Genomic DNA, 114,806 nt, shown 5'->3' with positions numbered 1-114,806 from the left:
ACGGCCAGGTTGGAGCCGCCCAGCACACTCGTCCCCGGCCCGTCCGGACCCGGCAGCGGCACGGCACCGATCCGCCCGGAGACCGGCGACCCCTGGGCCGCCGCGCCGACATAGGCGTACGGCCAGTTGCGGAGGAACAGCAGACGTCCGTCCTGGAAGGCCTGCTTGGACTCCTCCTCCTTGTAGGTGAGCGCCCGCTCGGGGATCCAGCCCTCGCGGACGCCCCGGGCGAGGAAGTCGATGCCGTCGCGGGCCGCCATCGAGTTCACGGTGACGCGCTCGCCCTCGTCGCCGAGGATCGAGCCACCCGCCGAGTAGACGGCCTCGGCGGCGTTGACCGTGAGCCCTTCGTAGGGCAGGAACTGCCCCGCGTAGCCGTCCAACCCGTACTTGGGCGCGATGGTCTTCGCGGCCCGTTCGAGTTCGGCCCAGGTGCGCGGCGGGTCGACGCCCTCCTTGGCGAGGATGTCCTTGCGGTAGAGGAGCAGGCCGGCGTTGGTGACGTACGGGACCGCGTACAGCTGTCCGTCGTAGGTTGCCGTGTCCACGACCGGCGGCAGGAAGCTCCCCAGCGGGAAGCGGTCGCGCGCCAGGGGGCGGATCCAGCCCTGCGCCGCGAACTCCGAGGTCCAGCTGACGTCGATGTTGAGGACGTCGAAGCGGCTGCGGTCGCCGCCGCGCAGGTCGGTGGTCATCTGCGCGTGGGTCTCGTCGGCGGAGTCGGGCAGCTCGACGAGGGTGACCTTCTCGTCGGGGTGGGTGCGGTTCCAGCCCTCCAGGACGGAACCGAGATAGCCGGTGAGGTCGCCGGCGGTGGCGAGGGTCATGGGTCCCCTGCCTCCCGCGGGACCCTCGTCGGCGCGGGCGCCGGAGGCAACGTAGCCGGTCAGGATCACAACGAGGACGAGAAGGCCCCTACCGGCGGCGTGGATCCACCGCATAGGTTCCTCCTTGCACACCGGCCCCAGGCACCTTCGCCCGGAGTCAGAGGCCATGTATACCTGTTAGGTATGCGCGATACTAGGCCTCGCGGCACATTACCCATGATGCGAGGAGGAGAGCACGAGTGCGGCTGCCCCTCCTGGCCCTGCTGGCGCGCGGCCCGGCGCACGGCTATGAGCTGAAGCAGGACCTTGAGCAACTGCTGGGCTCCGCGTACCCTCAGCCGAACGTCGGCCAGATCTATGTGACCCTCTCCCGTCTCGAGAAATCGGGGCTGATAGAGGGCGAGGACGTCGAGCAGTCGAGCCGGCCCAACAAGAAGGTCTACCACCTCACCGACGCCGGGCGTGAGGCGCTGCGCGCCTGGTTCGAGGAGCCCGAGGACGAGCCACGGGTGCGGGACGAGTTCTTCATGAAGCTGGCCGTCGCCCCGCAGACGGGGCTCGCCAGCCAGATCGCCCTTATCAACCAACAGCGGCGCCAGTACTTGAACACCATGCGTCAACTGTCGAAACTGGCCGCCGCCGAAGACCGGGACAACCGCATCGCCCATCTGCTGATCGAGGGCGCGATGCTGCATCTGCAGGCCGACCTCGACTGGCTTGAGCGGTGCCAGGAAGAGCTGGAGGAGCTGGAGTGAGCGACGATTCCGCTCCTGCGCCGGGCGCCGGCGGTCGTGGGGCGCGAGCCGGTGGCTCCGCGCCGCAGGCCGAGAGCGCCGCGCGGCGCGCTGAGAGCCGACCGGTGCTGCGGGCCGAGGGCCTGGTCAAGACGCATCAGGGCGGCGAGGGCGCTCCGGCGCATGCCGTGCGGGGTGTCGATCTTTCCGTCCGGCAAGGCGAGTTCGTGGCCGTCACCGGTCCGTCCGGTGCCGGTAAGTCGACCTTGCTGCATCTGCTGGGCGGGCTGCAGCGCCCGGACAGCGGGAGCATCTGGCTGGACGGCGAGTGCGCGGACCGGTGGAGCGAGGCCCGCTGGGCGGTGGAGCGCAGGAAGCGGATCGGCATCGTCTTCCAGTTCTTCAACCTGGTCTCCGACCTGTCCGTCGCCGACAACGTGGAGCTGCCCGCGCTGCTGGCCGGCGTCGCGCCGAAGCGGGCGCGCACCGAGCGGGCGGAGCTGCTGGGCGAGCTCGGTCTCGCGGGCAAGGAGCGGAGTCTGCCGGGCGAGCTGTCCGGCGGCGAGCAGCAGCGGGTCGCGCTGGCCCGCGCCCTGGTCAACCGGCCGCCTCTGCTCCTGGCCGACGAACCGGCCGGCAGCCTGGACAGCAAGGGCACCCGCGAGGTGATGCGGCTGCTGTCCCGCTTCCACCAGCGCGGCCAGGCGATCGTGCTGGTCACGCATGACGCCCGGCTGGCCAGCGCCGCGGACCGCGTGATCAGCTTCTTCGACGGCCGTATAGCCGACGACGCCGAACTGGACGGCGGTCCGCCGCCACGCCGGGCCGGGACGTCGGGTGTGCTGGAGCTCAGGGACTGAGATGCGGCTCTACGACGACCCCCGCCCCCTGCGCGGGCCCGCCGGTCCCGAGCGGCGAGGCTGACGCCCATGCGAGCCACCCTGCGCTGGGCGCACTCCGATCTGCGGACGCATCGCGGCGAGGCGCTGTTCCTGGTGCTGGCCACGGCCGGGATCGTCGTGTCGTTGCTGCTGGCCACGGCCCTGTTCGGCTACGCCACCAACCCCTGGCAGCGTGTCTTCACCCAGGCGCACGGCGCGCATGTGTGGCTGCACACCGGTCCATCGGCCGACACCGGGAAGCTGACCGGACTCGACGGCGTCGAGTCCGTCGCGGGCCCCTACCCGACCGCCTCCACCACCCTGTCCTCCCAGGGCACCCGTGCCACCGTCGAACTGCGCGGCACCCCCGAGCGCCCCACCGTCGGCCGCCCGCTCCTCACCTCCGGCCACTGGCTGGACCCCGCGAAGCCGGACGGTGTCGTCCTGGAGACCCGCCTCGCCCGCGCCCTTCTCGCCGCCCCCGGCGACACCCTCACCCTGCCCGGCACCGGCACCGGCACCGAAACCGGCACTCCCCGGACCCTGACCGTCCTCGGCGTCGCCGACAGCGCCGAACCGCGCTACCGGCCGGGCGAGCAGCCGGGCCTCGTCTGGGCGCCGCCGTCCGCCGTGCCCGACCCGGGCGGCCAGGTGATCGGGCTGCGTCTGACGGACCCCGACGACACGGACTACGCCGTCCAGCGCGCCGTGACCGTACTGGGCGCCGGCGCGGTCAGCGAGGTCTCCACCTGGAAGCAGGGCCGCGCCGAGGCGCAGGGCGACAACCGGTTGCTGGGGCAGGTGCTGGGCCTGTTCGGACTGGGCGCGCTGATCGCCGCCGGGCTCGCGGTGCACGGGGCGATCGGCACCCGCATCCGCGGACATCTGCGGGACATCTCCGTGCTGAAGGCGATCGGCTTCACGCCGGGCCAGGTGGTCCGCGTCTTCCTGCTTCAACATCTCGCCTACGCGTTGCTGGGTGCCGTCGCCGCCGCGACCCTGATCCAGGCCCTGGGCAGCCACATCCCGGGGCGGCTCGGGGACGCGGTCGGGGTGTGGCAGGGGCTGCCCGCGCACACCGTGGCGCTGTTCACGGTTCCCGTCGCGGCGGTGCTGCTCATCGGCGCGACCACCGGGCTCGCGGCGTGGCGGGCGGGCCGCGTGCCTCCGGTGCCGGTGCCACGGCCCGCGGCGCCGCTCGGCGGGCGGCTCTCGGGGGTGGCCCGGCAGGCCCTCGGGCTACGGCTGCCGCCCGCGCTGGTGCTGGGCTGGCACCGGGCGTTCACACGTCGCCTGCGGTCACTGGCGACGGTCGCCCGGCTCGCGCTGCCGCTGCTGCTGATCGTGGTGGCGATGAGCGCGTGGACCACGATCGAACGCTTCGACAGCAGCCCCGAGCAGATCGGCCTGCCTACGGCCCTGACCGTGCACGCCGAGTCCGGCCCGGCCGACCGGGACACCCGCACGCTGCTCGAACGCGACCCGCAGGTCACCGCCGCCTACCCCGGCGTCGAGGTGGCCGCCCTGGTCCCGGGCCAGACGGCGACGATCGCCCTGCGCGGCCTCGGCACCCGCGCGGACCCCTACCCGTACACCCTGGCCGAGGGCCGCCCCGCGCAGGGCCGCGACGAGGCGGTGGCCGGGCAGGGGCTGCTGGATCTACTGGACGTGCGGGTCGGCGACTGGGTGCGGATGACCGTCGGCGACCAGCCGCAGATCCTGCACATCGTGGGCCGCAGCGTCGAGCCGGAGAACGCCGGCCGGGTCATCTCCACCTCCCTCGACACCCTCCGCGAGAACGACCCCGCCCTCGGCCCCACCCTCTACGAGCTACGGCTCCGCCCGGGCGCGGACCCCGGTGAAGTCGCCGACCGGCTGGCCACCACCGGGCACGGACGCCTCGACGTACACGCCGTCCCGAACCCCGCCGACGGCCTCTCGGCCCTGCGCGGAGTCGTCGTCGGCCTGATCGCCGTGCTGGCCCTCATCGGGCTCATCGAACTGCTCACCGCGATCGGCGGCGCCGTCCGCGAGAGCGAGCGCGACCTGCTGGCCCTCAAGGCCATCGGCCTGTCCCCGCGCCAGATCACCGCGATCACCGTCACCTCCACGGCCCTCACCGCCCTGGCCGCGGTCGTCGTCGGCACGGCACTGGGTACGCCCCTCGCGCACTGGCTGATCGACGCCCAGGGCAGATCGAGCGGCATCGGCGCCGGGATCGCCCAGGGCCCGTCCATCGCTCTCCTGCTGCTGTTCGGCACGGCGGCAGTCGCAGGAGCGGCCGCACTGGCCGCCGTCCCGGCCTCCCGCGCGGCCCGCCGCCGACTCGCCGACACCCTGAGCGCGGTCGCCTGACCGACGACCGGGCCGCTGCACATTCGGCGAGGTCAGCTGCCGTAGGGGCCGGGACCGTATGGCTGCTGCGGGTTGTACGGAGGCGGCTGGTTGTACGGAGGCGGTGGGTTGTACGGAGGCGGTGGGTTCTGCGGCGGCCGCGAACCGTACGGGTGCCGCGTGCCCGGGCCGTACGGATTCCCCTGCTGGGGCCGGCCGTAGGGGTTCCCGTGCGGCGCGGACGGATTCCCCTGCGGCGGTACGAAGCCGTTCGGGACGTACGACGGGGGCGGCGGGGTCGGCGTCGGAGTCGGCGTCGGGATCGGCGGCAGGGTGGCCGGGTGGGCCGCCAGCCGGATGCCGTACCGGTTCTTGAGCCGGCCCATCTCCAGCAGGGCGATGCCCGTGACCGTCACGGGGGCGCCCAGGATGAAGACGAAGCCCAGGGCGAGGCCGAGGCCGTGCAGGTCACCGGTCACGAGATCGGGAATCGCCATCAGCCAGGTCGTCACCGTCGCGAGCAACGGCGGCAGACTGCGGTGCACGACAGCGGTGCCGAAGAAGTTGCCCGAGATCCGGTAGGCGCCGGCGATCACGAAGAAGCCCGTCCACAGCCCCACGAGGCTGCACAGCATGTTCCCGAGGACCCCGAGGCCGCCCCCCAAGCGGAAGATCAACACCGTCCCGAACGCCGAGCCGATGAACAGCAACAGCAACTTCAGCGACCTGACGAGCGGTTCCCGCAGCTGCCCCACCGTCCCGGCGCCGGAACGCCGCCACAGGCAGAGCATCACGCCGACCGTGAGCGGCGTGATGAACAGCAGGACCGCGCAGGCGGTCGCTGCGTTGTCCATCATCTCGTCGAAGGCGAACCCGCCCTCGACGAAGGTGTAGACACCGAAAGCCGCAACCGCCCCCACGAGCACCCGCGCCTTCTTGAGCGCGTCCACCGACGGATCCAGTGAGTCCGGGATCCAGGTCGGATGGAACAGCGCCCGCGCCACCTGATGAGGCTTCAGGAACGACTGGGCGGTCAGCGCGCCGCCGGTCCAACTCCCTTGCGGATTAGCCAATTCACACTCCCCCGAGTGATCGTGCTCATGATCAACGAGGGAGTCTACGGGAAGCGGACGGCCACGCGCCGCCCGCCTTCCGCATCCGCGGTTCCGGCCGGATCCCCGGTCACTGCCGCCCGCGCAGCTCCCGGTACTTGGCGACGAGGGCCTGCGTCGACGCGTCCAGCCCCGGCACCTCGGCGCCGTCGGTCAGCGCGGGCTCGACTCGCTTGGCGAGGACCTTGCCGAGCTCGACGCCCCACTGGTCGAAGGAGTCGATGTTCCACACCGCGCCCTGCACGAACACCTTGTGCTCGTACAGCGCAATCAGCTGCCCGAGCACCGACGGGGTCAGCTCGCGCGCGAGGATCGTGGTCGTCGGGTGGTTGCCCTTGAACGTCTTGTGGGTCACCAACTCCTCCGGCACCCCCTCGGCCCGCACCTCTTCCGGCGTCTTGCCGAACGCCAGCGCCTGCGTCTGCGCGAAGAAGTTCGCCATCAACAGGTCGTGCTGTGCCTTGAGTCCCTCGCTCATCTCGGCGACGGGCTCGGCGAAGCCGATGAAGTCCGCCGGGATCAGCTTGGTGCCCTGGTGGATCAGCTGGTAGTACGCGTGCTGCCCGTTGGTGCCCGGGGTGCCCCACACGACCGGCCCGGTCTGCCAGTCGACCTCCCGCCCGTCCCGGCCCACGTACTTGCCGTTGGATTCCATGTCCAGCTGCTGCAGATACGCCGTGAACTTCGACAGGTAGTGGCTGTACGGCAGCACCGCGTGCGACTGGGCGTCGTGGAAGTTGCCGTACCAGATGCCCAACAGGCCCAGCAGCAGGGGCACGTTGGACTCCGCGGGCGCGGTGCGGAAGTGCTCGTCGACGGTGTGGAAGCCGTCGAGCATCTCCCGGAACCGGTCCGGGCCGATGGCGATCATCAGGGACAGGCCGATCGCCGAGTCGTAGGAGTAGCGCCCGCCGACCCAGTCCCAGAACTCGAACATGTTGGCCGTGTCGATGCCGAAGTCCGCCACCTTCTCGGCATTCGTCGACAGGGCGACGAAGTGCTTGGCGACGGCTTCCGGACCCGCCTTCAGCTCGCCCAGCAGCCAGTTGCGCGCCGAGGTCGCGTTGCTGATCGTCTCGATCGTCGTGAACGTCTTGGAGGCGATGACGAACAGCGTCTCTGCCGCGTCCAGGTCGCGGGTGGCCTCGTGCAGGTCGGCGCCGTCGACGTTCGACACGAACCGGACGGTCAGGCCGCGGTCGGTGAAGCTGCGCAGCACCTCGTACGCCATCGCCGGGCCGAGGTCGGAGCCGCCGATGCCGACGTTGACGACGTTCCTGATGCGCCTGCCGGTGTGCCCGGTCCAGACGCCGGAGCGGACCCGCTCGGCGAAGTCGGCCATCTTGTCGAGGACGGCGTGCACCGCCGGGACGACGTTCTCCCCGTCGACCTCGATCACCGCGTCCCGGGGTGCGCGCAGCGCGGTGTGCAGCACGGCGCGGTCCTCGGTGGTGTTGATCTTCTCGCCGCGGAACATGGCGTCCCGCAGCCCGAACACGTCCGTCGCGGCGGCCAGCTCGCGCAGCAGCCGCAGCGTCTCGTCGGTGACCAGGTGCTTGGAGTAGTCGACGTGCAGGTCACCGACCTGCAGCGTGTACCCCGCACCACGGTCCGGGGCGGCGGCGAACAGCTCCCGCAGCCGCACTTCGCCGAGTTCCTCCCGGTGCTTGGCCAACGAGGTCCACTCGGGCGTCTGGTTGAGCCTGGTACGGCCGTCTGCGTTCATGTCCGACTTCAGCCTTCTTTCGTGCCTGTCCCAGCTGTTCCAACCTAATTGATCAGCGCGCGGCGTGAGCCGTCGTGGCGTCGTCGTCCGGCGCAACAACAGGTACGTCCGGCTTGCGCACAGGTATCAGCGAGGCGACGGCCAGTACGAAGAAGGCGGCCGTGAGCAGGGGCGGGGTGTTGAGGCCCCAGGCGGTGGCGACGGCGCCGCCCAGCAGGGCGCCGAGCGGCACCCCGGCGAAGGCCAGGGTCCGGAACGCCGAGGCCACCCGGCCCAGTAGAGCCGCGGGACTGCGCTGTTGCATGAGGGTCGTCGTGTTGACGTTCCACACCATGCCCATGAGCCCGAAGACGGCCAGGGCGGCCACCAGCACGGCCAGGCTGCGCACGGTGCCCATGACGACGAGGGCCGCGATCTGCACCGCACCGGCGAGCAGCACGGCCCGGATCCCGCCCAGGCGCTTCACGATCCGGCCGTTCAGCACTCCCCCGGTCAGGCCGCCGACGGTGAAGGCGGCGCCCGCCACCGCATACCCCTCGGGGCCGGCGTCCAGCCACCCGGTCACCAGGAGGACGAGGGTGGCGAGCTGGGCGCCCATGCCGATGTTGCACAGTGCGGTGGCCGCGCACAGTCCTCGCAGGGTCCGGTCGCGCCACAGGGTGCGCAGTCCCTCCGCGATCTCCCGGCGCAGGGTGCTGCCCGCCGGCGCCGGCCCCCGCCCGGGCGCGTCGATCCGCAGTGAGGCCACCAGCACGGCCGCCACCAGGTAGGTGCCGGCGTCGGCCGCGAAGGGCACGGCCGCTCCCACCGCCAGCAGCACCGGCACGACCGGCCCGCCCATCAGTCCGCCGGCGATGCGCTGCCCGGTCATGAGGCGGGCGTTCGCACTGCCCAGCGCGTCACGGTCCACCAGGGCGGGGAGCAGGGCCGTGGCGGCGTTGTCGAACAGTGTCTGGAGCGCGGTCAGCGTGAAGGCCAGTGCGATGAGCAGGCCGATCGAGGCGTGACCGAACGCCACGGCCACCGCGAAAGCGCCGACCAGGAGGCCTCGTAACGCATCCACCGTCCACATCGCGCGCCGCTGGTCCACCCGGTCGGCGACCGCGCCGCCGAGCAGCCCGAAGATGATCCACGGCAGATAGCCACAGGCGGTGACCGCGGCGATCAGCAGCGGCCGGTCGGTGAGGGTCACGGCAAGGAGCGGCAGGGCAGCCGTACGCAGGGAGTCGCCGAAGCTGGAGAGCACGGCGGCGCTCCACAGCCGCCCGAAGCCTCCGCCCCGCACGGGCGCACCCACGCCCACCGTCTCAGCCGTCGCCACGACTCCCCCTCCCGGTCCACCGATGCAGAAGATCGATGCACAAACCGTAGAGGGCACCACTGACGCTCGGTCCGCGAGCGGCTCGGCGCCGGTGCGTCGTACAGATCCGGCCGGGCACCCGTGGGTGTCCGGCCGGTCTCAATCTCTAGATCTCGCCCCGCAGTTTGGCGAGCGCCTCGGCGAGGATCGCCTCGCCGTCCGCGTCACTGCGCCGTTCCCGTACATACGCCAGGTGCGTCTTGTAGGGCTCGGTGCGCGGCGGGTCCGGCGGGTTGTCCCGGTCCTGTCCGGCGGGAAAGCCGCAGCGCGGGCAGTCCCAGGTGTCGGGAACCTGCGCGTCGCTGGCGAAGCTGGGCTGCGTCTCATGCCCGTTGGAGCACCAGAAGGAGATGCGCAGCCGGGGCGCGGACTCGCCCCGCTCGGCCTCGCCCATCGGCCCCGCCCCGACCCGGCTTCCTCGGATCGCGTTGCCACTTGCCACGGTCGTAACTCCCTGCGTGATGGTGCCGCGAAGCGAGTCGGCGTTTCGCTTCGCTGCGAGCGCCTCAGTCTACGTAAGGCCCAACGCGCGTCCAGTGATTGGAGTTACATAGCCCTCACACCTAGACGCAAGCCCCATGATAGGCCGCGCTCAGCTGCGCGTACCGAACATGGGGCCTTACGTGCGGATTGTGCGTGCCGGTCAGTTGTTCACCTTCATCAGGACACCGAGCACGACAATGCACGCGAACCACAGCAAACCGACCACAACGGTGATCCGGTCGAGGTTGCGCTCGGCGACCGAGGAGCCACCGACGGACGACTGCATGCCGCCACCGAACATGTCGGAGAGGCCGCCGCCCTTGCCCTTGTGCATCAGCACCAGCAGCATCAGCAGCCCGCTGAAGACGATCAGGGCGATCGAGAACCCCATAACCACGGCTGGACCAACTTCCTCGGATCTGGATGGACGACAGGGGCACAGCCACTGAGCTGTGCCCCCGCAAGGGTACGACGGATCCCGCTTACCAGGAACTCACTGGTCGCGGAACCGCACGATCTTGACGAACTCGTCGGAGTCCAGCGAGGCACCGCCGACGAGGGCGCCGTCGATGTCGGCCTGGGCCATGATCTCCGCGACGTTGCCCGACTTCACGGAGCCGCCGTACTGGATGCGGACCTGGTCGGCCAGCTCCTGCGAGTACAGCTCGGCGATCTTGCCGCGGATGGCGGCGCAGACCTCCTGGGCGTCCTCGGCACCGCAGACCTTGCCGGTGCCGATGGCCCAGACGGGCTCATAGGCGATCACGATCGTCTCGGCCTGCTCGGCCGGGAGGTCCTTCAGACCGCCCTCGACCTGGGCGAGGGTGTGGGTGACGTGGTTGCCCGCCTCGCGGACGTCCAGTTCCTCGCCGACGCACAGGATCGGGGTCAGGCCGTGCTTGTAGGCCGCCTTGACCTTGGCGTTGACGATCTCGTCCGTCTCGGCGTGGTACTGGCGGCGCTCGGAGTGGCCGATCGCCACGTACGTGCACTTCAGCTTGGCCAGCATCGGGCCGGAGATCTCGCCGGTGTAGGCGCCGGAGTCCTGGGCCGAGATGTCCTGGGCGCCGTACTTGATCTTCAGCTTGTCGCCGTCGACCAGGGTCTGCACGGAGCGCAGGTCGGTGAAGGGCGGCAGGACGGCGACCTCGACGGCCTCGTAGTCCTTGTCGGCCAGGGCGAAGGCGAGCTTCTGGACGTGCGCGATGGCCTCGAGGTGGTTGAGGTTCATCTTCCAGTTGCCCGCCATCAGCGGCGTGCGCGTGCTCATAAAGGGTCAGTCCTCCAGTGCGGCGAGGCCGGGGAGCGTCTTGCCCTCGAGGTATTCGAGGGAGGCGCCGCCACCGGTCGAGATGTGGCCGAATGCAGTCTCGTCGAAGCCGAGGGTGCGGACGGCCGCGGCGGAGTCGCCACCGCCGACCACGGTGAAGCCCTTGGAGTCGACGAGGGCCTGGGCGACCGCCTTGGTGCCCTCGGCGTAGTCGGGGTGCTCGAAGACGCCCATGGGGCCGTTCCAGAAGACGGTGGCGGCGTCGGCGAGCTTCGAGGCGTACAGCTTGCGGGTCTCCGGACCGATGTCCAGGCCCTCCTGGTCGGCCGGGATGGCGTCCGCGGCGACGGTCGTGGGGTTGGCCGGGGCCTTGGTCTTCAGGTCCGGGAACTCGGTGGAGACCAGGACGTCTACCGGCAGGACGATTTCGACGCCGTTCTTCTCGGCGCGCTCCATGTACTCGGTGACGACCGGGATCTGGTCCGCCTGGAGGAGGGAGATGCCGACCTCGTAGCCCTTGGCCTTGAGGAAGGTGTACGCCATGCCGCCGCCGATGAGCAGCCGGTCGGCCTTGGCGAGCAGCTGGTCGATGACGGCGAGCTTGTCGGACACCTTGGCGCCGCCGAGCGCGACGACGTACGGCCGCTTGACGTCATCGGTGAGCTTCTTCAGGACGGCGACCTCGTTCGCGATGAGGTAGCCGGCGTAGTGCGGCAGCTTGGCCGGGAGGTCGTACACCGAAGCGTGCTTGCGGTGCACCGCGCCGAAGCCGTCACCGACGTAGACATCGGCGAGGGCGGCGAGCCGGTCGGCGAAGGCGGCGCGCTCGGCGTCGTCCTTGCTGGTCTCACCGGCGTTGAAGCGGAGGTTCTCGACGACCGCGACCGAGCCGTCGGTGAGGCCGGCGACCACGGCCTGGGCGGACTCGCCGACCGTGTCGGTCGCGAACGCGACGTCCGCGCCGAGCAGTTCCCCGAGGCGCGAGGCGGCGGGGGCCAGGGAGAACGCGGGGTCCGGGGCACCCTTGGGGCGGCCCAGGTGCGAGGCGACGACCACGCGGGCGCCCGCCTCGGCCAGCGCCTTGACGGTGGGCAGGACGGCGCGGATACGGCCGTCGTCGGTGATCGTGGTGCCGTCCAGCGGCACGTTCAGGTCGGCGCGGACGAAGACCCGCTTACCGGCGACGCCTTCGGAGAGAAGTTCGTCGATCGTCTTCATGAAGGGGACTCCTGAGAAGGGCTCGTGATCGCTCGTAAGTGCTCGGAAGCACTCGTGATCCAACAGGACTGATCTGCACGTGAGTCAGGGCTCGGACGGCGCGTCCCTGCGCCGCCCGAGCCCTGCTCTCACATCAATGCGCGCCTGCTCTGGATATCAGAGCTGGTTGCCGACGAAGACCGTGAGGTCCACGAGGCGGTTGGAGTAGCCCCACTCGTTGTCGTACCAGCCCAGGATCTTCACCGAGGTGCCCTCCTGGACCATGGTCAGGGAGGAGTCGAAGGTGCAGGACGACGGGTCGCTGACGATGTCCGAGGAGACGATCTCGTCCTCGGTGTAGGTCAGGTAGCCCTGCAGCTCACCCTCGGCCGCCTTCTTGAAGGCCGCGTTGACCTCGTCCTTGGTGACCTCGCGCGACAGCTCCACGACCAGGTCGGTGGCCGAGCCGGTCGGGACCGGAACGCGCATCGCGATGCCGTCCAGCTTGCCCTTGAGCTGCGGCAGGACCAGCGCGGTGGCCTTGGCGGCACCGGTCGTGGTCGGGATGATGTTCTCCGCGGCGGCACGGGCGCGGCGCAGGTCCTTGTGCGGGAAGTCCAGGATGCGCTGGTCGTTCGTGTACGCGTGCACGGTCGTCATCAGACCCTTGACGATGCCGAAGTTCTCGTCGAGGACCTTGGCCATCGGCGCCACACAGTTGGTGGTGCAGGAGGCGTTGGAGATGACGTGGTGGTTCGCCGGGTCGTACTTGTTCTCGTTGACGCCCATCACGATGGTGATGTCCTCGTCCTTGGCCGGAGCCGAGATGAGGACCTTCTTGGCGCCGCCGGCGAGGTGCTTGGCGGCGTCGTCCTTCTTGGTGAAGATGCCCGTCGACTCGATGACGATGTCGACGCCCAGCTCACCCCAGGGGATGTCGGCCGGGTTGCGCTCGGACAGCACCTTGATGGTGTGACCGTCGACGGTGATCGTGTCGGCGGTGTGGGTGACCTCGTGCTTGAGCCGACCCAGGATGGTGTCGTACTTCAGCAGGTGCGCCGTGGTCGCGGTGTCACCCAGGTCGTTGACAGCCACGATCTCGATGTCAGCACCCTGCTCCAGCAGCGCGCGGAAGTAGTTGCGACCGATACGACCGAAGCCGTTGATGCCTACGCGGATCGTCACGAACCGATCTCCTCGTTGGTACGCCGGCCATGCGGTGCCGGCGAGCTCTATTTGGGATGTCCCCGACCGCCTACGACCCTACCTCCCTGAGACCTCCGTGGTGACATCCAGATGCCTCATACACGGCACGGCGGTCCGTACCCGCCAGTAGGGGTACGGACCGCCCCGCCCGGAAGCCGGGATCACTCGTTTTGATCACTGTGCGTTGCGCACGGTTGACCTCGGCGTGTCACTCGTCAAGTGAGTCGAGGGCCTTTCCGATGAGCGCCGTCCGGTCGGCCGCCGCGGTGACGTGTTCCAGGCCGAAGCCCAGCAGCACCGTGTCGTTCGTGGTGATCGCACCGTACGTCTGGAAGAGCGCCCCGGTGCGCGCCCAGAACTTGAGGACGGCCGGGCTGCCCGCGGGCGGACCGGTCACGCTCCAGGCGCCGAGTGAGGTCTCGAAGCCCTCGGTCTCGGTGGCCGTGCCGCCGACGACGAGCGCGGCTTGGTCGGCAAGGACGCCGCGTCCGCCGAAGCCCGGGTCGGAGACATAGCTGATCGAGATCTCGACCGACTTGCCGGCGTACGCGCTCAGGTCGAACTCGACCTGCTTCCAGCCCGCGGAGGCGCCGGTGAGGGCGTTCCACTGACCGCTGCTGCCGGACGCGGTGCAGCCTGCGGCCGACTGCGTCAGGTAGTGCTTGAGCCAGGGGTGTTCGGCCACGTAGAAGCCGGCCTCGCACTCCGCCGGCACGGCGTTGCTGCTCGCGCCGTTCTTCTCGGGGAGGGTCGTCCAGTCCTCGGCCCCGGTGCTGTGGGCCTCGATCAGGACGTTGTCGTAGCCGGGCTCGACGTCCCAGAGCAACTGGGTGCGCAGGGTCGGCTGCTGCGCCGCGGTCACCCCGGTGAGGTCGACGGTCCTGGTGAGCCGCTTGTAGGCGTCGTCGGTGTGCACTGCGGCCGCCATGTAGGAACCCGCGTAGGGGCCGTACGGGTTGACCGTACCGGCGAACTGGCCCGCGCCCGCGCTGGCGAACTGCGGGTACTTGTCGACGGCCAGCTGGTCCGAGGTGACGCTGTAACTCCCGGCCTTGTCCAAGGGGTTGCCGGTGGCGTCGCCGAGCGCGCCGGTGAGGCCGCCGAGCTCGCCGGACCCGGTGAAGCCCGTGGCGCCGGGCAGCGACGTACGGGTGTAGGCGCCCAGGTAGTACTGGCTGAAGTCGTTCGACAGGGTGCCGTCGCCGAGGTCGACGTTGCCGCCGGCCTGCTCGCCCGCCTCCACCAGCTTGCCGCCCTCGTTGAGGTAGGCACGCAACTGGAGTTGGGTGGCGTTGCCGGGGACGTTCGCGCCGGTGTAGTGGACGACCGTGTCGAAGTAGCCGAGCACGCCGAGCGCGTCGGGCGCGCCCTGAGTGGCGACGTCCCAGACGATCGCCCTGTGGCCGTTGGCCTTGAGCGCGTCGACGTACTTCTGCGCGTGCGTGGCGGCGGCGCCTTCCTCGGCGACCACGAGCACGTCCGCGCGCGGCCGCTCGGCCACGGTGTACGTGAAGTGCTCGCTGGAGACCTTCTTGCCGCTCCTGGTCTCGCCGGTGAACCACACCTCGACCTTGTCGCCCCGGTCGCCGTCGGCGACCTTGGCGCGGTACTCGTCGAAGTAGAGGTTGTCCTCACCGCCGTACGTCTCGCCGCCCTTCCAGGGCCGGAGCGCCATGTCGTGCGTACGGCCGCCGTTGACGCGGTACTTGAGCTCCTTGTCGCGCACGGACTTGCGTGCGACGACGGAGACCTCCTGGTCGGCGCCGCGGGAGTACGACGTGGTGAAGGGCGCCGGGGTGAAGTCGGCGGCCTTCAGGCCGAGCGCGGAGGAGGGCTGGTCCGGGTGCGCGGCGGACTCGGCGACGGAGAGCGCGAACGGGACGTTCTTGGCGAACTCCTGCTGGATCAGCTTCTCGTCGTCCGGGAAGTTGAAGCCCGACTGGCAGTCGGCCGCGTTCCACTGGTCGTTGGGGTCGATGTCCGACGCGGTCTGGCAGGTCGACATCTCGGGCGTGAACATCGCGATGCCGTTGACGTTCGAGGCGTGGCCGTCCGCCTCGCCGTTCGTCGTGTAGAGCTCCGAGGAGACCTGCGGGTGGTAGCCCGGGATCGCGGGGTTGTCCGGCGTGCCGGCGAGGGCCTTGTAGAGGACGTCGTCGGGTGTGTTGGTGGCCACCTGCCAGCCGACACCGTAGAGGATGAGCTCGGCCGCGGAGTGGTAGTTGATGCCGTAGTCGAAGCCGATACGGCGCTCGAAGGCGTCCAGTGCCTTCGTCTCCGGCTCGGAGCCCGGGGAGGCACCGCGGTAGGTCTCGCTGGTGGGGTTCGGGGACGAACCCTCGTCGTCGTAGCCCCACTTGTAGGTGAAGTTACGGTTGAGGTCGACACCGTCGCCGGTGCTGATGGCACCGTCGCCGTTGATGTCTCGCAGGTTCTTGCGCCACAGGCGGGTGCTGGAGTCTTTGAACGTGTAGTCGTAGCCGTCGGGGTTGGCCGAGAGGACGAACCACAGCTCGGTCGAGTCGACGACCTTCTTGATGCGCTTGTCCGTCTTGTAGTTGTCCAGGTAGTGGTGCATCAGCCGCCGGGTCATCTCCGGCGTGATCCACTCACGCGCGTGCTGGTTGGACATGTACAGGACGGAGGGCTTGGAGCCGTCCTTCGTCTTCTTGGCGTTCTTGGTGAGCTTGAGTGCCAGGATGTCCTGGCCGCCCACGGTCTTGCCGATGGAGACGACCTTGGTGAGGCCGGGGTTCTCCTGCCCCGTCCGGACGATCTCCTCCTTGAGCCCCCCGCTTCCGCTGTACGGGCGGTACACGCCCTCCGCGGCCTTGTCGGTACGGGCCGCGGCGCCGGCGGAGAGGTCGTGCTCGGTGAGCTCGACGCCCTGCTTCTCCAGCTTCTCGGCCTGGTCGTCGGTGAGGTAGACCTCGACGGTGGCCTTGCCCTTCTCTGGCGCCTGCTCACTGAGTTCGTGGCCGTCCTGGCCGGCCGCCAGCAGCAGGGGTACCTGCTTCTTGGTGACTTCGGCGTGGAAGACCTTGACTTCGCTCGGGTCGCTGTCTTGTGAACTTCCCGGTTGTGCCTGGGCGATCGGTGCGATACTCGCTCCGCCTATCAGGAGCGCACCGGCAGCGAGGATCGATCTCGCTCTGGGTCTCATGAACCCCCCTAGCAGTGTTTCGCCACAGTGACGAATGACTGCCAGGCTCATGCCACATCACGGTCACGTCAAGAGTGCCGCAAAGACTGACAAATACCGGTGTGCCGACGTCCCAAGTGGACATCGGCACCGGCTGATTGACGATCCCTCACCTCACCCGACGAGGTTGTCCGCCAGCTCGTCGGAGAGGTTGGCCTCCGTGCCCGGGATGCCCAGGTCCTGGGCCCGCTTGTCGGCCATGGCCAGCAGTCGGCGGATACGGCCGGCGACGGCGTCCTTGGTCAGCGGCGGGTCGGCGAGGGCGCCCAGCTCTTCGAGGGATGCCTGCTTGTGCTCCATGCGCAGCCGGCCTGCGGCCGCGAGGTGCTCGGGGACCTCCTCGCCGAGGATCTCCAGGGCCCGCTGGACACGGGCGCCGGCGGCGACGGCCGCACGGGCCGAGCGGCGGAGGTTGGCGTCGTCGAAGTTGGCGAGGCGGTTCGCCGTGGCGCGGACCTCGCGGCGCATCCGGCGCTCCTCCCAGGCCAGCACGGACTCGTGCGCCCCGAGCCGGGTCAGCAGGGCGCCGATCGCGTCGCCGTCCCGGACGACCACGCGGTCCACGCCGCGCACCTCGCGGGCCTTCGCGGCGATCGACAGCCGGCGGGCCGCGCCCACCAGGGCGAGCGCGGCCTCGGGGCCCGGGCAGGTCACCTCCAGGGAGGACGAGCGGCCGGGCTCGGTGAGCGAGCCGTGCGCCAGGAACGCACCGCGCCAGGCGGCCTCGGCGTCACAGGTGGCCCCGGAGACCACCTGTGGCGGCAGGCCTCGGATCGGGCGACCCCGCCCGTCGACCAGACCGGTCTGACGGGCCAGCTGGTCACCGCCCGCGACCACCCGTACGACGTAGCGCGAACCGCGGCGGAGCCCGCCCGGTGCCATCACGATCAGCTCGGAGCTGTGGCCGAAGATCTCCAGGATGTCCCGCTTGAGCCGGCGCGCCGCCATCGCGGTGTCCAGCTCCGCCTCGATCACGATGCGCCCGCTCACCAGATGGAGGCCGCCGGCGAACCGCAGAATGGCGGAGACCTCCGCCTTCCTGCAGCAGGTCCGGGTGACGGGGAGCCGGGAGATCTCATCCTTCACCGCTGCCGTCATCGCCATGGGCCGATCCTTCCATGCATCCGAAAAATACGGTCGTACGCGGCGGCGAGCAGCTCCGGGTCGTGCCGGGGCGTCCCGTCCGTCCGGGCCACCGGGGCCAGCTCGACCGCGGCGCCGAGCCGCTTGGCAGCCTCGGTGAGCACATCGCGGTCGGGCACGGCAGCCTCGTCGGCCAGCACCACGTCCAGGGCGAGTTTAGGGGCGTGTCGTCCCAAAACCTCCAAATGACGCTGCGGTGAGAAGCCTTCGGTTTCTCCCGGCTGCGGCGCGAGGTTCAGGGAGAGTACCCGGCGCGCCTTCGTCTCGGTGAGGGCGTCCAGGAGTTCCGGCACGAGCAGGTGCGGAATGACCGAGGAGAACCAGGACCCGGGGCCGAGCACTACCCAGTCCGCGTCCCGGACGGCGGCGACGGCCTCCGGAACGGCGGGCGGGTCGTGCGGCACCACGTGCACCGACTGCACCTCGCCGCAGGTCAGGGCGACATTCGCCTGCCCGCGGACGGTGTCTACCTGCTCGGGCCGGTCCGGGTCGTGCCCCTTGACCAGGGCCTGCAGCTCCAGCGGCACGGCGGACATGGGCAGCACCCGCCCGTGCGCGCCGAGCAGCTTGCCCACCAGGTCGAGGGCCTGGACGTGGTCGCCGAGCTGCTCCCACAGGGCGACGATCAGCAGGTTGCCGACCGCGTGGTCGTGCAGGTCGCCCTTGGAGTGGAAGCGGTGCTGGATGACGCGGGACCAGGTCTGGCCCCAGTCGTCGTCGCCGCAGAGCGCGGCCAGCGCCTTGCGCAGGTCGCCGGGCGGCAGCACGCCCAGCTCGTCACGCAGGCGCCCGCTGGAGCCGCCGTCGTCCGCCACGGTGACGACGGCGGTGAGGTCGCCGGTGATCCGGCGCAGCGCGGCGAGCGAGGCGGACAGGCCCATGCCGCCGCCGAGGGCGACGACCTTGGGCTGGGCGCCCCGGCGGCGTGGCCTGGCGCCACGGGCCTCGGCGGGCCGGGCGGCGCGTGACTCGGGCACCGCCCGGCGCAGCCTACTCAGCCGCGGTGTTCGTCCCGTCATTCCCGTCCCATGTCCCGGTGTACGACCACCGTCTCCACGCCCTGGGAGGCGAGGCGGGCGGCGAGCTTTTCGGAGGTGGCGACCGAGCGGTGCTTGCCGCCGGTGCAGCCGACCGCGATGGTCACGTACCGCTTGCCTTCACGGCGGTATCCGGCCGCGATGAGCTGGAGCAGCTCGGAGTAGCGGTCGATGAATTCCTTCGCGCCGGGCTGGTTGAAGACGTACGCCGACACCTCCTCGTTGAGGCCGGTGAACGGGCGCAGCTCCGGCACCCAGTGCGGGTTGGGCAGGAAGCGCATGTCCACGACCAGGTCGGCGTCGACCGGGAGGCCGTACTTGAACCCGAAGGACATGACCGTGGCCCGCAGCTCGGGCTCCTCGTCACCGGCGAACTGGGCGTCCATCTTGGCCCGCAGCTCGTGCACGTTGAGGCTGGAGGTGTCGATCACCAGGTCGGCGTCGCCGCGCAGCTCGCGCAGCAGTTCGCGCTCGGCGGCGATGCCGTCGACGATGCGGCCGTCGCCCTGGAGGGGGTGCGGCCGGCGCACCGACTCGAAGCGGCGCACCAGGGCGTCGTCGGAGGACTCCAGGAACACGATCCGGCGGGTCACGCCCCGGGTGTCGAGGTCGGACAGCGACTCACGGAGGTTGTCGAAGAAACGACGGCCACGGACGTCGACGACCACCGCGATCCGCGCCACGTTGCCCTGGGAGCGGGCGCCGAGCTCCACCATCGTGGGGATCAGCGCGGGTGGGAGGTTGTCGACGACGAACCAGCCGAGGTCCTCCAGACACTTGGCGGCCGTCGAGCGGCCGGCCCCGGACATGCCGGAGATGATCACCAGCTCGGGGATGGCCGCCTCGGGGGCCCCGGCTGCGTCGACGCCCGTACTCACCTGTGCTCCGTCTGCCTGGGGTGCGTCCTGCTGGGTGAGATCCTCGCCGTCCTTCCTGTGCGTGTCCTGAGCTTGTTGATCTCGCTCGCCTGTGGGCTGTGTCTCGTGCTCGCTCATCTCTCCTGCCCCCGTCGTTCGTCCGGGGCGCCCGCGGACACGGGCTCCCCCGAGGTCTCCGCCGTCGTATCGGATTCCTCGTCTTCCATGATCTCTCCAGTCGCCGTGTTCACGGCGGGTGCGGCCGGGGCCGCCTGGGCAAAGGCAATGGCGATCGCCTCGGCCGTCTTGCGACCTATGCCCGGAACCTCGCAGATCTGGTCGATTGTCGCGGATCGCAGCCTCTTCACCGAACCGAAGTACTTGATCAGCGCCTGCTTGCGGGTCTCACCGAGGCCGGGGACGTCGTCCAGCGGGCTGGACCGGAAACGCTTGGCCCGCTTGGTGCGCTGGTAGGTGATCGCGAAGCGGTGCGCCTCGTCCCGGACGCGCTGGAGCATGTAGAGGCCCTCGCTGGTGCGGGGCAGCACGACCGGGTCGTCCTCGCCGGGCAGCCAGACCTCCTCCAGGCGTTTGGCCAGGCCGCAGACGGCGATGTCGTCGATGCCGAGCTCGTCCAGGGCCCGCTGGGCGGCCGCGACCTGCGGCTGTCCGCCGTCGACGACGACGAGCTGCGGCGGGTAGGCGAAGCGCTTGGGCCGGCCGTCGTCGTCCTTGAGGCCGTTGCCCCGGCCGTCGGTGACGTCGTCATCGAGGCCGTCGGCGATGGGCGCGGAGGAGGCATCCGTGAGGGGGCCGGTCGACGTGTCGCCGAGGCTGTTCTCACCGTCGGTCCACTCGCCCGTCTTCTCCTTCTCGGCGAGGTAGCGCCTGAAGCGGCGGGTGATCACCTCGTGCATGGAGCGGACGTCGTCCTGGCCCTCGAAGCCCTTGATCTGGAAGCGGCGGTACTCGCCCTTGCGCGCCAGCCCGTCCTCGAAGACGACCATGGAGGCCACGACGTCGTCGCCTTGGAGGTGGGAGATGTCGTAGCACTCGATCCGGAGGGGGGCGCTGTCGAGGTCGAGGGCGTCGGCGATCTCCTCCAGGGCACGCGAGCGCGTGGTCAGGTCGGAGGCGCGCTTGGTCTTGTGCAGGACGAGCGCCTGCTGCGCATTGCGCTCCACGGTCTCCATGAGGGCGCGCTTGTCCCCTCGCTGAGGGATGCGCAGGGAGACCCCCGAACCGCGCCGGCCGGTCAGCCACTCCTGAACGGGCTCCACCGGGTCGGGCAGGGCCGGGACAAGAACCTCCTTGGGCACGGCGTCCCCGGTCTCCTCGCCGTAGAGCTGCTGGAGGGCGTGCTCGACGAGGGCGCCGGTGGTGATCTCCTCGACCTTGTCGGTCACCCAGCCGCGCTGGCCGCGCACCCGGCCGCCACGGACGTGGAAGATCTGCACGGCCGCCTCCAGCTCGTCCTCGGCGACCGCGATGAGGTCGGCGTCGGTCGCGTCGGCGAGCACGACCGCGTTCTTCTCCATGGCCTTCTTCAGGGCCTCGATGTCGTCGCGCAGCCGGGCGGCCCGCTCGTACGCCATCTCGTCGGCCGCCTCCGTCATCTGCTTCTCCAGGCGGCGCAGATAGGTGCTCGTGCGGCCGGTCATGAAGTCGCAGAACTCGTCGGCCAGTTCGCGGTGCTCCTCGGCGGAGACGCGGTCCACGCACGGGGCGGAGCACTTTCCGATGTAGCCGAGGAGGCAGGGGCGGCCGGTGCGGCGGGCGTTCTTGAAGACGCCGGCCGAGCACGTGCGCACGGGGAAGACGCGCAGGAGGAGGTCGACGGTGTCGCGGATCGCCCACGCGTGCGCGTACGGCCCGAAATACCTGACGCCCTTCTTCTTGTGACCGCGCATCACCTGCACGCGCGGGAACTCCTCGTTCATCGTCACCGCGAGGTACGGGTAGCTCTTGTCGTCGCGGTACTTGACGTTGAACCGGGGGTCGTACTCCTTGATCCAGGAGTACTCCAGCTGCAAGGCCTCGACCTCCGTGGACACCACGGTCCACTCCACGGACGCTGCCGTGGTGACCATCGAGCGGGTGCGCGGATGCAGGCCCGCGAGGTCCTGGAAGTAGTTCGCCAGGCGCTGGCGCAGGCTCTTCGCCTTTCCGACGTAGATCACCCGGCGGTGCTCGTCACGGAACCTGTACACCCCGGGAGAGTCCGGGATCTGTCCCGGCTTGGGGCGGTAGCTGGAGGGGTCGGCCATGTCTCACACCCTACTGGCGCCCGCTGACACTCCGGCGAGCCTGTGGACAACCCTCCCACCCGGTCGGCGGGTCTCCAGGAAGGCGAGAACGGCCAGGACAGGGCGGTGGTCGGCGCCGGCCTCCGGGAGCCGCGGCCCTGGTGGACTGATCGGTGGATCACCCGCGGCCGCGCGGTCCGTCTCGCTGCCATGCGTGCGGTCCGTCTCACCGGCGTACGTGCTGTCCGTCTCCCTGGCCGTACCTGACGACTCAGTGGGATGCGTGACGACGAGCACACCGATGCCGCGCACGCTCGTACGGCCGCCGTCAGCATGAGCAGACAGGTGGCCCGGGCAGCAGGCTCACTCGGGGGCGGCATGAAGGCGGAGCTGGGCCAGGTGAGCCCAAGCGCCGGCATGCCCCCGGCCGCCGGGTGACCGCGCGAAGCCTCCGTATGCGTGGGCAACAGCATGACCAGCACGGCGACTTGAGCTGACGGGGCGGGCGGAGGCGTCGGGACTCGGCCAGGGTACCCGGCTGTTGGGCGACAGGTGTTGTCGGGACTTGGTCAACACGCTTCAATGCGGTGGAACTCGGGGCCCTGAACGACGGCGTACGGATGTGAAGACCACCCGCTATGCCGACGGGGTGGCCCCGAAGAGCCGCGCGACCGGTCTGACCAGCCGTTGTGAACAATCACAGAAAGGCCCCTGCATGCCGCACGCCACTCAGCACGCGGACGTCCCCACCGTCGCCACCGCGGAACTGGACACGGCCCTGCGAGGCGGGCCCTTCCACGTAGCCCTGCGTGCCGCGATAGCCGCCCGGGGACTGCCGCTGCAGCGGGTGCAGCACCATCTGTCCCGCCGTGGGGTGAAGGTCGGCGTCACCAGCCTGAGCTACTGGCAGCAGGGTGCGCGTCGGCCGCAGCGCCCCGAGTCACTGCGTGCGGTGCGGGCGTTGGAGGAGATACTCCAGCTGCCTGAGGAGTCCCTGATCCGGCTGCTCGCCGAGGCCGACGACCACTGCACCCTCCAGCAGCCAGCGGCCCGCTCCTACCGCTCCCTCGTGGAGGCCTCGGGCGTCCTGGAACAGCTGCTGGCCGAACTGGACTGCCCGACCGACGGCGGCCTGCACACCCTCGCCCACCACGAGCGGGTACGCATCGGGGTGCGCCGCGAGCTGGCTGGGCGCGAGTCGCACCACATCGTGCGCGCCCACAGGGACGGTGTGGACCGCTTCGTCGCCGTCCACCACGGCGACCCGGGATGTGTGCCGGAGCGCATGACGGTGCACGCCGTGGAGAACTGCCGTACGGGGCGTGTCCGTTGGGACAACGAAACCGGCGTCCTGGTGGCGGAGCTGCTCTTCGGTGCGCGTCTGCGGGCGGGCGACACCTACCTCTTCCGCTACGGCGTCGAGGACGGCACGGCCGACGTGTGCCGCGAGTACGCCCGGGGCTTCCCGCTCGCGGGCGGCCAGTACACCCTCCAGGTCCGGTTCGCCGAGAACGCCCTCCCGGTCCGCTGTCACCGGTTCTCCCAGCACTCGGCGGCAGCGCCGCGCAGCGGTCGTCAGGGGCTGGCCCTCAGCGGGCTGCACCGATCTGTTCACCTGGTGGAGCCGAGGGTGCGGTCGGGGATCTTGGGCATCGGGTGGGAATGGGAGTGAGCTGAGGCGCCGGCCGACCCTCGGACGGGCTCCCCCGGCCCGGGCTCTTGGCCGAGGGGGACGTAAACGATTGCGCAAGCGTTTACGTCCGGCGCCGAATGGGATACGTTCCCGGCCAGCACCCGCGGCGAGCGGGTTGCGGTGGCCCAGGGAGGGGCCCGGCGCAGGGAGGGGATCGTGATGGCAACCATGGCCGACGTCGCGCGGAGCGCAGGCGTGTCCGTGGCGACCGTCTCACATGTGCTGAACGGCACCCGGCCGGTGCTGCCCCGCACCCGCCAGGCGGTGCTGGACGCCATGGACGAGCTCGGCTACACGCCCAACACCCTCGCCCGTTCCCTCGTGACGTCCCGCACCCGGTCCATCGGGCTCGCGGTGTCGGCGATCAGCAACCCCTACTTCACCGAGATACTCCAGGGCGTCGAGGCCGGCGCCCTGGAACACGGCTACAGCCTGCTCATCGCCGACCCGCACGACGATCCCGTGCATGAGCGCAAGGTCGTCCAGCTCCTGCACGAGCGCCGCGTGGACGGCATGATCGTCGCACCTTCCCCCGACCCTCGCGAGCTCCTCGCCTACCTCGGGCGCCACAAGGTGCCGACGGTCCTTCTCGACCGCGTGGTCGACACCCCGGCGGACGGCTCGGCGGTGTTCGACCAGGTCTGCGCCGACAGCGCCGAACCCACGGCCCGGCTGGTCACCCATCTCGCCGACCACGGCCACCGTCGGATCGGCCTGGTCGCCGGCCTGCCGGGGCTCAGCACCACCAGCGAGCGGCTCACCGGATACCGCGACGGCCTGACGGCGGCCGGGCTCGGGTACGACGAGCGCCTCGTCGTACACGGCGACTCCGAGTCGAGCGCAGCCGAACGGGCCACCACCGCGCTGCTGTCGCTCGCCACGCCGCCCACCGCACTGGTCACCGCCAACAACGCGATGACCATCGGTGCCCTGCGCGCCCTGCGTGACCACCGCATGTCCGTGCCCGACGACATCGCGCTGTGCTGCTTCGACGACTTCGCCTGGGCCGACCTGTTCTCGCCCAGGCTCACCGCGATAGCCCAGCCCAGCAGGGACATGGGCGCCCAGGCGGTCCGCGTGCTCCTGGACCGCCTCGCCTCACCCGACGGTCCGGCCCGGACCGTGCGTCTGGCCTGCACCTTCGTGCATCGCACCTCGTGCGGGTGCTCCGAAGAGCCGGGGCAGTCGGGGAGGTCCGCGAGGCGCGAGAGATCCACGGGGTCCGGGGGCACCGCCAAGCCCTCGACGCCCGACAGTCCCGAACAGCCCCTGACGTCCGTGAAAGGAACCGTCTCGTGATCGTCGTCGCCGGTGAGGCCCTGATCGACCTGGTACCGCAGGGCACGGGCGCCCTCGCGGGCCTGAAGCCGGCGCTCGGCGGCGGCCCCTACAACACTGCCGTGGCTCTGGGCCGCCTCGGCTCCCCCACCGCCTTCTGTTCCCGAACCTCCTACGACGCCTTCGGTGAGGCCCTGCTCGACGGGCTGCGGGCGGCCGGGGTGGACGTGTCGGCCGTGCAGCGCGGTATGGAGCCGACCACGCTCGCGGTCGCCACCATCGACGACAGGGGCTCGGCCGCCTACTCCTTCTATGTCGAGGGCACCGCCGATCGGCTCTTCACGGCGCCTGCGGAGCTGCCCGCGGGGGCCCGCGCGGTGTCCTTCGGTACCTGTTCGCTCGTTCTGGAACCGGGGGCGAGCGCCTATGAGGAGCTGATGCGCGGCGCGGCCTCGCAAGGGGTGTTCACCGCGCTCGACCCGAACATCCGGGCAGGGCTGATCCCCGACCCGGATGGATACCGGGCCAGGTTCAAGAGCTGGCTGCCGTCGGTGTCACTGCTGAAACTCTCCGAGGAGGACGCACTGTGGCTGGGCGGCACTCCGCGTGAGTGGCTGGCCGCGGGACCTTCGGCCGTCGTGATCACTCAGGGCGGTGCGGGGCTGACCGCCTTCACGCGGGACGGCGCCGAGCACTCCGTGGCGGGTGAGGAGGTCGACGTCGTGGACACGATCGGTGCGGGCGACACCGTGAACGCGGCCCTGTTGCACGGCCTGGCCGCCCAGGACGCTCTGTCCGCCGAGGCGCTCCTGGGACTGGGCGCCGACGGTTGGACACGGCTGTTGCGGTTCGCGGCGCGGGCTGCTGCGATCACCTGCTCCCGGGCGGGCGCCGAGCCGCCGTACGCCTCCGAAGTGGGGAACTTCTAGGAGGCGTTCCGCTCGGAGGCGTTCCGTTCCATTCGATTCCGCTCTTGAGCAGTCAAGGTTCGTCGCAGCCGCACGGATCGGGCCGCTGATGATCCAACGTGCGGCGCCCCGCGGGGAGTTCCCGCGGGGCGCCGCACTTTCAGGATGTGTCCTGGCTCGTTGCTCGTGAGCCTCAGGCCTTGCGGGCCCGCGTGGTCTTCTTCGCGGGCGTCGCCTTCTTCGCGGCAGCTGCCTTCTTCGTGGCTCCGGCCGCCTTGTCCGTGGCCTTGTTGTTGGCCGCCTTCGTGGTCCTGGCCGTCGCCGTCTTCTTCGCCGTCGCTCCTGCCGCGATCGTCTTCTTGGCGGCCGTCCTGCGTGGCGCCTTCACGGGAGCGGCGTCGCTGATCCGGTCGGCGTCGAGGATCTCGCGCAGGAACTTGCCGGTGTGGCTGGCGGGGACCGCGGCAACCTGCTCGGGGGTGCCCTCGGCGATGACTAGGCCACCGCCGGCGCCGCCCTCGGGACCCATGTCCACGACCCAGTCGGCGGTCTTGATCACGTCGAGGTTGTGCTCGATGACGATGACCGTGTTGCCCTTGTCGACCAGGCCCGACAGCACCCTCAGCAACTTGCTGATGTCCTCGAAGTGCAGACCGGTGGTCGGCTCGTCGAGCACATAGACGGTGCGGCCGGTGGAGCGCTTCTGCAGCTCGCTGGCGAGCTTCACCCGCTGTGCCTCACCGCCGGACAGGGTGGTCGCGGACTGACCGAGCCGGACATAACCGAGACCCACGTCGTTCAGTGTCTTGAGGTGACGGTTGATCGACGGGACGGCCTCGAAGAAGTCCATGGCTTCCTCGATCGGCATGTTCAGGACCTCGGCGATGGACTTGCCCTTGTAGTGGACCTCCAGGGTCTCCCGGTTGTACCGGGCGCCGTGGCAGACCTCGCACGGGACGTACACGTCCGGGAGGAAGTTCATCTCGATCTTGATGGTGCCGTCGCCCGCGCAGTTCTCGCAGCGGCCGCCCTTGACGTTGAAGGAGAAGCGGCCCGGCATGTAGCCGCGGACCTTCGCCTCGGTGGTCTCGGCGAACAGCTTGCGGATGTGGTCGAACACGCCGGTGTACGTCGCCGGGTTCGAGCGCGGGGTGCGGCCGATGGGCGACTGGTCGACGTGCACGACCTTGTCGACGAGGTCGTCGCCGTCCACCCGCGTGTGCCGCCCGGGCACGCTGCGGGCGCCGTTCAGCTCGCGCGCGAGGTGCGTGTACAGGATGTCGTTGACCAGCGTGGACTTGCCGGAGCCGGACACACCCGTGACCGCGGTGAACACGCCCAGGGGGAACGAGACGTCGATGTCCTGGAGGTTGTTCTCGCGGGCGCCGTGCACCGTGAGCTGCCGGGACGGGTCGTGCGGGCGCCGGATGTCGGGCAGCGGGATCGACCTCTTGCCGGCCAGGTACTGACCGGTCTGCGACTCGGCGTTGGCGAGCAGTTCCTTCAGGGAACCGCTGTGCACGACCTTGCCGCCGTGCTCACCGGCGCCGGGGCCGATGTCGACGATCCAGTCGGCGACCTTGATGGTGTCCTCGTCGTGCTCGACGACGATGAGCGTGTTGCCCATGTCGCGCAGCCGGACCAGGGTCTCGATCAGCCGGTGGTTGTCGCGCTGGTGCAGACCGATGGACGGCTCGTCGAGGACATACAGCACGCCGACGAGTCCGGAACCGATCTGGGTGGCCAGGCGGATGCGCTGGGCCTCGCCGCCGGAGAGCGTGCCTGCCGCGCGGTTGAGCGAGAGGTAGTCCAGGCCGACGTCGACCAGGAAGCGCAGCCGTTCGTTGACCTCCTTCAGCACGCGCTCGGCGATCTTCTTGTCGCGGGCGTTGAGCTTCAGCTCGCCCAGGAATTCCGCGCAGTCGCTGATGGACATCGCGGAGACTTCGGCGATCGACTTCTCCATGATCGTGACCGCGAGGACGATCGGCTTCAGGCGCGTGCCCTCACAGGTGGGGCAGGGCACCTCGCGCATGTAGCCCTCGAAGCGCTCACGGCTGGCGTCGCTCTCCGCCTCGCTGTGCCGGCGCTTGACGAAGGGGACGGCCCCTTCGAACGGCGTCGTGTACACCCGCTCGCGCCCGTAACGGTTGCGGTAGCGGACCTCGATCTGCGTCTTGTGGCCGTACAGCAGGGCCTTCCTGGCGCGCTGCGGCAGGCCCGCGAACGGGATGTCCGTCCGGAATCCCAGCGCGTCCGCGAGGGCGCCGATCAGACGGCCGAAGTAGTCCTTGGTGTGGCCGTGCGACCAGGGGTGGATGGCGCCCTCGTCGAGGGTCTTGTCCTCGTCCGGGACGATCAGCTCGGGGTCGACCTCCATGCGCGTGCCGATGCCGGTGCACTCGGGGCAGGCGCCGAAGGGCGAGTTGAAGGAGAAGGAGCGCGGCTCCAGCTCCTCGAAGGAGAGGTCGTCGTACGGGCAGTACAGGTGCTCCGAGTACATGCGCTCGCGCTCGGGGTCGTCCTCGGGGAGGTCGACGAAGTCGAGCACGACCATGCCGCCGGACAGGCCGAGGGCGGTCTCCACGGAGTCGGTGAGCCGGCGCTTGGCGGAGTCCTTCACCGTGAGGCGGTCGACGACCACCTCGATGGTGTGCTTCTCCTGCTTCTTCAGCGTGGGCGGGTTCGACAGCTGGATCGTCTCGCCGTCCACACGCGCGCGGGAGTAGCCCTTGGTCTGGAGGTCGGCGAAGAGATCGACGAACTCGCCCTTGCGCTCGCGCACCAGCGGCGACAGGACCTGGAAGCGGCTCCCCTCCGGCAGCTCCAGGACCCTGTCGACGATGGCCTGCGGCGACTGACGCGAGATCGGGCGACCGCACTCGGGGCAGTGCGGCTTGCCGATGCGAGCGAAGAGCAGCCGCAGATAGTCGTAGACCTCGGTGATGGTGCCGACCGTCGAGCGCGGGTTGCGCGAGGTCGACTTCTGGTCGATGGAGACCGCCGGGGACAGACCCTCGATGAAGTCGACGTCCGGCTTGTCCATCTGGCCGAGGAACTGCCGGGCGTAGGACGACAGCGACTCCACGTAACGCCGCTGTCCCTCGGCGAAGATCGTGTCGAAGGCCAGCGAGGACTTACCCGACCCCGACAGGCCCGTGAAGACGATGAGCGAGTCGCGCGGCAGGTCGAGCGAGACATTCTTCAGGTTGTGCTCGCGCGCGCCACGGACGATGAGACGGTCGGCCACGCCGGTCCGCACCTTTCTTGAGAGAAGTGACAGGGGGGCGATGCCCCCGTGTTTTCTCGGACTAGGCCCCCGTGATTCTCAGACTAGGGGGAGCCACTGACAACGCCGGTCGGATTCCCGAATGGGACAACAATCCCGAGCTGTCCAGCATGCCCGACGCCACGACCGACCCTATAGCACGCGCATTCGATTTACGGCACTCGTTCACCACCTTCACCCAAAGGTGTGGCGAGGCTAATGTCAGCACCATGATTGATCACGCTCGTGACCTGGTGTCTGTACGTGAAGCGACCGAAAGGCTGCTCACCGCAGCGGCCAAGCTGGACAACGCGTCGGTGGCCGAGCCGTCACGGCTTCCCGGCTGGAGCCGCGGCCATGTCCTCGCCCATCTCGCCCGTAACGCGGACGCGCTCGTGAACGTCCTCGAAGGGCGCCCCATGTACGTCTCCGCCACTGCCCGGGACGCCGACATCGAGCGGGACGCCCCTCGGCCCCTCGATGTGCAGCTCACCGACGTGCGCGACAGCGGGACCCGCTTCCAGGAGACGGGAGCGGCACCCGCGGACTGGTCACGCACGGTGGAGCTGCGCAACGGGGTCACCGACGCGGCGGCCAGGGTGCCCTTCCGGCGCTGGGTCGAGGTGGACCTGCACCATGTGGATCTCGGGATCGGGTATGAGCTGGAGGACCTGCCGGCGGAGTTCGTGGAGCGGGAGATCGACTTCCTCGCGGAGCGGTTCACCGGGCACCCCGATGTGCCGTCGACGCGTCTCACGGACGGCACGCGCGTGTGGAGCACGGGCCGGGAGGCCGGCGCTCCCGAGGTCACCGTCCAAGGTTCAGCACCCGACCTGCTCGGCTGGCTCGCCGGACGCCGCGACGGCTCCGCACTGACTGCTCAAGGCGGCATCCTGCCGTCGCTTCCCCCGCTGTAACAGCCGTACGTTCCCTGGGTCGCTCTGCCCGCAACGCTCTGCCCGCTGTCGTGGCCCGACGGCCCAGGGACCGCTCTGCCGCTATAGGCTGCCGACATGACGTACAGCGGACAGGTGACGGTCGGTGGCCCTGCCGACGTGCACGAGCTCAAGGACCTGATGATCACCAAGATCGCGGTCGGCCCGATGAACAACAACGCCTATCTGCTGCGCTGCCGGGCCACCGACGAGCAACTGCTGATCGATGCCGCCAACGAGGCGGACACCCTGCTGGGCATGATCGGCGACGACGGCATCGCATCCGTCGTCACCACCCACCAGCACGGCGACCACTGGCAGGCACTCGCCGCGGTCGTCGACGCCACCGGCGCGCGTACGTACGCCGGCCGGGACGACGCCGACGGCATCCCGGTGCCCACCGACGTCCTGGTCGACGACGGCGACATCATCCGGGTGGGGCGCGTGGAGCTCACTTCGCGCCACCTGGTCGGCCACACGCCGGGCTCGATCGCGCTCGTCTACGACGACCCGCACGGACACCCCCATGTGTTCACCGGGGACTGTCTGTTCCCGGGCGGTGTGGGCAACACCCGTAAGGACCCGAAGGCGTTCGCCAGTCTGATCCACGACGTCGAGACGAAGATCTTCGAGGCCCTGCCGGACGAGACATGGGTCTACCCGGGGCACGGCAACGACACCTCGCTGGGTGCGGAACGGCCTCATCTGCCGGAGTGGCGCGCGCGGGGCTGGTGACCGCGGGGCCGGTGACCGCAGGGCCGGTGACCGCAGGCCAGCCACCGCCGAGGGGGTTGGCCAGGGCCGACCCGATCATCACCCGCGCCGTGCGCTCCCCGCGCACGCGCCCCGTGTGAACCGTTCACACGCGCTGGTGCCCTGCGCGCGCTCCCGGCGTGCGTTGTTGCGCAGTCAACTGGAAGCAGCCCCGCGCAGGATGACGGCTCCTGAGCGGTACGGGCCGCCGGTCTTCAACCCCGCCCTCGACCGGCGGCCCCGGCGGCGGCTGCTGCCGCGGAAGTGCCGTGGAAGCGGGCTGTGTTCACAAGAACGCAACGCCCCTTCCCACTATGCGGAAACTGACCTTCGTGACCTCGACAAACACGACGGCCCACTGCCAATCTCGCGCCATGCACCTTGCCCCTCGCGCACTGCGCCGCGCCGTCGTCGTCACCACGACAGCCCTGCTCGCCACCGCTCTCGGCTGTGCTCCGCAGCCGGAGGAGAAGGCCACCGGAACACCGTCGGGATCGGCAGGTAACACCTGCGCCAAAGGCGAGTTGGCCACCAGGACCGCCGGCAAGCTCACGATCGCCACCGACGAGCCGGCCTACGAGCCCTGGTTCAAGGACGACAAGCCGGCCAACGGCGAGGGCTTCGAGTCGGCGGTCGCGTACGCCGTGGCCAAGCAACTCGGCTACGACAAGAGCGCTGTCGTCTGGCAGAGCGTGCCGTTCAACAAGGCCTTCGCACCCGGCGAGAAGACCTTCGACTTCGACATCAACCAGGTGTCGATCAGTGCCGAGCGCAAGAAGGCCGTGGACTTCTCCTCCGGCTACTACGACGTCCGCCAGGCCGTCATCGCGCTGAAGGGAACCAAGGCCGCCGAGGCGAAGAGCGTCGCGGACCTGAAGGACCTCAAGCTCGGCGCTCAGGTGGGCACGACCAGCCTCAACTACATCGACGACGTGGTGAAGCCGACCCGGCAGGCCGCTGCGTACGCCAAGAACGACCAGGCCAAGTCCGCGCTGAAGAACGGTCAGGTCGACGCCGTCGTGGTCGACCTGCCGACCGCCTTCTACATCACCGCGGCCGAGGTGACGGACGCGACGATCGTGGGCCAGTTCGAGAACCAGGGCGGTACGCCCGAGCAGTTCGGGCTCGTGCTCGACAAGGGCAGCGCGCTCACCGGGTGCGTGACGGACGCCATCGACGCCCTGCGCGGGGACGGCACCCTGGGCAAGCTCGAGCAGCAGTGGCTGTCCGACGCCGTCGACGCCCCGGTGCTCAGGTGACGGTCACGAAGGAGGAGTCCGGCCAGGAAGGTGCGGACGGCGACGATGGCGTGTCCGGCGCGGGCGACGACGGCTACGTCCCCTCCCAGCGGCGTCTCGACCGCGAGCGCTACAAGCGGGCCCGCGCCCGCCGCGCCACGGCCATCGCGGCGCTCTCCACGCTGGTCACGGGCGTCGTTCTCTACTTGGTCGTGGTCAACGCGCCGGGCTGGCCGCGCACCAAGGAGACGTTCTTCGACTGGCAGTACGCTCGCGAGGCGTTCCCGAAGATCCTCGAAGGGCTCTGGCTGAACGTCCGGCTGCTGCTGATCTGTGGCGCGGCCGTGCTGGTCCTCGGGATGCTCATCGCCGTCGCACGCACGCTGCGCGGCCCGGTGTTCTTCCCGCTGCGGGCGCTGGCGGCCGCGTACACGGACTTCTTCCGGGGCCTTCCGCTCATCATCAACCTCATGATCGTCGTCCTCGGCGTCCCCGCGCTGCGGCTGCAGGGCGTGACCGTCGATCCCGTGCTGCTGGGCGGTACGGCGTTGACGCTGACGTACTCGGCGTACGTGGCCGAGGTGTTCCGCGCGGGCATCGAGTCCGTCCACCCCTCGCAGCGCGCCGCAGCACGCTCGCTCGGCCTCACCAACCGGCAGGCGCTGCGGCACGTCGTCCTGCCCCAGGCCGTACGCCGCCAGGTGCCGCCCCTGCTGAACGACCTGGTGTCGCTGCAGAAGGACACCGGACTGGTGTCGATCGGCGGCGCGGTGGACGCCGTACGGGCCGCGGACATCATCGTGGGCCGCAGCCTCAACTACACGCCGTACATCGTCGCGGGCCTGGTCTTCGTGGCGCTGACCATCCCGATGACGCGCTTCACGGACTGGGTGACGGCCCGGATGGACCGTCGGCGCGCCCAAGGAGGAACCCTGTGAGCGACGCACCTGTGCTGCGTATGGAGGCCGTGCGCAAGACCTTCGGCAGCTCGGTCGTACTGCGCGACGTCGACCTGGAGGTCGCCCCGCACACGGTGACCGCGCTGATCGGCGCGTCCGGCTCCGGCAAGTCCACACTGCTGCGCTGCGCGAACCTCCTGGAGGACATCGACGACGGCGCGATCTGGCTGGACGGCGAGGAGATCACCGATCCACGCGTCGACCAGGACACCGTACGGCGCCGTATCGGCGTGGTGTTCCAGGCGTACAACCTCTTCCCGCACATGACGGTCCTGGAGAACATCACCCTCGCTCCGCGGCGCGTGCACGGCGTGTCCCGCGCGGAGGCCGAGGCACACGCGCGTGCGCTGTTGGAGCGGCTCGGGCTGGCCGACAGGGCCGGCGAGTACCCGGACCGGCTGAGCGGCGGTCAGCAGCAGCGGGTCGCGATCGTGCGCGCCCTGGCCGTACGTCCCCGGCTGCTGCTGCTCGACGAGATCACCGCCGCCCTCGACCCCGAGCTCGTGGGCGAAGTCCTCACCGTGGTCCGCGACTTGAAGGAGGACGGGATGACGATGGTGCTGGCCACGCACGAGATGGGGTTCGCCCGCGAGGTGGCCGACCAGGTTTGTTTTCTGGACTCAGGCGTGGTGCTGGAGCGCGGCACGGCCGAGCAGATCTTCGGCGATCCGCGGCAGGAGCGCACCCGGCGCTTCCTGCGGAGGATCGTGGAGGCGGGACGTCTGTAAGGCCGCACAAGCGCGTGGCAGGCATCTGGCAGGCATGTGTAAGGACCGCCCCACCATGGCGGGCGGTCCTTACATCGCCGCCCCGCCCGCCCACATCACGTGTCCGCCTGCCCCGCCCCGGCCAGTGCCGCGACCCGCTCCACCCCGAAGACGTACCCCTGCACACCGCACCCCGCGATGACCCCGTCTGCGCGCAGCGAGACATACGAGTGGTGCCGGAACGACTCGCGCTTGTGGATGTTGGAGATGTGGACCTCCAACACTGGAATTCCGTCACAGGTGTTGAGCGCATCCAGGATCGCCACGGAAGTGTGCGAGTAGGCACCGGGGTTGATCACGATCCCGCAGTGATGCAGCCGTGCCTCGTGGATCCAGTCGACCAACTCCCCCTCGTGGTTGGACTGCCGGAAGTCGATCGTGCCGCCGTGCGCGGCAGCCGCCTTGGCGCACAGCGCCTCGACATCGGCCAGGGTCTCGGAGCCGTAGATCTCCGGCTGGCGCTGGCCGAGCAGGTTCAGGTTGGGGCCGTTGAGGATCATGATCGGGGCGTTGGCCAGGGTGCGGGGCACGGTTCCTCCGGTCCGTTGGGGGTTGCACGGTCCGTCGAAGACCGCTGCTCAGACTTCGGTTTATCACGGTGCAGGGTGCACGCGGCGCGTCCTACCCTCCCGGTATGACCACGATCTCGTACCCTCCCAAGCCCTCCCCCGGCGACCGCGTCGCCGTCATCTCCCCCGGCGCGGGCCTGCCCGGGCTCTTCCCGCTCCCTTACGAGCTGGGCCTGGAGCGGCTGCGCAAGGAGTACGGGCTCGAACCCGTCGAGTACCCGGCGACCCGAAAGATGGGCTCCACGCCTCAGGAGCGGGCCGACGACATCCACGCCGCCTTCGCCGACCCGGACATCAAGGCGGTGATCGCGTCCATCGGCGGCGACGACCAGATCACCGTGCTGCCGTTGCTGGACCGGGAGTTGATCCGGGCGAACCCCAAGCCGTTCTTCGGAATGAGCGACAACACGAACCTGCTCATGTTCCTGCGCAACACCGGGATCGTCGGCTATCACGGCGTGAGCGTGATGTGCGAGCTGGGCCGTCCCGGCACCATGCACCCGCAGACCGCCGACTCCCTGCGGGCCGCTCTGTTCACGTCGGGCGAGTACGAACTCGGGCCCGCCGAGCGCTGGAACGACATCAATGGCGACTGGGCCGACCCGACGACCTTCGATGTGGAGCCGGAGACGCGGCCGGGAGGCGGGTGGACCTGGGTGAACGCCGACCGGGTGGTGGAAGGCCGCACCTGGGGCGGCTGCCTGGAGATCGTCGGCTGGCTGCTGATGGCCGACCGGGAGATCGCGCGTGACCTCTCGGAGTACGACGGCGGAGTGCTGTTGCTGGAGACGTCGGAGGAGATGCCGAGCGCCAACGAGGTCTTCTGGACCCTGCGCAACATGGGCGAGCGCGGGCTGCTCCAGCGCTTCTCCGCGCTGCTGATGGGCCGTGCGAGGACCTGGTCCTTCGAGCACCCCAACGGCCCGGAGGAAGCCGCTCGTTACGCCGCTGAGCAGCGCGAGGCCGTGCTGCGGGCCATGCGTATGTATGTCCCCAACACCCCGATCGTCTTCGACGTTGACCTCGGACACACCGACCCGCAACTCGTCATCCCTTACGGCGGCACCGTGCGTGTCGACGGCCCAGCCCGGCGCATCACCGTCACGTACTGAACGCGGCCGACCGCGCCCGCGCGCCCCCGTAACTCCTGGTCACCGTGGGTAGTTGTCGCAGCATGCACGATGCACACACCGTAAGGTCGCCCTCCATGCTGCGGCTCGCCGCCGCGTCTCTGGCCGGCACGGCCATCGAGTTCTACGACTTCTTCGTCTACGGGACCGCGGCGGCTCTGGTTCTGGGGCCGCTGTTCTTCCCGACGTTCTCGCCGGTGGCGGGGACCCTCGCCGCCTTCGCGACGTTCGGCGTGGGCTTCGTGGCGCGGCCACTGGGGTCGGTGCTGTTCGGGCACATCGGGGACCGGCACGGACGCCGGCCGGTCCTCGTCGCCTCACTACTGCTGACCGGCGCCTCCACGGTCGCGGTCGGCTGCGTGCCGACGTACGACACCATCGGTGTGGCCGCTCCCCTGCTGCTGCTCCTTCTGCGTTTTCTGCAAGGGCTCGGGCTCGGCGGCGAGTGGGGCGGGGCCGTCCTGCTGACGGTGGAGCACGCGCCCGCCGGGCGGCGCGGTCTGTGGTCGAGCTTCCCGCAGGTCGGGCCCGCGCTGGGCTTCCTGCTCGCCAACGGTGTGGTGCTGGGACTGTCGGCGACGCTGTCCGACGCGCAGTTCGCCTCGTGGGGGTGGCGGGTGCCGTTCTGGGCCGCGGGAGTGCTCGCACTGGTGGGGCTGTGGCTGCGGTCGTCGCTCACCGAAAGCCCTCGGTTCCTCGAAATCGACGAGCCCGCGCGCGTGCCGCTCGCCGAGGTCGTCCGCGACCACTGGCGGCTCGTTCTGCTGACGGCCGGGGCCCTGTCGATCGGGTACGCGATCTTCTACACCGTGACGACCTGGTCCCTCGCCTACGCCACCGAGCGGCTCGGCGTGGGCCGCGGCGTCATGCTGGTCTGCATCATGGGCGCGGTGGTGGTGAAGGGCTCGCTGACACCCGTGGTGGCGATTCTCGGCGACCGGTACGGCCGGCGGCCCCTGTGCCTGATCGGGTGCGCTGCCTCCGCCCTGTGGATGTTCCCGTTGGTGGCGCTTCTCGCCACGGGCGAGCCGCTGCTGATGTTCCTCGGCTTCCTCGGGGCGATGCTCGCGTTCATCACGATGTTCGCGGTGATCGCCGCGTATCTGCCGGAGCTTTACGAGCCCCGGGTGCGCTGCACGGGCGCCGCGGTGGGCTACAACCTCGGCGGCGTCCTCGGGGGCGCGCTCACGCCGATCGTGGCGACGGCGCTCGTCGAGCAGGGCGGTCGGGTGCCCTGGGGCGTGGGGGCGTATCTGACGGGGGTCGCGCTGCTCAGCCTGGGGTGCTTCGCGCTGCTGCCCGAGACGCGTCCGGTGGCTGCCGTGGCGCCGGAGCCCGCCACGGGGTGAATGGCTCCGGAACGCCGCGACCACGGGACACCGGGTGCTGCGCAACTTCGGCGGCTACGGATTGAGCGCGAGCTCCAGGTAGGCCGCGAACAGCACCAGGTGGACGCCACCTTGCAGCGGTGTCGCCCGCCCCGGCACCACCGTCAGCGCACTCACCACCACCGTCAGGGCGAGCAGCACCATGTGGGTGGGGCCGAGGCCGAGGACGAGCGGGCCGGAGAGCCAGATGGAGGCCAGGGCGACCGCGGGGATGGTCAGGCCGATACTGGCCATCGCCGAGCCGAGTGCGAGGTTCAGACTGGTCTGCACACGGTCGCGGCGGGCGGAGCGAAGCGCGGCGATCGTCTCGGGAAGCAGCACCAACAGGGCGATGATCACGCCGACGACGGCATGCGGAAGGTCGGCCGCCGCCACTCCGGACTCGATGGTGGGCGACACTCCCTTGGCCAGACCGACCACGCCGACCAGGGCCAGGCCCAGCAGCCCCAGGCTGATCTGGGCGGTGCGGCGGGAGGGCGCGTCGGCGTGGTCGTCCGCGGTGACCACGCCGCCCTGCCGGGTGACGGGGAGGAAGTAGTCACGGTGCCGCACGGTCTGGGTGGTCACGAAGAGGCCGTACAGGATCAGCGAGGAGACCGCGGCGAACGTCAACTGCACGGTGGAGAACTCCGGGCCCGGCTTGCTCGTGGTGAACGTCGGTAGCACGAGGCTGAGCGTGGCCAGGGTGGCGACTGTCGCGAGGGCGGCGCCGGTGCCCTCGGGGTTGAAGACCGCTGTGCGGTGCCGCAGCGAGGCGACCAGCAGACACAGGCCGACGATGCCGTTACAGGTGATCATCACGGCCGCGAAGACCGTGTCCCGGGCGAGGGTGGAGCTCTTGTCGCCGCCATCGACCATCAGGGTCACGATCAGGGCGACCTCGATGATCGTGACGGCGACGGCGAGGACCAGGGAGCCGAAGGGTTCGCCGACGCGATGCGCGACCACCTCGGCGTGATGTACGGCGGCCAGGACAGCACCCGCGAGGACCAGCGTGACCAGCGCGACGACCACGCCGGGCAGGTCCCGTCCCCAGGTGAAGGCCAGCAGGACGACCGCGAGCACCGGCACGAGGTACGTCCACCCAGTCGTGAGCGACCTGAGCCGATCGATCATGGAGCGATCGTCGCAGAGGGCTTGGGGGTTCGCATTCCGGTCCGAGTGGTTGTCAGGTGGCCCCGCGCCCTCGGGTTGCGGGGCCCCTGTCTTGCTTGTGTCGCTACGCGAAATCGGTCGTCTCCTGTACGTCGCAGTCCGTGAAGGACGGCGGCGCGGTGCACAGCGCGGCCATCTGCTCCGCGAACTTGGTCGTCTCGGGGTCGTCGCTGTTGCGCATCGCGTCCTCGTAGGAGGCGAACTCGATCACTACGAGGTAGCGGTTGGGCTGCCCCCGGTCCTTGAGGACGACGCGTCGCGTGGGGCCGCCGTCGCGGCCCGCCAGGCGCTGTTCCGTCTCGTGGGCCAGTTCCCGCATCTCGTCGATGCGCTCGGTCTCGAAGTCGATGATCTGTACGAACTTGATGGGTGCGTCCACAGGTGCCTCCACCCCCGGCCGTGGGTGTCCCCGGACGGGGACACCGCAGCACCCAACGAAGCACCGGGAGCGGCGCTCGGCAATTCGCTGCGCACCACTCCCGGTGTTGGTTCTTCCTACGTCCGACGTGGTCAGACGTCGATGCTGTCCTTCGGAGCGCCTTCGCTCCGCTCCTGCGCCGCCTCGGCCGCCGCCTTCTTCTTGGAGGCCCTCAGGCTGGTGATCGTGGTGACGATCAGGACCGAGCAGATCACGCCGAGCGAGACCGGAATGCTGATCTCGGGGACGTGCACCCCGGACTCGTGCAAGGCGTGCAGCACCAGCTTGACGCCGATGAAGCCGAGGATGATCGACAGGCCGTAGCTGAGGTGGACCAGCTTCCTCAGCAGGCCACCGATCAGGAAGTACAGCTGCCGCAGACCCATCAGTGCGAAGGCGTTGGCCGTGAACACGATGTACGGGTCCTGGGTCAGGCCGAAGATCGCCGGGATGGAGTCGAGGGCGAAGAGCACGTCGGTCGTACCGATCGCCAGCATCACGACCAGCATCGGGGTCATGACCCGCTTGCCGTTCTCCTGGATCCACAGCTTGGTGCCGTGGTAGCGGTCGGCGACACCGAACCTGCGCTCGGCCGCCTTCAGCAGCTTGTTCTCCTCGAACTCCTCGTCCTCCTCGCCGGCCCGGGCCTCCTGGATGAGCTTCCAGGCGGTCCAGATCAGGAAGGCGCCGAAGAGGTAGAACACCCACGCGAAGCTGGCGAGGATCGCGGCCCCCGCGGCGATAAAGATCGCCCGCAGCACCAGGGCTATGAGGACACCGACCAGCAGCACTCGCTGCTGGTACTGGGACGGCACCGCGAACTTCGCCATGATCAGGACGAAGACGAAGAGGTTGTCGACACTCAGCGACTTCTCGGTGATGAAGCCCGCGAAGAACTCACCGCCGGCCTGTCCGCCGCCGAAGATCAGCAGGCCGAGCCCGAAGAGGCCGGCCAGTGCGATCCAGACGACCGTCCAGATACCGGCTTCCTTGATCGAGACGTCGTGCGGCTTGCGGCCGATGAAGAAATCGACGGCGATCAGGGCTGCAAGGCCCACGATGGTCAGGACCCATAGGGTCGTGGAAACTTCCACTGCTGCGCCTCCGGCAGTCGTAACGGCAAATGTCAGCGTCGTCGCGCGCCGGAGGTCTCTTCCACCCACTATGGGCCGACGCCCCGGGATCTGGCCGGATCCGTATTGACGGGTACGTCGCAGCGACAGGGAGTACTCCCCTCCGTGCAATGAACAGTACCTTAATTGCCAAGGAAAGGTAAAGCGCTTGGCAAAAGAAGCGCCAAGTTCGCAGATCAGAGGTGCTTTACCGGTACTTGGCCCGAGCCGCTGCGACCTGTGCGAGCACGTGCTGGAGCACCTGGCTCCCGGGCGGCACGAGCGGGGGCTCGTAGGTCCAGGCGTGCCCCACCCACGGGTCGGCGAGGTGATCGTCCGGCGTCGGAGTCAGTCGCATCAGCGAACGCCACAGCGGGTCGAGCAACGGGCCGTAGGCGGCCGCCTCCTCGCGGTCCGCGACCATCATCAGGTGGACGCCGACGGCCGGACCCTCGTCCGCCAGGTAGCGCAGCTGGTTCACGGCGCGGTCGTCGAATCCGTGCGGGAAGTCGTTGACAATCAGCAACTGCTCGGAGGTGTCGAAATCAGACGGCAGGGAGTCGGGGGCACCGCCGCGCACCGCCATCTGCACCAGGTCGACCCGCTGGGTGAGCCGCGCGAGGACCTCCGCGACACCGGCGGCGCCCACGGCGGGCGGGGCAGCGAGCACACCGGTCTGCACCAGCGGGGCGAGTGCCTGTGCGCCGGAACCGGCGGGATCGATGACATGCACGGTGAACTCGCCCGCCGGATAGACGGCGAGCAGCCGTGCCGCGTGCGCCACCGCCGTCTCCATCGCAAGGCGCCGCAGGTCATGCGAGTCCGTGTAGGAGCCGTCGAGCGAGCCGCTGCTTCCGCTGTCGATCCACAGGCCCCGCTCCAGCGGCAGCCGGACCAGCATCGGGATGCGCAACCGGTCGCTCTCGGGCAGGTGGAGGTCGCCCAGGCGCAGGGCCATGGGGATCTCCATCGGTACGCGGTAGCCGTGCCAGACGGGGTTGTCCCAGCGCGCGTACGCATGCGGCAGCGCGGGTTCGACGACCTCGGACTCGGCGGTGAGCTGGGCGATGTCCCGGTCGAGCGTCGCCCTGGCCTGGTTGACCAGATGCGTGTGCTTGGCCTGCGCCGCCTCGCGCGCGGCGTCGCCCTGACCGCCGATCCGGCTGCGCGGGTCCGACAGGACCTGGTCGAGTTCCTTGTCCATGCGCGAGTCCGCGAAGTCGACAGCGCTGCGGTAGGCGGCTGCCGTGCGGGCCAGGTCCTCGAACATGCCCCACACCTGGTTGTAGAGGCGCTCGTCCATGGACCAGCCGGTGGCGTCGCCCGCGACGGGCTGCGCGGGCTGTCCGGGCTGGGCCGGGGGTGCGGTCGGCGGGGGTGGCGGCGGAGCCGCGGTCTGCCGGCCCGGGTGGCTGTAGTTGATGGAGCCGCCCGAGGTGGGAGGGGACGGCTGGGACGGGTCCGTGGCGCCGGCTCCGCCCTGGTACGACGGCTGCGGTGCGGGCTGGCCCGGTATGCCGGACGTCTGCGGGCCGTAGGGGGACGTCGGCGGCGGTGTCGGCTGGCCGGACGCGCCGGACGTCTGCGGGCCGTACGGCGATGTCGGCTGCGACCCGGGGCCTGACGTGCCCTGCGGTGCGGGACCCCCCTGCTCCGGGCCGAGGGCCGGCGTGGCCGTCTGCCGCGAGCGGTCGCCGTCCGTGCGTGGCGGGGGTGCCGGCACCGAGCGGGCCATGCCCTGGGCCACCGCTTCGTTGATGCTGCCGGCGAGCTGCTGGGCCTGGGGCAGGCCCTGGTCGGTGAAGAGGTCGGCGAGGCCGCCGGCGTACCCCTGGCCGATGGCGCGTACCTTCCAGGCGTCCTGGCGGCGATACAGCTCCAGCGCGACGACGGCCGACTCGGCCTCCAGGCCGGTGATGGTGTAGCTGGCGACCTCGTTGCCGTCGAGGCCAGTGACCGCGACGAAGGGGGTCGCGACGGCGCCGAACCGGCTCGGACCGCCGGCCCCCGTCGGCAGGGCGAGCAGCACACTGACACGGTGGACGGCCTCCGGCATGGCGTCCAGGTCGACCGCAAGACGATGGTCGGCGGCCGCCTGCCGGGAGACCTCGAGGCCGGGCAGGGTGGGAGTGCCGGGATGGGCCACCCACTCGACGCCGTGGATCCTGCCCTGCTCGTCGCCGAGCGTGGCTGCGGCCACGATCGGTGTGCCGGCCGAGATCCGGATCTCCAGACGGGCCTGGGAGAGCGGGTGGTTCTGCCCCCGCACCAGCTCGGCCGTCATGCCTTCGTCCCCCTGTGTCGCTTGTCGTGTCGTGTGCGGCTCGCCGGGCGGGCCTACAGGTGCGGCAGGATCGCCGGCATCAGGTCCTGGAAGGTACGGCCGTTGGCCGGGGTGCCGAGGGCGGTCATCGACCAGCCCGGACCCGAGCGGTGCACCTTCGCCATGATCTGCGCGGTGTACTGGCCACCGCCGGCCAGCGTGTAGCGGGCGAGCTCTTCGCCGTTGGTCTCGTCGACCAGGCGGCAGAACGCGTTCTGCACCTCCTGGAAGGTCTGGCCCGTGAAGGAGTTCACGGTGAAGACGATCTGGTCGATGTGGACCGGGATGCGCGCGAGGTCGACGAGGATCGCCTCGTCGTCGCCGCCCTGGCCGACACCGCCGACGAGGTTGTCACCGGTGTGGCGAACCGAGCCGTCGTCGCTCACCAGGTGGCGGAAGAAGACGACGTCGACCGGCTGCTTGTCCGCGAACAGGACGGCGGAGGCGTCGAGGTCGACCTCCCGCGTACGCGAGCCGAACAGGCCGCGCCGGGGAGCCGCCTGCCAGCCGAGACCCATGCGCACCGCGGTCAGGCTGCCGCCGTCGTTCTTCTGCAGACTGATGGCCTGACCCTTGGTCATGTTGACGGTCACGTGCTGATTCCCCTCTCGAGCTGTCCCCTGTTGGCCGCGGAGTCCGCGGATGACGAGAACCCTACGCAGGGGCACTGACAGTGACGTACCCCGGTCTCCACTTTGTGTCGGTCTTGCAACACAGCGAGTACCGGGAGTTCGGCCGGCGACCGTTCGGGCGGCGCCGCTCAGGCCAGGCCCGCCTCCTTCATCTGGCGCAACTCCTTCTTCATCTCGGACACTTCGTCGCGCAGCCGGGCCGCGATCTCGAACTGCAGATCCGCGGCGGCGGCGCGCATACGCTCCGTCAACTCCTCGATCTGCTCGGCGAGATCGGCCGCGGGGCGGTCGGTCGGCACCGTCTCCTTCGCCTTACCCTTGGCGGATTTGCCCGCCTTCGCGCCCTTGGCCTTGTCGCTGAGGGAGGGGACAGGGGCCTTGGTACCCCGGCCGTCCTTCTTGGCGCGGTAGCCGCTGCCGAGCAACTGCTCGGTGTCGACGTCCTCGCGGGCGATCTGCGCGACGATGTCGTTGATCTTCTTGCGCAGCGGCTGGGGGTCGATGCCCTTCGCCGTGTTGTACGCGACCTGCTTCTCCCGGCGGCGGTTGGTCTCGTCGATGGCCTTCTCCATCGCCGGGGTGATCTTGTCGGCGTACATATGAACCTGGCCGGAGACATTGCGCGCCGCGCGGCCGATGGTCTGGATGAGGGACGTCCCCGAGCGCAGGAAGCCCTCCTTGTCGGCGTCGAGGATCGCGACGAGTGACACCTCGGGCAGGTCGAGACCCTCGCGGAGGAGGTTGATTCCGACGAGCACGTCGAACTCGCCGGCGCGCAGTTCGCGCAGCAGCTCGACGCGGCGCAGGGTGTCGACATCGCTGTGCAGATAGCGCACCTGGATGCCGAGCTCCAGGAAGTAGGCGGTGAGGTCCTCGGCCATCTTCTTGGTGAGGGTGGTGACCAGGACGCGCTCGTCCTTCCCGACACGCACCCGGATCTCGTGCACCAGGTCGTCGATCTGCCCCTCGGTGGGCTTGACGACGACCTCCGGGTCGACCAGGCCGGTCGGGCGGATGATCTGCTCGACGTGACCGTCCCCGCGGGAGAGTTCGTAGTTGCCCGGGGTCGCCGACAGGTAGACCGTCTGCCCGATGCGCTTCTGGAACTCCTCCCACTTCAGGGGGCGGTTGTCGAGGGCGGAGGGCAGGCGGAAGCCGTGGTCGACGAGGGTGCGCTTGCGGGAGGCGTCGCCCTCGTACATGGCTCCGATCTGCGGCACGGTGACGTGCGACTCGTCGATGACGAGCAGGAAGTCGTCCGGGAAGTAGTCCAGCAGTGTGTTCGGCGGGGAGCCGGGCGAGCGGCCGTCGAAGTGCATCGAGTAGTTCTCGATACCGGAGCAGCTGCCGATCTGACGGAGCATCTCGAGGTCGTACGTCGTGCGCATCCGCAGGCGCTGGGCCTCCAGGAGCTTGCCCTGGTTCTCCAGCTCGGAGAGGCGCTCGCCGAGCTCCTTCTCGATGTCGTTGACGGCCCGCTCCAGGCGCTCGGGGCCCGCGACGTAGTGGGTGGCCGGGAAGACGTACAGCTGCTCGTCGTCGCTGATGATCTCGCCGGTGAGCGGGTGGAGCGTGGACAGTGCCTCGATCTCGTCGCCGAACATCTCGATACGGACGGCGAGCTCCTCGTAGACCGGGAAGATCTCGATGGTGTCGCCGCGCACCCGGAAGGTGCCGCGGCTGAAGGCGAGGTCGTTGCGCGTGTACTGGATGTCCACGAAACGGCGCAGCAGCTGGTCCCGGTCGACCTCGTCGCCGACCTTGAGGGGGACCATGCGGTCCACGTACTCCTGCGGAGTGCCGAGGCCGTAGATGCAGGAGACCGAGGCGACCACGACGACGTCGCGGCGGGTGAGCAGCGAGTTGGTCGCGGAGTGCCGCAGGCGCTCGACCTCCTCGTTGATCGAGGAGTCCTTCTCGATGTAGGTGTCCGACTGCGGGACGTAGGCCTCGGGCTGGTAGTAGTCGTAGTACGAGACGAAGTACTCGACGGCGTTGTTCGGCAGCAGCTCGCGGAACTCGTTCGCCAGCTGGGCGGCCAGGGTCTTGTTCGGCGCCATCACCAGGGTGGGGCGCTGGAGCTTCTCGATCATCCACGCGGTGGTGGCGGACTTGCCGGTGCCGGTCGCGCCGAGCAGGACGACGTCCTTCTCGCCGGCTTCGACACGCCGGGCGAGATCGGCGATGGCCTGCGGCTGGTCGCCGCTGGGCTGGTAGGGGCTGACGACCTCGAAGGGCGCCACCGTGCGTTCGATGCTGGAAACGGGCCGCATGAAGTCAACCGTACGACCCCCCACTGACAACGCGGTCCGATCAGTGGTTCTGCGGGGTCCGGGAGCCTCGGTGGTCCTGGTTGCGGCGGGTGCGCAGCTGCGGGCGGCGGGCCTGGTGCGGGACCGTCGTGTGGGCCGGGACGCCCGGCTTGGGCTCCGCGGGGACCACTGCGGGTTTCCCCATGATCATGTGCGGGTCGAACAGCACCACGGCACCGGCCAGGAGCAGGAAGGCGAGCGGGCCGACCAGCATCGGCGCGAGCAGGCCGGCGGGTGAGTCGCCGGTCGCGGGCGCGGCCGTGCTGTGCAGATGGACGCTGAGGGCGGCCATGCCGGTGTAGTGCATACCGCTGACGGCGAGGCCCATGACGAGGCTGGCGCCGACGCTCCACATGAGCCCTCGGACCTGTCCGGCGGCCCACAGCGCGGCAGTGGCCGCGACCATCGCTATGGCGACGGAGATGCCGACGGTGAGCGTGTTGTATTCCAGCTTGCCGTTGAGCCGCAGGCCGGCCATGCCCAGGTAGTGCATCGAGGCGATGCCGAGGCCGGTGATGGTGCCGCCGGTGAACAGAGCTGTTCCGCGGGCGCCTTTGTAGCCGACGATGAAGATCCCTACGCCGACCATGACGATGGCGACGGCGAGGCTCGCGAACGTCATCGGCTTGTCGTAGTGGATCGGTGTCTCCTTGACCGTGAACCCCATCATCGCGACGAAGTGCATGGTCCATATGCCGGAGCCGATGGCCGCCGAGCCCAGGGCGAGCCAGCCCGGGCGCCAGGACAGCGAGACGAGCATCGATCTGGTGGTGCAGCGCAGGCCGAGCGCACCGCCGAGGCAGGCCATGAGGTAGGCCACCAGCGGGGTGACGAGTCCGTAGCTGAATCCGTCGATCGTGCCCTGCATACGCAGCTGCCCTTCCCGCCCTCGTACGTCCCGGAATGCTGTGAAAACGCGCCCCCTCCCAGGACCGCCCGAGCGGTTCAGGGTTGAGGCAGAGAGTAACTCCCACCGGAATGGTCGAACGATTTTCCGGCAAAGAAACACGGGCTTGCCCCAGTTGTGCGGCACGAGTGAGCGGACCCGGACCACTCCATTCAATCTGTGGCCATTCTGTACTCCTCCAGCGTTGACCCTCTGCTGCCACAGTTGTGCTGTCCGTGATCGTTCGACGCGAGGAGTACGCATGCACGCGCGCGTTGTAGCCGCCACGACGACCGCAGTCCTGGGAACCGCGGCGCTTCTGCTTCCCGCGCCCCACGCCCGGGCCGGCGCCGAGCGGCCCACGGTGATCGCACACCGAGGGGCCTCGAGCTATGCACCCGAGAACACGCTGGCCGGCGTCGACAAGGCTGCCGAACTGGGCATCAGCTGGGTCGAGAACGACGTGCAGCGCACCAAGGACGGGGAACTGGTCGTCCTCCACGACGACAACCTCAAGCGCACGACCGATGTGGAGCAGGTCTTCCCCAACCGGGCGCCATGGAAGGTGAAGGACTTCACCGCCGCCGAGATCGCCCGGCTGGACGCGGGCAGCTGGTTCGACCACGCATACGCGGGCGCGCGCGTGCCGACGTTGGCGCAGTTCATGGACCGGGTGGAACTGCACCACCAGAAGCTGCTCCTGGAGATCAAGAACCCCGACCTGTACCCGGGCATCGAGCAGCAGACGCTCAAGGCCCTGGACAACGATGGCTGGCTCGACACGCCCCACCTGAGCCGGCTGATCGTTCAGAGCTTCAGCGCCGACAGTGTGCGGACCGTCCATGACCTGAAGCCGGCTGTGAAGACCGGCTTCCTGGGAACGCCGCCCGTCGCGGACCTGTCCTGGTACGCGACCTTCGCCGACCAGATCAACCCCTCCTACACCTCCATCTCCACGGGTTACGTCAACTCCGTCCAAGCGTTCGAAGGGCCGCACGGCAGGCCGCTGGAGGTGTTCACCTGGACCGTGAACGACGCGGACACCGCCCGGCTGGTCGCCGGGTACGGCGTCGACGGGATCATCACCAACAGCCCCGACGTGGTGCGGGACGCCCTGCCCGAGGAGTGAGGGCGTTGTCAGTGGCGGGTCGTACGGTTGGCGCATGGACAGCCATGGGCAGTACGAGCCGCAGGTCGTGTGGGCCGTCGTTGGTTCCGACATCGGTCCGCTGATGCTGGCCGCGACCCGCGACGGCTTGGTCAGCGTCGTGTTCCACGCCACGGAGAAGGTGCGCGAGAAGACGCTCGACCGACTGGCGTCCCGACTGGGCACCGAGCCGGTCGAGGCGCCCGGCTCCCCGCTGCTGGCCGAGGCGATACGGCAGGTGGAGGAGTACTTCTCGGGTGTCCGGCGCGACTTCGAGCTGCCGCTCGACTGGTCGCTGATCTCCGGCTTCAACCGGCAGGTGCTGCACGAGCTGGCTTCCGGTGTCCCGTACGGCTCCGTCGTCGGTTACGGCGATCTGGCCGGGCGGGTCGGGCAGCCGGGCGCGGCCCAGGCGGTGGGAATGGCGATGGGCGCCAATCCGTTGCCGGTCGTCGTGCCCTGCCATCGGGTCGTGGAGAGCGACGGCGGCATCGGAGGGTTCGGGGGCGGTCTGGAGACCAAGCGGAAGCTGCTCGCGCTGGAGGGGGTCCTGCCGGAGCCGCTCTTCTGATCTCCTGATGACCTTTCGATGGCTTCACATTCTTCACACTGTGAGGGCTCTCGGTCTCTCGCGGGGTTGGGCGGGCGGGAGATGAGGGGGAGACTGCGCCTGTGACGACACCTTTCACCCTGCTGTACGCAGCCGATTCGTTGTGTTGGCCCCTGCTGACCCGCCGGAGGAGCCGTTCAGCCGGGTGCGCGTCGTGACCGCCGTGGAGCGGCGGGTCGTCGTTCCCGTACCGCCCGACCGGTTGCCTGCCCTGCGGCGCCGTATCTCGGGCGTGCTGATCACCACGCAGATCCTGGGCGGCCTGGGCGTCGCCACCGGCATCGCGCTCGCTGCGGTCCTGGCCAAGGAGGTCAGCGGCACCGAGTCGCTGTCCGGGCTCGCGCCCACCGCGACCGTCGCCGGTACGGCGGTGCTGTCGATGCCGCTCGCCGCGCTGATGACCGCGCGTGGGCGAAGGCCCGGGCTCGTTGTGGCCTATCTCATCGGGGCCGTGGGCGCGGGTGTCACGGTGCTCGCGGCAAGCATGGGGAGCTTTCCGCTGCTGCTGTGCGGGATGGCGGCGTTCGGCGCGGCCTCGTCGGCGAACCTGCAGGCGCGGTTCGCCGCCGCGGATCTGGCCGAGCCGGAGCACCGGGCCCGGGCCATCTCTCTGGTCGTGTGGGCGACCACGATCGGCGCCGTCCTCGGCCCGAACATCGCCGCGCCCGCCGGTCGTAGCGTCACGGGACTCGGGATACCCGCCGCGGCGGGTCCGTTCCTGTGGGCGGCGGGGATCTTCCTGATATCCGCGGTCGTGGTGGCCGTACTGCTGCGGCCGGACCCGCTGCTGACGGCGCGCGCGCTCGCGCCGGCCGAGGAGCAGTCGCCCGCGGCCCGTTCGCTGCGCGCCGGAGTGGCAGCGGTGGCCGCCTCGCCCCGGGCGCGGCTCGCGGTGGTGACCGTGGCCGTCGCGCATACGGCGATGGTCTCGGTGATGTCGATGACCCCGGTCGACCTCGCGCACCATGGCGCGGGCATTGATCTGATCGGGCTGGTCATCAGCGCGCACATCGCCGGCATGTACGCGTTCGCGCCGCTCATGGGGCGGCTGTCGGACCGGCTGGGGCGGCTGTCCGGAATCGGCCTCGCCGTGGGGCTGCTGGCGTGTGCGGTGTTCGTCGCCGGTACGGCGGGCGGCAGTCATGGGCAGACGGCCTTCGGACTCTTCGTACTGGGGCTCGGCTGGTCGGCGGCGCTCGTCTCAGGTTCCGCGCTGCTCACGGACTCCGTGCCGCAGCCCGCCCGGGCCGCCGCGCAGGGGCTGTCGGACCTCGCCATGAACGCCTCCGCGGGCATCGGCGGGGCTGCCGCCGGGCTGGTGGTCGCGCAGGCGAGCTACGCCTGGCTGAACTTCGCCGCCGCGTGCCTGCTGTTGCCGTTGGCGGGGCTGGCTCTGTTCACCCGGGGCAGGCGGACGGAGAAGGCTCCGGCGAGCGGCTGACGCCGGCCCAGGCAGCCCGGCCCGCCGAGGGACACACGCCGGCTGGCCCGGACCGCAGGGAACGTAGGAGCAGCGCACCTGCTCCGCCCAGCCCAGTCCCCCCAGCCCAGTCCCCCAGCCCGCAAGCTCTGCACGTCCAAGCCGCCGCCCCTCCAAGCCGCCCCACGATGCCGAGCGTCACACGCTGGTCGGCCCGAACCCGAGGGACCACAGGGGCGGGCCCACCCGCGCCGCCCAGCCCAGTCCTCCAGCCCCCCTCCAGTCCCCAAGCCCGCAAGCTCTGCTGGTCCAGCCGCCAGGTCCGCAACCCCTGCTCGTCCCGGAGCAGCGTCGCCCCTCCGCCCCCCCGTCCGCCCGGAACGCAAGCCCGCCCCACCCGGCTCGCGCCGCGCCCAATCAGACCGGACGCTCCGGGTAGCCGCGAGGGCTGGCCGGAGCCCGTTCGCAGTAGCAGACTCGGCCATACGCACAGCCGCTGGCATCCGACTGGCATCCGGATAGAACCGGGCCGAAGGGACGGCGATCAGGCATGAGCGGAAACAGGGCAGTGGCGTATCTCAAGCCGGGCACGGTGGAGGTCAGGACCATCGACTACCCCACGCTCGAGCTCCAGGACGGACCGGGAGTCGCCCCAGACAACGTCGGCCGCAAGTGCCGGCACGGGGTGATCCTCAAGGTCCTCGCGACCAACATCTGCGGAAGTGACCAGCACATGGTGCGCGGGCGGACGACCGCGCCCGAAGGGCTGGTCCTCGGACACGAGATCACCGGCGAGGTCGTCGAACGGGGTCCGGACGTCGAGACCATCGACGTCGGCGACATCGTCTCCGTACCGTTCAACATCGCCTGCGGGCGGTGTCGTAACTGCAAGGAGCGCAAGACAGGCATCTGCCTGAACGTGAACCCGGCCCGTCCCGGGGCCGCGTACGGCTATGTCGACATGGGCGGCTGGGTCGGCGGGCAGGCCGAGTTCGCCATGATCCCCTACGCGGACTTCAACCTGCTGAAGTTCCCCGACCCGGACCAGGCGCGCGCGAAGCTGCTCGATCTGACGATGCTGTCGGACATCTTCCCGACCGGCTTCCACGGCGTGGTCAGCTCGGGTGCGGGCGTCGGCTCGACGGTGTACGTCGCCGGGGCGGGACCGGTCGGGCTCGCGGCGGCCGCTTCGGCGCATCTGCTGGGCGCCGCCGTCGTCATCGTCGGCGACCTGAACGCCGAACGCCTCGCCCAGGCACGCAGCTTCGGCTGCGAGACCGTCGACGTCTCGCAGGGCAGTGTGGAGGAGCAGATCGCGCAGATCCTCGAGGAACCCGAGGTGGACGCCGCGGTCGACGCGGTCGGCTTCGAAGCGCGGGCCCACGGCCCGAACGCCCAGGAGGCGCCGGCCACGGTCCTCAACTCGCTGATGGGCGTCACGCGCGCGGGCGGTGCCCTCGGCATCCCCGGCCTGTACGTCACGGAGGACCCCGGAGGGATCGACCAGGACGCCAAGTCCGGGACGCTGAAGGTGCGGCTGGGCCTCGGCTGGGCCAAGAGCCACCGCTTCACGACCGGACAGTGCCCGGTCATGCAGTACCACCGGGGCCTGATGATGGCGATCCTGCACGACCGAGTGCAGATCGCCAAGGCGGTCAACGCGACCGTGATCGGGATCGATGACGCACCACAGGGCTACGCCGAGTTCGACCAGGGCGCCAGCCGCAAGTACGTGCTGAATCCGCATGGGGCGCTGGACGGCCTGCAGCCGGCCTGACGTCCCCCGCTCGGACGCCCCCGAGTACGGGGGTCACGCGCGCGCGTGACCCCCGTACTCGGTGCCACGCGCGCGTGGCCCACACGCTCGGTGCCCCGCCGGTTCACTAGTCGTAGTGCCGGGCCTCGAAGATGTTGCCGTCGGGGTCACGGAAGTAGAAGCTGCGCCTGGCCTTGCCGCGGGCGCCGAAGGAGTCGTACGAGTACTCCGAGACGGGTACGTCCTGCTCCTCCAGGTGGCTGCGCAGCCCGTGGAAGTCGGCCTCCGGCAGGGACAGGCAGACGTGATTGACCGGGTGTCCCGCGCTCCGAGCGGCGTCGGGGAGCATCTTCATGCGTTCCGCCATGGTCATCGGCATGAGGTCGAGGATGGTCTCTTCGTTGACGCGCACCGAGGGAAACGGCGCCTCGCCCGCGATGAAGTCCGTGAGCCTGACGGGCAGCATGCCGAGCGTCTTCTCGTAGAACGCGGCCGACGCGGCCGGGTCGCTCACCCAGAGGACCACGTGGTCGAGGCGTGTTGTGTTGTCGGTCATGCATTCCAGGCTGGTGGCGTCTCACACATGCCGCAAGGGTTTGACCCGGTGCGCCGCCCGCCAGAGATGAGGGAAGACCGACGGACAGGAGGCAGGCGCGTGGTGCTGGTGGTGTCGGAAGAGGTACGGGACGCGGTCGACGCGCGTCGACCTGTGGTGGCCCTGGAGTCCACGATCATCGCGCACGGGCTGCCACGCCCACGCAATCTGCAGGTGGCGCTGGAGCTGGAGGACGTCGTACGGCAGGAGGGTGCCGTACCTGCGACGATCGCCGTGCTGGACGGGCGGCCCCACGTCGGCCTGGACAAGGAGCAGCTGGAGCGGATCGCCAACGAGGACGGGATCCGCAAGCTGGGGCACCGGGATCTGCCGCTCGCGGTGGCCTCAGGGGCGAGCGGGGCCACCACGGTGTCGGCGACGGCTCTGCTTGCGGCCCTCGCAGGGGTACGGGTGTTCGCGACGGGCGGGCTCGGCGGTGTGCACCGGGAGTGGACGGTGACGCAGGACGAGTCGGCCGACCTGGGGCTGCTGGCGCGGGCCCGGATCACGGTGGTGTGCGCCGGCGTGAAGTCGATCCTCGATGTCCCGGCGACCCTGCAGCGGCTGGAGACGCTCGGAGTCGCCGTCGCCGGCTACCGCACGGAGCGCTTCCCCGGCTTCTACCTGTCCGACTCGGGGCATGCGGTGGACTGGACGCTCGGGTCGCCGCAGGAGGTGGCCGAGGTGATGCGCGCTCAGGACGCGCTCGACGGGCCGGAGTCGGCGCTGATCGTCGCCAATCCAGTGCCCGAGGAGGAGCAGCTGGATCCCGAGCTGCACGCGCGTGTGCTCGCCGACGCGCTGCACGCATGCGAAAAGAAGGGCATCACGGGGCAGGCGGTCACGCCGTTCCTGCTGGACTACTTGGTACGGCACACGGACGGTGCCTCGCTGAGCGCCAACCTCGCGGCGGTGCGCGGCAACGTACGGCTGGCGGGGCGCATCGCGGCCGCCTGGGCCGGGGCGTGAGCGAGCCGGAGAGGGGGCCCGCCCCGGCCGACCGGCGCGACGGCGCCCTGCTCGTCGTCGGCGACGTGGTCACGGACGTCATCGCCCGGCACCGGGGACCGCTCGCCTCGGGTACGGACACCGTGGCGGCCGTCCGGACGGTGCCGGGCGGCGCCGGCGCCAATGTGGCCTGCTGGGCGGCGTATTGGGGCGCCGAGGAAGTGCGGCTGCTGGGGCGTGTGGGAGGGGACGCGGCCGAGTGGCACGAGCGGGCGCTGACCGCGAGTGGAGTACGGCCCTGTCTCGTGGTGGATCCGCAGGCGCCGACCGGGACGGTGATCTGCCTGGTCGACACGGGCGCCGCTGCCGAGCGGACGTTTCTCACCGACAGCGGGGCGTCCCTGCGGCTCGACCCCGGCGACTGGTCGGATGCCCTCCTCGACGGCGTCGCATGGCTGCACCTATCGGGTTACCTGCTGTTCTCCGAGCCGAGCCGCGCGCTGGTGGCGGCGGCATTGGCGTCCGCACGCACGCGTGGAGTGCCGGTGAGCATGGACCCGGCGTCGGCCGGCTTCCTCGTGGAGCTGGGCGTCGACCGTTTCCTGGCCTTGGTGGAGGGCCTGGACGTCCTGCTGCCGAGCCGTGACGAGGCGTGTCTGCTCACAGGGCTGCCCGATGCGGTGGACGCGGCGGCCAAGTTGAGCCGCCATGTGCCGCTGGTGGTCGCCAAGCAGGGCGCGGACGGGGCCATGGTGGCCAGGGCGGGCACCGTAAGTGCCCACGTCCCCGCCAGGCCGACGGCCCCGAGGGACACCACCGGCGCCGGCGACGCCTTCACCGGTGCCTTTCTCGCGGCCCTGCTTGCGGGCGCCCGGCCCGAGGAAGCGGCGCGGGAGGGGTGCCGGGCAGGTGCGCTGGCAGTGGAGCGGGTCGGCGGAAGGCCGCCCGCGCCGGAGTGACGGCAGCCGACGTCGGCTGAATCGATGCCGGCTCTCCAGTTACCGCGGCGATGCCGTCTCTCCGGCGACTGAGGCGACGTCAGCTCCCCGGCGACCGCGGCGATGCCATCTCCGGCGACCGAGGCGACGTCAGCTCCCCGGCGACCGAGGTGACGCCGGCTCCCCGGTGTCGGACGATGTCGGCTCCCCGGTGTCCCGCGACATCAGCTCACCAGTGTCAGGCGACATCGGCTCCTCGGTGACGGACGCGATGTGGACTCCGCTCTCCTCCGGCGCCCTGCGCCCCCACGCCGAGATCATCGGGGCGGTGGCCAGGTCCATGCCCCCGGCGGCGACGTTGGCGAGGTGGCGGTCGATCTCCTCGTCGGTGGCGATGCCCTCGGCGACGAGCTGGTCGCGGATCTGACGGACGGTGGCGGACTCCAGGGCGGCGCAGGCGGGCGACGTGATCGGGAAGTACGCGTCGGCCTCCACCCTGCGCAGGCCTGCCTCACGGAGCAGACGCGGGAGCCGGCGGCCGTAGGACAGGTCGGCGTCGCGGTCGGCGAGCAGTTTGCGGAAGCCCTGCCGGAGGCGGTTCGCGAGCTGCTGGTCGGGGCCGTACTCGTCGGGGCAGAGCAGGGGCTGCAGTGCGGGGTCGGCGTCCTCGATCAGGAGCCGGCCACCGGGGCGCAGGGCCTCGATCATCGTCCGCAACGCCCGTTCGCGGTCCGGCACATGCACGAGTACGAGCCGGGCGTGCACCAGGTCGAACCCCTCCCCCGGCGGCTCGTCCGTGCCCACGTCGTGGATGCGGACCTCGACCGGAGGGCGGGCGGCCTGGGCGAGCAGTGAGGTGTCGATGTCGGTCGCGACGACCCGTCCGGTCGGGCCGACCTTCTTGGCCAGCCAGGACGCCACCGACGTGCCGCCGGCGCCCACCTCCCAGCAGCGCCAGCCGGGTCCGATGCCGAACCGTTCGAAATGCCGGAACGTCGTGGGGTCGAAGAGTGTGGCGAACGCGTCGAAGCGCTCGGCCGCCTCCGCCTGCCGGTTGTCGAGGAGATACCCGTCGGTTCGCGTCATGACGCGATCATCCCAGTTGCCCGGCTTGTCCGGAGGGGGCGACGCTCGGCAGGACGGCCCCGAATTTGGTACGGCCACCGTACGGCCGTCGCCGGCGGACGGCGGGTGCCTCGGCCGCCCCCGTGTGGGTACTCCCCCTTTGTCCACAGCCGGGAACAAAGCGGAATGGCCTGTTCCCACAGGCTTACCCGCCTCTCACACCCACCTGGCAAACTGGCGGGCCAGGGCGCAAAGATGCAGCGCAGCGCGAGCGAACCGAAGGGGCTGGAAGGCCCGGAGGTGAGCGCGCGTCAAGGGGAGATCCACGCAAGGAGATCCAGATGTCCATGGCAGGGAATCTGCGGAAGGTCACCGGCCTCGGCAGGGCCGGCGGCCTCCGCAAGGTGGCACGGCTGGCTCGACGACGCCCCCGCGTCGACCTCAGCCACCCCGCCCGGTCCCCGCTGGGCTCCTCGGTGGTGAACTGCGTGACGTACCGGGACGGTGTGCGGGTCCCGGAGAGCGGCGATCTGGTGGACGTCGTGCAGAAGGTGCGCAAGCGCGGCGGTGGTTTCGTCTGGCTCGGTCTCCATGAGCCGACGGACCAGGAGTTCGCGGGCATCGCCGACTTGTTCGCCCTGCACCCGCTGGCGGTCGAGGACGCGGTCGAGGCACATCAGCGGCCGAAGCTGGAGCGCTACGACGAGACGCTGTTCGCGGTGTTCAAGACGGTCTGCTACGTCGAGCACGAGGAGCTCACGGCGACGAGCGAGGTGGTCAACACCGGCGAGATCATGGTGTTCGTCGGCCAGGACTTCGTGATCACGGTGCGGCACGGGCGGCACGGCTCGCTGGGCCCATTGCGCGAGGAGCTGGAGTCGAGCCCCGATCAGCTCTCCAAGGGGCCGGCGGCGGTGCTGCACGCGATCGCGGACCACGTCGTCGACGACTATCTGAGCGTCATCGACTCGGTGCAGGAGGACATCGACGAGGTCGAGACGGAGGTGTTCGCGGCGAACGGCGCGCGGGCCGACCCGGGCCGGATCTACCAGCTCAAGCGGGAACTGCTGGAGCTGAAGCGGGCCGTGGTTCCACTGAGCCGCCCACTCGAGGACCTGGCCTCGCTGTCCATCCGGGCGGTCGAACCGGAGATACAGGCCTACTTCCGTGACGTCTCCGACCATTTGCTGCGGGCCAAGGAACAGATAGCCGCCTTCGACGAACTGCTGAACTCGATCCTGCAGGCGCACCTTGCACAGGTCACGGTCTCGCAGAACGAGGACATGCGGAAGATCACGGCCTGGGCCGCGATCATCGCCGTGCCGACGATGGTGTGCGGGGTGTACGGAATGAACTTCGAGCACATGCCCGAGCTGCGCTGGACGTTCGGCTATCCGCTGGTCCTGGGCGTGATATCCGTGGCGTGTCTGGTGCTGTACCGCGGATTCCGGCGCAACGGTTGGCTCTGACCCTCTGACCCTCTGACCCTCTGACCCCTGTGGCACTCTGATGCTTTGACGCGGTCGGCCGGCCGGCTCCGGTGCGTCCCCGCCCGCCGGGGTGGGCAGGACGAGGACGGCAAACGGAGTGCGGTCGGGCGTTCGCCGGCTCAGCGCGTTGTCGGCGTGCCGGTCCTGGCGTAGACGCTCTCGGCCCAGTGGGCGACGTCGCCCTGCCGCAGGTTCAGGACCAGATCGGCCTCGCTGATCATGCCGACCAGGCGCTTGTCCTCGATGACGGGGAGCCGACGGATCTGATGGTCCTGCATCTCCCGGAGCACGTCGCTGATGTCGGCGTCCGACTCGATCCAGCGCGGGGTGCCCTGGGCCATGTCGCCGGCCGTGACCTTGCTCGGGTCGCGGCCCATGGCCACGCAGCCGATGACGATGTCGCGGTCGGTGAGGATGCCGCAGAGCCGTTCGTTCTCGTCACTGATGGGAAGGGCACCGACGCCCAGCTCGCGCATCAGCTGGGCGGCGCGGTCCAGGGTCTCGTGAGCCGGGATCCACTGGGCGCCACGGTGCATGATGTCTCCGGCAGTGGTCATGAAGTACCTCCCGATGCCGGACGGCCGGCGCGGCGCGGGACGCACCGCTAGTCCCGGCGCCCTTCATTCTCGCCGTGACGCCTGCCCGACGCACCCGGAACCGAGCGGTTACGGCCACCGGTCAGGCCGAGAAGCGCACGATCTTCCGTGGGACGACACGGATGATCACTCGGACCTCGTCGTCCTTCTCGGCGGGCGGGTCGATACCGAGGTACTTGTGCGAGAGCTCATACGGCAACCGCTTGGCCTCGTCCGGGACGATCTCGGCGGTGCCGCGGATCTCGACGGAGCTGTAGGGGTTGGCGAGGTCGTACACCGAGACGCTGATGCGGGGGTCGCGGCGGAGGTTGCGCACCTTCTGCCGGGCGTCGACGGAGGAGAAGAGCACGGTGTCGCCCTCGCGCTTGATCCAGACCACCGAGTTCTGCGGGGCGCCGTCGGGGCCGATGGTGGCCACGCCGGCGAAGTTCCTGCCGTCGAGCAGGGAGCGGACGGAGTCGTCGAAGGAGATCGGATCACCCGTGGAGGACGTCATGGCTTCAGAGTAATTAAATGCACGTGCATGCAAAAGGGGTTTCGGGAAAGTGGGGCCCGCCTATTCACCGGCGCCACTCGCGCCCCCCGCTCCACCCACTCCGTCACCCCCTCACCCGCTCCACGCCGGATGCCGTGGGTCGTCGGCGCGGACCAGGACATCGGCTGTGCCGGCCGGGTCGGTCTCTTGGTCGTAGCGCTCGAAGGCGGGGAGGGTCCAGTACTCGGCCTCGGGGGTGCGGCGGCGCAGAGCGCCGGGTGAGAGGAGGACGTGGACGGTCAGGTCGAAGGGGAACCAGTGGCGCAGCAGGAGGGGACCGTGCAGCAACAGGAAGCCGCCGGGCGGGAGTTGGACGTAAGGACTGCGGGTGGCCCGGTCGGTGGCCGGGTCCCAGAGGTCGGGCAGGACGCGGCCGTCGCCGCCGGGTTCGAGCGGGCCGAAGACCTCGCGCCACAGGGCACCGGTGTCGGACCAGCCGTCGTAATAGGCCTCCACGTCCTGGTGGCCGTACTCCAGGCGGACCGAGGCCGGGCGCAGGAAGCCCTGCGTACCAATGGCGAGCGAGGGCCGGCCGCGTATCCGCAGCGCCTCTCCGACTCGCTCGGCGAGGTCTCCCGGGCGGGCTGCCGGGGCCCCGTCGAAGGCGATGCGCGGCCAGGAGCCGCCGTCGGCCGGCTTCAGGTCGAGCAGCCGCTCGGCCAGCAGGTCGCCGAGCCGTTCCCAGGTGATCGCTTCGAGTCGCACAGGGCCCATGATGCGACAGGAGGCGGTGGTCGCGGGCGCCGCCCATCAGGGGCCGAGGGTCTCGCCGCGCGGGCGAGAGGCGCACGGAATGCGACCGCGGCGCGGATGACGGCGGACCTGATCAGGGGGCGTGCGAGGGCCTGCCGGACAGTTCCAGGCATAGTTCCCCGGACCGGTTCCGCGGGGAATGAACCCCGTATGGCACCTCTCGCAACTCCCGCGTCCGGTAACGGCCTTGTTGTCATCCAGCCCCTGAAGCGGCGGCGCTGTGCGGAGTGTCATGCGGGACCGTTGCAGATGCTCGTGCTGGAGGACGGTGTGCCTCGGTGTCTCGACTGTGCCGACCTCGGGCATCTGGTGTTCCTGCCGCGTGGTGACACGGCGTTGACGCGCCGGTCGCGGGAGGAGAGTGCGCTGTCGGCGGTGGTCGTCCGGTTCAACCGGCGCAAGAGCCGTTACGAGCGGCAGGGCGTCCTGGTGGAGGAGGCGGGGCTCGCCCGGGCGGAGCAGCGGTGCCTGGCGGACGCGGAGGCCCGGCGGCGCCGCCGGGCGCGGGACGCCCGGCGGCGCGCTCGGGAGGACGTGCGGTTCGCTGAGGCGTTCGCGGCGGAGATACGGCGGCTGTTCCCCGGGTGTCCGGCGGGCCGGGCGCGGGACATAGCCGCGCATGCGTCGGCGCGCGGCAGTGGACGGGTGGGGCGGAGTGCGGCGGGGCGGGCGTTGACCGCGGGGGCCGTGACCTGGGCGGTCGCGGCGTCCGTGCGGCACCTGGACACGCCGTACGACCGTCTGCTGATGGGCGGGGTGCCGCGGCACGAGGCGCGGCGGCGGATCGCGGCGGCGGTGGAGACGACGTTGCGGGCCTGGCGGGTGGGGGTGTCGGAGGTCGGCTGACATTGCTCTGCCTCGTCCGAGGAGCGCCCACGGCCGATCGGAGGTGCGGCCGCGGCTGGTCCGAGCCGCGCCCGTGGCCTGTCCGGGCCCACGCCCGTGGACGCTCACGTATGGGCTCGCGCCGCTCGGCCATGTTCACGGTTCTCGTACAGGATTTCACTTGATGTGACGGATGGGCCGGGAAGGATCTCGGCGGGATGCGGGAGTTGACGTTGACATGATCGATGGGCCGTACTTCGTACTCGTGGTCATCGGTGTGGTCGGGACCGGCCTGGTGGCCGGGGTGTTCTGCGCCTTCTCGACCTTCGTGATGCGCGGGCTCGCCGCGCTGCCGCCCGCGCAGGGCGTCGCCGCGATGAAGGCGATCAATGTGACCGCACTGATGCCGGCGTTCATGCTGGTGTTCATCGGGTCGGCGGTGCTGTGCGCGGTGATTGCGGTGGTGACGTTCGTGCTCTGGCCGGACGAGGGCACGGTGGAACTGTTGCTGGGCAGCGGGCTGTATCTGTTCGGCACGTTCGGCGTGACGATGGTGGCGAACGTGCCCCGCAACGAAGCGCTGGTCAAGCTCGACGCGGGCACCGCGGAGGCGGCCGCGTACTGGCCGACGTATGTGCGCGAGTGGACGGCGTGGAACCACGTCCGGACGATTGCCTCGGCCGCCGCGACGGTGTCGTTCGTTCTAGCCATCAGCTGACCGTCCGCGCCGGCCCGGGAATCCGCGGGGCAGCCCGCGGTGCACCCGCGGGAGGAACCGGGGAGGCAAACGGGGAGAAAGCGCTGTCGGCCACTCTGCGCACGTGGCAGGTGGGACGTATCGTTGCGGGAAGAGTGCCGCCCGATGACGCACGGCTCCAGGACGTCGCACGCGCACACGAGGAAAACGGCCATGGCCGATCCCAAGGGTTTCATGACCACCCCCCGCCAGGACTGGCCGCGCCGGCCCGTGGAGGAGCGGGTCCAGGACTGGGACGAGGTCTACGTCCCCGGGGCGCTGCTGCCCATCATCAGCAAGCAGGCGGACCGTTGCATGGACTGCGGCATCCCCTTCTGCCACGACTCCTGTCCGCTGGGCAATCTGATCCCCGACTGGAACGACCTGGTGTCGCGCGAGGACTGGCGGGCGGCCGCCGACCGGCTGCACGCGACGAACAACTTCCCGGAGTTCACGGGGCGGTTGTGTCCGGCGCCGTGTGAGGCGGGATGTGTGCTGGCGATCAATCAGCCGGCCGTCACCATCAAGAACGTCGAGTGCGCCATCGCCGATCGGGCGTGGGAGGACGGATTCGCGCCGCCGCGCCCGCCGGACCGGTTGTCCGGGCGGACGGTCGCGGTGATCGGGTCCGGGCCCACGGGGCTCGCCGCGGCGCAGCAGCTGACGCGGGCGGGGCACACGGTCGCTGTGTACGAGAAGGACGACCGGATCGGCGGGTTGATGCGGTACGGCATCCCCAGTTTCAAGATGGAGAAGCACCATCTGGAGCGGCGGATCGAGCAGATGCGGGCCGAGGGGACCAAGTTCCGTACGTCGACGGCGGTCGGGCGGGACATCGGCGCGGCCGAGCTGCGGTCGCGTTACGACGCGGTCGTCATCGCCACCGGAGCCACGGCGTGGCGTGAACTGCCCGTTCCAGGGCGCGAGTTGAGCGGTATCCAGCAGGCGATGGAGTATCTGCCGCTGGCCAACCGGGTGTGCGAGGGGGATCTGGAGTCGTCCCCCCTGTCCGCCGCCGGGAAGCATGTCGTCATCGTCGGCGGCGGGGACACGGGGGCGGACTGTCTGGGCACCGCCGTGCGGGACGGTGCCGCGTCCGTCACCCAGCTGGACATCTACGCCCAGCCCGGCGCCGAACGGGACGAGGACGCCGAGCCGTGGCCGACGTATCCGAAGATCTACCGCCTCTCGCCCGCGCACGAGGAGGCCCGCGATCTCGAGACGGCACCGGCGGCGGACGCGGACGTGCGGCTGTTCGCGGCGTCCACGCTCCGCTTCACGGGCGACGCCGACGGGCACGTACGGTCGCTGCACCTGACCGAGGTGGACGCACAGCGCCGCCCGCTGCCGGAGACCGGGCGGACGCTGCCCGCCGACCTGGTGCTGCTCGCCCTCGGCTTCTCCGGGCCCGACCAGGGGGACGGGCTGATCGAGCAGCTGGGGCTGGAGCTGGAGCCTCGCGGCACGCTCACACGCGATGCCGGGTTCGCCACGAACGTCTCCGGCGTGTTCGCCGCGGGGGATGCCGCTCGGGGGCAGTCGCTCATCGTGTGGGCGATCGCCGAAGGGCGGGCGGTGGCGGCGGCCGTCGACCGTTATCTGACGGGGAGTTCGCGCCTGCCCGCGCCGATCTCACCGTACGACCGGCCGATGACGGTGTGACGGGGGCGCTGCCCGCTCCTCCCCCGCCTCCGCCTCCGCCTCTTCCCCCTAGCGCCGCTCGTCCGTCCCCGCCACCTTCCCCGTGGCCAGCGCCACCCTGTTCCACGTGTTGATGGTCAGGATCAGGGCCAGTACGTGGGCCAGCTCCTGGTCGTCGAAGTGTGCCGCGGCCTGGGCGTAGACCTCGTCGGGAACCCCGCCGTCGGCCACCAGGGTCACCGCCTCCGTCAGGGCCAGGGCCGCCTGTTCCTTCTCGGTGTAGAAGTGGCGGGCCTCGCGCCAGACGGCGACCAGGTGCAGCCGGTCCTCGCTCTCGCCGGCCTTGCGGGCGTCATTGGTGTGCATGTGGAGGCAGTAGGCGCAGTGGTTGAGGTGCGAGGCGCGGATCTGGATCAGCTCGACCAGCGCCGGGTCCAGGCCCTCGCGAGCGGCGGCGTCGAAGCCGACTATGGCGCGGAAGACCTTGGGGGCGGACTTCGCGAGGTCCAGACGGGTCCGCGCGGCCTCGGCCGTGGCGATGGCGGAGTCGATGCCGGAGGCGATGTCGATGTCGGAGTCGGTGCCGGAAGTGCCCTGCGTCGCAGTCGTGTTCGTCGTCATGTGCTCCAAGTTACGACTCCGAAAGACCCACTGTAGGGTGCATTTCCATGGCGAGATCGTGGGTCAATTCTGCGGAGCGGATCGGTGCCGACCTGCACCTGGACCTGTCGGAGTCATCCGGGGCGTCCGGGCCCGGCGGGCGGCGGGCCGCGCTGACCCGTGCGCTGCGCGAGGCGGTACGCGAAGGGCGGCTCGCGCCCGGCACGCGGCTGCCGCCGTACCGCTCGCTGGCCGCGGATCTCGGGATCGCCCGCAACACCGTGGCCGACGCGTATGCGGAGCTGGTGGCCGAGGGCTGGCTCACCGCACGGCAGGGCTCGGGGACGCGGGTGGCCGAGCGCGCCGAGCCCCTGTGGCGTGCCGAGCGGGTGCCCCGTAAGGCACCGCCACGCGCGCGTGGCCCTCGGCACGACCTGCGGCAGGGCACGCCGGACGCGTCGGCGTTCCCGCGCGCGGCGTGGCTGGCCTCCTATCGGCGGGCTCTCCAACAGGCGCCCAACGAGATCTTCGGGCCCGGTGATCCCGCCGGACGGATCGAACTGCGGCAGGCGCTGACCGAATACCTGGCACGCGCGCGTGGCGTGCGCACCGAGCCGGGCCGGGTCGTGATCTGCTCCGGCTTCGCGCACGCCCTGCGCCTGCTGTTCTCCCAGGAGGGCGGCGGCGTGCTGCGCGGTCCACTGGCCATGGAGGGTTACGGACTGGGCTTCCACCGGGAGCTGGTCGCCGCCGCGGGCGTACGGACCGTACCGCTGCCCCTCGACGAGGACGGCGCCCTCGTCGACCGGCTGGCGCGCGAGCGGGCCGTGCTGCTCACGCCCGCGCACCAGTTCCCGACCGGCGGCCCGCTGCACCCCGAGCGCCGGGCCGCCGTGATCGACTGGGCACGCGCGCGTGGGGGCGTCGTGCTGGAGGACGACTACGACGGGGAGTTCCGCTACGACCGCAAGCCCGTCGGTGCCGTCCAGGGCCTCGATCCCGAGCGGGTGATCTTCATCGGCTCGGTCAGCAAGAGCCTGTCGCCGGCGGTGCGGCTCGGGTGGATGGTGCTGCCGGAGCGGTTCGTCGGCGACGTCCTCGCGGCCAAGGGCGAGCGCGAGGCGTGGGCGAGCGTCCTCGATCAGCTGAGCCTCGCCGACTTCATCGTCTCCGGGGCGTACGACCGTCACGTACGGCGCATGCGGCAGCGGTACCGGCGCCGCCGCGACCGGCTCGTCTCGGCCCTCGCCGCGCACGCGCCGGACATCGAGGTCACCGGTGTCGCCGCCGGACTCCACGCGGTACTGCGGCTGCCGCCGGGCAGCGAGCGGTCCGTGGTCAAGGCGGCCACCTGGCAGGGCATCGCCCTGGACGGCCTCGCCGAGTTCCGGCACCCGGAGGCGGCGGAGCCCGACATGCCGGTCCGTGACGGCATCGTCGTCGGATACGCGACGCCATCGGAACACGCGTACGGAGCGGCGCTGGAGGCGCTGTGCGGGGTGCTGCCGCCGGGGCGGTAGCGGAGGCCGGCCGGGGGACCCCGCGGCACCGGAATCCCGCCTGCGGAGGAGCCGTCCGATCCGAACCTGCAAGGAACCTGTAAGGAACCTCTGAGCACGCCGGCCGCTACGGCTTGCGGCCCACCGCCCCGTACCCGGGAATGACCCCGTCGTCCTGCCCGGGGACCGGCTCACCCAGTTCGGGGTGCCACTGGTGCGGCACCTCGACGCCGGGCTCGACGAGTTCGAGGCCGTCGAAGAAGCGCGCGAACTCCTCGCGGGAGCGCAGGGCCAGTGTGACGCCGGCCGCCTTGAGCTTCTCGGTCGCCGCCTTCGACTCCTCGGGAGTGAAGTCGGCGGTCGCGTGCGTGACCACCAGGTAACTGCCGGAAGGGAGTTCGGACAGCAGCCGGCCGACCAGTTCGTGCGCGCCGTCCTCGTCGGAGACGAAGTGCAGCAGCGCGACGAGGGAAAGGGCCACCGGACGGCTGAAGTCCAGTATCTTCCGGGCGCCTTCGAGGACGGCGTCCGGGTTGCGCACATCGGCCTGCAGATACTCGGTGGCGCCCTCGTCCGCGCCGCGCAGCAGGGCCGCCGCGTGGGCCAGCACGATGGGGTCGTTGTCGCAGTAGACGACGCGTGCGTCAGGGGCGATTCCCTGAGCGATCTGGTGGAGGTTCGGCTCGGTCGGGATTCCGGTGCCGACGTCCAGGAACTGGCGTACGCCGTTCTTGGCGAGCCAGCGGGTGGTGCGGTGCATGAACGCGCGGTTGACGCGCGCCATCACCGGGACGCGCGGGTCGAGGGCGAGCATCTGCTGCCCCATGGCCTCGTCGACCGGGTAGTTGTCCTTGCCGCCGAGGTACCAGTCGTACATCCGCGCGGGATGCGGCTTGCTGGTGTCGATCTCGACGAAACGGTTCCGCCCGGTCATGACGAACTCCATAAGGGTCTGCAGCAGTCGGTGGCTGTCAACTCAGTGACTCTCAACGCACTGACTGTCAACTCAGTGGCTGTCAACTCAGGACCAAAATAAGGGAATTGGCTGAAAAAAGAGACCGCTCACGACAGGAGGAAGTCCGCCTCCCCGGCCTTGGCGCCCTCGATGAACGCCGTCATCTCGTCCGTGGTGTAGATCAGCGCCGGCCCGTCCGGGTCGGTCGACTGCCGGACGGCGATACGGCCGTCGGCGAGCTTCATCGCCTCCAGGCAGTTACCTCCGTTGCCGCCGCTCCACGGCTTGTGCCAGCCTTCGCTGCCCAAGTCCCGCGCGGGCATGCCGTTGTAGACGCGTATGCGCGGCTTGATGCGATCCATTCACAGCTCCTTGCGGAGATCCCGGAGGATCTCCTTCGTGCGATGTGCCGTAGCGGCCTGCGCCGCCATGCGGTCCATGACCTCGAGGTGGGTCGCCACCTCGGTGCGCGCGTCGAGGTAGACGGCGCCGGTCAGGTACTCGCTGTAGACCATGTCCGGCAGTTCTGACATGGCAAATCGGAACAGCACGAAGGGCCCGTACGTGCCGGGGTGCGGCCCGTTCGCGAACGGGGCCACCTGCAGCGTCACGTTGGGCAGCCTCGTGGCCTGGAGCAGCCGGTCGATCTGGGCACGCATCACCTCCGGGCCGCCGACCTGGCGGCGCAGCACGGTCTCGTCCATCACGACCCACAGCCGCGGCGCGTCCTCACGGGTGAGCAGTTGCTGGCGTTGCATACGCAGCGCGACATGGCGCTCTATGTCGTCGGGGCTGGTCTGGCCGATGGCGCCCGACTTCAGCACGCCGCGCGCGTAGTCCTCGGTCTGCAACAGGCCGGGCACGAAGTGGGGTTCGTAGGACCGGATGAGCGCGGCGGCGCCCTCCAGGCTGACGTACATCGAGAACCAGCCGGGCAGGATGTCGTGGAAGCGCTGCCACCAGCCGGGCTTGTTGGCGTCCTCGGCCAGTTGTACGAAGGCGTCGGCCTCGTCGTCGGAGATGCCGTAGGCCTTCAGGAGCAGTTGGAGATACGGGATTTTGAGCGAGACCTCGGCCATCTCCATACGGCGGACGGTCGCTGGAGCGACCCGGAGCACCCGGGCTGCCTCCTCGCGCTTGAGCCCGGCGCGTTCGCGCAGGTCGAGCAGGCGGCGGCCGAGGACGACCTGGCCGACCGTAGGTGCGGACCGCGGCTCGCTCACGCTCCACCTCCACGTATGAATCCCGACAGGTCGATTGAATCCTGACAGGCCGACGGCGCCATTCGAAGACCCATTCGAAGATCCCGGTGGACCTTCGGTGATCTCAACTGGCGCCGTTCGACATGCTGTTGCGAGCAGTGTGCCACGGCCTTCCAGAGAGTCACACAGCACTCTGCATTTTCCAGAGTGACACTTGCCAAGTGTTCACGCCGGGGAGATAGTGGCAAGCGTGATTCCGTCCCCGCCCTTAGGAACAGACGCCACCGTGGTCCCCCACGACCTCGGTGCCGCCCCGACAGTGGGACCCCAGCGGGGCACCGCCGCCGAGCGCCGGTTCCGTTTCGAACTGGCCGCGCATCCGGGTTCTCCCGCGCAGGCCAGACGCCTGACGAGGGCGCGGCTGAACGGCTGGGCGGTGTGCGAAGACACCTGCGACACGGCGGCTCTCGTCGTGTCGGAACTGGTCACCAACGCGATCGTGCACACCGCCAGCGAGCACATAGTGTGCGAGCTGCGCGACGGCGCCGACCTGGTGCGCATAGCCGTGCGCGACGAAGGATGCGCGCCGGGTGAGCCGCATCCCCTGTCGGCGCGCCCCGAGGAGGAGCACGGGAGGGGACTGCTTCTCATAGACGCCCTCAGCCAGGCCTGGGGGGCGGGCGAGGACGGGTCCGGGCTGGTGGTCTGGGCCGATCTGCCGAGGGTCGCCGGGTTTCAGGACGCCTCTCGCGGAGACACCGGGCCGTACAACGACGGACCGTACAACGACCTCGGATGGAAGTCCCGGCCCAAGCCGGGTCCCTCCGGCGGCTCGGGCGACGAGGACGACGACGAAACACAGGCGCGGTACGGCAGGGGAACGGGGTCCGCATGGCTGTGAGGGGCGCGTCCGGCGGCGGTCAGGTCCTGAGCCTGGACACGCTGGTCCGCCTCCGCCGCGACATGCCGACGAGGGGGGCGCCTCGACGGCTGCCGGTCCCCGACGGGATGACGGCGCCGCTGGGCTTCGACGCGGTGGCGGTGCCCGCCCGCTACGGGCCTCTGATCATGCCTCGGCTGCCTCGGGTCGGCTGTGTCTACGCCGATGAGTCGCACTGGTGGTGGATCGTGCCGTCCGACTCCGACTACGCGCTGGAGTGGCCGGCGTCCGTGCGGTACCTGACGGGCGCGGTCGCCCTGGACACGCCTCGACTGATCCACCGGCCCGACGGGACCGTGCCCTATACGCCGCCGATTCCGCTGTATCTGGCGTTGTGCAGGGTTACGGGGACCACGCCTACGTGGCAACGACAGATCTCCGCGTGAGACTCCGCCGGTTGGGCGGGGTCCTTAGGCGCTGTGAGTGACGGGGCGGCGCCCGCTGTCGTCCCGTACCAGGGCTGTCGTCCCGTACCAGGGCACTGCCGCCCCCTGGACCCCCGCTTCGGCCCTGCGGGCCTCGTCCTCAAACGCCGGACGGGCTTGAATCACCCGTCCTCACCGCGTACGCCCGCGTGCACCCCCTGCCCTCACTCACGCCCTCCCCCGAACTCGCCCGCCCCGCCATAGTGGCCCTCCGTCGCGAGGGCGGTCGGGGGAGGGTGGACGGTGGGGAAGAAACGCGCTGCTGGTGGGCCCGAGGTGTCCGAGTCGGAGCAGCTGCTCTTCGGGGGGCCGTTGCGGTACGACATGGGGTGGAACCGGCATCGGGACGCCTTTCTGGAGCTGAACTTCCGGGCGATGGTGACGCGGCTGCCGTCCCTGCTGTCGTCGAGTTTCCGGCTCGCGTGGCAGGCCGACCGGCGGGCCGCGCGAACCGTGCTGGTGGCCGAGGTGGGGCGCGGCCTTGCACAGGCGGTCGGGCTGCTTGCCGTGAACAGTGTGCTGGGGCGGCTGATCGGGGGCGGGGCCCTGGAGGAGCGGTTACGGGGTGCCGTTCCCGCGCTGGTCATCATGGCCGCCGTGATGGTGGTCTCGACGCTGCTGCGGGCCGCGTCGATCTACGCCACCGGACGCCTGGAGCCCAAGGTGGAGCGGGTGGCGACCGAGCTGTATCTGGAGCGGGCGGCGGCCGTGGAGCTCGCCGCGATCGAGGACCACGCGTTCCACAAGCTGCTGGACACCGCACAGTACGGCGCCGGAGCCGCTCGCCGGATGATCTCGTACAGCACGCGGGTCGTGAACGCGGCCATCTCGCTGATCGCGGCGGCGGGCGTCCTCACCGTGCTGCACCCTGCCCTGCTGCCCCTCCTCGCCACGATGACGCTGCCCAGCGCCTGGAGCGCCCTGACGAACGCCCGGCGCCGCTACGAGTCCTTCCACACCTGGGTGCAGCACTCCCGGGCCGGTCATCTGATCAGCGGGCTGCTGACCGAGCCCGCCGCGGCGCCCGAGATCCGTGTGCACGGGGTCGGGCCGTTCCTCCTGCGCCACTACCGGGCGATGTCGGAGACGGCGGAGGCCGAGCAGGCGCGGCTGGCCAGGCTTGCGGCGCGTACCGGGCTCATCGCGGCGGCGTGGACGGGGCTCGCGACCGTCGCGACGTACGCCACGCTGGGCGGGCTGCTGCTCGCCGGTGCCATGGCGCTGTCCGTGGCGGGTACGGCCGTCATCGCGATCCGCACGGGCTCGTCGAGCCTCGACAGCCTGGTCCTGGAGGTGAACGCGCTCCACGAGGAAGCGCTCTTCGTGGGCGATCTGCAACGGCTGTACGTCGAGGCGGCCGAACGGGCGATTCCGGTCGGTGGCGCCGCGCTGCCCGAGGACCCGCGGGAGGTCCGCTTCGAGAACGTCAGCTTCAGCTACCCGGGTGATTCGGCCCGGCCCGCCCTCGACGACGTCACGCTCGCCCTCCCCCTCGGCCGGATCATCGCGCTGGTCGGCGAGAACGGCTCCGGCAAGACCACCCTGGTCAAGCTGCTGGCCGGGCTCTACACCCCGGACTCCGGCCGCATCCTGTGGGACGACGTCGACGCGGCCGGTGCCGACCGGCACCAACTCGCCGAGCGCATCGCGATGGTGGCCCAGGACTTCAAGCGCTGGCCGTTCACCGCCCGGGTCAACGTCGCCGTCGGCCGTTCCTCCGCGCCCCTCACCGAGGAGCGTCTGACCGCCTCGGTCGCCGAGGCCGGGGCCGGGGACGTGGTGGCCGATCTGCCGCGGGGCCTGGACACGTTGCTGGCCCGTCAGTTCAACGGCGGGCACGAGCTGTCCGGCGGTCAGTGGCAGCGGCTCGGGATCGCCCGGGCCGCCTACCGGCGGGGCCGCATCCTGATCGTGGACGAGCCGACCGCGGCCCTGGACGCACGGGCCGAACTGGAGGTCTTCGAGAAGATCCGCGCCCTGGCCTCCACCGGCCAGACGGTCGTCCTCATCACCCACCGGCTGGCGTCCGTACGCCACGCCGATCTGGTGCATGTCCTCGACCAGGGCAAGCTCGTGGAGTCCGGCACGCCCGACGAGCTACTGGCCACGGGTGGGGTCTACGCGGAGCTGTACTCGCTCCAGGCTGAGCAGTTCACGACGCGGGTGCCCGCGCCGAAGGCGGGCTGACCTCGACGAGGGCCCGGCGCGAAGCCGGGCCGACCCTCATCCGACGCGCCCTCACCTCGCGCGGCGGCGTCACGCGGCGGCGTCGACCACCATGTCACCGCGGACAATCACGAGAAACGCGTCCGTGGCGAGGTCCATGACGACCTCGGCGGGCAGACCTTCCATCCGCCGCGCGTGTGCGAACTCCTCCGCCGGCCACGAACCTCGCGGCCCTCCCGCGGGAAAGCGTTCGAGCACTGTTCGCCCGTTCACCATCCTGCACCTCCCGAAAGCGTCGTACTTGTAGGAGTTAACGCCTGCCGGAGGTGAATCGCCTCGCCCAGTGACGGGACTGAGACGTAGTTGACACTCGTTCACCGCGATGTGTGAGCTTCCGATCACTCTCGATGATCAAACGCTACACCTTGTGTCAGTCCTCGTACTCGTCGTGATATCGGATACGTTCACTGCCCGCAGGCGCTCCGAGAGCCGACGCACGCCCCTTGGGCTCCTCCCACTCCTCCTGCCGGCCCAGCGCGGTGAGGTCCAGGAAGCCGGTGGTCGAGCCCAGCCCGTCGAGACCGCGCTCGTACGTCGAGTACGTGTGGAAGATGCGGTCCCGGTCCCGCAGGAAGCAGCTGACACCGGGCCGTTCCACCAGCTCGCCCTCGTGCTCCAGGGTGACCTCGAAGTCGTGGTTGAAGTCGCTGCCGCAGGACGAGTACCAGGGCACCGTCCAGCCCATCCGCGCCTTGAACGGCAGGATCTTCGTGTACGGCGCCCTCGACACGGCGGCGAAGGTCGTCCCCCGCGCCTTCAGGTGCGCCACATGCCCGATCTGGTCCAGGAATCCGGAGCAGCTGCGGCATCCGGCGTCCCAGTCCGGGGCGAACATGAAGTGGTAGACGACGAGTTGGTGCCGCCCCTCGAAGAGGTCGAGCAGGGTGGCCTTGCCGTCGCCGCCCTCGAAGACGTACTCCTCCTCGATCTCGACCATGGGCAGTCTGCGCCGCTCGGCGTTGAGCGCGTCACGCGCGCGTGTCGCTGCCTTCTCCCTGACCAGCAGTTCCTCGCGCGCCGCGCGCCACTGCTCGCGCGAGACGATCTCCGGAAGCGACATGGGCGCCCCTCCTGTGCAACGGTCCGTCCGGGTGGTGACCGGTGCGCGGGGCGTAACTCATCGCCCGCCCGGAGAATTTCAGGAGATTTTCTCGGAGTACGTCACCGGCAGCGCGAGCAGGCCGCGGGCGCGCAGCGAGCGGCGCCACCTGAGGTCGCCGTCGGCGAGGGCGAGTTCGGGGAACCGTTCCAGGAGGGCGGCCAGGGCGATCTCGGTCTCGGCGCGGGCGAGCGAGGCGCCGAGGCAGTAGTGGATGCCGTGTCCGAGCGCGAGGTGACCGGAGGCGTCGCGGCCGAGGTCGAGGCGGTCGGGGTCGGGGAAGCGGGCGGGGTCGCGGTCGGCGGCGGAGAGGGAGAGCAGGACGGTTTCCCCGGCGGGGACGGTCACGCCGCCGATGGTCACGTCCTCGGTCGGGAAGCGCCGGATGGCGAGGAGGGCGGGGCCGTCGTAGCGCGCGAACTCCTCGACCGCGAGGGGGATGCGGGACGGGTCGGCGCGCAGGGCTGCAAGCTGCTCGGGGTGGTCGAGCAGGGCGAGCACGGCGTTGCCGATGAGCTGCACGGTGTTCTCGTACCCGGCGAACAGGATGAGGAAGGCGAGGGACATCAGCTCGTCCTCGCTCAGCCGGTCGCCGTCGGTGTCGCGGACCGCGATGAGGTCGGAGAGCAGGTCGTCGGCGGGTTCCGTGCGCTTGTCGGCGAGGAGCCGGGTGAAGAACCCGAGCATCGCCACGACGGCCTCCTTGGCGGCCTGCGGTCGCGCCGGGTCGGGGGCGACGAGGGCGTCGGTCCACTCCCGGAAGTCCCGTCGGTGCTCGTCCGGGACGCCGAGCAGGTCGCAGATGACGGTGATGGGGAGGGGGGCGGCGAAGGAGGCGATCAGGTCGGCGGTGCCGTGCGGGCCGAGGGCGTCGAGGAGCCGGTCGGCGGTGCGCCGTATGGGCGTGCGGAGCTGCTCGACGCGGCGCGGGGTGAAGGCACGGCCGACCAGGCGGCGCATGCGGGTGTGGTCGGGCGGGTCCATGTTGAGGAGGTTGGCGTCGAGGGCGGGAGGGAGAGCGAGGCCCCGGTAACTCCCGGGTGCCGCATGCCTCTTGTCCAGGGACAGCCGTGGGTCGGCGAGGGCCTCGCGGACGTCGTCGTACCGGGTGACGAGCCAGGCGGGACTGCCGTCGGGTCCGGCGATCCGGTGCACCGGGGCTGTGTCGCGCAGGCGCCGGTACACGTCGTACGGGTGATCGAGGAGGCCGTCGGCGAGATCCATGGACCTCAGACTATGCACCTCGCAAACATGTGCCGGCCTAGGTGTCGTACTCCTGGATGCGCCTGCCGTGGCTGCGGTCCAGGAGCGCGGGGATCCGCTCGCCCAACTCCCGTACCACGGCGGGCACATCGATGGTCAGCAGCTCCCGGTCACGCATCAGCACGCGCCCGTCCACGATCGTCGTGCGGACGTCGGAGGAGCGGGCGCTGTGGACGAGCGTGGCGGCGAGGTCGTGGACGGGCTGGGTGTGCGGGCCGGTGAGGTCGACCAGGATGATGTCGGCGCGCCGACCGGGTGCGATGCTGCCGGCCACCTCACCGAGTCCGACGGCGCGGGCGCTCTGGAGCGTGGCGTGGTGCAGGGCTTGACGGGCTGTCAGCCAGCGGGGGTCGCCGGCGGTCGACTTCTGGATGAGGGCGGTGAGGGCCATCGACTCCCATACGTCGAGGGAGTTGTTGGAGGCGGCGCCGTCCGTGGCGAGGCCGACCGGGATGCCGAGCTCGCGCAGGGCACGTACGGGTGTGGTGGTGGGCCAGGCGAACTTGAGGTAGCCGCGCGGGGCGCTGGCGACGGCGACGCGGCCGGAGGCGTTGCGCAGGATCGGCAGGTCGCGGTCGAGGATGCCGGTGCCGTGCGCGATGAGGACGTCGACGTCGAGGAGGCCGGTGCGCCGGAGTACCTCGATGGGCGTGACGCCGTGGCGGGCGAGGCCGGCCTCGGCCTGGTCACGGTTCTCGGAGGCGTGGAGGTGGACGGGGAGGCCGTGCTCACGGGCGAGTTCGGCGGTGGCGGCCAGGTCGGCGTCGTCGACGGTGTAGGGGGCGTGCGGGGCGAGGGTGGTGGTGATACGGCCGCCCGCGCCGCCGCGATGCCGCAGCGCGAACTCCAGTGACCTTTCCCGCCCTTGCGGGCCCTGGGAGGAGAAGTAGGCCTCGCCGAGGTGGGCACGCATCCCGCACTCGTCGACCACGGCGGCGACGGCGTCCATCGCGAAGTAGTGGTCGGCGAAACAGGTGACCCCGCCGCGGATCATCTCGGCGCAGGCGAGCCGCGCCCCCAACTCCACGTCCTTCTCGGTGAGGTTGGACTCGACGGGCCACACGACGTCGTTGAACCACTCCTCGGTGGGCAGGTCCTCGGCGACGCCGCGCAGGGCGACCATGGGGGCGTGGGTGTGGCAGTTGACGAGGCCGGGGAGGGCGACCTGGCCGTGGGCGTCGATGCGCTCGGTCGCGCTCAGCTCCTCGGCCTGGGCGCTGCTGATCACCGCCTCGACGGCCCCGTCCCGTACGACGATCGCGGCGTCCTCGGCGAACCCGATCCCCTCATGATCGTCGTGCGTGAGCACCGTGCACCGGGTGATGATGAGACCGGCGGGAGAAGGCGTCATGCAGTCACCGTACGACGCGGTCGTGCCCCCGGACGGGGTGAACCGCGTATCCCGTCGGCGCTCTGTCCCGGCGGCGTGGGCACGTGCACTCTGGCCTCACCACCGCCCGTCGTAAGGCTTCCGGAAAGGGGCCCGACATGCTCCTCGGTACCTGGAATCTAGAGAATCTGATGCTGCCGGGCAGTGGTGACGGCGCGCCCGAGACCGACGCCGAGTACGAGGCGAAGGTGGCGTCCCTCGCCTCGGTGATCACCGCGCTCGACCCGATGCTGCTGGGCGTCCAGGAGGTCAAGCAGGAGGAGGCGCTCGACGACCTGGTCCGGGCGGTGGGCGGGGAGTGGCACACCGCGCTCTCCCGGCACCGGGACGCCCGCGGCATCCGAGTCGGCTTCATCAGCCGTACGCCGATGCGGGTGCGTCGGGACACGCGCGTGTTCGCGCAGAAGCTGCGCCCCGTGCAGAGCGACGACGGCGCACAGCCCGGCGATCACGACCAGGAGTCGAGCCGCGGCTTCCTGGCGGTGGAGGTCGACACGGCGGACGGGCCCCTGCGAGTGGCCGTGGCGCACCTCAAGTCGAAGCTGCTGACGTACCCGGGCAATGGCAGCAAGTCGCGCTTCCATCCGCACAACGAGGCCGAACGGGCGCGCTTCGGCGCCTACGCCCTCTATCGCCGGGCAGCCGAGGCGGCAACTCTGCGCGGCCTCGCGGACTTCCTGCTCGAGGACGACGGGCGCGAGCGGGACGTGGCCGTCCTCGGTGACATGAACGACGTGGTGAACGCCGCGACGACGCAGATCCTGCTCGGCCCTCCGGGATCCGAGCTCGACCGGGAACGCGCCTTCAGGAAACCCGATCTGGGCGATGCGCTCCGGCTGTGGAACGTGGCCCCGCTGATACCCGTGAAGCGGCGCTTCTCCCGCGTCAACTTCGGACGCGGGGAGCTGATCGACCACGTCCTGACCAGCCACCGTCTGGTCCACCGCGTCTCGGAGGCGGGCACGGGCCTGCCCGACCAGCAGGACCGGGCCCTCGAACTGCCGTCGGTCGGCGAGGACCCGACGGAGCGGGTCGGGACGCCGGGGTCGGACCACGCGCCGGTGTGGATACGGTTCGGCGACTGACACCGCGGTGCCACGGGGGCCGGTCCCGGAGCGCCTGACCTGGGCGGTGGAGAACCTTGACCTCGCGCCCGGCGACCGAGTGCTGGAGATCGGCTGCGGCCGGGGTGTCGCGGTGGCCCTGCTCTGCGAACGGCTCACCTCGGGCACGGTGACCGCGATCGACCGCTCGGCAACGGCGGTGGAGGCGGCGCGGCGCCGTAACGAAGAGTGCGTGGCGGCGGGCAGGGCGGTCCTCCACACGGCCTCCCTGGAGGAGTCCGCCTTCCCCGACGCGTCCTTCGACAAGATCCTCGCCGTCAACGTGAACCTGTTCTGGGTGCGCTCCCCGGACCGGGAGTTGGCCGCGCTGAGACGCTGGCTGGCACCGGGCGGCTCCCTGTGCCTGTGCTGGGAGCCGCCGGACGCGCGCCGGGCCGAGGAGATCGCCGGGAAGGTGTCGGCGGCCGTGGCGTCGCGGGGGTTCGTGGCGGAGGTGCGGGTGGGGGTGACCGGGGCGGGCAGCAGGTTGGTGTGCGTGCGGGCACGGGGCTGACGGACATCACCCGGCGAGGGGGACGTCGGTGGTCGCGGGACCCCGTGGCCCGTGCAGCCCGGCCCGGTCGCGCTTCTCACCGAGTTCCGCCAGCAACTCGGTGAGCCGGTCGGTGTGCCAGGGCGTGAGCAGGCCCGAGTCGTCGAGGTGCACGGCGCAGGCGGTGGTCGCGTCGACGAGCTGTTCGAGGGTGGCGACGATCTCGTCCGCACCCTCCGTGTGCCGGGCGAGCGCGGGAAGTTCGGCGGCGGCGAGGGCATTGGCGGTACGGGCCTCGGCGAGCGCACGGTAGGCCTCGCGGCGCAGGGTCCAGCGGACGGCGCGGGAGTCGGTGCAAGGCGGGTCGGTCTCGTACGGCAGGCGGGGGGCGTCGGCCTCGCGCCGAGCAGAGGTGGCCTCGGACTCCCGCAGCACATGCGCGAGGTAGGCATGTGCCGCCCGGTCGGCCGTCGCGAGGCGGGACCGTACGCCCCCACCCCGCTGCCCGGGCATCGGCAGGTGCCCCACGACCAGCACGATCGCGCAGGCCAGCAGCGTCTCGCCGATCCTGCTGACGGAGGCCTGGGGCTCGCCGCCCACCATGACCAGGGCGAGCACGAGAACGGTCACGACGGCGGTCTGGGCGGCGAAGTGCCGGGTGGCCACGGGAATCAGGGCGCCGCTGAGAGCCACGAGCGCGATGAGCCCTTCCGGCCGGGGCAGTACGGCAGCGAACCCTGCGAAGAGCAGGGCTCCCAGCATGGTGCCGGCGGCCCGGCACAGCACCCGGGACGCGAGCGGCCCGAGGTCCGGCTTGACGAGGAAGACGGCGGTGGCGGGGAGCCAGTACCAGTGCTCGTGCTGCCCGTACCACTGGGTGTGGTGCAGCGCCTGGGCGATGGCGGCGCTGGCCCCGAAGCAGAGGGCGACGCGCAGGCCGTACTCCCGACCGCCGGCCCCGAACACGGAGCGGGCGAGATCCGCGGCGGTACGGCGCCGGGTGTGCAGGTCACGGTTGCCGCGGCCCCGGTCGAAGGTCTCGGCGGCGTGCAGCAGGGCATCGTCCAGGGCGCGCAGGGCGGGCGCGGAGCGGGAGGGCGCCGGGAGGGGCCCGGTGTGGGTGTTGCCGCGTACGGCGGCGGCGAGGCGCCGGGGGCCTTCGGAGGCCCGCGCGGGCACCGCTTCCCCGGCCCAGGCGCGCGCGGTGGCGGCCTCGGCGAGGGGCAGTGCGGCCGCGTACTGCGCGTGCAGCCGCCGCTCGGTGGACGAGGAGGCGTACCGCCGCAGCCGGGGCCCGGTGAGGGCGTCCTGCGCATGGTCCAGGGCTGCGGTGAGCGCGACCCGGCGGGCGGTGGCGTGCCGGGTGCCGACGGCGTCGAGGAGGTCCGCGACGGCGTCGTACACGTCGGCTACGGCGTCACGCTCGCCGTCGAACCGGAAGTCACCGACGAGGGAGCCGGGCGTGGGGAGCGCCAGCCGCAGCCCGAGCAGCCAGGCGGCACCGCCGAGGTAGGCGAGCGCCCGCAGCCACCCGCTCTCCGGCAACGGCATCCCCGCCCCGATGGCGGAAGCGACGAGCAGTTGCGTACCGGCGGCGGAGGCAACGGGCCCGACGGCGCTGATCCCTCCCGCGAAGAGGCCGAGCCCGGTGAGGAGGAGGGTGAGCGGAACGGCCCCGAGACGGTCCCCCGCCATCGTCCCGGCGAAGAGCCCGACCGCCCCTGCCAGCGCGGGCACCCCGAGCCGGTGGACGGAGACACGACGGCTGCCGGGACGGTCGTTGATCCCGGCGAGCATGGCGGCGATGGCGGCGACGACCCCGAGAGAGGCCCGGCCGGCGAGCACGGCGACGAGGAGGAGCGGCCCGGCGGCCAGGGCTCCCCGGAGCACGGCACTCCAGGGGACCGGGCCGCGCTGGGCGCGCAGGGTGTGGGCGAGCCAGGGCGGGAGAGCGAGGGCCGGACGTGCGGGGCGGGACACAGGGCTCCTGTCGGGGCGAGGGCGGGGGTGTGCCTTCGGGCGACGGTGGCCGGGCTCGGGCTGGGCTGTGGTGTCCACGGTAGGGCGAGCTCTTGGAGGCTGTGGGACGCCGACGTTTCGGGGATGTGACGATGCGTGGAAACGCCACGTTCTTTATGAACGCAACTCCGGGCGAGGACCTCCGCCGCGCCGTCTTACTCGACGGCTCAATCGTCGGGCCGGACGGCGGCTTCGAACGGTCCCGAAGGTGGTCTTCTCCACCACGCTGTCGGCGGTGCAGGGCAATGCCCGCCTGGACTCCGGCAGCCTGGCGGAGGAGATCGAGCGGTTGCGGGCCGAGCCCGGGGAGGACGACATCGTGATCGGGTGTTCCTCGCTCCCCCCGGAGAACCGTTCCCGCCCCACGTGCGTGATACCGGAGAACGCGTTGGCATGCACACGAGGGCGGGGGAACGCGAGTGGGGTTCACAGCACGCGCGAGAACGGCGGCACTGGCCGCCGTGGTGGCCGGGACGCTGGTCACGGGGGCGGTATCGGCAGGCGGCCGGCCGGCGCAAGCCGCCGGCTCCGCGGCGCAGGACGGGACGAAGGCCCGGGCGAAGGGGAAGCCACCGGCCACCGTCACCTTGATCACCGGCGACCGTGTGACCGTCGGCTCCGACGGCCGGGTGGTTCGGCTCGTCCCGGGCAAGAGCCGCAAGAAGATCGGCTTCTCGGTGCGACGGGAGACCGGCCACACGTATGTCGTCCCGCAGGACGCCCTGCGGCTGGTCGCCGACGGGGTGCTCGACCGGCAGCTCTTCGACGTCGCGCAGCTGGTCAAGGACGGGTACGACGACGCACACCGCACCACGCTGCCGCTGATCGTCGGCTACCGCCAAGGCGACGCCGGAGCAAGGGACTTGGTCATCGGCGGCGACCCGTTCGCGGACCTGGCCGTGCGCGAGCGCCGTACGCTGCCCGCGGTCGGCGGCGAGGCCTTCGAGGCACCCAAGGCAGGCGCGCCGGCGCTGTGGGCGGCCGTCACGGGCCGGTCTTCGGCCCGTACGTCAGGCGGTACGGCCGCCCCCGCGCGGCCCGTCGCCCATGTCTGGCTGGACGCGAAGGTCCGCGCCTCCCTGGCCGAGAGCGTGCCGCAGATCGGCGCGCCCGCCATGTGGGAGTCGGGCTACACCGGCAAGGGCATCAAGGTGGCGGTCCTGGACTCGGGTGTGGACGAGACCCACCCGGACCTCAAGGGCGTCGAGACGGCGCAGAAGAACTTCAGCGAGTCCCCCGTCGTCGAGGACCGCTACGGCCACGGCACGCACGTGTCCTCCATCATCGCCGGGAGCGGTGCGAAGTCCGGGGGCCGCTACAAGGGCGTGGCGCCCGACGTGAAGCTGCTGGACGGCAAGGTCCTGGGCGATGACGGCTTCGGAGAGATCTCGAACATCGTCGCCGGCATGCAGTGGGCCGTCGACCAGGGCGCCAAAGTCGTCAACATGAGTCTGGGCGCCCGCGACACCCCGGGTGTCGACCCGATGGAGGCGGCGGTCGCCCGGCTCTCCGGCAAGGCCCTGTTCGTGGTGGCCGCGGGCAACGAAGGCGACGGGCCCCACACGATCGACACGCCCGGCAGCGCCCCCGCGGCCCTCACCGTCGGCGCCGTGGACAAGCAGGACCAGATCGCCGACTTCTCCAGCCGCGGCCCGAACCTCGACGGCACGCCCAAGCCGGACATCACCGGCCCCGGCGTGGACATCACCGCCGCCCTGACCACGCAGAGCGAGGAGCCTTCGGGCGAGGACTACATAGCGCAGTCCGGCACGTCGATGGCCTCCCCGCACGTCGCGGGCGCCGCAGCCCTGGTGCTCCAGCAGCACCCGGACTGGAGCGGAGCCCGGCTGAAGGCGCTCCTGACCGGTTCGGCCAAGCCCAACCCGCAGCTGAACGCCCATCAGCAGGGCGCGGGCCGGGTGGACCTGGCGCGCGCCGCCACCGCCTCGGTCGTCTCCGAGCCCGGCTCCCTCGGCTTCGGCCTGCACGCCTGGCCGCACGCCGACGACAAGCCGGCCGCCAAGACCCTCACCTACCGCAACTATGGGACCCAGGCCGTCACCCTGCGGCTGAGTGCCTCCGGGACCGGCCCGTCGGGCGGCCCCGCCCCGGACGGCATGTTCACCGTCAGGGACGCCCGGCTCACCGTTCCGGCCGGCGGCACCGCGAAGACCACCGTCACCGCCGACACACGCAAGGGCAGCGTCGACGGCGTCTTCGGCGGCACCGTGCTGGCGAGCGGGGACGGCCGGCAGGTGCGCACCGGCCTGGTGGTCGAGCGGGAGGTGGAGTCGTACGACGTCACGGTGCGGCACATCGACGCCGACGGCGCGAGCCCGCCCACCTACGCGACGACGGTCAACCCCGTCGACGGGTCCGGCAAGTACGTGGAACTCCCGTACAGCGCGAACGGCACGGTGGTCCAGCGGCTGCCCAAGGGCTCCTACCAGTTGGAGAGCCTGGTCTTCGCCGAGGACAACGAGGTGGGCTTCTTCGTCCAGCCGGTTCTGGACGTGGCCCGGAACGTCACGGTCACCCTCGACTCCCGCAAGGCCAAGCCGTTCGTCGTGAAGGCCCCGGATCCGGCCGCGAAGCTCGTCACCTCCACCGTCGGTTACTACGACGAGGCCCTGGGCGTGGGCAACACCTGGTCCAGCAACGGCGTGCCGCCGATGCGCACCGCCGCGCTCGGCCCGGCGTCCGACACGCTGCGGGCTCAGTTCAGCGGGGTGTGGAAGACGCCAGGCGCGGCCGGCAGGAACGTCGACCACCGGCTCGCCTTCAACCGCAAGGGGAGCTTCTTCACCGGCCTGACCCGCACTCTCACCCGGGCCGACGTCGCCGAGGTGAAGCTCGGCTTCGGCGCGTCCGTCACGGGAGCCAAGGGCACGGTCGACATCACGCCGATGGACGAACGCGGGATGACCATCGACACAACGGAACCGCAGGAGCAGACCCTGCCGCAGGCCACCACGCACTACCTCAGCACGGCCGGCGTGCGCTGGTCCTGGAGGGCCGCACAGCTCAACGCCGGCAGCGAGGTCCGCATGCTCTATACGAAGGACCTGGTGACCTACAAGCCGGGCTCCACCCACACACTGCGGTTCAACACCGGTGTCGTCGGCCCCGATCTCGCGGCAGGGAGGGCTCAGGACCAGGGCGCCGAGCGGACCGGTGACTACATCAGCGCCAGGATCCCGCTGTTCAACGACGGCAGCGGCAACCCGGGTTCCTCGATCGTCACCGGCGGCTTCGCCCGGCTGGAATCCGGCGGGCGGGTCCTCGCCGAGGCCCCGGCGACGGACTGGGTGGGCGCCGAGGTTCCCGCCGCCTCGGCCGCGTACCGCTTGACTCTCGAGGCGAGCCGCTCCGCCGAGGACACCTCCACCAGCACGAAGGTGGCAGGGGTGTGGACGTTCACTTCGGCCCGGCCGGCGTCGGACGGCACGGCCAGGCTGCCGCTGTCGACGGTGCGGCTCGCGCCGAAGCTGAGCCTGAAGGGGACGGCTCCGGCGGGCGGCACGCTCACCGTGCCGCTGAAGCTGAGCGGCGCCGCCGCCGCGGCCGGGCAGGTCGCCGCGCTGACCGTGAACGTCTCCTACGACGGCGGCCGGACCTGGAAGCCGCTCACCGTGACGACCGACGCCAAGGGCGCGCGCTCGGTGAGCGTGAAGCACCCGGCGACCGCCAAGGCCGTGTCCTTCCGGGTGGACCTGAAGGACAAGGGCGGCAACACCATGCGCGAGACGATCACCAACGCGTACCGGCTGGCTCCGTGAGGTGACGGTGCGACCGGCGCTGGGATATTCGGATGCGAGGAGGGGGGCGGGCGCGCATGATCGGCGGATTGACCGCCGACTGCGCTGCACCGTCCCAGGAGCTCCCATGATCCGACGCGTCACCTCCCCCGCGCTCTTCCCGCCCCCCACCTACTCCCACGCCTCCGTCGTCGAAGCCGGCACGAAGCTCGCCTTCCTCGCGGGTTCCGTGCCCCTCGACCGCGACGGGAACCTCGTCGGTGAGGGAGATCCGGTGCGGCAGGCCCAGCAGGTGATCGCCAACCTCGCAGTACAACTGGAGGCGATCGGCAGCGACTTGGCGCACGTCCTGGCGAGCGACGTGTACGTGGTGAGCGGTGAGCCGGCGGTGCTGTCCGCCGTCTGGGAGGTCGTCGAGGCGTCCGGGCTGAGCGTCGGTCCGCACTCGTCGACGCTGCTCGGGGTCGCCTGCCTCGGATACACGGGGCAGTTGGTGGAGATCACGGCCACGGCCGCCGTCCCGGAAGGGGCGCCGCGCCTATGACGCCCGTAGCGCTCCGCCGCGCCAGGCCCACCGATGCCGGTGCCGCGGCCGATGTCTGGCTGCGCTCGTTCGCCGCCGCCCTGCCGACGGTCGTCCGGCCGCGCACCGACGACGATGTGCGGACGTACTTCCGGGAGGTGGTGGTGCTGCTCAGGGAGACCTGGGTCGCCGAGGCCGCCGACCGCATCGTCGGCCTGATGGTCCTCGACACCGATCAGCTCTCCCAGCTCTACCTGGATCCCGACTGGCGCGGCCGTGGCATCGGCGACCGTCTGGTCGACCTCGCCAAGCGGCGCCGCCCGAACGGGCTGAGCCTGTGGACCTTCCAGGTCAACAAGCCCGCCCACCGGTTCTACGAGCGCCACGGCTTCGTCGCCGTCGAGTACACGGACGGCAGCGGGAACGAGGAGCAGGAGCCGGACGTGCGGTACATCTGGCAGCCCGGCCGACCCGATTCCCGGTGATCACTCCTGCGTCCGCCCCCACACCCGCCCCTTGGGCAACGGCCGCGCATACCCCCCGACCCGGCTCGTCCTCAGCCCCAACCCCACCAGCGATTCGGCGAGTTTCACGGCCGCGCCCACCCCGTCGACCACGGGAACCCCCAGCTTCTCCCCCAGGGCCCGCTGCAGCCCTGTCATCCCGGCACAGCCCAGCACCAACACCTCCGCACCCGCGTCCCGTGCCCGTTCGGCCGCCTCCAGGAAGGCGGACTCGGTGCGTTCGGCGTCCTCCAGTTCCAGCACTCCGAGCCCCGTACCGATCACGGCGACGCAGTTGCGGCCCACCCCGGCCGTGTCGAGGCTGTCCTCGATCTGCCCGCACGAGCGCTCCAGCGTGGTCACCACCCCGTACCGGCGCCCGAGCAGACAGGCCAGGTGCGCGGCGGCCTCCGTGATGTCGACGACCGGTACGTCCACCAGCTCCCGGACGCCTTCGCGGCCATGCTCCCCGAAGCCGGCCATGACGACCGCGTCGTAGGCGGGACCGTCGTACGTCCGCAGCGCGTCCATCACCGCCGCCGCCGAGAGGTAACTGTCGAGCCAGCCCTCGGCCGACTCGGGTCCCCACCCGGGGGTCAGCCCGAGCACGGTGGTGCCCGGGCCTGCGGCGGCCCGGGCACCGCGTACGATCTCCTCGGTCATCTCCTGCGTGGTGTTGCAGTTGGTGACGACGATCCGCACGTTCTTCAGACCTCCCGCGCCACGGACCCGGCAGCCGGCTCGTCGGCCCCGGCGGCTCGCTCATCGCGGCACAGCACCAGATACAGCCCCGCCGCCATCGCCGTCCCGATGAACCACGAGTACGGCGCCACATCGCTGAACGTCTTCACCAACGCCAGTACCGCCACGACCCCCGCCGCCGGCAGGAAGGCCCACAGCGCCCTGGGGTTGACGCCCTTGCGGCAGTAGTAGCGCGAGCCCGGCGCGGCGGAGAACAGTTCGTTCACGTCCACCCGGCCCCGCTTGACCAGGTAGTAGTCGACCATGATCACACCGAACAGGGGCCCCAGGAAGGCACCGAGGCCGCCGAGGAAGTAGTTGACGACCGTCGGGTTCGAGAACAGGTTCCACGGCGTCACCACGAGCGCCGCCACCGTGCTGATCATGCCGCCGACCTTGAAGGTGATCTTCTGCGGCCAGACGTTGGCCAGGTCGTACGCCGGAGAGACGAAGTTGGCGACGATGTTGACCCCCATCGTGGCGATGGCGAACGTCAGGGCGGCGAGCACCAGGACCCAGGTGTTGCCGACCTTCGCGACCAGTTCCGCCGGATCCGTGATGGCCTCCCCGAACACCTCCAGCGAACCGGCCGTGACGATCACCGAAACGACCACGAAGGCGGTGGAGTTGATGGGCAGACCCCAGAAGTTGCCCTTGCGGACCGTCCGGTAGTCCGGCGCGAAGCGCGAGAAGTCGCAGAAGTTGAGCATCAGCGTGCCGTACGTGGCGAGGATCAGGCCGATCGCGCCGAACCACTGCCGCCACTGCTCGCCGACGGACACCGGGTGCGGGGTGGTCGTGAGCGAGATCGTCCAGCCGGCCTTGGCGAGGATCCACACCGCCAGCGCGATCATCACGATCCAGATCGCCGGGCCGCAGAAGTCCTGGAACTTGCGCACCGACTCCATGCCCCGGCTGATGATCAGCGCCTGGATCAGCCACAGGGAGAGGAACGACACCCAGCCGAGCGCGTCCAGACCCAGGAAGGAGCTGTGCGTCCAGGACTCCAGACCCGGCCACGCGGCCAGCAGCATGATGTTGACGGCGACGGAGGCCAGATAGGTCTGGATGCCGTACCACATGATGGCGATCACGGCCCTGATCAGCGCCGGGATGTTCGCACCCCACACCCCGAAGCTGATCCGGCTGACGACCGGGAACGGGACGCCGTGCCGCTGGCCGATCCTGCCCATCCAGTTCATGCCGATGTAGATGAGCACGAAGCCGACGAGCAGGGACGTGAAGACCTGCCACACGTTCATGCCGAGGACCAGCAGACCGGCCGCGAACGTGTAGTTGCCGAGGTTGTGGACGTCGGACATCCACATGGCGAAGAGATCGAAGACCTTCCAGTTGCGCTTGCCCGCGGGCGCGAGGTCTTCGTTGGTGAGCCGGGGATCGGGTACGAACGCTGGTGTGCCGGTGACTTCGGCACGGTCGGCGAGGGACACGGGGCCTCCAGGAGCCGGGGGACGGAGGACTGCTTATGGAGGGGCGCCTTGTGAACGGGCACCGAGGCGCGCGTTTGGTATACCAAACTGCGCACATGGTCCTCCCGTCAACCGTTCTGACCGATGTCGCTGCCGTTAACGCTCCGTAAATCACACCCGGAGTCGGCGAAGATGGCCCCATGAGCTCCTCGACGAAGACCGAACCCCTGGGTGCGGTACGGGAACGCGTCCTGGCGACCCTGCGGCAGGACATCATCGCCGGCCGCCTCCGGCCCGGTGACCGGCTCGTCGAGCGGGAGCTGGCCGAGCGCCTCGGGGTCTCGCGCGTTCCGGTCCGCGAGGCGATCCGGGCCCTGGTCGCCGAGGGCTTCGTCCAGTTCGAGTCGGCCCGCCGTACGGTCGTACGCCGGCTGACCCCGGCCGACGTCAAGGAACTCTTCGAACTGCGCGAGGCCCTGGAGGTGTACGCGGCCGGGCTCGCCGCGTCACGGGCGACGCCGGACGATCTCGCCGAGGTGGAGGCGCTCCTCGACCAGGCTGCCGCCGCGACCGAGGCGGGTGACGCGGAAGCGATCACGGACGTCAACAGCCGGCTGCACGACCGCATCGTCGCCATGGCCGGCAACACCCTGCTGATCGAGGCTCTGGAACCGGTCGCCGGCCGCCTGCGCTGGATGACCCGGAGGAACGAGGAGTGGCCCCAACTCCTCGTGGAGCACCGTGAGTTGTTCGAGGCAATCGCCTCGGGCGACCCGAACCGGGCCCGCGCGCACGCACTCACCCACGTGCGCACCAACCACCGCTCGACGGTACGGCAGCTCTTCGGCGAGGCGGCGGCCGAGGAACTCTCCTAGCGACCGCCGTACTTGACCGTCATCGGTCCGCGTACTTGTCCGTCGCCGCCACCAGCGCCGCCGCCACGGTCGGTGCCCCCGCGTCGTGCCCCACGTCGTCGACGACGACCAACTCGCTGCCGGGCCAGGCCTGGTGGAGCCGCCACACGGTCCCCAGCAGGTTGCCGAAATCGAGGCTGCCCTGGACCAGGGTGCCGGGGATGCCCTTCAGCAGCGGGGCGTCCCGCAGGACGACACCCTCGTCGTTGCCCTCGCCCAGGAAGTGGTCGTTGCCGAAGTAGTGCGTGACGGTACGGGCGAAAGCCATACGGAACCGCTCGTCCTCGTATCTCGGGACCGACCGGGGCGGGGCGGGGGCGCACGCCGTCTCCCAGTCCGTCCAGGCCCGCGCCGCCCGCACCCGGACGCGGGGGTCAGGCGACTCGATCAGCTTGTTGTACGCGGCGGCGAGATTGCTTTCGCGCTCCCCGGGCGGCAGCCCACCCAGGAACTGCTGGAACTCCGCCGGGAAGATCCGTCCCAACCCCCGGGTCAGCAGGGACACTTCAGGGTTCGACCCGGTGGCGACCCCGGTCAGCACCAGCTCGGACACGGCCCCGGGACGCGTCTGCGCATACCGCAGCCCCAGCACCGACCCCCACGACACACCCCACACCAGCCAGCGCCCGATGCCGAGGTGCCGTCGCAGCAGCTCCAGGTCGGCGATGAGATGAGCCGTCGTGTTCACGCTCATGTCGGTCTCGTACACGCTCGCGTGCGGCGTCGAACGCCCGCACCCGCGCTGGTCGAGCAGCACGATCCGGTACGCGGCCGGATCGAACAGCCGCCGGAAGTACGGGGTGCAGCCGGAGCCCGGCCCGCCGTGCAGCACGAGCGCGGGCTTGCCGTGCGGGTTCCCGCAGGTCTCCCAGTAGACGTGGTTGCCGTCGCCGACGTCGAGCATGCCGTGGTCGTACGGTTCGATCTCCGGGTAGAGCGTCATCCGGGCACCGTATCGACGGCCCGACCGCCCACGCCCCTCATTTCAGGCCGGCCGCCTCCGCCGCCGTACGCAGCACGTCCCGCAGCATCTCGGGCGTGAGCCTGCCGGTGAAGGTGTTGCGCTGGCTGACGTGGAAGCACCCGAAGAGGTCGAGCCCGGCGCGGCCGTCGGCGCCGTCCAGCGGGACCCGCGCCCCGTGCGCGAAGGCCGGCCGCGGCCTGGGCACGCTCCACCCCGCCTCCACCAGCGCGGGCAGCGTCGCCTGCCAGCCGAAGGCGCCCAGTACGACGACCGCCCGCACGGTCGGGCGCAGCAGCCTCAGCTCCTGCACCAGCCAGGACCGGCAGGTCTCCCGCTCATCCGGCGTGGGTTTGTTGGCGGGCGGTGCGCAGTGCACCGGGGCCGTGACGCGCACGCCGTACAGCTCCAGGCCGTCCCCGACGGCGACGGAGGTGGGCTGCGAAGCGAGGCCCACGTCGTACAGCGCCTGGTAGAGCACGTCTCCGGAGCGGTCCCCGGTGAACATCCGCCCGGTGCGGTTGCCCCCGTGCGCGGCCGGGGCGAGCCCGATGATCAGCAGCCGGGCGTCGGGCGGGCCGAAGCCGGGCACCGGGCGGCCCCAGTACGTCTGGTCGGCGAAGGCCGCGCGCTTGGTGCGGGCCACTTCCTCACGCCAGTCGACCAGCCGTGGGCAGGCCCGGCAGCCCGCGATTCTGCGGTCGAGATCGGCCAGTGCGTCCACAGCTCCACCGTAAAGCCGTCGCGGCCCCGCACGGGGACTCCATGCGGGACGCCGTGCGAGGAGTGCGAGGACTGCGAGGGCCGGGACGGGACTAAGGTCGAGGCATGGCTTCCGAGGATGACGAGGAGAACGCCGGCAGCACGGCCGAGGGGCAGCCGGACACGGCCGACGCGCAGGCGGCCGTCGACCCCGAGGTCGCCGCCGCCGTGGCCGCGGCCGAGGCCGCCGGTGCGCAGAGCGGCGAGTCCGTACGGATCGACAGCTGGATCTGGGCCGTACGTCTGGTCAAGACCCGCTCCATGGGCGCCACCGCCTGCAAGGGCGGCCACGTACGCGTGAACGGCCAGAACGTGAAGCCCTCCCACGCCCTGCGCATCGGCGACGAGGTGCGCCTGCGCCAGGAGAACCGGGAGCGGATCGTCATCGTCAAGCGGCTCATCCGCAAACGGGTCGGCGCACCGGTGGCGGTCCAGTGCTACGTCGACAACTCGCCCCCTCCCCCGCCGCGCGAGGCCGTCGCCCCGGCCGGCATCCGCGACCGCGGCACGGGCCGCCCGACCAAGCGGGACCGCCGCGAGCTGGAACGACTCCGCGGGCTCATGGGCGGCGACGCGGAACGACCGCGCGGACGGTGACATACGACGGTGGCGTCCGGCAGGCCGACAAGGCCCGGTCCGGACGCCACCGAAGTCGTTTCGCGCAGGCGCACGCGCGCACAGGCGCACCTGTCAGGCGCGTCGTCGCACCAGCCGCAGCAGATCCGCGTTCGAGCTCCGCCGCGCCCAGGCGATCAGGGCGAGGGGCACGATGAGGATGAGCGGCGTCGCCGCGTTCTCGCCGCCGTAGGCGGTGATCGTGACGACGAACGCGCCGACCATCAGCGCGCTCAGCGCCATCGCCGCCACCGACTGCAGCACCGGGATCAACAGCGCTATGGCCCCGGCCAGTTCGAGCGCTCCGATGGTGTACATGCCCGCGCTGCCCCAGCCCAGCTCGTCGAAGCCCTCGGCGGCCGACGGGTGCGCGATCAGCTTGGGCAGCGCGCTCGCGATCGCGTAGAAGAGGGCGAGCAGAATCTGCAGGCCGCGCAGGGCGATGCGGGCACGGCGACCGCGCGGGGTGGCGGACTCGGCGATGACGGTGCCGGAGGTGCGGGCCGTGGCGGAGGCGGTGGTCTCGGACATGAGGGTCTCCTGGGTGAAGCGTTCCGTGGTGATGTCGGTGAGGTAGACCGGGGCCGGCTCCGGAACTCATCGCCGTGGGACGGCAATTCGTCATCACCGTACGAAGAACTTCACCCGCGCCCGTCGAACGGCAGCCATCCGTGCCCCACATACCAGTGACCGCCCGCCCGCAGATGGTCCCCGACGGCCCGCTCCACGGCCGTGCGCCGCGGCAGGCTGTCGACCGGCAACTCCGGGTCGCCGAAGACGAACTGGACCGGCTCGCTGTCGGCCTGTTCCCTGTCCTCGTGGGCGACGCGGAACCGCTCCTGGAAGCCCACGATGTTGGAGTCCGAGGGCAGGTACTTCCTCAGCTGCGGGTCCAGCAGCCAGGAGTGGCAGGTCGCCACTTCGTACCGCTCCTGCGGAAAGTGCGCGGCGAAGAACTCCCGGGCCAGCGCCAGGGACCGGTCGACCGCGGCCGGTGACAGCGGCCCGTAGAAGTCGGGGATGTGCACATTGAGGCAGCCCGAGTCGGGGCCCACGTCGAGCCCGGCCGCCGCGAGCCTCGTCCCCGCACGCTGCCCGAGCCGTGCCCGCTCGAACTGCAGCCGCCCCAGCTGGTACAGCTCGCCGCGGAAGTGATGGACGAGCCACCACGGTGCCTGCACGCCCGTCCTGCCATGGCGTCTGCGGTGCACGGCCATGTTCCGCCCGAGGTCGGCGAGGGTGCGCCGGGAGACGTCGGCGGGGATGCCGCGCTCGCGGTGGTAGGCCCGCGTGGACGGCAGCGCCGCGACGAACACGTACACCGGGAAGCAGCGGCGCAGGGGGCCCGCGGCCCAATCGAGGTCGGGCAGGTCGACCGCGCCGCCGACCTGGCCGATCCCCCGGACGAGCTCGTCGACGGACCGCTCCAGGTGCTGCCGCAGCTCCGGGTCGTCCGTCACCCGTGGGCCCATCCGCACGAGGTCGTTGATGTCCTCATGGGGTACTCCGAGGTCGAGCAGGCTTTCGGCCAGTTCATCGGTGTCCGGCAGCACGAGGCCCCCTTCGCGCAGTACGAGGAGTACGAGGAGTACGAGGAGTACGTTTCAAGAAGGAGTGGTGATCCCGATGCGTACGGGCAGTGAGCCGAGGACAGCGCGCAGTGCACTGCGGGCCCGTTTCTGGCTGTGCGTGTGGGGCGTGGTGTGGGCGGTCTTCGGTACCGTCGCGTTCGCGCTCGTGGGACGCCCCGGCTGGGCGGCGGCCTGCGGGGCGCTGTGGCTGGTGATCACCATCGACATGGCCATGGTCCTCAGACACATCCGTCAGGGCCCGCACTACCAGCCGGGCCGCGACATCCCCCCGTATCGCCCGCCTGAGAACCGCCACCCCTAGGCGCCGCTCACGCTTCGAACCGTGCCGCCTTGAGGTACTGCGGGTTCGGGTCGAGCGCGGCCGCCAGCCGGAAGTGGCGCTTGGCCTCCTCGGGCCGGCCTCGGCGCTCGTAGGTCCGGGCGAGCGCGAAATGCGCGAACGCGTTGTCCGGCTCGCGCTCCAGGACGATGGTGAACTCCAGCTCGGCGGGCCGCAGTTGCGCGGCGGCGAAGAAGGCACGCGCGCGCAGCAGCCGGGCGGCGGTGTTCTCCGGGTGCGCGGCGATGACTCCGTCGAGCAGCTTCACCGCGCCCCGCGGATCCCGCGCGGCGAGCAGCTGCTCGGCGGCGCGGAAGTCGATGACATGCGTCTCCGGAGTACGTCCGGGCGATCCGCTGGTCTCGGGCACGGCAAAGTCCTTCCCTCACTGGAAGGGTTCAACGCGCGATCGCGCCGGGGCTATTCCTGCGGCGAGAGGGGCGGAGGACTCCCCTGGGCCCCGTGTGCTCTGCGCACGAGCTCGTCCCAGACGTCCTTCACGCGTCGCTGAAGTTCTTCCAGTGGTACGTCGTTGTCGATGACGATGTCCGCGATCTCCAGGCGCTTGTCACGCGTCGCCTGCGCGGCCATACGCGCGCGTGCGTCCTCCTCGGTCATGCCGCGCAGCCGGACGAGCCGGTCGAGCTGGGTCTCGGGGCCGGCGTCGACCACGACCACCACGTCGTACAGCGGTGCCAGGCCGTTCTCCGTGAGGAGCGGGACGTCGTGGACGACGACGGCGTCCTCGGTGGCGGCCTCTTCGAGTTCGCGGGAGCGGGCGCCGACGAGGGGGTGCACGATCGAGTTCAGTACGGCGAGCCGGTCGGGGTCGGCGAAGACGATCGAGCCCAGCTTGGGCCGGTCCAGGCTGCCGTCCTCGGTGAGCACGTCCTCGCCGAACGCCTCGACGACGGCGGCGAGGCCGGGGGTCTCGGGTGCGACGACCTCCCGCGCGATCCGGTCCGCGTCGATCAGCACGGCCCCGTGCTCCACGAGCAGCCGCGACACCTCGCTCTTACCGGCTCCGATGCCCCCGGTCAGGCCCACCTTCAGCATGACCCGAAGCTTAGGGCCTGCCACTGACACAGCGCCGGGCAGGCCGTACTTCCCCTCGACCGCCGTCTCCGGAGGCCCTCAGTTGTCGCCTTCCCGTTCCGCCAGGAACCGCTCGAACTCCCGCCCGATCTCGTCCGCCGACGGGATGTCCACCGGCTCGGCGAGCATGTTGCCGCGGCTCTCGGCGCCCGCGACCGCGTCGTACTGGTGCTCCAGGCCCTCGACGAGGTTGGTGAGCTCCTCGTCGCCCTCGCGGATCTGCCGGTCGATCTCGTTCTGCGTGCGGTGCGCGTCCGTGCGCAGGGAGTGCGCGATGCCGGGCAGGACCAGCCCGGTCGCCGCGGTGACCGCCTCCAGGACGGTGAGCGCCGCGTCCGGGTACGGGGAGCGGGCGATGTAGTGCGGGACGTGCGCGGCGACGCCCAGGACGTCGTGCCCGGCCTCCATCAGCCGGTACTCGACCAGGGACTCGGCGCTGCCGGGCACCTGCGCCTCGTCGAAGGGGCTGCGGTGGCCGGGGACGAGGTCGACGCGATTGCCGTGCGGGGTGACGCCGACCGGGCGGGTGTGCGGGACGCCCATCGGGATGCCGTGGAAGTTCACCGACAGACGCACCCCGAGGCGCTCCACGATCTCCTTGACGGCCGCGGCGAAGCGCTCCCACTCCACGTCCGGCTCGGGCCCGGACAGCAGCAGGAACGGCGCGCCGGTGGCGTCCTGGACGAGCCGCACCTCGATCGCGGGATCCTCGTACTCGGCCCAGCGGTCGCGCTTGAACGTCAGCAGCGGGCGACGGGCGCGGTAGTCCACCAGCCGGTCGTGGTCGAAGCGGGCGACGACCTGGTGGGGCAGCGAGTCCAGAAGTCCGTCGACGATCTGGTCGCCGGTCTCACCCGCGTCGATGTATCCGTCGAAGTGGTAGAGCATGACAAGGCCGGCCGACTCCTGGGCAAGCGCCATGTCGACAACGGCGAGGCCCTTCGGCTCCCATGCGTACAAACCCTGCGGATCAAGCACTGTGACCGCTCCTCCTCGTGTTCATACGCCACAACACCCTTACGGGCGTGGGCATTCCCGAGGAAGGAGCTCATTGATCTTGCCGGGCTCGGCAACGCCCCTTCAGGGGCGCGGGGCTGTATCGATTTGCGGCTCCGCCGCGTGGGCGCGACAAGCCCCCACCGGGCCGCAGCCGAAGGAACGACCTACCGGGGCAGCACTGAGGGGCCGCACCTCGAAAGGTACGGCCCCTCAGTCAACGGCTAAGCCTCAGCGGCGAGCGTTCAGCTCTGGCCGCCCGCCAGCTTCTCGCGCAGCGCGGCAAGCGCCTCGTCCGAGGCAAGCGCGCCGGAGTTGTCCGGGCCCTCGGAGGAGTAGGAACCGCCGCCACCGGACGCGGCCGGAGCCGCACCCGCCGCGTCGCCACCCTCGGCGGCAGCCGCAGCGTCCGCCTCGCGGGACTTGATGACCTGGGCCTGGTGCTGCTCGAAGCGCTGCTGCGCCTCGGCGTACTGGCCCTCCCAAGCCTCGCGCTGGGTCTCGTAGCCCTCGAGCCAGTCGTTGGTCTCGGGGTCGAAGCCCTCGGGGTAGATGTAGTTGCCCTGGTCGTCGTACGAGGCAGCCATGCCGTACAGGGTCGGGTCGAACTCGACCGAGGCCGGGTCGGCACCGAAGGACTCGTTGGCCTGCTTCAGCGAGAGGCTGATGCGGCGGCGCTCGAGGTCGATGTCGATGACCTTGACGAAGATCTCGTCGTTGACCTGGACGACCTGCTCCGGGATCTCCACGTGGCGCTCGGCCAGCTCGGAGATGTGGACCAGACCCTCGATGCCCTCGTCCACGCGGACGAACGCACCGAACGGAACCAGCTTCGTGACCTTACCGGGCACGACCTGACCGATCTGGTGGGTCCGGGCGAACTGCTGCCACGGGTCTTCCTGCGTCGCCTTCAGCGACAGGGAGACACGCTCGCGGTCCATGTCGACGTCGAGAACCTCGACGGTGACTTCCTGGCCGACCTCGACAACCTCGGAGGGGTGGTCGATGTGCTTCCAGGAGAGCTCGGAGACGTGGACCAGACCGTCGACGCCACCCAGGTCCACGAAGGCACCGAAGTTGACGATCGAGGAGACGACGCCGGAACGGACCTGACCCTTCTGGAGGGTGGTGAGGAACGTCTGGCGGACCTCGGACTGGGTCTGCTCCAGCCAGGCACGGCGGGACAGGACCACGTTGTTGCGGTTCTTGTCCAGCTCGATGATCTTGGCCTCGAGCTCCTTGCCCACGTAGGGCTGGAGGTCGCGAACGCGGCGCATCTCGACCAGGGAGGCCGGGAGGAAGCCACGGAGGCCGATGTCGAGGATGAGACCACCCTTGACGACCTCGATGACGGTACCGGTGACGATGCCGTCCTCTTCCTTGATCTTCTCGATGGTGCCCCAGGCGCGCTCGTACTGGGCGCGCTTCTTCGAGAGGATCAGGCGGCCTTCCTTGTCCTCCTTCTGGAGAACAAGGGCTTCGATCTCGTCACCGACGGCGACGACCTCGTTGGGGTCGACGTCGTGCTTGATCGAGAGCTCTCGGCTCGGGATGACACCTTCGGTCTTGTAACCGATGTCGAGCAGGACCTCGTCCCGGTCGACCTTCACGATGACGCCGTCGACGATGTCGCCGTCGTTGAAGTACTTGATCGTCTCGTCGATCGCGGCGAGGAATGCTTCCTCGTTACCGATGTCGTTGACCGCAACCTGCGGGGTGGTGGCGGTGGTCTCGGTGCTGCTCGTCATGTGGGAAAGGGCTCCGGTACGGACATTGAGTCGTAGGTACTGCTACGCCGGGAGCCCGTATCGCTCTGAAGAAGCCGGACAGCCAAGGAAGCGCCCCACCAGGGAAAGGTGATGGCGCCTCGAAAACCGAGGGGACATACAACAGATGCGAGCGCAGCCTGCTACGTCTGAGGTGCGCAGGCCCGCAGCGCAACTTGTAGCATACGGGGGCAGCCGGACAGGGTCAATGCGCGAAGCCGCCCACCCGGGGCGGATCGCCGCATACCCGGCACAAAACGTGTCTCCTGAGGCCACGCAGGCCTTGGAGCACCCCTCACGTGACACCACCGTGAGGGCCCCGCGCCGTTCAGGTGACGGAAGAGTACGACGAGGGAGCCGATCATCCAAGAGTACGAACCGGAGGCCACGCGCCGTGAGTCCGGCGTTGCGGAGAGCTCGCACGCCAACCGTGGCTGGTGGGACCGGAACGCGGACGAGTACCAGACCGAGCACGGCACGTTCCTCGGCGACGATCGTTTCGTCTGGGGCCCCGAGGGCCTGGACGAGGTGGAGGCCGAGCTGCTCGGCCCGCCGGAGGACCTCAAGGGCAAGGACGTCCTGGAGATCGGCGCCGGCGCGGCTCAGTGCTCGCGCTGGCTGACCGCGCAGGGGGCCCGCCCGGTCGCCCTGGACATCTCCCACCGCCAGCTCCAGCACGCGCTGCGCATCGGCGGTGCGTTCCCCCTGGTGTGCGCCGACGCGGGCGCCCTCCCCTTCGCCGACTCCTCCTTCGACCTGGTGTGCTCGGCGTACGGCGCGCTGCCGTTCGTCGCCGACCCGGTGCTGGTGCTGAAGGAGGTGCGCCGGGTGCTGCGGCCGGGAGGGCGTCTCGTCTTCTCCGTGACCCATCCCATCCGCTGGGCGTTCCCCGACGAGCCGGGCCCGGAGGGTCTGTCCGTCTCGGCCTCCTACTTCGACCGCACTCCTTACGTCGAGCAGGACGACGAGGGCCGCGCGGTCTACGTCGAGCATCACCGCACGATCGGCGACCGCGTCCGGGACGTCGTGGCGGCGGGCTTGCGGCTGGTGGACCTGGTGGAGCCGGAGTGGCCGGCCTGGAACACCTCGGAGTGGGGTGGCTGGTCGCCGCTGCGCGGGAACCTGATCCCGGGCACGGCGATCTTCGTGTGCGAGCGAAGCGAGATGGGGGCACCCCCGGCCGGAGGCTGAGGGAGAGACTGAGAGCGTGATCCGTTACGACGCCCTGGACGCGCTGCCCGTACGCAGCGCCCTGCCCGGTCTGAACGACGCCCTGGACACGCACGGCACCGCGGTGCTCGTCGCGCCGCCCGGCACCGGCAAGACCACCCTGGTGCCGCTGGTGCTGGCCGGGCTGGTCGGTGAGGGACCGGCGAGGCGGGTCGTCGTGGCCGAGCCGCGGCGGATCGCGGCCCGGGCCGCCGCCCGGCGGATGGCGTGGCTGCTCGGCGAGAAGGTCGGCGAGAGCGTCGGTTACACCGTGCGCGGCGAACGGGTCGTCGGGCGGCACGCACGCGTGGAGGTCGTCACGACCGGTGTGCTGTTGCAGCGTTTGCAGCGCGACCAGGAGCTGGCGGCCGTGGACGTGGTGGTGCTCGACGAGTGCCACGAGCGGCATCTGGACGCGGACACGGTGGCGGCGTTCCTGTGGGACGTACGTCAGACGCTGCGGCCGGAGCTGCGGCTGGTGGCCGCGTCCGCGACGACGGACGCGCAGGGGTGGGCTCGGCTGCTGGGCGATGCGCCGGTGGTGGCGGCGGAGGGCGTCTCGCACCCCGTGGAGGTGGTGTGGGCACCGCCGACGCGTCCCGTGAGGCCCCCGCACGGCATGCGGGTCGACCCGGCGCTGCTGACGCACGTGGCCTCGACCGTACGACGGGCGCTGGCCGAGCGGGTGGGGGACGTGCTGTGTTTCCTGCCGGGTGTCGGCGAGATCGCGCGGGTGGCCGGGCAGCTGGGGCAGCTCGGGGACGTCGAGGTGCTGCACGTGCACGGTCGGGCGTCGGCGGCCGTGCAGGACGCGGTGCTGACCGGCGGGGAGCGGCGCCGGGTGGTGCTGGCGACGTCCGTCGCGGAGTCGTCGCTGACGGTCCCCGGGGTGCGCGTGGTCGTCGACTCCGGGCTGGCGCGGGAGCCGCGGGTCGATCACGCGCGCGGGCTGAGCGCACTGACGACGGTACGGGCCTCCCAGGCGGCCGGCCGGCAGCGGGCAGGGCGGGCCGGGCGTGAGGCGCCGGGTGCGGTGTACCGGTGCTGGGCGGAGGCGGAGGACGTGCGGCTGCCGCGGTTCCCGTCGCCGGAGATCAAGGTGGCCGACCTGACGGCGTTCGCGTTGCAGGCGGCGTGCTGGGGCGAGCCGGAGGCGACCGGGCTGGCGTTGCTCGATCCTCCGCCCACTGGAGCGATGGCGGCGGCGCGGAGCGTCCTTGCGGCCATCGGTGCGGTGGACGCCGACGGGCGGGCCACGGCGCGGGGCACCGCGCTGTCCCGGCTGGGGCTGCACCCCCGACTGGGCCGGGCGCTGCTGGACACCTCCGGTGCGGGTGCCGAGGCGGTCGCGCTGCTGAGCGAGGAGGCCCCGAGGGAGTACGGGGACGACCTGGCTGCCGCTCTGCGGGCGGCTCGGCGTGGCGGTGACGCCTATGCGGGGCGCTGGCGGGCGGAGGTGCGGCGTTTGCGGTCGAACAGCGAGAACTCGGCCGCGCAGAGCGTCGACGACCGCACCGTGGGCCTCGTCGCCGCCCTCGCCTTCCCCGAGCGGGTGGCCAGAGCCGACGGCGGTTCCTACCTCATGGCCTCCGGCACCCGCGCCGAGCTCGGTGCCGGCAGCCCGCTGCGCGGTGCCCCGTGGATCGCCGTGGCCGTCGCGGACCGTCCCGTCGGCAAGGGGCACGCGCGCGTGCAGCTCGCCGCCGTGGCGGACGAGGACATGGCCCGCTCCGCGGCAGCCTCGATGTACTCCGCGAGCCAGGAGGTCCACTGGGGCGACGGGGACGTCGTCGCCCGGCGGGTCGAGCGGCTCGGGGCGATCGAGCTCGCGGTGCGGCCCTTGCGGGACGCCGACCCCGTACTCGTACGCGATGCGCTGCTCGAAGGGCTGCGGCAGGAAGGGCTCGGCCTGCTGCGGTGGTCCCCTGACGCCGGTGTACTGCGGCAGCGGCTCGCTTTCCTGCACCTCCACCTCGGCGCGCCCTGGCCCGACGTCTCGGACGACGCGCTGCACGCGCGCGTGGACGAGTGGCTGGAGCCCGAGCTGAGCCGGGCGCGGCGGCGGGCCGATCTGGCCCGGATCGACGCCGGGCAGGCGCTCACCAGGCTGCTGCCGTGGGCCTCCGGGGAGGCGGGGCGGCTCGACGAGCTGGCGCCCGAGCGCATGGCGGTACCCAGTGGGTCCAGGATCCGGATCGACTACGGCAACCCCGAGCAGCCCGTCCTCGCCGTGAAGTTGCAGGAGATGTTCGGACTGCACGAGTCGCCGTCCGTCGCCGGCGTACCGCTCCTCGTCCACCTGCTCTCCCCCGCGGGCCGGCCCGCCGCCGTCACCGCGGACCTCGCCTCCTTCTGGAGGGACGGCTACAAGGGCGTACGGGCGGAGCTGCGCGGGCGTTATCCGAAGCATCCGTGGCCGGTGGATCCCGCCTCGGCCGAGCCGACCCGGTACACGAACGCCAGGCTCAGGCGCTGACCGGTTCCGGTTCGGTGTCCTTGGTCGGTTCCGGGTCACCGGGACGGCGGCCGCGTGCCTCCAGGTACAGGGACAGCGCCAGGAGCAGCAGGCCCAGGGCCAGGAAGCCCCACGGGAGGTACGACGTCAGCAGCAGGACCAGCGTGCGGTTGGACTTGACCAGGTCCACCGTGGAGACGATGTAGTCCTCGCGCATCTTCACGTGGCCGGCGAACGCCGTCACCTTGTCGCGGTCCCCGAGCAGGGTGCCGCCGCGCAGTTCCTCCTTGTGGATCTCCTCGCCGTAGACGGGCGCTCCGGTGAGCGGTTCGACCCAGAACTTGCGGACGGTGGTGTACCAGCGGGTCGTGCCGGTCTTGGCGACCGACTCCGGGGTGATGCCCTCGACCGGCATGGTCCTGGGGAACCTGACCTTCGTCCACGGGATGGTCTGTTCGAAGTAGTAGACCTCGACGCCGCGGAAGTTCTGGGTGCCCTTGTAGTGGATGGGGGCGGTGATGCGGGCCTGCGCGTCGAAGTACTCGTAGTCCCGTTTCTCCGTCAGGAAGGGCCACTTGAACTCGATGCCCTGCCGCTTCACGGGGTCGCCGTCGACCATCTCACCGGTGACATGAACGGGTTCCTGGGTGTGGGCGTCGAAGATGTAGCGCTCGGGGATCTTGGAGACCATCTTGCCGTCGGGGCCGACGACGTAGGACAGACCGTCCCAGACCACCACGTCCTTGCCGGCCGTCTTCTCGATCTTCTCCGAGGCTTCGACGTTGCCCTTGAGCGTCTGCACGATGGTGACCTTGGAGACCTTGCGGGCCTCCATCGTGCCGTAGTCGAGGAGGGTCGCGTCCTTCGCCTCCAGGACCATGTCCTGGTACTGGTTGGCCGGGATCTTGGCCAGGCGCGGGAAGGCGTACCAGCGCAGCAGCGGGGACAGCGCCGCGAAGAACACGGCGAGGGCGAGCAGGACCAGGCCGGCCTTGCGGCGCATCTCGGCCTCCCTCCCGGACGGGCGGTTACGGGTGTGTGGGCACCGTCGTCAGCAGCGGCTTGGGGGATGTCTCACCGGCCGGTGAACCCAGCGCGGTCATCGCGAGGACCAGGGCGAGCGCGGCGACGAGACCGGTCGCTGCGGCGATCAGGGCGCGCATAGGAGCCTCCCGAATCCCGGACTGTGACGTTCCACGGCTGTGAAAATCCGGGACTGTGAAAATCCGCGACTGTGACATCTGATACATCGTCAGGTTCGGCACCGTAGCAACGGGCGGGCGAGATGAGAACACGTTGCGCGCACGAACAAAGGGCGCCCCGTCCGCCGTAGCGGATGAGGCGCCCTTCGGCGGACTTGGCGGTGCCTACGCGCTCGGGCTCGGCGATGCCGGTCCGGATGCGGATTCCGATGCCGACGGCGTCGGGCTGGGTGACGTCTCGGCCGCCGCCACCTTCAGCTCGACGGTCAGGGTCGCGCCGCCCGCGGTGTTGATGCGGAGCAGGAACGTGCCGGTGGTGTCGTCGGCGTACAGCTTCGGCAGCTTGAGCAGGCCCTTGGCGTCCGTCGTCAGGCCGGTCAGGGTGCGCACGGGCTTGCCGTCGGCGTCCTTGAAGTAGGGGCCCTTGTCGTTCTCGGCCGGGTCGTCCGCCGACTTGACGAGCGTGGCGGTGGCCGCGACCTTGTCGGCCACGGCGTCCTTGTAGGTCGCCTTCACCTCGACCTGGTCGACGAACTCGCCGCCGGGGGTGCAGGTCAGCGCGGTGTCGCCGGTGCGGGTCAAGGTGTCGGCGGCGCGCTCGGTGACGGTGGCCTTGTAGTCGAGACCGGCGATCGTGCGGCCGACGACGGTGACGCGGACGACGAACTCGCCGGTGTTCTCGCCCGCCTTGAGCGCGGGCGCCGGCGCCACACCGATGCTGCTGGTGAGGACGGTGGCGTACTTCTCACCGGTGCTGAAGGTCGCGTCGGTGGCGCCGATGATCGTGAAGCGGACCCGGACCTTGGCGACGGCCTTGCCGGCCTTGGTCTCGGCGCGCGCGGAGATCTTCTCGGCGAAGGTGTCGCCCGCCATCGCGCTGAGCCCCGCGGTGCCCGCGTCCTCCAGGTGGTGGACCGTGTCGGTAGGGGTGGGAGGCGTCGTGCCGGGCGGGGTCGTGCTCGGCGGGGGCGGCTCGGGGCTCGGGGAGCCGCCGTTGTCGCCGGGCTTGGGGCTGCTCGGTGCCGTCGGCGTGCTGGGCGCCGACGGCGTGGAGGGCGTCGTCGGTGTCGGGCTCGCGCCCGCCGTGTCGTCGCTGCGGTCCGACGGGACGGTGCCGGTGCCGTCCGGGATCTCGTGAGTGCCCTTGCGGTAGTACTCCAGCCACCTCATGACGAGGTTGAGGTAGTCCTGCGAGTTGTTGTAGCTGAGGATCGCGCGGTCGAGGTCGCCCTGGGTGGACAGGTCCCAGCCGAAGCGGCACAGGTAGTGGCCGGCGGCGAGCGCGGCGTCGTAGATGTTGTTGGGGTCCTTCTTGCCGTCGTCGTTGCCGTCGCGGCCGGCCCACTCCCAGGTCGAGGGAATGAACTGCATGGGTCCGACGGCACGGTCGTACGAGCTGTCCCCGTCGTAGGCGCCGTTGTCGGTGTCGCTGATGTTCGCGAAGCCGTTGCCGTTGAGCTGCGGGCCGAGGATCGGGGAGATCGTGGTGCCGTCGGCCTTGACGCGGCCGCCGCGGGCCTGCCCCGACTCGACCTTGCCGATCGCGGCGAGGAGCTCCCAGGGGAGGTTGCAGCCGGGCTTGGCCTGCTGGAGCGCGGCCTGGGCCCTCTTGTACGCGTCGAGGACGGTCGCGGGGATGCCGGCCTCGGTGACGCCCGGGTCGACAGGGGTGTCCGCGGACGGCGAGGGGTTGGGGCTGTTCAGCGGCGGCAGGTCCGTGTAGTACGGCGAGTTGCCGGTCGCGCTGTCCTCGGCGGATGTGTCCGGGGAGGGCTGGGTGCCGGTGGTGACTCTTCTGCCGGCGTCGTCGGTTATCACTCCCGGAGCCTGGGACGCGGCCAGTGCCGCGACCACGACCGCGGCCACCGTGGTGTTCACCGCCCCCTTGCGGAGCCTGCCGAATTGCGCCGCCATGAAATGGACCCCTCCCGTGGACGCCCGGGCGCCCGACTCTGCCTGCCGGCCGGGCTCGCCGTGCCGAGCCCGCCCCTGTTGTGACGATCGACTCGCCGCGACAGTTGCCCTCGCGGCACGCTTTTAGTCGCTGTTCATCTGTTCGACCGCACGCCCCCGGCGCGGTGACCCAGGCGACACTACGACAACTTCCTTTGCCGGGGCACCCGTTGGTGCCCGATTTTTACCGGTTGGCCACATGCGGTCTGTCCGTCGGATGTCCCTCATACTGGCTTCGCCGACGCCCTGGGCCGACCGGCCCCGCCAACACCCCGCACGAGGAGCCCCGTTGCCGTTCACGCTCAGCCACGCGGCGGCCGTACTGCCCGGCGTACGCACCGACGGAACCGGCCGCCTCGCACTTGTACCGGCCATGCTGGTGGCGGGATCGTTCTCTCCCGACATGACCTATTACGTGGCGAGTGTCCTGCCGGAGGCGATGGAGTTCGGCGATGTCACGCACTCGTTCGCCGGCGTGTTCACCGTCGATGTGGCGATCGCCTGGGCGCTGGTGGGCCTGTGGCTCCTGCTGCGCGAGCCGCTGGTGGCACTGCTGCCGCCCGGGCGACAGGCGCGGGTGGCCACGCTGGTGCGCTGCGGGGCGCCACGCGCGCGTGTACGGCCCTCGTCGGCGCTGCGCTGGTACGTCTCTGCCGTCCTCGGCTCGCTGACGCATGTCGTGTGGGACGCGTTCACCCATCTCGACCGCTGGGGGATGCGGCTCTTTCCCGTCCTGGGCGAGGAGATCGCGGGATCGCCGCTGTACTGGTATCTGCAGTACGGCGGTTCGGCGGTCGCCGCGGTCGCCATCGCCGCATTTGTGATCGTGGCGCTACGGCGGACCGGCGCTGTCGCGCCGGTCGGGGTCCCGGTGCTTTCGGTACGGGACCGGTGGTGGGCCGCGGTGGTGATCGGCGGGATTGCCGCAGTGGCGGCCGTGCAGCGGGCGTCGCGCTGGTGGGCCTACTGGGGATCGACCGCGAAGTACTGGGAGCTGATTCCCACGCTGTGCTTCGGAGCGGGCGCGGGGCTCGTTCTGGGGCTGGTGCTGTACGCCGTGGGCGTCAGGGTGTGGCGTCCGGTCCTGGGCCCTGGCAGTTCGGGTGCGGATGCGGGTGGGGCCGGTCGGGAGACCAGCCGTCCGGGAGCTCGGTGACGGTTTCGGCCGTCGCGACGAACACGGTGACGGTACGGCCCGAGCGGCCGGGGCGCCGGAGTGGGAGTGCGGTGCGGGCGAGGGCCAGGTGGCCGCGGAGGGTTGTCGCCCTGTGCCGCAGGGTTCCCATCAGGTCGACGGGGATGCGGGCGGTGCTTGCGCCGGAGGCGAAGGGTGGGACCGAGGGCCGCGCTGTGGGGGCGTCTTCGGTGTTCGCGTTCGCCGGTGCCGGGGCCGTCCGGCGGTTGAGCGTGCGTATACCCATGCCCGCATCCTTACGGGCATGGGGTGCGAGGAGCGCTTTTGCGGGGGCCACGCGGGTGACGGGTCCCTCCGGGGGTTGGGCCGGGATCCCTGGTGATTGCCGGGTTGCGGTGTTCTCGGGGCTGCGGGTTGGTCGTGGCTGGTCGCGCAGTTCCCCGCGCCCCTTAGGGGCGCGCTGTGGGACCGTCCCTCCAAAGCGTCACCGGGTGCCGGGCAGGGTGCCAATCTGCCCGGCATTGACGGGAGGCCCGCGGCGGCGACTAGTGGGCCGCCGACTCCCAGTCCGGCCCCGCGCCCACCGAGACGCCCAGGGGGACGTTGAGGTGGACGGCGTTGGACATTTCCCGGCGGACCAGTTCCTCGGCCGTCTTGCGCTCGCCCGGGGCGATTTCCAGGACGATTTCGTCGTGGACCTGGAGGAGCATGCGGGAGGTGAGGTTCTCCTCGCGCAGGGCCCGGTCGACGTTGAGCATGGCGATCTTGACGATGTCCGCCGCCGTGCCCTGGATGGGGGCGTTGAGGGCCATGCGCTCGGCCGCCTCGCGGCGCTGGCGGTTGTCGCTGTTGAGGTCGGGGAGGTAGCGGCGGCGGCCGAAGAGCGTCGCCGTGTAGCCCGTCGCCCGTGCCTCGTCGACGGCGCGGCGCAGGTAGTCCCGGACGCCGCCGAAGCGCTCGAAGTAGGCGTCCATCAGCGCGCGGGCCTCGCCGGCGTCGATGTTCAGCTGCTGGGACAGGCCGAAGGCCGACAGCCCGTAGGCCAGGCCGTACGACATCGCCTTGATCTTGCGGCGCATCTCCGCGTCCACCGCGGCGTGCTCCACGGCGAACACCTGCGAGGCGGCCGTGGTGTGCAGGTCCTCGCCCGAGGTGAACGCCTCGATGAGGCCCTCGTCCTCGGAGAGGTGGGCCATCACGCGCAGCTCGATCTGGCTGTAGTCCGCGGTCATCAGGGACTCGAAGCCCTCGCCCACCACGAAGCCCCGGCGGATCGCCCGGCCCTCGTCCGTGCGGACCGGGATGTTCTGCAGGTTCGGGTCGGTCGAGGAGAGGCGGCCGGTGGCCGCGACCGTCTGATTGAAGGTCGTGTGGATACGGCCGTCCGCCGCGATCGTCTTGATCAGGCCCTCGACGGTGACGCGGAGCTTCGCCTGCTCGCGGTGGCGGAGCATGATGACCGGCAGTTCGTTGTCGGTCTGGGTCGCAAGCCACGCCAGGGCGTCGGCGTCCGTCGTGTAGCCCGTCTTCGTCTTCTTCGTCTTGGGCAGGGCGAGTTCGCCGAAGAGGACCTCCTGGAGCTGCTTGGGCGAGCCCAGGTTGAACTCGTGCCCGGCCGCCGCGTGCGCCTCCTTCACGGCCTGCTGCACGGCACCCGCGAACATCTGCTCCATGGCCTCCAGGTGCGCCCGGTCGGCCGCGATGCCGTGCCGCTCCATGCGGGCCAGCAGGGCGGAGGTCGGCAGCTCCATGTCGCGGAGCAGGTCCGCGGCGCCGACCTCCTCCAGACGGCCCTCGAAGGCCGCGCCCAGGTCCAGGACCGCGCGGGCCTGGATCATCAGTGCCTCGGCCTCGGCGCCGTCGTCCGTGCCGAAGGCCAGCTGGCCGTCGGCCGCCGCGGCGGGGACCAGCTCGCGGTGGAGGTACTCCAGGGACAGCGCGTCCAGGTCGAACGAGCGGCGACCCGGCTTGACGAGGTAGGCGGCGAGTGCGGTGTCCATGCGCACGCCGGCGATGCTCCAGCCGTGCTCGGCGAAGACCCGCATCGCGCCCTTGGCGTTGTGGAAGACCTTCGGCTTGTCGGCGTCGGCCAGCCAGGCGCTGAAGGCCTTCTCGTCGGCCTCGTCCAGCTGCGACGGGTCGAACCAGCCGGCCGCGCCGTCGGCCGCGGCGAGGGCGACCTCGGCGACCGAGCCGGTGCCGAGCGCCCAGGCGCCGACGGTGGCCACGCCGAGCGGCTCGCCGCCGTGCTCCGCCAGCCAGGGGGCCAGCTCGCCGGTGCCGAGCACGGCGCCGTCCAGCTCCACGCCCTCGGTCGAGATCGGCGTGGCCTCGGCCTCCTCGGCTCCGGGGTCGACGCCGAAGAGTCGCTCGCGCAGCGACGGGTTACGGATCTCCAGGGTGTCCAGGATCATCGCGACGGCCTTGCGGTCGTACGGCACGCGCGCGACGTCGGCGACGGTCTTGGGCAGCTCGACGCCTCGCTCCAGCTCGGTCAGGCGGCGGTTGAGCTTGACCGACTCCAGGTGGTCGCGCAGGTTCTGCCCGGCCTTGCCCTTGACCTCCTCGACGCGCTCGACCAGCTCGGCGAACGAACCGAACTGGTTGATCCACTTCGCCGCCGTCTTCTCGCCGACGCCCGGGATGCCCGGCAGGTTGTCGGACGGGTCACCGCGCAGGGCCGCGAAGTCGGGGTACTGGGCGGGCGTCAGCGCGTACTTCTCGAAGACCTTCTCCGGGGTGAACCGGGTCAGCTCGGAGACGCCCTTGGTCGGATACAGCACCGTTGTGTGCTCGCTGACCAGCTGGAAGGAGTCCCGGTCGCCGGTGACGATCAGCACCTCGAAGCCTTCGGCCTCGGCCTGGGTGGCGAGCGTGGCGATCACGTCGTCGGCCTCGAAGCCGTCGACGGCGAACCGCGAGACGTGCATCGCGTCGAGCAGTTCGCCGATCAGCTCGACCTGGCCCTTGAACTCGTCCGGGGTCTTGGAGCGGTTCGCCTTGTACTCCGTGAACTCCGCGGAGCGCCAGGTCTTGCGGGACACGTCGAAGGCCACCGCGAAGTGCGTGGGCGCCTCGTCGCGCAGCGTGTTGGCCAGCATCGACGCGAAGCCGTAGATCGCGTTCGTCGGCTGGCCCGTCGCGGTCGTGAAGTTCTCCGCGGGCAGCGCGAAGAACGCACGGTAGGCCAGCGAGTGCCCGTCCATGAGCATCAGGCGGGGCCGGCTGCCGCCGGGGTTGGTCTCGGTCTGCTTCGCTGCTGTCTCTGCCACGTCCCCGATCCTGCCACGCCCCACTGACAGTCGGTCCCCATCGGGGGGTGCGGCTCCCGGGAGGGGGCGGGTGGGTCCGGACCGGGGCCGGGACCCCCGCCCGCGTTGTCCGTCCCGCGTGCGAGGATCGGAGATGTACCTCACACGTGTACACAAAGGAGAACGCGCGATGGCCACCAAGCCGCCCAAGGGTGATCCGGTTCAGGACGCGCCCCAGGTCGCCGAGCCGAAGCATGCGGCGGCGGGGCTCCCGGCCATCGGGCACACCTTGCGGATCGCGCAGCAGCAGATGGGCGTGAAGCGCACCATGCTGACGCTGCTGAACGTCAACCAGAAGAACGGCTTCGACTGCCCGGGCTGCGCGTGGCCGGAGCCGGACCACCGGCACAAGGCGGAGTTCTGTGAGAACGGCGCCAAGGCGGTGGCCGAGGAGGCCACCCTGCGCCGGGTCACCCCGGAGTTCTTCGCCGCCCACTCCGTCGCCGATCTCGCGACCAGGAGCGGTTACTGGCTGGGGCAGCAGGGGCGGCTCACGCACCCCGTGTACCTCCCGGAAGGGGGCACGCACTACGAGCCGGTGACCTGGGAGCGCGCCTTCGACATCATCGGCGAGGAGATCACCGCTCTCGGCTCCCCCGACGAGGCCGTCTTCTACACCTCGGGACGCACCAGCAACGAGGCCGCGTTCCTCTATCAGCTCTTCGCGCGCGAGCTCGGCACCAACAACCTGCCCGACTGCTCGAACATGTGCCACGAGTCGTCCGGGTCGGCGCTGAACGAGACCATCGGCATCGGCAAGGGCAGCGTCCTGCTGGAGGACCTCTACAAGGCCGACCTGATCATCGTCGCCGGGCAGAACCCGGGTACGAACCACCCGCGCATGCTCTCCGCCCTGGAGAAGGCCAAGACCAACGGCGCGAAGATCATCAGCGTCAACCCGCTGCCCGAGGCCGGCCTGGAGCGCTTCAAGAACCCGCAGACCCCGCAGGGCATGCTCAAGGGCGCCGCTCTCACCGACCTGTTCCTGCAGATCCGCATCGGCGGCGACCAGGCCCTGTTCCGCCTCCTCAACAAGCTGATCCTTCAGACGCAGGGCGCCGTCGACGAGGAGTTCGTCCGCGAACACACCCACGGCTACGAGGAGTTCGCCGCGGCCGCCCGTGCCGCCGACTGGGACGAGACCCTGACGGCGACCGGCCTCACGCGCGCGGAGATCGAGGAGGCCATGGCCATGGTCCTCGCCTCGCAGCGCACCATCGTCTGCTGGGCCATGGGCCTCACCCAGCACAAGCACTCCGTGCCCACCATCCGCGAGGTCGTCAACTTCCTTCTGCTGCGCGGCAACATCGGCCGCCCGGGCGCGGGCGTGTGCCCGGTGCGCGGTCACTCGAACGTGCAGGGCGACCGCACGATGGGCATCTTCGAGCGGCCCGCCCCGGCCTTCCTGGACGCTTTGGAGAAGGAGTTCGGCTTCGCTCCCCCGCGCGAGCACGGCTACGACGTCGTACGGGCCATCCGCGCCCTGCGGGACGGCGAGGCGAAGGTCTTCTTCGCCATGGGCGGCAACTTCGTGTCCGCGACCCCGGACACCGACGTCACCGAGGCCGCCATGCGGCGCGCCCGGCTGACCGTGCATGTGTCGACGAAGCTCAACCGCTCGCACGCCGTCACGGGCGCGCGTGCCCTGATCCTGCCCACCCTCGGCCGGACCGAGCGCGACCTCCAGGGCAGCGGCGAGCAGTTCGTGACGGTCGAGGACTCCATGGGCATGGTGCACGCCTCACGGGGCCGCCTGGAGCCCGCGAGCGCGCATCTGCTGTCGGAGCCGGCGATCGTGTGCCGCCTGGCACGCCGCGTGCTGGGCGAGGGCAGCGCCACCCCCTGGGAGGAGTTCGAGAAGGACTACGCGACGATCCGGGACCGTATCGCCCGCGTGATCCCCGGCTTCGAGGACTTCAACGCGCGCGTGGCCCACCCCGGCGGCTTCACGCTCCCCCACGCGCCCCGCGACGAGCGCCGCTTCCCGACGGCGACGGGCAAGGCCAACTTCACGGCGGCTCCGATCGAGTACCCGACGGTGCCCGAGGGACGGCTGCTGCTGCAGACCCTGCGTTCGCACGACCAGTACAACACCACGATCTACGGCCTCGACGACCGTTACCGGGGCATCACGAACGGCCGCCGGGTCGTGATGATCAACCCTGAGGACGCACAGCGGCTGGGCATCGCCGACGGCTCGTACGTCGACCTGGTGAGCGAGTGGAAGGACGGGGTCGAGCGGCGGGCGCCCGGCTTCCGTGTCGTCCACTATCCGACGGCCCGAGGCTGCGCGGCGGCGTACTACCCGGAGACCAACGTCCTCGTCCCGCTGGATGCCACCGCGGACACCAGCAACACCCCGGCCAGCAAGTCCGTGATCGTACGTCTGGAACAATCGGCGACCGACTGAGCGTTTGCTCAGTCGACGCACACCACGACGAACGGAGCCGGGCCCCATGGGCGAGCAGCAGCACGTGAAGTTCCCGCAAGAGGTCATCGACGAGTACGCCGCACTCGGCGTCGACCTGCCCGCCCTGTTCTCCGCCGGGCACCTCGGGACGCGCATGGGTGTCCAGATCGTGGAAGCGTCCGCCGAGCGGGTCGTGGGGACCATGCCGGTGGAGGGGAACACCCAGCCGTACGGGCTGCTGCACGGCGGCGCGTCCGCGGTGCTCGCCGAGACGCTGGGGTCGGTGGGCTCGATGCTGCACGCCGGCAGCTCCAAGATCGCGGTCGGCGTCGACCTCAACTGCACCCACCACCGCGGTGCCCGTGCCGGCCTCGTCACCGGCGTGGCCACACCCCTGCACCGGGGCCGCTCGACGGCGACGTACGAGATCGTGATCAGCGACGAGGCCGGGCGGCGTGTGTGCAGCGCCCGGCTGACCTGCCTGCTGCGGGACGTGAACCCGAGCGACGGCGAGCAGCTCCGGGCGATGGGCTGAGCCGACTCCGGCAGCCTCTTGCGGCAACTCCCTTGCGGGCAGCGCCCTTTGCCGCCCCGCCCGGCGACCGGCACCCCTCGGTGCCGGTCCACGCCGCAAACAACACCCTTGCACCACCCCGCCGTTGAACCCGGACGCCCGGCGGCCTAACGTCAAGGCATGACGTCGGGAGGGGCCCCCGGGAGCGGGGCGGCGCCCGGACTCCCGCTCTCGGCCGCCGGGTTGATGGCCGAAGGCGGTGAGCCCGGCAATGCCCAATTCCATTTTCGTGCCCCATACACGAAAACAGCCGAAGAACTCCGCCCTACTTTCCCGGCTGTAACTCTGCGTAATACGACTGCAATACAGGCCCCCACTTCTCCCGCAGCGCGCACCCTTCCCACACGTCCGCAGAGACCCTTGGGTAGCCTTCGGCAACGATCCGGGTAATCACCAAAACCTGTGAACACTCGTGAAGATGCTACGCGCGAACGCTGCAAGTTCTCACTATGTGGACAGGGCGAATCGGCCGGAAATCCACACTTCCCCCCACGGAGTACCGCTCTGCGTTACCCCGTGTCATAACAAGAGCGTCACAGCCTTGGTCAGAGCCTCCTCCATGTTCCCCACCCGCGCTTAGAGTCACGGCCAGTCACGGCGCCATCGGATTCGAACTCACTTCGACCCAGCGCTCGACTCGGCGAGTTCCATGGGGGGCCGCCGTGCCAGGGAAAGGACCTGATTCGTGCGTCAACGTTCGATCATCGCCATAACCGCCGCGCTTGCGGCGGGATCGCTGACTCTCACGGCTTGTGGGTCGCGTGACGACGACGGCGGCAGCAGCAACGGCGACAAGACCACTGTGGTGATCGGTGTCGACGCCCCGCTGACCGGCGACCTGTCGGCGCTCGGCCTCGGCATCAAGAATTCCGCCGACCTGGCCGCCAAGACGGCCAACAAGAAGGAATTCGTCAAGGGCGTCGAGTTCAAGATCGAGGCTCTCGACGACCAGGCGCAGCCGTCCGTCGGCCAGCAGAACGCCCAGAAGTTCATCAGCAACAAGGACGTCCTGGGCGTCGTCGGCCCGCTGAACTCCAGCGTCTCGCAGCAGATGCAGAAGCCGCTCAACGACGCCGGCCTGACCCAGGTCTCCCCCGCCAACACGGGTACCGAGCTGACCCAGGGCGACGGCTGGAAGACGGGCGACTCGGTCCGCCAGTTCAAGACGTTCTTCCGCACGGCAACCACGGACGAGATCCAGGGCGCCTTCGCGGCCGACTACCTGTACAACCAGGCCAAGATCAAGAAGGTCTACCTGATCGACGATCAGAAGACCTACGGCGCCGGCCTCGCTGCCTCCTTCAAGACGAACTTCACCAAGTTCGGCGGCAAGATCGTGGGCACCGACCACATCAACCCCGACGACCGTGACTTCAACGCCGTGGTCGCCAAGATCAAGAAGACCGGCGCCGAGGCCCTCTACTACGGCGGCGAGTACCCGGCCGCCGGCCCGCTGAGCCAGCAGCTCAAGGACAGCGGCCAGAACATCCCGCTCATGGGCGGCGACGGCATCTACTCCGGCGAGTTCCCGAAGCTGAACAAGAAGGCCGAGGGCGACCTCGCCACCTCCGTGGGCAAGCCGGTCGAGCAGCTCGACTCCGCCAAGGCGTTCATCAAGGACTACGAGGCGGCCGGCTACGAGGACGCCTACGAGGCGTACGGCGGCCTCACCTACGACGCCACCTGGTCGATCATCGAGGCCGTCAAGCTGGCGGTCGAGGGCAACGACGGCAAGGTCCCGTCCGACGGCCGCAAGGCGGTCCTGGACGCCATGGCGAAGGTCAAGTTCGACGGCGTCACCGGCACCATCTCCTTCGACGAGTTCGGTGACACCACGAACCACACGATGACCGCGTACAAGGTCAAGAGCAACGCGTGGGCGCCGGAGTTCAGCGGCGAGCCCAAGCTGGGCTGAGCAGGGGACGAGTAAACAGCACTCCACAAACACACATTGATCCAGGCCGCGCGGGATCGCCCATCAGCGCTCCCGCGCGGCGCCATATCCGAACCACTCCACGGAGGCCCTGCGGTGAACGAACTGCCGCAACAGCTGGCCAATGGACTCATCCTCGGCGCGATGTACGGACTCATCGCGATCGGCTACACGATGGTCTACGGCATCGTCCAGCTCATCAACTTCGCCCACGGCGAGATCTTCATGGTCGGGGGCTTCGGGGCCCTCACCGTCTGGTTGGTACTCCCCGAGGGCTTCGGCCTCGGGGCAGCAGTCCCCCTCATGATCATTGGCGGCGTCCTCGTATCGGTCGCCGTCGGCACCGCGGCGGAACGCTTCGCCTACCGGCCACTGCGCACCGCGCCACGGCTGGCACCCCTCATCACCGCCATCGGCCTGTCCATCGTCCTGCAGCAGGCCGTGTGGATGTGGTACCCGGACGCGAAGAAGGACCACCCCTTCCCGCAGTTCCACGGCGGTCCCGTCGAAATACTCGGCGCCAACATCCAGCGCGGTGACCTCTTCGTCCTCATAGCCGCCCCGCTGTGCATGCTCGCCCTCGGCCTGTTCGTCACCAAGACGCGCTCCGGCCGCGGCATGCAGGCCACCGCTCAGGACCCGGACACGGCCAAGCTGATGGGCATCAACACCGACCGCATCATCGTCATGGCGTTCGCCATCGGTGCCGCGTTCGCCGCCGTCGCCGCCGTCGCCTATGGCCTGAAGAACGGCCAGGTCGGCTTCCGCATGGGCTTCCTGATGGGCCTCAAGGCCTTCACGGCGGCCGTGCTCGGCGGTATCGGCAACATCTACGGCGCCATGCTCGGCGGCATCGTCCTCGGCGTCGCCGAGTCCCTCGCCACCGGCTACGTCGGCGACATCCCCGGCATGGACCTCTTCGGCGGCGGCGCCTGGAAGGACGTGTGGGCGTTCGCTCTGCTCATCCTCGTACTGCTGTTCAGGCCACAAGGTCTGCTCGGCGAACGCGTCGCGGATCGGGCGTGATACCCATGACCACCGAGATCCCCATGGACAAGACCACCGACACCGCCAAGGTGTCCACCGCTGCGGCCGCCTCGCTCATACCGCTGCCGGAGGTCGCGGCACGCGCGCTCACCGTCGCCGGCTCCGCCGTCGCCCTCGTGGGCACCTTCCTCGCCTGGACCTGGACCGAGGAGTTCCCGGGCAACCTGACCGTCACCGGCTACCCGGGCGGCCTTCAGGTCCTCACCCTCGTCGGCTCCCTGCTCACCCTGCTGTTCGCCCTCTCCGGCTACGGCATCCGTGGCCTGCGCTGGCTCACCCCCGGCGGCAAGAACAGCCCCGTCCTGCTCGCCGCTCTCGGCGTGTTCGGCACCACGGGCTACTCGATCGGCGCGATCACCCAGGAGCTCGGCGGCCTGGTCAACCTGGAGCCGGGTGCCTGGGTGGCCGGCATCGGCGCCCTCATCGCCGTGATCGGCGCCCTCGGCCTCCCGGTCGACCAGCCCTACGGCGCCGCGGACCCGACCCCGAACCTCTGGGGCCGTATCCGCCACTCGCTCACCGCGCCCGATCCCGGCCGTGCCAAGGACCTGCCCTCCTGGGTGGAGATCCTGATCATCGCCGCGGGCTTCGGCGTCGGCATGTACGTCTTCGCGTACGGCATCGGCACCGAGTACTCCGAGCTGTTCATCGGCTTCCTGATCGTCACGGCGTTCGGCTTCACCGCGGTGACCCGCGCGGGCCTGCTCAAGCGGCTCTCGGCGCTCACCGCCAAGCACCGCAACGTGGCCATGACGGCGGCCTTCGTCGCGGCGATCTGCTTCCCCTTCACCCAGACCAACGACCAGTTCGCCCTCATCGGCGCGAACATCCTGATCTTCGCCACGGTCGCGCTGGGCCTCAACGTCGTCGTCGGCCTCGCCGGCCTGCTCGACCTCGGTTACGTCGCCTTCCTCGGCGTCGGCGCCTACGCCGCCGCCCTGGTCTCCGGCTCCCCGCAGTCGAGCATCGGCGTCGAGTTCCCGTTCTGGGCCGCCGTTCTCACCGGCGCCGCCGCCTCGCTGATCTTCGGCGTGGTGATCGGTGCCCCGACCCTGCGGCTGCGCGGCGACTACCTCGCCATCGTGACGCTCGGCTTCGGTGAGATCTTCCGCATCACCATGAACAACCTGAACGGCAACAGCGGACCGGACGTCACCAACGGCTCCAACGGCATCCCCAACATCCCGGACCTGGAGATCTTCGGGTTCAACCTCGGGCTGCCGCACAACGTCCTGGGCACCGAACTCACCCGGTCCGGCAACTACTACCTGCTGATGCTGGCGTGCACGGCGATCGTGGTCCTGGTCTTCCGCCGCTCTGCGGAGTCCCGCATCGGCCGCGCGTGGGTCGCCATCCGCGAGGACGAGACCGCCGCAACCGCGATGGGCATCAACGGCTTCCGCCTGAAGCTCCTCGCGTTCGCGCTCGGTGCTTCCCTCGCCGGCCTCGCCGGCACCGTCCAGGCGCACGTGTCGTACAGCGTCACGCCCGAGCAGTACCAGTTCGCCGGCTCCGTGCCGCCGAACTCGGCCTTCCTGCTCGCCGCCGTCATCCTCGGCGGCATGGGCACCATCAGCGGCCCGCTGATCGGCGCCGCGCTGCTCTACCTGATCCCGGCCAAGCTGCAGTTCATGGCGGAGTACCAGCTGCTGCTCTTCGGCATCGCGCTGATGCTGCTGATGCGCTTCCGCCCCGAGGGCCTGGTCGCCGACCGCAGGAAGCAGCTCGAATTCCACGAGACCGGACAGCTCGACGTACCGGAGGACAAGCCATTGCCCGAAGGCGCGACCGGCGTCGCGAAGGCAGGGGCGTGACCGCCATGACCACCACCACGACCGCACCCACCAGCACGACGGTGCTCGACGCCACCGGCGTCACGATGCGCTTCGGCGGTCTGACCGCCGTGCGCGACGTGAACCTCACCGTCAACACCGGCGAGATCGTCGGCCTCATCGGCCCCAACGGCGCCGGCAAGACGACCTTCTTCAACTGCCTCACCGGCCTGTACATCCCGACCGAGGGCAAGGTCGCCTACAAGGGCACCGTCCTGCCGCCCAAGCCGCACCTGGTCACCCAGGCCGGCATCGCCCGTACTTTCCAGAACATCCGGCTCTTCGCCAACATGACCGTTCTGGAGAACGTGCTGGTCGGACGGCACACCCGCACCAAGGAAGGCCTCTGGTCGGCCCTGTTGCGGCTGCCCGGCTTCAAGAAGGCCGAGGACGCGTCCCGGGCCCGGGCCATGGAACTCCTGGAGTTCACCGGTCTCGCCGCCAAGGCCGACCACCTCGCCCGCAACCTGCCCTACGGCGAGCAGCGCAAGCTGGAGATCGCCCGGGCCCTTGCGAGCGAGCCCGGTCTGCTCCTCCTCGACGAGCCCACCGCCGGTATGAACCCGCAGGAGACCCGGGCGGCCGAGGAGCTGATCTTCGCCATCCGGGACCAGGGCATCGCCGTCCTCGTCATCGAGCACGACATCCGGTTCATCATGAACCTGTGTGACCGGGTCGCCGTGCTGGTCCAGGGCGAGAAGATCGTCGAGGGCCCCGCGGAGGTCGTCCAGGCCGACGAGCGCGTCATCGCCGCCTACCTCGGTACGCCCTTCGAGGGCGAGCCGGGCAAGGAGGAGGTCGCCGAGGTCGAGGCCGCGGAGGCCGGCGCCGAGGCGCAGAGCAGCACGGAAGGGGACGACAAGTGACCGCACTGCTGGAGGTCGAGGACCTCAGGGTCGCCTACGGCAAGATCGAGGCCGTCAAGGGCATCTCGTTCAAGGTGGAAGCGGGCGAGGTCGTCACCCTCATCGGCACCAACGGCGCCGGCAAGACCACGACCCTGCGCACGCTGTCGGGTCTGCTCCAGCCGCTGTCCGGTGAGATCAAGTTCGACGGCAAGTCGCTGAAGAAGGTCCCCGCCCACAAGGTCGTCTCGCTGGGGCTCGCCCACTCCCCCGAGGGGCGGCACATCTTCCCCCGCATGACGATCGAGGACAACCTCCGTCTCGGCGCGTTCCTGCGCACCGACAAGGAGGCCATCGAGAAGGACATCAAGCGCGCCTACGACCTGTTCCCCATCCTCGGAGAGCGCCGCAAGCAGGCCGCGGGCACCCTCTCCGGCGGTGAGCAGCAGATGCTCGCCATGGGACGGGCGCTGATGTCCCGGCCGAAGCTGCTCATGCTGGACGAGCCCTCCATGGGCCTCTCCCCCATCATGATGCAGAAGATCATGGCGACCATTCAGGAGCTCAAGTCCCAGGGCACCACCATCCTGCTCATCGAGCAGAACGCCCAGGCCGCGCTCTCCCTGGCCGACCACGGGCACGTCATGGAGGTCGGCAAGATCGTCCTCTCCGGCAGCGGACAGGACCTGCTGCACGACGAGTCGGTGCGCAAGGCGTACCTGGGCGAGGACTGATCGCCCGGCCCGCATGAGTCGAGGCCCGTGCCCCCCGGTCAGGGGCACGGGCCTCACTCTTTGCTGCTTCAGTGTGCCGCTTCGGTACGTCAGCCCTTGGCGGCCTTCTTCTCGTCGGCGTCCTGGATGACGGCCTCGGCGACCTGCTGCATCGACATCCGGCGGTCCATGGAGGTCTTCTGGATCCACCGGAAGGCGGCGGGCTCGGTCAGCCCGTACTGGGTCTGGAGGATGGACTTGGCCCGGTCCACGAGCTTGCGCGTCTCCAGGCGCAGGGTGAGGTCGGCGACCTCCTTCTCAAGCTCCTTCAGCTCGGTGAACCGCGAGACGGCCATCTCGATCGCCGGCACGACGTCGCTCTTGCTGAACGGCTTGACCAGGTACGCCATGGCACCGGCGTCCCGGGCCCGCTCGACGAGGTCGCGCTGCGAGAACGCGGTCAGCATCAGCACCGGGGCGATGCTCTCCTCGGCGATCTTCTCGGCCGCCGAAATGCCGTCCAGCTTCGGCATCTTCACATCGAGGATGACGAGGTCGGGCCTGTGCTCGCGGGCCAGTTCGACGGCCTGCTCACCGTCTCCGGCCTCACCGACGACGGTGTACCCCTCTTCTTCGAGCATCTCTTTGAGATCGAGCCGGATCAGCGCCTCGTCCTCGGCGATGACGACACGGGTCGTCAGCGGAGGCACGTGCGACTTGTCGTCGTCGGGCGCGTCTACGGGCTGGGGCGACTCGGGGGCGGTCACGGGGGCTCCTTGTTGCGGGCCGGGCAGGTGCAGCTGCCTATGCAGCCTACCTAGAGGCGGGGAGCTGCGGTGACCCGGTACACTTCCCGACAGCTCACCAACCTGCCCGGTTGGAGGAACTGGTCAGACTCGCGGCACTCAAAATGCCGTGCCCTTTGGGCATGTGGGTTCGAATCCCACACCGGGCACCTCAGGAAGAAAGCGGATGCTCACGTTCTCGTGAACATCCGCTTTTTCATGCCCACGGTTACGATCAGTGACACAGAGTGCCCGCATGAACTTTCACAGCACCGAAGTGCGACAGAAGGCACTCACACTCCTGCGCGGCGGCTCCAGGAACGCAGAGGTCGCTCGTATGCTCAACGTCCCGCCGGGCACCATCGCATATTGGAAGAACCTGGACCGGGCGAAACGCGGCGAGTGCCCAGGAAAGCATGATCCTGAGTGCCCGCGATGCGATGGCCGAACCCTCGACGCAGTGGCGTACAGCTACCTGCTCGGTCTCTACCTGGGCGACGGCCACATCAGTCACTACTCCGAGCACCGCGTGCCCAACCTCATGATCACGTGCGACGAATCCTGGCCCGGCCTGATGGGCGCCTGCGAGGAGGCCATGCGCGCGGTCTTCCCCGACAACTCTGTCTGCCGCGTCCGCAAAACCGGCTGTCGCAACGTGAAGGTCTACTCGAAGCACCTGCACTGCCTGTTCCCTCAGCACGGCCCTGGCAGGAAGCACGAGCGTGCCATCACTCTCGAGCCATGGCAGCAGGCGATCATCGACGCTCACCCTTGGGAGTTCATCCGCGGCCTCATCCACTCGGACGGCTGCCGTATCACCAACTGGACGACCCGCATGGTCGGTGGCGAGCGCAAGCGCTACGAGTATCCCCGCTACATGTTCACCAACGTCTCCGCCGACATCCTCCGCCTCTACACCGACACCCTCGACAGACTCGGTATCGAGTGGACGCACTGCACCCGGCACGGCAACCCGTACAACATCTCCGTCGCCCGCAAAGCTTCTGTCGCCCTAATGGACGCCCAGGTAGGCCCCAAGCACTGACCCAACAGCAAAGGGCCCCTCCTCAAAGCTGAAAAGGGGCCCTCACCCCCCTACTTCGGACTGTCGTCCTCCCCGATGTGATGCACCCGCACCATGTTCGTGGAACCAGAAACCCCGGGCGGCGAGCCGGCCGTGATGACCACCGTGTCGCCCTTCTTACAGCGGCCGTACTTCAGCAACAGCTCATCCACCTGATCGACCATCGCATCCGTCGACTCCACGTGCGGCCCGAGGAACGTCTCCACACCCCACGTCAGATTCAGCTGGGAACGCGTGGCCGGCTCCGGCGTGAACGCCAGCAGCGGGATCGGTGAGCGGTAGCGGGACAGGCGGCGGGCCGTGTCGCCCGACTGGGTGAAAGCGACCAGGAAACGGGCGCCGAGGAAGTCGCCGATCTCGGCGGCGGCGCGGGCCACCGCGCCCGGCTGGGTGCGGGGCTTGTTCCGGTCGGTCAACGGCGGCAGGCCCTTTGCCAGGATGTCCTCCTCGGCCGCCTCGACGATCTTCGCCATCGTCCGGACGGTCTCGATCGGGTACTTGCCGACGCTCGTCTCGCCGGACAGCATCACCGCGTCCGTGCCGTCGATGACCGCGTTGGCCACGTCGCTGGCCTCGGCGCGGGTCGGGCGGGAGTTGTCGATCATCGAGTCGAGCATCTGGGTGGCGACGATGACCGGCTTGGCGTTGCGCTTGGCCAGCTTGATGGCGCGCTTCTGGACGATCGGGACCTGCTCCAGCGGCATCTCCACGCCCAGGTCACCGCGGGCGACCATG

Annotated in this window: 98 protein-coding genes, 1 tRNA gene and 2 pseudogenes (2 of these 101 cut by a window edge); 48 read left to right on the top strand and 53 right to left on the bottom strand. The window is 70.3% G+C overall.

Annotation, left to right across the window (positions count from 1 at the left end):
- Positions 1-941: the 5' portion of an ABC transporter substrate-binding protein gene (locus ACZ7L5_RS08995; protein WP_471515551.1), read on the bottom strand. 328 nt of this gene lie to the left of the window's left edge; 941 of the gene's 1,269 nt are visible here — the first part of the coding sequence; the start codon lies at positions 939-941; its stop codon lies beyond the left edge, outside the window.
- Positions 942-1,066: 125 nt separating this feature from the next.
- Here ACZ7L5_RS08995 and ACZ7L5_RS08990 point away from each other — a divergent pair, with 125 nt between their 5' ends.
- From ACZ7L5_RS08990 to ACZ7L5_RS08980, 3 genes are all read left to right on the top strand, one after another.
- Positions 1,067-1,582 carry a PadR family transcriptional regulator gene (locus tag ACZ7L5_RS08990; protein ID WP_363034492.1) on the top strand — a complete coding sequence of 172 codons (516 nt, stop codon included), beginning with the start codon at positions 1,067-1,069 and terminating at the stop codon, positions 1,580-1,582.
- Between the two features lie 104 nt (positions 1,583-1,686).
- Positions 1,687-2,421, top strand: a complete 735-nt coding sequence (locus ACZ7L5_RS08985) for an ABC transporter ATP-binding protein (protein ID WP_362378715.1) — start codon at positions 1,687-1,689, stop codon at positions 2,419-2,421.
- Positions 2,422-2,490: 69 nt separating this feature from the next.
- Complete coding sequence (locus tag ACZ7L5_RS08980) at positions 2,491-4,797, top strand: FtsX-like permease family protein (protein WP_471515549.1); 2,307 nt, start codon at positions 2,491-2,493, stop codon at positions 4,795-4,797.
- Positions 4,798-4,829: 32 nt separating this feature from the next.
- Here ACZ7L5_RS08980 and ACZ7L5_RS08975 read toward each other — a convergent pair whose 3' ends face one another.
- The 13 genes from ACZ7L5_RS08975 to uvrC all read right to left on the bottom strand — a co-directional run bounded on the left by ACZ7L5_RS08975 (position 4,830) and on the right by uvrC (position 21,636).
- On the bottom strand, positions 4,830-5,849 hold the full coding sequence (locus ACZ7L5_RS08975) for a hypothetical protein (protein ID WP_471515547.1): 1,020 nt from the start codon (positions 5,847-5,849) through the stop codon (positions 4,830-4,832).
- Between the two features lie 109 nt (positions 5,850-5,958).
- Positions 5,959-7,614 (bottom strand): glucose-6-phosphate isomerase, encoded by a 1,656-nt coding sequence (pgi, locus tag ACZ7L5_RS08970; RefSeq protein WP_471515545.1) that lies wholly within the window; start codon positions 7,612-7,614, stop codon positions 5,959-5,961.
- Between the two features lie 52 nt (positions 7,615-7,666).
- Positions 7,667-8,935, bottom strand: coding sequence for an MFS transporter (locus ACZ7L5_RS08965; protein ID WP_471515543.1), 1,269 nt, complete (start codon positions 8,933-8,935; stop codon positions 7,667-7,669).
- A gap of 145 nt (positions 8,936-9,080) precedes the next feature.
- Entirely contained in the window at positions 9,081-9,416 is a 336-nt protein-coding gene (locus tag ACZ7L5_RS08960; protein ID WP_003957010.1) for an RNA polymerase-binding protein RbpA, read from the bottom strand.
- Positions 9,417-9,617: 201 nt separating this feature from the next.
- Positions 9,618-9,848, bottom strand: a complete 231-nt coding sequence (gene secG / locus ACZ7L5_RS08955) for a preprotein translocase subunit SecG (protein ID WP_328430621.1) — start codon at positions 9,846-9,848, stop codon at positions 9,618-9,620.
- Positions 9,849-9,950: 102 nt separating this feature from the next.
- Positions 9,951-10,727 carry a triose-phosphate isomerase gene (gene tpiA / locus ACZ7L5_RS08950; protein ID WP_471515541.1) on the bottom strand — a complete coding sequence of 259 codons (777 nt, stop codon included), beginning with the start codon at positions 10,725-10,727 and terminating at the stop codon, positions 9,951-9,953.
- A 6-nt stretch (positions 10,728-10,733) separates the two neighbouring features.
- On the bottom strand, positions 10,734-11,945 hold the full coding sequence (locus ACZ7L5_RS08945; RefSeq protein WP_471515539.1) for a phosphoglycerate kinase: 1,212 nt from the start codon (positions 11,943-11,945) through the stop codon (positions 10,734-10,736).
- Between the two features lie 156 nt (positions 11,946-12,101).
- Entirely contained in the window at positions 12,102-13,109 is a 1,008-nt protein-coding gene (gene gap, locus ACZ7L5_RS08940) for a type I glyceraldehyde-3-phosphate dehydrogenase (RefSeq protein WP_328882398.1), read from the bottom strand.
- Positions 13,110-13,338: 229 nt separating this feature from the next.
- Positions 13,339-16,293, bottom strand: a complete 2,955-nt coding sequence (locus ACZ7L5_RS08935) for a M14 family metallopeptidase (protein WP_471515537.1) — start codon at positions 16,291-16,293, stop codon at positions 13,339-13,341.
- A gap of 153 nt (positions 16,294-16,446) precedes the next feature.
- On the bottom strand, positions 16,447-17,436 hold the full coding sequence (whiA, locus tag ACZ7L5_RS08930; protein WP_055621477.1) for a DNA-binding protein WhiA: 990 nt from the start codon (positions 17,434-17,436) through the stop codon (positions 16,447-16,449).
- A complete protein-coding gene (locus ACZ7L5_RS08925; RefSeq protein ID WP_471515534.1) occupies positions 17,427-18,494 on the bottom strand; it encodes a gluconeogenesis factor YvcK family protein in 1,068 nt (355 codons plus the stop codon). Before ACZ7L5_RS08925 ends, whiA begins: the two co-directional genes overlap by 10 nt.
- Positions 18,491-19,507, bottom strand: a complete 1,017-nt coding sequence (gene rapZ / locus ACZ7L5_RS08920; RefSeq protein ID WP_365067062.1) for an RNase adapter RapZ — start codon at positions 19,505-19,507, stop codon at positions 18,491-18,493. Before rapZ ends, ACZ7L5_RS08925 begins: the two co-directional genes overlap by 4 nt.
- On the bottom strand, positions 19,504-21,636 hold the full coding sequence (uvrC, locus tag ACZ7L5_RS08915; protein ID WP_471515532.1) for an excinuclease ABC subunit UvrC: 2,133 nt from the start codon (positions 21,634-21,636) through the stop codon (positions 19,504-19,506). Before uvrC ends, rapZ begins: the two co-directional genes overlap by 4 nt.
- A gap of 694 nt (positions 21,637-22,330) precedes the next feature.
- Between uvrC and ACZ7L5_RS08910 the strand changes: the two genes are divergently transcribed.
- The 3 genes from ACZ7L5_RS08910 to ACZ7L5_RS08900 all read left to right on the top strand — a co-directional run bounded on the left by ACZ7L5_RS08910 (position 22,331) and on the right by ACZ7L5_RS08900 (position 25,515).
- A complete protein-coding gene (locus ACZ7L5_RS08910; RefSeq protein ID WP_471515530.1) occupies positions 22,331-23,287 on the top strand; it encodes a hypothetical protein in 957 nt (318 codons plus the stop codon).
- A 180-nt stretch (positions 23,288-23,467) separates the two neighbouring features.
- On the top strand, positions 23,468-24,607 hold the full coding sequence (locus ACZ7L5_RS08905; RefSeq protein WP_471515529.1) for a LacI family DNA-binding transcriptional regulator: 1,140 nt from the start codon (positions 23,468-23,470) through the stop codon (positions 24,605-24,607).
- A complete protein-coding gene (locus tag ACZ7L5_RS08900; protein WP_471515527.1) occupies positions 24,604-25,515 on the top strand; it encodes a carbohydrate kinase family protein in 912 nt (303 codons plus the stop codon). Before ACZ7L5_RS08905 ends, ACZ7L5_RS08900 begins: the two co-directional genes overlap by 4 nt.
- 172 nt (positions 25,516-25,687) lie before the next feature.
- Here the strand turns inward: ACZ7L5_RS08900 and uvrA are convergent, their stop codons facing one another.
- On the bottom strand, positions 25,688-28,744 hold the full coding sequence (gene uvrA / locus ACZ7L5_RS08895) for an excinuclease ABC subunit UvrA (RefSeq protein ID WP_471515525.1): 3,057 nt from the start codon (positions 28,742-28,744) through the stop codon (positions 25,688-25,690).
- A gap of 248 nt (positions 28,745-28,992) precedes the next feature.
- On the opposite strand from uvrA, the gene ACZ7L5_RS08890 reads away from it, so the two are divergent.
- The 5 genes from ACZ7L5_RS08890 (at position 28,993) to ACZ7L5_RS08870 (ending at position 33,375) form a co-directional block, all read left to right on the top strand.
- Positions 28,993-29,679 carry a maleylpyruvate isomerase family mycothiol-dependent enzyme gene (locus tag ACZ7L5_RS08890; protein ID WP_471515523.1) on the top strand — a complete coding sequence of 229 codons (687 nt, stop codon included), beginning with the start codon at positions 28,993-28,995 and terminating at the stop codon, positions 29,677-29,679.
- A 96-nt stretch (positions 29,680-29,775) separates the two neighbouring features.
- Positions 29,776-30,432, top strand: coding sequence for an MBL fold metallo-hydrolase (locus ACZ7L5_RS08885; RefSeq protein WP_471515522.1), 657 nt, complete (start codon positions 29,776-29,778; stop codon positions 30,430-30,432).
- A gap of 392 nt (positions 30,433-30,824) precedes the next feature.
- A complete protein-coding gene (locus ACZ7L5_RS08880; RefSeq protein WP_471515520.1) occupies positions 30,825-31,709 on the top strand; it encodes an ABC transporter substrate-binding protein in 885 nt (294 codons plus the stop codon).
- Positions 31,706-32,626: an amino acid ABC transporter permease gene (locus ACZ7L5_RS08875; RefSeq protein WP_471515518.1), complete on the top strand. Its 921-nt coding sequence runs from the start codon at positions 31,706-31,708 to the stop codon at positions 32,624-32,626. Before ACZ7L5_RS08880 ends, ACZ7L5_RS08875 begins: the two co-directional genes overlap by 4 nt.
- A gap of 20 nt (positions 32,627-32,646) precedes the next feature.
- Entirely contained in the window at positions 32,647-33,375 is a 729-nt protein-coding gene (locus ACZ7L5_RS08870; protein ID WP_471515878.1) for an amino acid ABC transporter ATP-binding protein, read from the top strand.
- A gap of 95 nt (positions 33,376-33,470) precedes the next feature.
- Here ACZ7L5_RS08870 and aroQ read toward each other — a convergent pair whose 3' ends face one another.
- Complete coding sequence (gene aroQ, locus ACZ7L5_RS08865) at positions 33,471-33,944, bottom strand: type II 3-dehydroquinate dehydratase (RefSeq protein WP_471515516.1); 474 nt, start codon at positions 33,942-33,944, stop codon at positions 33,471-33,473.
- A 104-nt stretch (positions 33,945-34,048) separates the two neighbouring features.
- Between aroQ and ACZ7L5_RS08860 the strand changes: the two genes are divergently transcribed.
- Together ACZ7L5_RS08860 and ACZ7L5_RS08855 are read left to right on the top strand one after the other, a co-directional pair.
- Positions 34,049-35,095 (top strand): S66 family peptidase, encoded by a 1,047-nt coding sequence (locus tag ACZ7L5_RS08860; RefSeq protein WP_471515514.1) that lies wholly within the window; start codon positions 34,049-34,051, stop codon positions 35,093-35,095.
- Between the two features lie 95 nt (positions 35,096-35,190).
- Positions 35,191-36,462, top strand: coding sequence for an MFS transporter (locus ACZ7L5_RS08855; RefSeq protein WP_363034531.1), 1,272 nt, complete (start codon positions 35,191-35,193; stop codon positions 36,460-36,462).
- 54 nt (positions 36,463-36,516) lie between these two features.
- Here the strand turns inward: ACZ7L5_RS08855 and ACZ7L5_RS08850 are convergent, their stop codons facing one another.
- From ACZ7L5_RS08850 to ACZ7L5_RS08820, 7 genes are all read right to left on the bottom strand, one after another.
- On the bottom strand, positions 36,517-37,617 hold the full coding sequence (locus ACZ7L5_RS08850) for a calcium:cation antiporter (RefSeq protein WP_471515512.1): 1,101 nt from the start codon (positions 37,615-37,617) through the stop codon (positions 36,517-36,519).
- 103 nt (positions 37,618-37,720) lie between these two features.
- Positions 37,721-38,035 carry a hypothetical protein gene (locus ACZ7L5_RS08845; RefSeq protein ID WP_471515510.1) on the bottom strand — a complete coding sequence of 105 codons (315 nt, stop codon included), beginning with the start codon at positions 38,033-38,035 and terminating at the stop codon, positions 37,721-37,723.
- Between the two features lie 131 nt (positions 38,036-38,166).
- Positions 38,167-39,168: a TerC/Alx family metal homeostasis membrane protein gene (locus tag ACZ7L5_RS08840; protein WP_363034537.1), complete on the bottom strand. Its 1,002-nt coding sequence runs from the start codon at positions 39,166-39,168 to the stop codon at positions 38,167-38,169.
- Between the two features lie 226 nt (positions 39,169-39,394).
- Positions 39,395-41,470 carry a TerD family protein gene (locus ACZ7L5_RS08835; protein WP_471515508.1) on the bottom strand — a complete coding sequence of 692 codons (2,076 nt, stop codon included), beginning with the start codon at positions 41,468-41,470 and terminating at the stop codon, positions 39,395-39,397.
- 53 nt (positions 41,471-41,523) lie between these two features.
- Positions 41,524-42,102, bottom strand: coding sequence for a TerD family protein (locus tag ACZ7L5_RS08830; protein ID WP_328882378.1), 579 nt, complete (start codon positions 42,100-42,102; stop codon positions 41,524-41,526).
- A 167-nt stretch (positions 42,103-42,269) separates the two neighbouring features.
- Entirely contained in the window at positions 42,270-44,414 is a 2,145-nt protein-coding gene (uvrB, locus tag ACZ7L5_RS08825) for an excinuclease ABC subunit UvrB (protein ID WP_471515506.1), read from the bottom strand.
- A 40-nt stretch (positions 44,415-44,454) separates the two neighbouring features.
- Positions 44,455-45,321: an MHYT domain-containing protein gene (locus ACZ7L5_RS08820; protein ID WP_471515504.1), complete on the bottom strand. Its 867-nt coding sequence runs from the start codon at positions 45,319-45,321 to the stop codon at positions 44,455-44,457.
- Between the two features lie 280 nt (positions 45,322-45,601).
- Here ACZ7L5_RS08820 and ACZ7L5_RS08815 point away from each other — a divergent pair, with 280 nt between their 5' ends.
- The 4 genes from ACZ7L5_RS08815 to fdhA all read left to right on the top strand — a co-directional run bounded on the left by ACZ7L5_RS08815 (position 45,602) and on the right by fdhA (position 50,293).
- Complete coding sequence (locus ACZ7L5_RS08815) at positions 45,602-46,468, top strand: glycerophosphodiester phosphodiesterase (protein WP_471515502.1); 867 nt, start codon at positions 45,602-45,604, stop codon at positions 46,466-46,468.
- Between the two features lie 34 nt (positions 46,469-46,502).
- The gene (locus ACZ7L5_RS08810) at positions 46,503-47,057 is read left to right on the top strand and encodes a methylated-DNA--[protein]-cysteine S-methyltransferase (RefSeq protein WP_471515501.1); all 555 of its coding nucleotides are present in this window, start codon (positions 46,503-46,505) and stop codon (positions 47,055-47,057) included.
- A 193-nt stretch (positions 47,058-47,250) separates the two neighbouring features.
- Positions 47,251-48,537 (top strand): MFS transporter, encoded by a 1,287-nt coding sequence (locus tag ACZ7L5_RS08805; protein WP_471515876.1) that lies wholly within the window; start codon positions 47,251-47,253, stop codon positions 48,535-48,537.
- A 529-nt stretch (positions 48,538-49,066) separates the two neighbouring features.
- Entirely contained in the window at positions 49,067-50,293 is a 1,227-nt protein-coding gene (fdhA, locus tag ACZ7L5_RS08800) for a formaldehyde dehydrogenase, glutathione-independent (protein WP_471515499.1), read from the top strand.
- A gap of 106 nt (positions 50,294-50,399) precedes the next feature.
- Here the strand turns inward: fdhA and ACZ7L5_RS08795 are convergent, their stop codons facing one another.
- On the bottom strand, positions 50,400-50,828 hold the full coding sequence (locus ACZ7L5_RS08795) for a VOC family protein (protein ID WP_362378401.1): 429 nt from the start codon (positions 50,826-50,828) through the stop codon (positions 50,400-50,402).
- A gap of 99 nt (positions 50,829-50,927) precedes the next feature.
- On the opposite strand from ACZ7L5_RS08795, the gene ACZ7L5_RS08790 reads away from it, so the two are divergent.
- Together ACZ7L5_RS08790 and ACZ7L5_RS08785 are read left to right on the top strand one after the other, a co-directional pair.
- Positions 50,928-51,836 (top strand): pseudouridine-5'-phosphate glycosidase, encoded by a 909-nt coding sequence (locus ACZ7L5_RS08790; RefSeq protein WP_471515497.1) that lies wholly within the window; start codon positions 50,928-50,930, stop codon positions 51,834-51,836.
- Entirely contained in the window at positions 51,833-52,774 is a 942-nt protein-coding gene (locus ACZ7L5_RS08785) for a carbohydrate kinase family protein (protein WP_471515495.1), read from the top strand. The genes ACZ7L5_RS08790 and ACZ7L5_RS08785 overlap by 4 nt, the downstream gene beginning before the upstream one ends.
- A 276-nt stretch (positions 52,775-53,050) precedes the next feature.
- On the opposite strand, the pseudogene ACZ7L5_RS08780 reads toward ACZ7L5_RS08785, so the two are convergent.
- Positions 53,051-53,839, bottom strand: a pseudogene (locus ACZ7L5_RS08780) (methyltransferase); the annotation flags it as partial.
- A gap of 320 nt (positions 53,840-54,159) precedes the next feature.
- Here ACZ7L5_RS08780 and corA point away from each other — a divergent pair.
- Entirely contained in the window at positions 54,160-55,287 is a 1,128-nt protein-coding gene (corA, locus tag ACZ7L5_RS08775) for a magnesium/cobalt transporter CorA (RefSeq protein ID WP_471515493.1), read from the top strand.
- Positions 55,288-55,427: 140 nt separating this feature from the next.
- Here the strand turns inward: corA and ACZ7L5_RS08770 are convergent, their stop codons facing one another.
- The 3 genes from ACZ7L5_RS08770 to ACZ7L5_RS08760 all read right to left on the bottom strand — a co-directional run bounded on the left by ACZ7L5_RS08770 (position 55,428) and on the right by ACZ7L5_RS08760 (position 57,153).
- Positions 55,428-55,865, bottom strand: a complete 438-nt coding sequence (locus tag ACZ7L5_RS08770) for a CBS domain-containing protein (RefSeq protein WP_365064990.1) — start codon at positions 55,863-55,865, stop codon at positions 55,428-55,430.
- Positions 55,866-55,986: 121 nt separating this feature from the next.
- Positions 55,987-56,400 (bottom strand): PPOX class F420-dependent oxidoreductase, encoded by a 414-nt coding sequence (locus tag ACZ7L5_RS08765; protein ID WP_471515490.1) that lies wholly within the window; start codon positions 56,398-56,400, stop codon positions 55,987-55,989.
- Positions 56,401-56,511: 111 nt separating this feature from the next.
- The gene (locus tag ACZ7L5_RS08760) at positions 56,512-57,153 is read right to left on the bottom strand and encodes a nucleoside/nucleotide kinase family protein (RefSeq protein ID WP_471515488.1); all 642 of its coding nucleotides are present in this window, start codon (positions 57,151-57,153) and stop codon (positions 56,512-56,514) included.
- Positions 57,154-57,342: 189 nt separating this feature from the next.
- Here ACZ7L5_RS08760 and ACZ7L5_RS08755 point away from each other — a divergent pair, with 189 nt between their 5' ends.
- The 3 genes from ACZ7L5_RS08755 (at position 57,343) to ACZ7L5_RS08745 (ending at position 60,415) form a co-directional block, all read left to right on the top strand.
- On the top strand, positions 57,343-58,038 hold the full coding sequence (locus ACZ7L5_RS08755; protein ID WP_471515486.1) for a DUF2293 domain-containing protein: 696 nt from the start codon (positions 57,343-57,345) through the stop codon (positions 58,036-58,038).
- A 217-nt stretch (positions 58,039-58,255) separates the two neighbouring features.
- The gene (locus ACZ7L5_RS08750) at positions 58,256-58,735 is read left to right on the top strand and encodes an anthrone oxygenase family protein (RefSeq protein ID WP_471515484.1); all 480 of its coding nucleotides are present in this window, start codon (positions 58,256-58,258) and stop codon (positions 58,733-58,735) included.
- Between the two features lie 192 nt (positions 58,736-58,927).
- The gene (locus ACZ7L5_RS08745; RefSeq protein WP_471515483.1) at positions 58,928-60,415 is read left to right on the top strand and encodes a glutamate synthase subunit beta; all 1,488 of its coding nucleotides are present in this window, start codon (positions 58,928-58,930) and stop codon (positions 60,413-60,415) included.
- Between the two features lie 48 nt (positions 60,416-60,463).
- On the opposite strand, the gene ACZ7L5_RS08740 is transcribed toward ACZ7L5_RS08745, so the two are convergent.
- Positions 60,464-61,015 (bottom strand): carboxymuconolactone decarboxylase family protein, encoded by a 552-nt coding sequence (locus tag ACZ7L5_RS08740; protein WP_365064979.1) that lies wholly within the window; start codon positions 61,013-61,015, stop codon positions 60,464-60,466.
- Positions 61,016-61,062: 47 nt separating this feature from the next.
- Between ACZ7L5_RS08740 and pdxR the strand changes: the two genes are divergently transcribed.
- Positions 61,063-62,514, top strand: coding sequence for a MocR-like pyridoxine biosynthesis transcription factor PdxR (gene pdxR / locus ACZ7L5_RS08735; protein WP_471515481.1), 1,452 nt, complete (start codon positions 61,063-61,065; stop codon positions 62,512-62,514).
- A gap of 106 nt (positions 62,515-62,620) precedes the next feature.
- Here pdxR and ACZ7L5_RS08730 read toward each other — a convergent pair whose 3' ends face one another.
- The 3 genes from ACZ7L5_RS08730 to ACZ7L5_RS08720 all read right to left on the bottom strand — a co-directional run bounded on the left by ACZ7L5_RS08730 (position 62,621) and on the right by ACZ7L5_RS08720 (position 64,671).
- Positions 62,621-63,439, bottom strand: coding sequence for an SAM-dependent methyltransferase (locus tag ACZ7L5_RS08730; RefSeq protein WP_471515479.1), 819 nt, complete (start codon positions 63,437-63,439; stop codon positions 62,621-62,623).
- A 116-nt stretch (positions 63,440-63,555) separates the two neighbouring features.
- A complete protein-coding gene (locus ACZ7L5_RS08725; protein WP_019757219.1) occupies positions 63,556-63,810 on the bottom strand; it encodes a DUF397 domain-containing protein in 255 nt (84 codons plus the stop codon).
- Positions 63,811-64,671, bottom strand: a complete 861-nt coding sequence (locus tag ACZ7L5_RS08720; protein WP_328882360.1) for a helix-turn-helix domain-containing protein — start codon at positions 64,669-64,671, stop codon at positions 63,811-63,813.
- Between the two features lie 220 nt (positions 64,672-64,891).
- Between ACZ7L5_RS08720 and ACZ7L5_RS08715 the strand changes: the two genes are divergently transcribed.
- The 3 genes from ACZ7L5_RS08715 (at position 64,892) to ACZ7L5_RS08705 (ending at position 68,202) form a co-directional block, all read left to right on the top strand.
- The gene (locus tag ACZ7L5_RS08715) at positions 64,892-65,551 is read left to right on the top strand and encodes an ATP-binding protein (protein ID WP_384183135.1); all 660 of its coding nucleotides are present in this window, start codon (positions 64,892-64,894) and stop codon (positions 65,549-65,551) included.
- Complete coding sequence (locus ACZ7L5_RS08710) at positions 65,542-65,976, top strand: hypothetical protein (protein ID WP_363034575.1); 435 nt, start codon at positions 65,542-65,544, stop codon at positions 65,974-65,976. Before ACZ7L5_RS08715 ends, ACZ7L5_RS08710 begins: the two co-directional genes overlap by 10 nt.
- A 282-nt stretch (positions 65,977-66,258) precedes the next feature.
- Positions 66,259-68,202, top strand: a complete 1,944-nt coding sequence (locus ACZ7L5_RS08705) for an ABC transporter ATP-binding protein (RefSeq protein WP_471515477.1) — start codon at positions 66,259-66,261, stop codon at positions 68,200-68,202.
- 69 nt (positions 68,203-68,271) lie between these two features.
- On the opposite strand, the gene ACZ7L5_RS08700 is transcribed toward ACZ7L5_RS08705, so the two are convergent.
- The 4 genes from ACZ7L5_RS08700 to ACZ7L5_RS08685 all read right to left on the bottom strand — a co-directional run bounded on the left by ACZ7L5_RS08700 (position 68,272) and on the right by ACZ7L5_RS08685 (position 71,954).
- Positions 68,272-68,457, bottom strand: a complete 186-nt coding sequence (locus ACZ7L5_RS08700) for a hypothetical protein (RefSeq protein ID WP_328882357.1) — start codon at positions 68,455-68,457, stop codon at positions 68,272-68,274.
- Between the two features lie 154 nt (positions 68,458-68,611).
- A complete protein-coding gene (locus tag ACZ7L5_RS08695) occupies positions 68,612-69,301 on the bottom strand; it encodes a DUF899 domain-containing protein (protein WP_467483052.1) in 690 nt (229 codons plus the stop codon).
- Positions 69,302-69,379: 78 nt separating this feature from the next.
- Positions 69,380-70,564, bottom strand: a complete 1,185-nt coding sequence (locus ACZ7L5_RS08690; protein ID WP_471515476.1) for a cytochrome P450 family protein — start codon at positions 70,562-70,564, stop codon at positions 69,380-69,382.
- Between the two features lie 37 nt (positions 70,565-70,601).
- Positions 70,602-71,954: an amidohydrolase gene (locus tag ACZ7L5_RS08685; protein ID WP_471515475.1), complete on the bottom strand. Its 1,353-nt coding sequence runs from the start codon at positions 71,952-71,954 to the stop codon at positions 70,602-70,604.
- 137 nt (positions 71,955-72,091) lie between these two features.
- On the opposite strand from ACZ7L5_RS08685, the gene ACZ7L5_RS08680 reads away from it, so the two are divergent.
- Together ACZ7L5_RS08680 and ACZ7L5_RS08675 are read left to right on the top strand one after the other, a co-directional pair.
- Positions 72,092-73,078, top strand: coding sequence for an endonuclease/exonuclease/phosphatase family protein (locus tag ACZ7L5_RS08680; RefSeq protein ID WP_471515473.1), 987 nt, complete (start codon positions 72,092-72,094; stop codon positions 73,076-73,078).
- A gap of 7 nt (positions 73,079-73,085) precedes the next feature.
- The gene (locus ACZ7L5_RS08675) at positions 73,086-73,610 is read left to right on the top strand and encodes a class I SAM-dependent methyltransferase (protein WP_471515471.1); all 525 of its coding nucleotides are present in this window, start codon (positions 73,086-73,088) and stop codon (positions 73,608-73,610) included.
- 6 nt (positions 73,611-73,616) lie between these two features.
- Here ACZ7L5_RS08675 and ACZ7L5_RS08670 read toward each other — a convergent pair whose 3' ends face one another.
- Positions 73,617-75,569: an FUSC family protein gene (locus ACZ7L5_RS08670; RefSeq protein ID WP_471515469.1), complete on the bottom strand. Its 1,953-nt coding sequence runs from the start codon at positions 75,567-75,569 to the stop codon at positions 73,617-73,619.
- 232 nt (positions 75,570-75,801) lie between these two features.
- Between ACZ7L5_RS08670 and ACZ7L5_RS08665 the strand changes: the two are divergent.
- From ACZ7L5_RS08665 to ACZ7L5_RS08650, 4 genes and pseudogenes are all read left to right on the top strand, one after another.
- Positions 75,802-75,957: pseudogene (locus ACZ7L5_RS08665) on the top strand (dihydrofolate reductase family protein); the annotation flags it as partial.
- Between the two features lie 70 nt (positions 75,958-76,027).
- Complete coding sequence (locus tag ACZ7L5_RS08660) at positions 76,028-79,387, top strand: S8 family peptidase (protein WP_471515467.1); 3,360 nt, start codon at positions 76,028-76,030, stop codon at positions 79,385-79,387.
- Between the two features lie 106 nt (positions 79,388-79,493).
- The gene (locus tag ACZ7L5_RS08655; RefSeq protein WP_471515465.1) at positions 79,494-79,910 is read left to right on the top strand and encodes a RidA family protein; all 417 of its coding nucleotides are present in this window, start codon (positions 79,494-79,496) and stop codon (positions 79,908-79,910) included.
- A complete protein-coding gene (locus tag ACZ7L5_RS08650; protein WP_471515463.1) occupies positions 79,907-80,374 on the top strand; it encodes a GNAT family N-acetyltransferase in 468 nt (155 codons plus the stop codon). The genes ACZ7L5_RS08655 and ACZ7L5_RS08650 overlap by 4 nt, the downstream gene beginning before the upstream one ends.
- Here the strand turns inward: ACZ7L5_RS08650 and ACZ7L5_RS08645 are convergent, their stop codons facing one another.
- Together ACZ7L5_RS08645 and ACZ7L5_RS08640 are read right to left on the bottom strand one after the other, a co-directional pair.
- Positions 80,375-81,094 carry an aspartate/glutamate racemase family protein gene (locus tag ACZ7L5_RS08645; protein WP_471515461.1) on the bottom strand — a complete coding sequence of 240 codons (720 nt, stop codon included), beginning with the start codon at positions 81,092-81,094 and terminating at the stop codon, positions 80,375-80,377.
- 5 nt (positions 81,095-81,099) lie between these two features.
- Complete coding sequence (locus tag ACZ7L5_RS08640; RefSeq protein ID WP_471515459.1) at positions 81,100-82,584, bottom strand: NCS1 family nucleobase:cation symporter-1; 1,485 nt, start codon at positions 82,582-82,584, stop codon at positions 81,100-81,102.
- Positions 82,585-82,763: 179 nt separating this feature from the next.
- Here ACZ7L5_RS08640 and ACZ7L5_RS08635 point away from each other — a divergent pair, with 179 nt between their 5' ends.
- On the top strand, positions 82,764-83,438 hold the full coding sequence (locus tag ACZ7L5_RS08635; protein WP_471515458.1) for a GntR family transcriptional regulator: 675 nt from the start codon (positions 82,764-82,766) through the stop codon (positions 83,436-83,438).
- A 19-nt stretch (positions 83,439-83,457) separates the two neighbouring features.
- Here ACZ7L5_RS08635 and pip read toward each other — a convergent pair whose 3' ends face one another.
- Positions 83,458-84,420, bottom strand: a complete 963-nt coding sequence (pip, locus tag ACZ7L5_RS08630; protein WP_471515456.1) for a prolyl aminopeptidase — start codon at positions 84,418-84,420, stop codon at positions 83,458-83,460.
- A 37-nt stretch (positions 84,421-84,457) separates the two neighbouring features.
- Positions 84,458-85,162, bottom strand: a complete 705-nt coding sequence (locus tag ACZ7L5_RS08625) for a uracil-DNA glycosylase (RefSeq protein WP_363034604.1) — start codon at positions 85,160-85,162, stop codon at positions 84,458-84,460.
- A gap of 104 nt (positions 85,163-85,266) precedes the next feature.
- Between ACZ7L5_RS08625 and ACZ7L5_RS08620 the strand changes: the two genes are divergently transcribed.
- Positions 85,267-85,797, top strand: coding sequence for an RNA-binding S4 domain-containing protein (locus tag ACZ7L5_RS08620; protein WP_471515454.1), 531 nt, complete (start codon positions 85,267-85,269; stop codon positions 85,795-85,797).
- 93 nt (positions 85,798-85,890) lie between these two features.
- Here the strand turns inward: ACZ7L5_RS08620 and ACZ7L5_RS08615 are convergent, their stop codons facing one another.
- Positions 85,891-86,346 (bottom strand): DoxX family protein, encoded by a 456-nt coding sequence (locus ACZ7L5_RS08615; protein ID WP_365064944.1) that lies wholly within the window; start codon positions 86,344-86,346, stop codon positions 85,891-85,893.
- A gap of 110 nt (positions 86,347-86,456) precedes the next feature.
- On the bottom strand, positions 86,457-87,368 hold the full coding sequence (locus ACZ7L5_RS08610; RefSeq protein ID WP_362378349.1) for an acyltransferase domain-containing protein: 912 nt from the start codon (positions 87,366-87,368) through the stop codon (positions 86,457-86,459).
- Positions 87,369-87,441: 73 nt separating this feature from the next.
- Here ACZ7L5_RS08610 and ACZ7L5_RS08605 point away from each other — a divergent pair, with 73 nt between their 5' ends.
- Positions 87,442-87,708 (top strand): DUF6343 family protein, encoded by a 267-nt coding sequence (locus tag ACZ7L5_RS08605; protein ID WP_471515451.1) that lies wholly within the window; start codon positions 87,442-87,444, stop codon positions 87,706-87,708.
- Positions 87,709-87,715: 7 nt separating this feature from the next.
- Here the strand turns inward: ACZ7L5_RS08605 and ACZ7L5_RS08600 are convergent, their stop codons facing one another.
- The 4 genes from ACZ7L5_RS08600 to rpsA all read right to left on the bottom strand — a co-directional run bounded on the left by ACZ7L5_RS08600 (position 87,716) and on the right by rpsA (position 91,565).
- Entirely contained in the window at positions 87,716-88,096 is a 381-nt protein-coding gene (locus ACZ7L5_RS08600) for a tetratricopeptide repeat protein (protein ID WP_328882338.1), read from the bottom strand.
- 50 nt (positions 88,097-88,146) lie between these two features.
- Complete coding sequence (gene coaE / locus ACZ7L5_RS08595; RefSeq protein WP_471515449.1) at positions 88,147-88,782, bottom strand: dephospho-CoA kinase; 636 nt, start codon at positions 88,780-88,782, stop codon at positions 88,147-88,149.
- A 78-nt stretch (positions 88,783-88,860) separates the two neighbouring features.
- The gene (locus ACZ7L5_RS08590) at positions 88,861-89,799 is read right to left on the bottom strand and encodes a PAC2 family protein (RefSeq protein WP_328882336.1); all 939 of its coding nucleotides are present in this window, start codon (positions 89,797-89,799) and stop codon (positions 88,861-88,863) included.
- Positions 89,800-90,062: 263 nt separating this feature from the next.
- Positions 90,063-91,565 (bottom strand): 30S ribosomal protein S1, encoded by a 1,503-nt coding sequence (gene rpsA / locus ACZ7L5_RS08585; protein WP_328882335.1) that lies wholly within the window; start codon positions 91,563-91,565, stop codon positions 90,063-90,065.
- A gap of 378 nt (positions 91,566-91,943) precedes the next feature.
- On the opposite strand from rpsA, the gene ACZ7L5_RS08580 reads away from it, so the two are divergent.
- The gene (locus ACZ7L5_RS08580) at positions 91,944-92,774 is read left to right on the top strand and encodes a class I SAM-dependent methyltransferase (protein ID WP_471515874.1); all 831 of its coding nucleotides are present in this window, start codon (positions 91,944-91,946) and stop codon (positions 92,772-92,774) included.
- A 16-nt stretch (positions 92,775-92,790) separates the two neighbouring features.
- Positions 92,791-95,268 (top strand): ATP-dependent helicase HrpB, encoded by a 2,478-nt coding sequence (gene hrpB / locus ACZ7L5_RS08575; RefSeq protein WP_471515446.1) that lies wholly within the window; start codon positions 92,791-92,793, stop codon positions 95,266-95,268.
- Here hrpB and pgfA read toward each other — a convergent pair.
- The 3 genes from pgfA to ACZ7L5_RS08560 form a co-directional block, all read right to left on the bottom strand.
- Positions 95,258-96,250 carry a cell envelope lipid trafficking protein PgfA gene (pgfA, locus tag ACZ7L5_RS08570; RefSeq protein WP_471515444.1) on the bottom strand — a complete coding sequence of 331 codons (993 nt, stop codon included), beginning with the start codon at positions 96,248-96,250 and terminating at the stop codon, positions 95,258-95,260. The two genes, hrpB and pgfA, sit on opposite strands and share 11 nt — an antisense overlap.
- A 25-nt stretch (positions 96,251-96,275) precedes the next feature.
- On the bottom strand, positions 96,276-96,410 hold the full coding sequence (locus ACZ7L5_RS08565; RefSeq protein WP_328882332.1) for an SPW_0924 family protein: 135 nt from the start codon (positions 96,408-96,410) through the stop codon (positions 96,276-96,278).
- Positions 96,411-96,614: 204 nt separating this feature from the next.
- Positions 96,615-98,363, bottom strand: coding sequence for a lytic transglycosylase domain-containing protein (locus tag ACZ7L5_RS08560; protein ID WP_471515442.1), 1,749 nt, complete (start codon positions 98,361-98,363; stop codon positions 96,615-96,617).
- A 328-nt stretch (positions 98,364-98,691) separates the two neighbouring features.
- On the opposite strand from ACZ7L5_RS08560, the gene ACZ7L5_RS08555 reads away from it, so the two are divergent.
- A complete protein-coding gene (locus ACZ7L5_RS08555; RefSeq protein ID WP_365064058.1) occupies positions 98,692-99,558 on the top strand; it encodes a DUF4184 family protein in 867 nt (288 codons plus the stop codon).
- A gap of 524 nt (positions 99,559-100,082) precedes the next feature.
- Here the strand turns inward: ACZ7L5_RS08555 and polA are convergent.
- Positions 100,083-102,809 (bottom strand): DNA polymerase I, encoded by a 2,727-nt coding sequence (gene polA, locus ACZ7L5_RS08550; RefSeq protein WP_471515440.1) that lies wholly within the window; start codon positions 102,807-102,809, stop codon positions 100,083-100,085.
- A 169-nt stretch (positions 102,810-102,978) separates the two neighbouring features.
- On the opposite strand from polA, the gene ACZ7L5_RS08545 reads away from it, so the two are divergent.
- The 7 genes from ACZ7L5_RS08545 to ACZ7L5_RS08515 all read left to right on the top strand — a co-directional run bounded on the left by ACZ7L5_RS08545 (position 102,979) and on the right by ACZ7L5_RS08515 (position 112,223).
- Positions 102,979-105,258 carry an FdhF/YdeP family oxidoreductase gene (locus ACZ7L5_RS08545; RefSeq protein ID WP_471515438.1) on the top strand — a complete coding sequence of 760 codons (2,280 nt, stop codon included), beginning with the start codon at positions 102,979-102,981 and terminating at the stop codon, positions 105,256-105,258.
- 46 nt (positions 105,259-105,304) lie between these two features.
- Complete coding sequence (locus ACZ7L5_RS08540; protein ID WP_328428441.1) at positions 105,305-105,793, top strand: PaaI family thioesterase; 489 nt, start codon at positions 105,305-105,307, stop codon at positions 105,791-105,793.
- 724 nt (positions 105,794-106,517) lie between these two features.
- Positions 106,518-107,747, top strand: coding sequence for a branched-chain amino acid ABC transporter substrate-binding protein (locus tag ACZ7L5_RS08535; RefSeq protein WP_467483018.1), 1,230 nt, complete (start codon positions 106,518-106,520; stop codon positions 107,745-107,747).
- Positions 107,748-107,861: 114 nt separating this feature from the next.
- A complete protein-coding gene (locus ACZ7L5_RS08530) occupies positions 107,862-108,791 on the top strand; it encodes a branched-chain amino acid ABC transporter permease (protein WP_471515435.1) in 930 nt (309 codons plus the stop codon).
- 23 nt (positions 108,792-108,814) lie between these two features.
- On the top strand, positions 108,815-110,626 hold the full coding sequence (locus ACZ7L5_RS08525) for a branched-chain amino acid ABC transporter permease (RefSeq protein WP_471515872.1): 1,812 nt from the start codon (positions 108,815-108,817) through the stop codon (positions 110,624-110,626).
- Between the two features lie 5 nt (positions 110,627-110,631).
- Complete coding sequence (locus ACZ7L5_RS08520) at positions 110,632-111,510, top strand: ABC transporter ATP-binding protein (protein ID WP_406204365.1); 879 nt, start codon at positions 110,632-110,634, stop codon at positions 111,508-111,510.
- The gene (locus ACZ7L5_RS08515) at positions 111,507-112,223 is read left to right on the top strand and encodes an ABC transporter ATP-binding protein (protein WP_328882325.1); all 717 of its coding nucleotides are present in this window, start codon (positions 111,507-111,509) and stop codon (positions 112,221-112,223) included. The genes ACZ7L5_RS08520 and ACZ7L5_RS08515 overlap by 4 nt, the downstream gene beginning before the upstream one ends.
- 89 nt (positions 112,224-112,312) lie before the next feature.
- Here ACZ7L5_RS08515 and ACZ7L5_RS08510 read toward each other — a convergent pair whose 3' ends face one another.
- Positions 112,313-112,969 carry an ANTAR domain-containing response regulator gene (locus tag ACZ7L5_RS08510; RefSeq protein WP_328882324.1) on the bottom strand — a complete coding sequence of 219 codons (657 nt, stop codon included), beginning with the start codon at positions 112,967-112,969 and terminating at the stop codon, positions 112,313-112,315.
- Between the two features lie 104 nt (positions 112,970-113,073).
- Between ACZ7L5_RS08510 and ACZ7L5_RS08505 the strand changes: the two genes are divergently transcribed.
- Positions 113,074-113,157, top strand: a tRNA-Leu gene (locus tag ACZ7L5_RS08505).
- A gap of 86 nt (positions 113,158-113,243) precedes the next feature.
- Positions 113,244-114,032: a helix-turn-helix domain-containing protein gene (locus ACZ7L5_RS08500; RefSeq protein ID WP_471515432.1), complete on the top strand. Its 789-nt coding sequence runs from the start codon at positions 113,244-113,246 to the stop codon at positions 114,030-114,032.
- 50 nt (positions 114,033-114,082) lie between these two features.
- On the opposite strand, the gene pyk is transcribed toward ACZ7L5_RS08500, so the two are convergent.
- Positions 114,083-114,806 carry the 3' portion of a pyruvate kinase gene (gene pyk, locus ACZ7L5_RS08495; protein WP_471515430.1) on the bottom strand. 713 nt of this gene lie beyond the right edge of the window, so 724 of the gene's 1,437 nt are visible here — the last part of the coding sequence; its start codon lies beyond the right edge, outside the window; its stop codon occupies positions 114,083-114,085.

This window comes from Streptomyces sp. NPDC107528 (assembly GCF_055639295.1).
The sequence above is the reverse complement of the archived record's forward strand: the minus strand, read 5'-3'. Positions and strand labels throughout refer to the sequence as shown.

What these genes read in the sequence shown, in the direction of transcription:
- ACZ7L5_RS08980 (WP_471515549.1), top strand. Translation starts at nt 2,491, where the DNA reads ATGCGAGCCACCCTGCGCTGGGCGCACTCCGATCTGCGGACGCATCGC.
- pgi (WP_471515545.1), bottom strand. Translation starts at nt 7,614, where the DNA reads ATGAACGCAGACGGCCGTACCAGGCTCAACCAGACGCCCGAGTGGACC.
- secG (WP_328430621.1), bottom strand. Translation starts at nt 9,848, where the DNA reads ATGGGGTTCTCGATCGCCCTGATCGTCTTCAGCGGGCTGCTGATGCTG.
- tpiA (WP_471515541.1), bottom strand. Translation starts at nt 10,727, where the DNA reads ATGAGCACGCGCACGCCGCTGATGGCGGGCAACTGGAAGATGAACCTC.
- ACZ7L5_RS08945 (WP_471515539.1), bottom strand. Translation starts at nt 11,945, where the DNA reads ATGAAGACGATCGACGAACTTCTCTCCGAAGGCGTCGCCGGTAAGCGG.
- ACZ7L5_RS08935 (WP_471515537.1), bottom strand. Translation starts at nt 16,293, where the DNA reads ATGAGACCCAGAGCGAGATCGATCCTCGCTGCCGGTGCGCTCCTGATA.
- whiA (WP_055621477.1), bottom strand. Translation starts at nt 17,436, where the DNA reads ATGGCGATGACGGCAGCGGTGAAGGATGAGATCTCCCGGCTCCCCGTC.
- ACZ7L5_RS08925 (WP_471515534.1), bottom strand. Translation starts at nt 18,494, where the DNA reads ATGACGGGACGAACACCGCGGCTGAGTAGGCTGCGCCGGGCGGTGCCC.
- rapZ (WP_365067062.1), bottom strand. Translation starts at nt 19,507, where the DNA reads ATGAGCGAGCACGAGACACAGCCCACAGGCGAGCGAGATCAACAAGCT.
- uvrC (WP_471515532.1), bottom strand. Translation starts at nt 21,636, where the DNA reads ATGGCCGACCCCTCCAGCTACCGCCCCAAGCCGGGACAGATCCCGGAC.
- ACZ7L5_RS08910 (WP_471515530.1), top strand. Translation starts at nt 22,331, where the DNA reads ATGCCGCACGCCACTCAGCACGCGGACGTCCCCACCGTCGCCACCGCG.
- ACZ7L5_RS08905 (WP_471515529.1), top strand. Translation starts at nt 23,468, where the DNA reads ATGGCAACCATGGCCGACGTCGCGCGGAGCGCAGGCGTGTCCGTGGCG.
- ACZ7L5_RS08890 (WP_471515523.1), top strand. Translation starts at nt 28,993, where the DNA reads ATGATTGATCACGCTCGTGACCTGGTGTCTGTACGTGAAGCGACCGAA.
- ACZ7L5_RS08885 (WP_471515522.1), top strand. Translation starts at nt 29,776, where the DNA reads ATGACGTACAGCGGACAGGTGACGGTCGGTGGCCCTGCCGACGTGCAC.
- ACZ7L5_RS08880 (WP_471515520.1), top strand. Translation starts at nt 30,825, where the DNA reads ATGCACCTTGCCCCTCGCGCACTGCGCCGCGCCGTCGTCGTCACCACG.
- ACZ7L5_RS08870 (WP_471515878.1), top strand. Translation starts at nt 32,647, where the DNA reads ATGGAGGCCGTGCGCAAGACCTTCGGCAGCTCGGTCGTACTGCGCGAC.
- ACZ7L5_RS08860 (WP_471515514.1), top strand. Translation starts at nt 34,049, where the DNA reads ATGACCACGATCTCGTACCCTCCCAAGCCCTCCCCCGGCGACCGCGTC.
- ACZ7L5_RS08855 (WP_363034531.1), top strand. Translation starts at nt 35,191, where the DNA reads ATGCTGCGGCTCGCCGCCGCGTCTCTGGCCGGCACGGCCATCGAGTTC.
- ACZ7L5_RS08850 (WP_471515512.1), bottom strand. Translation starts at nt 37,617, where the DNA reads ATGATCGATCGGCTCAGGTCGCTCACGACTGGGTGGACGTACCTCGTG.
- ACZ7L5_RS08835 (WP_471515508.1), bottom strand. Translation starts at nt 41,470, where the DNA reads ATGACGGCCGAGCTGGTGCGGGGGCAGAACCACCCGCTCTCCCAGGCC.
- uvrB (WP_471515506.1), bottom strand. Translation starts at nt 44,414, where the DNA reads ATGCGGCCCGTTTCCAGCATCGAACGCACGGTGGCGCCCTTCGAGGTC.
- ACZ7L5_RS08820 (WP_471515504.1), bottom strand. Translation starts at nt 45,321, where the DNA reads ATGCAGGGCACGATCGACGGATTCAGCTACGGACTCGTCACCCCGCTG.
- ACZ7L5_RS08815 (WP_471515502.1), top strand. Translation starts at nt 45,602, where the DNA reads ATGCACGCGCGCGTTGTAGCCGCCACGACGACCGCAGTCCTGGGAACC.
- ACZ7L5_RS08810 (WP_471515501.1), top strand. Translation starts at nt 46,503, where the DNA reads ATGGACAGCCATGGGCAGTACGAGCCGCAGGTCGTGTGGGCCGTCGTT.
- fdhA (WP_471515499.1), top strand. Translation starts at nt 49,067, where the DNA reads ATGAGCGGAAACAGGGCAGTGGCGTATCTCAAGCCGGGCACGGTGGAG.
- ACZ7L5_RS08795 (WP_362378401.1), bottom strand. Translation starts at nt 50,828, where the DNA reads ATGACCGACAACACAACACGCCTCGACCACGTGGTCCTCTGGGTGAGC.
- corA (WP_471515493.1), top strand. Translation starts at nt 54,160, where the DNA reads ATGTCCATGGCAGGGAATCTGCGGAAGGTCACCGGCCTCGGCAGGGCC.
- ACZ7L5_RS08770 (WP_365064990.1), bottom strand. Translation starts at nt 55,865, where the DNA reads ATGACCACTGCCGGAGACATCATGCACCGTGGCGCCCAGTGGATCCCG.
- ACZ7L5_RS08765 (WP_471515490.1), bottom strand. Translation starts at nt 56,400, where the DNA reads ATGACGTCCTCCACGGGTGATCCGATCTCCTTCGACGACTCCGTCCGC.
- ACZ7L5_RS08760 (WP_471515488.1), bottom strand. Translation starts at nt 57,153, where the DNA reads ATGGGCCCTGTGCGACTCGAAGCGATCACCTGGGAACGGCTCGGCGAC.
- ACZ7L5_RS08755 (WP_471515486.1), top strand. Translation starts at nt 57,343, where the DNA reads ATGGCACCTCTCGCAACTCCCGCGTCCGGTAACGGCCTTGTTGTCATC.
- ACZ7L5_RS08750 (WP_471515484.1), top strand. Translation starts at nt 58,256, where the DNA reads ATGATCGATGGGCCGTACTTCGTACTCGTGGTCATCGGTGTGGTCGGG.
- ACZ7L5_RS08745 (WP_471515483.1), top strand. Translation starts at nt 58,928, where the DNA reads ATGGCCGATCCCAAGGGTTTCATGACCACCCCCCGCCAGGACTGGCCG.
- ACZ7L5_RS08740 (WP_365064979.1), bottom strand. Translation starts at nt 61,015, where the DNA reads ATGACGACGAACACGACTGCGACGCAGGGCACTTCCGGCACCGACTCC.
- pdxR (WP_471515481.1), top strand. Translation starts at nt 61,063, where the DNA reads ATGGCGAGATCGTGGGTCAATTCTGCGGAGCGGATCGGTGCCGACCTG.
- ACZ7L5_RS08730 (WP_471515479.1), bottom strand. Translation starts at nt 63,439, where the DNA reads ATGGAGTTCGTCATGACCGGGCGGAACCGTTTCGTCGAGATCGACACC.
- ACZ7L5_RS08725 (WP_019757219.1), bottom strand. Translation starts at nt 63,810, where the DNA reads ATGGATCGCATCAAGCCGCGCATACGCGTCTACAACGGCATGCCCGCG.
- ACZ7L5_RS08710 (WP_363034575.1), top strand. Translation starts at nt 65,542, where the DNA reads ATGGCTGTGAGGGGCGCGTCCGGCGGCGGTCAGGTCCTGAGCCTGGAC.
- ACZ7L5_RS08700 (WP_328882357.1), bottom strand. Translation starts at nt 68,457, where the DNA reads ATGGTGAACGGGCGAACAGTGCTCGAACGCTTTCCCGCGGGAGGGCCG.
- ACZ7L5_RS08695 (WP_467483052.1), bottom strand. Translation starts at nt 69,301, where the DNA reads ATGTCGCTTCCGGAGATCGTCTCGCGCGAGCAGTGGCGCGCGGCGCGC.
- ACZ7L5_RS08690 (WP_471515476.1), bottom strand. Translation starts at nt 70,564, where the DNA reads ATGGATCTCGCCGACGGCCTCCTCGATCACCCGTACGACGTGTACCGG.
- ACZ7L5_RS08685 (WP_471515475.1), bottom strand. Translation starts at nt 71,954, where the DNA reads ATGACGCCTTCTCCCGCCGGTCTCATCATCACCCGGTGCACGGTGCTC.
- ACZ7L5_RS08680 (WP_471515473.1), top strand. Translation starts at nt 72,092, where the DNA reads ATGCTCCTCGGTACCTGGAATCTAGAGAATCTGATGCTGCCGGGCAGT.
- ACZ7L5_RS08655 (WP_471515465.1), top strand. Translation starts at nt 79,494, where the DNA reads ATGATCCGACGCGTCACCTCCCCCGCGCTCTTCCCGCCCCCCACCTAC.
- ACZ7L5_RS08650 (WP_471515463.1), top strand. Translation starts at nt 79,907, where the DNA reads ATGACGCCCGTAGCGCTCCGCCGCGCCAGGCCCACCGATGCCGGTGCC.
- ACZ7L5_RS08635 (WP_471515458.1), top strand. Translation starts at nt 82,764, where the DNA reads ATGAGCTCCTCGACGAAGACCGAACCCCTGGGTGCGGTACGGGAACGC.
- pip (WP_471515456.1), bottom strand. Translation starts at nt 84,420, where the DNA reads ATGACGCTCTACCCGGAGATCGAACCGTACGACCACGGCATGCTCGAC.
- ACZ7L5_RS08620 (WP_471515454.1), top strand. Translation starts at nt 85,267, where the DNA reads ATGGCTTCCGAGGATGACGAGGAGAACGCCGGCAGCACGGCCGAGGGG.
- ACZ7L5_RS08615 (WP_365064944.1), bottom strand. Translation starts at nt 86,346, where the DNA reads ATGTCCGAGACCACCGCCTCCGCCACGGCCCGCACCTCCGGCACCGTC.
- ACZ7L5_RS08605 (WP_471515451.1), top strand. Translation starts at nt 87,442, where the DNA reads ATGCGTACGGGCAGTGAGCCGAGGACAGCGCGCAGTGCACTGCGGGCC.
- coaE (WP_471515449.1), bottom strand. Translation starts at nt 88,782, where the DNA reads ATGCTGAAGGTGGGCCTGACCGGGGGCATCGGAGCCGGTAAGAGCGAG.
- rpsA (WP_328882335.1), bottom strand. Translation starts at nt 91,565, where the DNA reads ATGACGAGCAGCACCGAGACCACCGCCACCACCCCGCAGGTTGCGGTC.
- pgfA (WP_471515444.1), bottom strand. Translation starts at nt 96,250, where the DNA reads ATGCGCCGCAAGGCCGGCCTGGTCCTGCTCGCCCTCGCCGTGTTCTTC.
- ACZ7L5_RS08565 (WP_328882332.1), bottom strand. Translation starts at nt 96,410, where the DNA reads ATGCGCGCCCTGATCGCCGCAGCGACCGGTCTCGTCGCCGCGCTCGCC.
- ACZ7L5_RS08560 (WP_471515442.1), bottom strand. Translation starts at nt 98,363, where the DNA reads ATGGCGGCGCAATTCGGCAGGCTCCGCAAGGGGGCGGTGAACACCACG.
- ACZ7L5_RS08545 (WP_471515438.1), top strand. Translation starts at nt 102,979, where the DNA reads ATGGCCACCAAGCCGCCCAAGGGTGATCCGGTTCAGGACGCGCCCCAG.
- ACZ7L5_RS08540 (WP_328428441.1), top strand. Translation starts at nt 105,305, where the DNA reads ATGGGCGAGCAGCAGCACGTGAAGTTCCCGCAAGAGGTCATCGACGAG.
- ACZ7L5_RS08525 (WP_471515872.1), top strand. Translation starts at nt 108,815, where the DNA reads ATGGACAAGACCACCGACACCGCCAAGGTGTCCACCGCTGCGGCCGCC.
- ACZ7L5_RS08520 (WP_406204365.1), top strand. Translation starts at nt 110,632, where the DNA reads ATGACCACCACCACGACCGCACCCACCAGCACGACGGTGCTCGACGCC.
- ACZ7L5_RS08500 (WP_471515432.1), top strand. Translation starts at nt 113,244, where the DNA reads ATGAACTTTCACAGCACCGAAGTGCGACAGAAGGCACTCACACTCCTG.